General features: G+C 60.4%; 99 protein-coding genes, 1 tRNA gene and 1 riboswitch. Of the genes, 43 read left to right on the top strand and 57 right to left on the bottom strand.

The genetic code is table 11. The features are described from left to right. Positions 1–54 precede the first annotated feature (54 nt). The 3 genes from J1C56_RS29670 (at position 55) to J1C56_RS29660 (ending at position 2,829) form a co-directional block, all read left to right on the top strand. Positions 55–783, top strand: coding sequence for a L,D-transpeptidase (locus tag J1C56_RS29670; protein ID WP_338001529.1), 729 nt, complete (start codon positions 55–57; stop codon positions 781–783). Positions 784–940: 157 nt separating this feature from the next. Beyond that, positions 941–2,107 carry a diphosphate--fructose-6-phosphate 1-phosphotransferase gene (locus tag J1C56_RS29665; protein ID WP_214393530.1) on the top strand — a complete coding sequence of 389 codons (1,167 nt, stop codon included), beginning with the start codon at positions 941–943 and terminating at the stop codon, positions 2,105–2,107. A 50-nt stretch (positions 2,108–2,157) separates the two neighbouring features. Beyond that, positions 2,158–2,829, top strand: coding sequence for an MBL fold metallo-hydrolase (locus J1C56_RS29660; protein ID WP_214393606.1), 672 nt, complete (start codon positions 2,158–2,160; stop codon positions 2,827–2,829). Between the two features lie 156 nt (positions 2,830–2,985). Here the strand turns inward: J1C56_RS29660 and J1C56_RS29655 are convergent, their stop codons facing one another. Then, positions 2,986–4,434, bottom strand: a complete 1,449-nt coding sequence (locus tag J1C56_RS29655; protein ID WP_214393529.1) for an aldehyde dehydrogenase family protein — start codon at positions 4,432–4,434, stop codon at positions 2,986–2,988. Positions 4,435–4,747: 313 nt separating this feature from the next. On the opposite strand from J1C56_RS29655, the gene J1C56_RS29650 reads away from it, so the two are divergent. Beyond that, positions 4,748–5,992 carry a TCR/Tet family MFS transporter gene (locus J1C56_RS29650; protein ID WP_214393528.1) on the top strand — a complete coding sequence of 415 codons (1,245 nt, stop codon included), beginning with the start codon at positions 4,748–4,750 and terminating at the stop codon, positions 5,990–5,992. A gap of 7 nt (positions 5,993–5,999) precedes the next feature. Here J1C56_RS29650 and J1C56_RS29645 read toward each other — a convergent pair whose 3' ends face one another. The 9 genes from J1C56_RS29645 to J1C56_RS29605 form a co-directional block, all read right to left on the bottom strand. Continuing rightward, the gene (locus J1C56_RS29645; RefSeq protein ID WP_214393527.1) at positions 6,000–7,001 is read right to left on the bottom strand and encodes an LLM class flavin-dependent oxidoreductase; all 1,002 of its coding nucleotides are present in this window, start codon (positions 6,999–7,001) and stop codon (positions 6,000–6,002) included. Next, a complete protein-coding gene (locus tag J1C56_RS29640; RefSeq protein ID WP_214393526.1) occupies positions 7,001–7,774 on the bottom strand; it encodes an ABC transporter ATP-binding protein in 774 nt (257 codons plus the stop codon). The genes J1C56_RS29645 and J1C56_RS29640 overlap by 1 nt, the downstream gene beginning before the upstream one ends. Beyond that, positions 7,771–8,877, bottom strand: a complete 1,107-nt coding sequence (locus tag J1C56_RS29635; RefSeq protein WP_214393525.1) for a FecCD family ABC transporter permease — start codon at positions 8,875–8,877, stop codon at positions 7,771–7,773. The genes J1C56_RS29640 and J1C56_RS29635 overlap by 4 nt, the downstream gene beginning before the upstream one ends. Before the next feature lie 66 nt (positions 8,878–8,943). Next, positions 8,944–9,993, bottom strand: coding sequence for an ABC transporter substrate-binding protein (locus J1C56_RS29630; protein WP_214393524.1), 1,050 nt, complete (start codon positions 9,991–9,993; stop codon positions 8,944–8,946). A 282-nt stretch (positions 9,994–10,275) separates the two neighbouring features. Next, positions 10,276–10,468: riboswitch (cobalamin riboswitch) on the bottom strand. 177 nt (positions 10,469–10,645) lie between these two features. Then, positions 10,646–12,127: a nucleotidyltransferase family protein gene (locus J1C56_RS29625; RefSeq protein ID WP_214393523.1), complete on the bottom strand. Its 1,482-nt coding sequence runs from the start codon at positions 12,125–12,127 to the stop codon at positions 10,646–10,648. After that, on the bottom strand, positions 12,127–12,804 hold the full coding sequence (locus J1C56_RS29620) for a glycosyltransferase family 2 protein (RefSeq protein ID WP_214393522.1): 678 nt from the start codon (positions 12,802–12,804) through the stop codon (positions 12,127–12,129). The genes J1C56_RS29625 and J1C56_RS29620 overlap by 1 nt, the downstream gene beginning before the upstream one ends. After that, positions 12,801–13,562 (bottom strand): glycosyltransferase family 2 protein, encoded by a 762-nt coding sequence (locus J1C56_RS29615; protein ID WP_214393521.1) that lies wholly within the window; start codon positions 13,560–13,562, stop codon positions 12,801–12,803. Before J1C56_RS29615 ends, J1C56_RS29620 begins: the two co-directional genes overlap by 4 nt. After that, positions 13,559–14,608 carry a serine kinase gene (locus J1C56_RS29610; protein WP_214393520.1) on the bottom strand — a complete coding sequence of 350 codons (1,050 nt, stop codon included), beginning with the start codon at positions 14,606–14,608 and terminating at the stop codon, positions 13,559–13,561. The genes J1C56_RS29615 and J1C56_RS29610 overlap by 4 nt, the downstream gene beginning before the upstream one ends. Positions 14,609–14,659: 51 nt before the next feature. After that, the gene (locus J1C56_RS29605) at positions 14,660–15,085 is read right to left on the bottom strand and encodes a PqqD family protein (protein ID WP_214393519.1); all 426 of its coding nucleotides are present in this window, start codon (positions 15,083–15,085) and stop codon (positions 14,660–14,662) included. A 238-nt stretch (positions 15,086–15,323) separates the two neighbouring features. Between J1C56_RS29605 and J1C56_RS29600 the strand changes: the two genes are divergently transcribed. Further along, positions 15,324–16,412 (top strand): glycosyltransferase family protein, encoded by a 1,089-nt coding sequence (locus J1C56_RS29600; RefSeq protein WP_214393518.1) that lies wholly within the window; start codon positions 15,324–15,326, stop codon positions 16,410–16,412. Positions 16,413–16,472: 60 nt separating this feature from the next. On the opposite strand, the gene J1C56_RS29595 is transcribed toward J1C56_RS29600, so the two are convergent. The 12 genes from J1C56_RS29595 to J1C56_RS29540 form a co-directional block, all read right to left on the bottom strand. Further along, the gene (locus J1C56_RS29595) at positions 16,473–17,201 is read right to left on the bottom strand and encodes an esterase/lipase family protein (protein WP_214393517.1); all 729 of its coding nucleotides are present in this window, start codon (positions 17,199–17,201) and stop codon (positions 16,473–16,475) included. Positions 17,202–17,233: 32 nt separating this feature from the next. Next, positions 17,234–17,536, bottom strand: a complete 303-nt coding sequence (locus J1C56_RS29590; protein WP_214393516.1) for a helix-turn-helix domain-containing protein — start codon at positions 17,534–17,536, stop codon at positions 17,234–17,236. 150 nt (positions 17,537–17,686) lie between these two features. After that, positions 17,687–18,577 (bottom strand): DUF1684 domain-containing protein, encoded by an 891-nt coding sequence (locus J1C56_RS29585; RefSeq protein ID WP_214393515.1) that lies wholly within the window; start codon positions 18,575–18,577, stop codon positions 17,687–17,689. Between the two features lie 58 nt (positions 18,578–18,635). After that, entirely contained in the window at positions 18,636–19,958 is a 1,323-nt protein-coding gene (locus tag J1C56_RS29580) for an acyl-CoA thioesterase/BAAT N-terminal domain-containing protein (RefSeq protein WP_214393514.1), read from the bottom strand. Between the two features lie 31 nt (positions 19,959–19,989). Further along, positions 19,990–20,904: an Ldh family oxidoreductase gene (locus J1C56_RS29575; protein ID WP_214393513.1), complete on the bottom strand. Its 915-nt coding sequence runs from the start codon at positions 20,902–20,904 to the stop codon at positions 19,990–19,992. Next, positions 20,901–21,614 (bottom strand): GntR family transcriptional regulator, encoded by a 714-nt coding sequence (locus tag J1C56_RS29570; RefSeq protein ID WP_214393512.1) that lies wholly within the window; start codon positions 21,612–21,614, stop codon positions 20,901–20,903. Before J1C56_RS29570 ends, J1C56_RS29575 begins: the two co-directional genes overlap by 4 nt. A gap of 19 nt (positions 21,615–21,633) precedes the next feature. Continuing rightward, positions 21,634–22,449 carry an ABC transporter permease gene (locus J1C56_RS29565; RefSeq protein WP_214393511.1) on the bottom strand — a complete coding sequence of 272 codons (816 nt, stop codon included), beginning with the start codon at positions 22,447–22,449 and terminating at the stop codon, positions 21,634–21,636. Next, a complete protein-coding gene (locus tag J1C56_RS29560; RefSeq protein WP_246592137.1) occupies positions 22,446–23,216 on the bottom strand; it encodes an ABC transporter ATP-binding protein in 771 nt (256 codons plus the stop codon). The genes J1C56_RS29565 and J1C56_RS29560 overlap by 4 nt, the downstream gene beginning before the upstream one ends. A gap of 32 nt (positions 23,217–23,248) precedes the next feature. Continuing rightward, entirely contained in the window at positions 23,249–24,265 is a 1,017-nt protein-coding gene (locus tag J1C56_RS29555) for an ABC transporter substrate-binding protein (protein ID WP_214393510.1), read from the bottom strand. Positions 24,266–24,586: 321 nt separating this feature from the next. After that, positions 24,587–26,377 (bottom strand): adenine deaminase, encoded by a 1,791-nt coding sequence (gene ade, locus J1C56_RS29550; protein ID WP_214393509.1) that lies wholly within the window; start codon positions 26,375–26,377, stop codon positions 24,587–24,589. 60 nt (positions 26,378–26,437) lie between these two features. Beyond that, positions 26,438–27,835 carry an NCS2 family permease gene (locus tag J1C56_RS29545; protein WP_214393508.1) on the bottom strand — a complete coding sequence of 466 codons (1,398 nt, stop codon included), beginning with the start codon at positions 27,833–27,835 and terminating at the stop codon, positions 26,438–26,440. Between the two features lie 62 nt (positions 27,836–27,897). Next, positions 27,898–29,712, bottom strand: coding sequence for an adenine deaminase (locus J1C56_RS29540; RefSeq protein WP_214393507.1), 1,815 nt, complete (start codon positions 29,710–29,712; stop codon positions 27,898–27,900). Between the two features lie 104 nt (positions 29,713–29,816). Here J1C56_RS29540 and J1C56_RS29535 point away from each other — a divergent pair, with 104 nt between their 5' ends. From J1C56_RS29535 to J1C56_RS29490, 10 genes are all read left to right on the top strand, one after another. Continuing rightward, positions 29,817–30,755, top strand: coding sequence for a LysR family transcriptional regulator (locus J1C56_RS29535; RefSeq protein WP_214393506.1), 939 nt, complete (start codon positions 29,817–29,819; stop codon positions 30,753–30,755). A gap of 233 nt (positions 30,756–30,988) precedes the next feature. Further along, on the top strand, positions 30,989–32,020 hold the full coding sequence (locus tag J1C56_RS29530) for a substrate-binding domain-containing protein (protein WP_184770750.1): 1,032 nt from the start codon (positions 30,989–30,991) through the stop codon (positions 32,018–32,020). A gap of 86 nt (positions 32,021–32,106) precedes the next feature. After that, on the top strand, positions 32,107–33,645 hold the full coding sequence (locus tag J1C56_RS29525; protein ID WP_214393505.1) for a sugar ABC transporter ATP-binding protein: 1,539 nt from the start codon (positions 32,107–32,109) through the stop codon (positions 33,643–33,645). Positions 33,646–33,664: 19 nt separating this feature from the next. Continuing rightward, complete coding sequence (locus J1C56_RS29520) at positions 33,665–34,651, top strand: ABC transporter permease (RefSeq protein ID WP_214393504.1); 987 nt, start codon at positions 33,665–33,667, stop codon at positions 34,649–34,651. A gap of 17 nt (positions 34,652–34,668) precedes the next feature. Continuing rightward, complete coding sequence (locus tag J1C56_RS29515; RefSeq protein ID WP_214393503.1) at positions 34,669–35,649, top strand: sugar-binding transcriptional regulator; 981 nt, start codon at positions 34,669–34,671, stop codon at positions 35,647–35,649. After that, positions 35,646–36,641: an aldo/keto reductase gene (locus J1C56_RS29510; protein ID WP_214393502.1), complete on the top strand. Its 996-nt coding sequence runs from the start codon at positions 35,646–35,648 to the stop codon at positions 36,639–36,641. The genes J1C56_RS29515 and J1C56_RS29510 overlap by 4 nt, the downstream gene beginning before the upstream one ends. 19 nt (positions 36,642–36,660) lie before the next feature. Then, positions 36,661–38,373 carry a glycerol-3-phosphate dehydrogenase/oxidase gene (locus tag J1C56_RS29505; RefSeq protein ID WP_214393501.1) on the top strand — a complete coding sequence of 571 codons (1,713 nt, stop codon included), beginning with the start codon at positions 36,661–36,663 and terminating at the stop codon, positions 38,371–38,373. Then, positions 38,364–39,206, top strand: coding sequence for a class I fructose-bisphosphate aldolase (locus tag J1C56_RS29500; protein WP_420797444.1), 843 nt, complete (start codon positions 38,364–38,366; stop codon positions 39,204–39,206). The genes J1C56_RS29505 and J1C56_RS29500 overlap by 10 nt, the downstream gene beginning before the upstream one ends. A 24-nt stretch (positions 39,207–39,230) precedes the next feature. Then, on the top strand, positions 39,231–40,757 hold the full coding sequence (locus J1C56_RS29495; RefSeq protein WP_214393500.1) for an FGGY-family carbohydrate kinase: 1,527 nt from the start codon (positions 39,231–39,233) through the stop codon (positions 40,755–40,757). After that, complete coding sequence (locus tag J1C56_RS29490) at positions 40,754–42,370, top strand: GMC family oxidoreductase (protein WP_214393499.1); 1,617 nt, start codon at positions 40,754–40,756, stop codon at positions 42,368–42,370. Before J1C56_RS29495 ends, J1C56_RS29490 begins: the two co-directional genes overlap by 4 nt. Positions 42,371–42,963: 593 nt before the next feature. Here the strand turns inward: J1C56_RS29490 and J1C56_RS29485 are convergent. Both J1C56_RS29485 and torT read right to left on the bottom strand, forming a co-directional pair. Next, positions 42,964–45,330 carry a trimethylamine N-oxide demethylase gene (locus tag J1C56_RS29485; protein ID WP_214393498.1) on the bottom strand — a complete coding sequence of 789 codons (2,367 nt, stop codon included), beginning with the start codon at positions 45,328–45,330 and terminating at the stop codon, positions 42,964–42,966. 123 nt (positions 45,331–45,453) lie between these two features. After that, on the bottom strand, positions 45,454–46,542 hold the full coding sequence (gene torT, locus J1C56_RS29480) for a TMAO reductase system periplasmic protein TorT (protein ID WP_246592136.1): 1,089 nt from the start codon (positions 46,540–46,542) through the stop codon (positions 45,454–45,456). Between the two features lie 47 nt (positions 46,543–46,589). Between torT and torS the strand changes: the two genes are divergently transcribed. Then, positions 46,590–49,508 carry a TMAO reductase system sensor histidine kinase/response regulator TorS gene (gene torS / locus J1C56_RS29475; protein WP_214393497.1) on the top strand — a complete coding sequence of 973 codons (2,919 nt, stop codon included), beginning with the start codon at positions 46,590–46,592 and terminating at the stop codon, positions 49,506–49,508. A gap of 9 nt (positions 49,509–49,517) precedes the next feature. Here torS and torR read toward each other — a convergent pair whose 3' ends face one another. Beyond that, positions 49,518–50,252: a two-component system response regulator TorR gene (torR, locus tag J1C56_RS29470; RefSeq protein ID WP_214393496.1), complete on the bottom strand. Its 735-nt coding sequence runs from the start codon at positions 50,250–50,252 to the stop codon at positions 49,518–49,520. A gap of 188 nt (positions 50,253–50,440) precedes the next feature. Here torR and J1C56_RS29465 point away from each other — a divergent pair, with 188 nt between their 5' ends. The 3 genes from J1C56_RS29465 (at position 50,441) to J1C56_RS29455 (ending at position 54,510) form a co-directional block, all read left to right on the top strand. Further along, on the top strand, positions 50,441–51,394 hold the full coding sequence (locus J1C56_RS29465; protein ID WP_246592135.1) for an ABC transporter substrate-binding protein: 954 nt from the start codon (positions 50,441–50,443) through the stop codon (positions 51,392–51,394). A gap of 99 nt (positions 51,395–51,493) precedes the next feature. After that, positions 51,494–52,522, top strand: a complete 1,029-nt coding sequence (locus J1C56_RS29460) for a quaternary amine ABC transporter ATP-binding protein (RefSeq protein WP_214393495.1) — start codon at positions 51,494–51,496, stop codon at positions 52,520–52,522. After that, the gene (locus tag J1C56_RS29455) at positions 52,519–54,510 is read left to right on the top strand and encodes an ABC transporter permease (RefSeq protein ID WP_214393494.1); all 1,992 of its coding nucleotides are present in this window, start codon (positions 52,519–52,521) and stop codon (positions 54,508–54,510) included. Before J1C56_RS29460 ends, J1C56_RS29455 begins: the two co-directional genes overlap by 4 nt. Before the next feature lie 100 nt (positions 54,511–54,610). On the opposite strand, the gene J1C56_RS29450 is transcribed toward J1C56_RS29455, so the two are convergent. The 6 genes from J1C56_RS29450 to argE all read right to left on the bottom strand — a co-directional run bounded on the left by J1C56_RS29450 (position 54,611) and on the right by argE (position 61,263). Then, on the bottom strand, positions 54,611–55,264 hold the full coding sequence (locus J1C56_RS29450; protein WP_214393493.1) for an outer membrane protein: 654 nt from the start codon (positions 55,262–55,264) through the stop codon (positions 54,611–54,613). Continuing rightward, complete coding sequence (locus J1C56_RS29445; RefSeq protein WP_214393492.1) at positions 55,261–55,440, bottom strand: hypothetical protein; 180 nt, start codon at positions 55,438–55,440, stop codon at positions 55,261–55,263. The genes J1C56_RS29450 and J1C56_RS29445 overlap by 4 nt, the downstream gene beginning before the upstream one ends. 779 nt (positions 55,441–56,219) lie before the next feature. Beyond that, on the bottom strand, positions 56,220–57,206 hold the full coding sequence (locus J1C56_RS29440; RefSeq protein WP_214393491.1) for an ABC transporter substrate-binding protein: 987 nt from the start codon (positions 57,204–57,206) through the stop codon (positions 56,220–56,222). Between the two features lie 337 nt (positions 57,207–57,543). Beyond that, positions 57,544–58,272, bottom strand: coding sequence for a TorF family putative porin (locus J1C56_RS29435; RefSeq protein ID WP_214393490.1), 729 nt, complete (start codon positions 58,270–58,272; stop codon positions 57,544–57,546). Positions 58,273–58,601: 329 nt separating this feature from the next. Then, the gene (locus J1C56_RS29430) at positions 58,602–59,498 is read right to left on the bottom strand and encodes a methylenetetrahydrofolate reductase (RefSeq protein WP_214393489.1); all 897 of its coding nucleotides are present in this window, start codon (positions 59,496–59,498) and stop codon (positions 58,602–58,604) included. A 598-nt stretch (positions 59,499–60,096) separates the two neighbouring features. After that, positions 60,097–61,263: an acetylornithine deacetylase gene (gene argE, locus J1C56_RS29425; RefSeq protein ID WP_214393488.1), complete on the bottom strand. Its 1,167-nt coding sequence runs from the start codon at positions 61,261–61,263 to the stop codon at positions 60,097–60,099. 400 nt (positions 61,264–61,663) lie between these two features. On the opposite strand from argE, the gene J1C56_RS29420 reads away from it, so the two are divergent. After that, entirely contained in the window at positions 61,664–62,329 is a 666-nt protein-coding gene (locus tag J1C56_RS29420; RefSeq protein ID WP_214393487.1) for a DUF1028 domain-containing protein, read from the top strand. A gap of 69 nt (positions 62,330–62,398) precedes the next feature. Beyond that, entirely contained in the window at positions 62,399–63,649 is a 1,251-nt protein-coding gene (locus J1C56_RS29415) for a M20 family metallopeptidase (RefSeq protein WP_214393486.1), read from the top strand. Between the two features lie 81 nt (positions 63,650–63,730). Here J1C56_RS29415 and J1C56_RS29410 read toward each other — a convergent pair whose 3' ends face one another. From J1C56_RS29410 to J1C56_RS29375, 8 genes are all read right to left on the bottom strand, one after another. Further along, complete coding sequence (locus J1C56_RS29410) at positions 63,731–64,663, bottom strand: LysR family transcriptional regulator (protein ID WP_214393485.1); 933 nt, start codon at positions 64,661–64,663, stop codon at positions 63,731–63,733. 167 nt (positions 64,664–64,830) lie between these two features. Further along, positions 64,831–67,164 (bottom strand): molybdopterin-dependent oxidoreductase, encoded by a 2,334-nt coding sequence (locus tag J1C56_RS29405; RefSeq protein ID WP_338001528.1) that lies wholly within the window; start codon positions 67,162–67,164, stop codon positions 64,831–64,833. A 96-nt stretch (positions 67,165–67,260) separates the two neighbouring features. Continuing rightward, a complete protein-coding gene (locus tag J1C56_RS29400; RefSeq protein WP_214393484.1) occupies positions 67,261–68,751 on the bottom strand; it encodes an aldehyde dehydrogenase in 1,491 nt (496 codons plus the stop codon). 172 nt (positions 68,752–68,923) lie between these two features. Continuing rightward, a complete protein-coding gene (locus J1C56_RS29395) occupies positions 68,924–70,411 on the bottom strand; it encodes a nuclear transport factor 2 family protein (RefSeq protein ID WP_214393483.1) in 1,488 nt (495 codons plus the stop codon). 43 nt (positions 70,412–70,454) lie between these two features. Next, entirely contained in the window at positions 70,455–70,850 is a 396-nt protein-coding gene (locus J1C56_RS29390) for a nuclear transport factor 2 family protein (RefSeq protein ID WP_214393482.1), read from the bottom strand. A 719-nt stretch (positions 70,851–71,569) separates the two neighbouring features. Continuing rightward, positions 71,570–73,666, bottom strand: a complete 2,097-nt coding sequence (locus tag J1C56_RS29385; RefSeq protein WP_214393481.1) for an ABC transporter permease — start codon at positions 73,664–73,666, stop codon at positions 71,570–71,572. Between the two features lie 16 nt (positions 73,667–73,682). Then, entirely contained in the window at positions 73,683–74,630 is a 948-nt protein-coding gene (locus J1C56_RS29380) for a betaine/proline/choline family ABC transporter ATP-binding protein (protein WP_338001527.1), read from the bottom strand. 180 nt (positions 74,631–74,810) lie between these two features. Further along, complete coding sequence (locus tag J1C56_RS29375; protein ID WP_214393479.1) at positions 74,811–75,779, bottom strand: ABC transporter substrate-binding protein; 969 nt, start codon at positions 75,777–75,779, stop codon at positions 74,811–74,813. A gap of 701 nt (positions 75,780–76,480) precedes the next feature. Here J1C56_RS29375 and J1C56_RS33175 point away from each other — a divergent pair. From J1C56_RS33175 to J1C56_RS29360, 3 genes are all read left to right on the top strand, one after another. Further along, positions 76,481–77,479, top strand: a complete 999-nt coding sequence (locus tag J1C56_RS33175) for a helix-turn-helix transcriptional regulator (RefSeq protein WP_246592133.1) — start codon at positions 76,481–76,483, stop codon at positions 77,477–77,479. 530 nt (positions 77,480–78,009) lie between these two features. Continuing rightward, on the top strand, positions 78,010–78,357 hold the full coding sequence (locus J1C56_RS29365; protein WP_214393478.1) for a DMT family transporter: 348 nt from the start codon (positions 78,010–78,012) through the stop codon (positions 78,355–78,357). Next, positions 78,350–78,910 (top strand): TetR/AcrR family transcriptional regulator, encoded by a 561-nt coding sequence (locus J1C56_RS29360; RefSeq protein WP_214393477.1) that lies wholly within the window; start codon positions 78,350–78,352, stop codon positions 78,908–78,910. Before J1C56_RS29365 ends, J1C56_RS29360 begins: the two co-directional genes overlap by 8 nt. 219 nt (positions 78,911–79,129) lie before the next feature. Here the strand turns inward: J1C56_RS29360 and J1C56_RS29355 are convergent, their stop codons facing one another. The 6 genes from J1C56_RS29355 to J1C56_RS29330 all read right to left on the bottom strand — a co-directional run bounded on the left by J1C56_RS29355 (position 79,130) and on the right by J1C56_RS29330 (position 86,685). After that, the gene (locus tag J1C56_RS29355) at positions 79,130–80,194 is read right to left on the bottom strand and encodes a GlxA family transcriptional regulator (protein ID WP_214393476.1); all 1,065 of its coding nucleotides are present in this window, start codon (positions 80,192–80,194) and stop codon (positions 79,130–79,132) included. Between the two features lie 224 nt (positions 80,195–80,418). Next, positions 80,419–81,687 (bottom strand): flavin-containing monooxygenase, encoded by a 1,269-nt coding sequence (locus J1C56_RS29350; RefSeq protein WP_214393475.1) that lies wholly within the window; start codon positions 81,685–81,687, stop codon positions 80,419–80,421. Positions 81,688–82,150: 463 nt separating this feature from the next. Further along, positions 82,151–83,233, bottom strand: coding sequence for a 3,4-dihydroxy-2-butanone-4-phosphate synthase (ribB, locus tag J1C56_RS29345; protein ID WP_214393474.1), 1,083 nt, complete (start codon positions 83,231–83,233; stop codon positions 82,151–82,153). Positions 83,234–83,444: 211 nt separating this feature from the next. Then, the gene (gfa, locus tag J1C56_RS29340) at positions 83,445–84,008 is read right to left on the bottom strand and encodes an S-(hydroxymethyl)glutathione synthase (protein ID WP_214393473.1); all 564 of its coding nucleotides are present in this window, start codon (positions 84,006–84,008) and stop codon (positions 83,445–83,447) included. Positions 84,009–84,532: 524 nt separating this feature from the next. Further along, positions 84,533–85,150, bottom strand: a complete 618-nt coding sequence (locus J1C56_RS29335; protein WP_214393472.1) for an NAD(P)H-dependent oxidoreductase — start codon at positions 85,148–85,150, stop codon at positions 84,533–84,535. A gap of 362 nt (positions 85,151–85,512) precedes the next feature. Then, on the bottom strand, positions 85,513–86,685 hold the full coding sequence (locus tag J1C56_RS29330; protein ID WP_214393471.1) for a LysR substrate-binding domain-containing protein: 1,173 nt from the start codon (positions 86,683–86,685) through the stop codon (positions 85,513–85,515). Here J1C56_RS29330 and J1C56_RS29325 point away from each other — a divergent pair. Continuing rightward, entirely contained in the window at positions 86,684–86,857 is a 174-nt protein-coding gene (locus J1C56_RS29325) for a hypothetical protein (protein WP_214393470.1), read from the top strand. The genes J1C56_RS29330 and J1C56_RS29325 overlap by 2 nt on opposite strands. 16 nt (positions 86,858–86,873) lie before the next feature. Here J1C56_RS29325 and J1C56_RS29320 read toward each other — a convergent pair whose 3' ends face one another. From J1C56_RS29320 to J1C56_RS29305, 4 genes are all read right to left on the bottom strand, one after another. Further along, positions 86,874–88,232, bottom strand: a complete 1,359-nt coding sequence (locus tag J1C56_RS29320) for an LLM class flavin-dependent oxidoreductase (RefSeq protein WP_214393469.1) — start codon at positions 88,230–88,232, stop codon at positions 86,874–86,876. A gap of 596 nt (positions 88,233–88,828) precedes the next feature. Further along, on the bottom strand, positions 88,829–89,614 hold the full coding sequence (locus J1C56_RS29315) for a phosphate/phosphite/phosphonate ABC transporter substrate-binding protein (RefSeq protein ID WP_214393468.1): 786 nt from the start codon (positions 89,612–89,614) through the stop codon (positions 88,829–88,831). Positions 89,615–89,650: 36 nt separating this feature from the next. After that, entirely contained in the window at positions 89,651–91,162 is a 1,512-nt protein-coding gene (locus J1C56_RS29310) for an aspartate ammonia-lyase (protein WP_214393467.1), read from the bottom strand. Positions 91,163–91,257: 95 nt separating this feature from the next. Next, positions 91,258–91,680, bottom strand: coding sequence for a RidA family protein (locus J1C56_RS29305; protein ID WP_214393599.1), 423 nt, complete (start codon positions 91,678–91,680; stop codon positions 91,258–91,260). 798 nt (positions 91,681–92,478) lie between these two features. Between J1C56_RS29305 and J1C56_RS29300 the strand changes: the two genes are divergently transcribed. From J1C56_RS29300 to tnpB (J1C56_RS29265), 9 genes are all read left to right on the top strand, one after another. Continuing rightward, positions 92,479–93,504: a YeiH family protein gene (locus J1C56_RS29300; RefSeq protein WP_420797443.1), complete on the top strand. Its 1,026-nt coding sequence runs from the start codon at positions 92,479–92,481 to the stop codon at positions 93,502–93,504. Positions 93,505–93,665: 161 nt separating this feature from the next. Continuing rightward, entirely contained in the window at positions 93,666–94,043 is a 378-nt protein-coding gene (locus J1C56_RS29295) for a protein NO VEIN domain-containing protein (RefSeq protein WP_214393466.1), read from the top strand. A 561-nt stretch (positions 94,044–94,604) separates the two neighbouring features. Next, complete coding sequence (locus J1C56_RS29290; RefSeq protein ID WP_214393465.1) at positions 94,605–95,105, top strand: hypothetical protein; 501 nt, start codon at positions 94,605–94,607, stop codon at positions 95,103–95,105. 808 nt (positions 95,106–95,913) lie between these two features. Continuing rightward, entirely contained in the window at positions 95,914–96,063 is a 150-nt protein-coding gene (gene tnpA, locus J1C56_RS33820) for an IS66 family insertion sequence element accessory protein TnpA (protein ID WP_420797442.1), read from the top strand. Beyond that, positions 96,063–96,809, top strand: a complete 747-nt coding sequence (gene tnpA, locus J1C56_RS29285; protein WP_214393464.1) for an IS66-like element accessory protein TnpA — start codon at positions 96,063–96,065, stop codon at positions 96,807–96,809. Before tnpA (J1C56_RS33820) ends, tnpA (J1C56_RS29285) begins: the two co-directional genes overlap by 1 nt. Beyond that, positions 96,806–97,159 carry an IS66 family insertion sequence element accessory protein TnpB gene (tnpB, locus tag J1C56_RS29280; protein ID WP_214393463.1) on the top strand — a complete coding sequence of 118 codons (354 nt, stop codon included), beginning with the start codon at positions 96,806–96,808 and terminating at the stop codon, positions 97,157–97,159. The genes tnpA (J1C56_RS29285) and tnpB (J1C56_RS29280) overlap by 4 nt, the downstream gene beginning before the upstream one ends. A gap of 72 nt (positions 97,160–97,231) precedes the next feature. Further along, entirely contained in the window at positions 97,232–98,761 is a 1,530-nt protein-coding gene (gene tnpC, locus J1C56_RS29275; protein ID WP_214393462.1) for an IS66 family transposase, read from the top strand. A 117-nt stretch (positions 98,762–98,878) separates the two neighbouring features. Beyond that, on the top strand, positions 98,879–99,763 hold the full coding sequence (gene tnpA / locus J1C56_RS33815) for an IS66-like element accessory protein TnpA (RefSeq protein WP_214393461.1): 885 nt from the start codon (positions 98,879–98,881) through the stop codon (positions 99,761–99,763). Further along, positions 99,760–100,011: an IS66 family insertion sequence element accessory protein TnpB gene (tnpB, locus tag J1C56_RS29265; RefSeq protein ID WP_420797441.1), complete on the top strand. Its 252-nt coding sequence runs from the start codon at positions 99,760–99,762 to the stop codon at positions 100,009–100,011. The genes tnpA (J1C56_RS33815) and tnpB (J1C56_RS29265) overlap by 4 nt, the downstream gene beginning before the upstream one ends. A gap of 166 nt (positions 100,012–100,177) precedes the next feature. Here tnpB (J1C56_RS29265) and J1C56_RS29260 read toward each other — a convergent pair whose 3' ends face one another. Further along, entirely contained in the window at positions 100,178–100,384 is a 207-nt protein-coding gene (locus J1C56_RS29260; protein ID WP_214393609.1) for a hypothetical protein, read from the bottom strand. A gap of 134 nt (positions 100,385–100,518) precedes the next feature. Between J1C56_RS29260 and J1C56_RS29255 the strand changes: the two genes are divergently transcribed. The 6 genes from J1C56_RS29255 (at position 100,519) to J1C56_RS33810 (ending at position 106,982) form a co-directional block, all read left to right on the top strand. Further along, entirely contained in the window at positions 100,519–100,716 is a 198-nt protein-coding gene (locus J1C56_RS29255) for a hypothetical protein (protein WP_214393460.1), read from the top strand. 642 nt (positions 100,717–101,358) lie between these two features. After that, on the top strand, positions 101,359–103,098 hold the full coding sequence (locus J1C56_RS29250; protein ID WP_214393459.1) for a site-specific DNA-methyltransferase: 1,740 nt from the start codon (positions 101,359–101,361) through the stop codon (positions 103,096–103,098). Positions 103,099–103,132: 34 nt separating this feature from the next. Continuing rightward, positions 103,133–103,615, top strand: coding sequence for a hypothetical protein (locus J1C56_RS29245; protein ID WP_214393458.1), 483 nt, complete (start codon positions 103,133–103,135; stop codon positions 103,613–103,615). Positions 103,616–103,993: 378 nt separating this feature from the next. Further along, entirely contained in the window at positions 103,994–105,598 is a 1,605-nt protein-coding gene (locus tag J1C56_RS29240) for a patatin-like phospholipase family protein (protein ID WP_214393457.1), read from the top strand. A gap of 221 nt (positions 105,599–105,819) precedes the next feature. Further along, complete coding sequence (locus J1C56_RS29235; RefSeq protein WP_214393456.1) at positions 105,820–106,587, top strand: dCTP deaminase domain-containing protein; 768 nt, start codon at positions 105,820–105,822, stop codon at positions 106,585–106,587. A 20-nt stretch (positions 106,588–106,607) separates the two neighbouring features. Further along, complete coding sequence (locus tag J1C56_RS33810; RefSeq protein ID WP_420797446.1) at positions 106,608–106,982, top strand: 4'-phosphopantetheinyl transferase superfamily protein; 375 nt, start codon at positions 106,608–106,610, stop codon at positions 106,980–106,982. On the opposite strand, the gene J1C56_RS29225 is transcribed toward J1C56_RS33810, so the two are convergent. The 6 genes from J1C56_RS29225 to J1C56_RS29200 are packed head-to-tail and all read right to left on the bottom strand — an operon-like array spanning position 106,925 to position 111,209. After that, complete coding sequence (locus J1C56_RS29225; RefSeq protein ID WP_214393454.1) at positions 106,925–107,845, bottom strand: nucleoside triphosphate pyrophosphohydrolase family protein; 921 nt, start codon at positions 107,843–107,845, stop codon at positions 106,925–106,927. The two genes, J1C56_RS33810 and J1C56_RS29225, sit on opposite strands and share 58 nt — an antisense overlap. Continuing rightward, positions 107,832–108,893: a nucleotide kinase domain-containing protein gene (locus tag J1C56_RS29220; RefSeq protein ID WP_338001526.1), complete on the bottom strand. Its 1,062-nt coding sequence runs from the start codon at positions 108,891–108,893 to the stop codon at positions 107,832–107,834. Before J1C56_RS29220 ends, J1C56_RS29225 begins: the two co-directional genes overlap by 14 nt. Next, positions 108,890–109,699, bottom strand: a complete 810-nt coding sequence (locus J1C56_RS29215; RefSeq protein WP_214393453.1) for a thymidylate synthase family protein — start codon at positions 109,697–109,699, stop codon at positions 108,890–108,892. Before J1C56_RS29215 ends, J1C56_RS29220 begins: the two co-directional genes overlap by 4 nt. Beyond that, entirely contained in the window at positions 109,686–110,552 is an 867-nt protein-coding gene (locus J1C56_RS29210; RefSeq protein WP_214393452.1) for an ImmA/IrrE family metallo-endopeptidase, read from the bottom strand. The genes J1C56_RS29215 and J1C56_RS29210 overlap by 14 nt, the downstream gene beginning before the upstream one ends. Continuing rightward, complete coding sequence (locus J1C56_RS29205) at positions 110,552–110,905, bottom strand: helix-turn-helix domain-containing protein (protein ID WP_214393451.1); 354 nt, start codon at positions 110,903–110,905, stop codon at positions 110,552–110,554. Before J1C56_RS29205 ends, J1C56_RS29210 begins: the two co-directional genes overlap by 1 nt. Before the next feature lies 1 nt (position 110,906). Then, on the bottom strand, positions 110,907–111,209 hold the full coding sequence (locus tag J1C56_RS29200; RefSeq protein ID WP_214393450.1) for a hypothetical protein: 303 nt from the start codon (positions 111,207–111,209) through the stop codon (positions 110,907–110,909). Positions 111,210–112,372: 1,163 nt separating this feature from the next. Between J1C56_RS29200 and J1C56_RS29195 the strand changes: the two genes are divergently transcribed. The 3 genes from J1C56_RS29195 to J1C56_RS29185 all read left to right on the top strand — a co-directional run bounded on the left by J1C56_RS29195 (position 112,373) and on the right by J1C56_RS29185 (position 115,260). Continuing rightward, positions 112,373–113,041, top strand: a complete 669-nt coding sequence (locus tag J1C56_RS29195) for a hypothetical protein (protein WP_214393449.1) — start codon at positions 112,373–112,375, stop codon at positions 113,039–113,041. 280 nt (positions 113,042–113,321) lie between these two features. Next, the gene (locus J1C56_RS29190; RefSeq protein WP_214393448.1) at positions 113,322–113,546 is read left to right on the top strand and encodes a hypothetical protein; all 225 of its coding nucleotides are present in this window, start codon (positions 113,322–113,324) and stop codon (positions 113,544–113,546) included. A 16-nt stretch (positions 113,547–113,562) separates the two neighbouring features. Continuing rightward, positions 113,563–115,260, top strand: a complete 1,698-nt coding sequence (locus J1C56_RS29185) for a recombinase family protein (RefSeq protein ID WP_338001531.1) — start codon at positions 113,563–113,565, stop codon at positions 115,258–115,260. On the opposite strand, the gene J1C56_RS29180 is transcribed toward J1C56_RS29185, so the two are convergent. Continuing rightward, positions 115,217–115,293: transfer RNA gene (locus J1C56_RS29180), tRNA-Met, on the bottom strand. The two genes, J1C56_RS29185 and J1C56_RS29180, sit on opposite strands and share 44 nt — an antisense overlap. Positions 115,294–115,343: the final 50 nt, after the last annotated feature.

The raw sequence follows: 115,343 nt of genomic DNA, 5'->3' as shown, positions 1-115,343 counted from the left end.
CCGGGGCCTGCCCCCGGTGCCTGGCCGCCCCCGCGTATAGAGTGGAACTGTGCCGTGTCGAAATCGCCGAAATCCGACCTCACCCCGCAACTCGCATCGCGCCGCAAGGTGCTGTTCGGCCTCGGTGCCGCCGGCCTTGTCGCCGGCTGCAGCCGCAGCTTGGATTTCGAAATGCCGGCGATGGGTCTCGACAACATGGCCACCGGGTCGGTTCGTCCCCAGATCAGCGTCGACAAGCAGGTCACCAGCCCCAATGTGATGTACGCGTCCTTCACCGACGAAGGATATCAGCTGCCGGAAATCCCGTTCGCCAAGGTCGACCCGAAGTTCCGCCGCCAGATCGTCGTCGATCCGACCGGCGAAGCGCCAGGCACCATCGTGGTCAAGCTGCAGGAACGCTTCCTCTATCTGGTCCAGCCCGGCGGCGAAGCCATACGCTACGGCGTCGGCATCGGCCGCGACGGCTTCTTGTGGAACGGCCGCGCCAACATCCAGTACGGCAAGAAGTGGCCGACCTGGACGCCGCCGCGCGAGATGATCGCGCGCAAGCCGGAGCTGGTGAAGTGGGCCGGCGGCCAGCCTGGGGGCCTCGACAATCCGCTCGGGGCGCGTGCGCTCTACATCTACAAGGACGGCCAGGACACCGGCTACCGTGTCCACGGCTCGCCGGAATGGTGGACGATCGGCCAGGCGATGTCGTCGGGTTGCGTGCGCATGATCAACCAGGACGTCATCGACCTCTACAGCCGCGTCAACGGCAAGACGCCGATCGTCGTCGGCTAACCGGCAACTGGGCCGGAGCGACAGCTGCGGTCGTGCCATTCTCGAAACCTTCAAAACCGGTTGAATCTCCCATTGCGTCCCTTCGCCAGAAGGGCGAATGTGCCGGAAAACAGTGCCGTTCCGGCGGCCATTTTCGGCACCCCTGGGGAGGACGACCATGCCCTCGACATTCGTGATTGCACAAGGCGGCGGACCGACCGCGGTGATCAACCAGACGATGGCGGGCGCGGTGCTCGAAATCCGCCGGCGCCATCCCAAGGCGCGCGTGCTCGGTTCGCGCCACGGCGTACGCGGCATCCGCGACGGCGACTATGTCGACCTGACCGACATAGTCGAGGAGCAGTTGCTGCGCATTGCCGCGACCCCGGGCGCAGCACTTGGCAGCACCCGTGACAAGCCCGATGCCGCCTATTGCGACCTGGTGCTTGAGGGCCTCAAGAAGGCCGACGCGCAGGCCTTCATCTACATTGGCGGCAACGACACCGCCGGCACCCAGCAGATCCTGACCGAAGCGGCGCGGGGCAGCATGGCCTTCGTGCATGCGCCCAAGACCATCGACAACGATCTCGAGGAAAACGACCACACGCCGGGCTTCATCTCAGCGGCGGAGTTCGTCGCCGGCGCCTTCCTCAGCGTCGATCTCGATTTCCGCGCCCTACCAGGCATCTATGTCGGCATCGTCATGGGCCGCCACGCCGGCTTCCTGACCGCCGCGGCCGCCGCCTGGCGCGACGAAGACACCGACGGGCCGCATCTGATCTACGTTCCGGAGCGCGCCTTTTCGGTGCCGCGCTTCATCGACGAGGTGAAGGAGACGCTGGCCCGCCATCGTCGCTGCGTCGTTGCGGTCTCCGAAGGCGTGAGCACCGCCGACGGCAAGGCGCTTGTCGAGAGCATCGTGCCGGCTGACAAGCTGGAGCGCGACGCCCATGGCAACATCAAGCTGTCCGGCAGCGACCTGAGCCGGGCTTTTGAGAACGCGCTCGCCGAGGGTCTGCCCGGCAAGCGCGCCCGTGTCGACGCACTCGGCTACATGCCGCGTGGCTATATCGGCGCGGTCAACGCCGTCGACGCGCAGGAAGCTTTCGATGCCGGCGTCTTCGCCATCGATGCGGCCGACAAGGGCGGCGGTTCGGTAGCGCTGAAATACGAGGGCGGCAAGACCGTGCTCAAGCTGGTGCCGCTGGCCAACGTCGCCGGCAAGACCCGGCACATGCCCGACGACTACATGCTGCCGGACATCAATCACGTGTCTGAAAAGGGCATGGACTATTTCAGGCGGCTGGTGCCCGGCCGCTTCAAGATCGGCAGGCCGTTCGTGTGACAACCCGCCCCGGCTGGTTTTCGAAAAGCATCGTCGACAAGGCAACGACGATGCTGACCGAGCCGTTCGTCACCGACTATTGCCGCGCCAACATCTGGCTGGTGGGCGGCAGCGAGTGCGACATGCTGGTCGATACCGGCATGGGCATCTGTGCGCTTGCGCCCGAAATCGACACGACCCCGGGCAAGCCGCTTCTCGTCGTTGCCACCCATGTCCATCTCGATCATGTCGGTTCGCTGCACGAATTCGCCTGGCGCGCCGGTCCGCGCATCGAAGCACCATTCTTCGAGACGATGCCTGACGAGGCTACCTACGCCCACATGTTCCGCAACTTTCCCGGCGCGGTGTCGCAACTGCCCCATCCCGCCTGGAGTTCCGCCGACTACACGATCAAGCCCGCGCCGCTGCATCGCCTGCTCGACGAAGGCGACGTGATCGAGCTTGGCGACCGCACCTTCACCGTGCTGCATCTGCCCGGCCATTCGCCGGGATCGATCGGCCTGTTCGACGAACGTTACGGCACGCTGTTCTCAGGCGACGCCATCCATGGCGGGCTGTTGGTCGACGACATGCCGGATTCGAACCGCGCCGCCTATTGCGCGACCATGCGCAGGCTCACCGCCCTGCCGGTACGCGTCGCCCATGGCGGCCATGCCGACAGCATCGACGGCGCCAGGATGCGCGAGATCGCCGAGGATTATTTGAGAAGGAACGAGGGCTGACGGGCGCTCTTGCCCCCTCACCCGGCCTCCGCTCCGCTCGGACGACCTCCCCCCGGTGGGGAGAGGAGATCGGCGCCGTCCCCGCTTGCTCTTCTCCCCACCGGGGAGAAGGTGGCCCGAAGGGCCGGATGAGGGGGCATTTTCAGCCGTAGCCTCCTAGCCCAACCCTTCCTCAAACCCGCTGATCGCCTTGACCTCGAGGAAGTCTTCCAGCCCCCACTTGCCGCCCTCGCGGCCGAGGCCAGATTGCTTGTAGCCGCCGAAGGGGCTCCCATAGGGGCGGTCGGTGCCGTTGATCTGCACCATGCCGGCGCGCAGCTTGCGCGCCACGCGCTGGGCGCGGGCCTTGTCGCTGGTCTGGACATAGGCCGACAGGCCGTAGGGCGTGTCGTTGGCAATGGCGATAGCTTCTTCTTCCGTTTCAAACGGGATCATCGCCACCACCGGCCCGAAGATCTCCTCGCGGGCGATGCGCATGTCGTTGTTGGCGTCGGCAAATACCGTCGGGCGCACATAATAGCCGCGGTTGAAGCCTTCGGGCCGGCCGAGCCCGCCGGCAACGACGCGCGCGCCTTCCTTGATGCCAGCGTCGATTATGGCCTGCACCTTGTCGAACTGCACGTCCGACGACAGCGGGCCGATATGATCGCCATCCTCCGCCGGGTTGCCGACCTTGACGGTGGCCGCATATTTCGCCGCGATATCGACGGCCTTGGCATAGACCGGGCGCTGCACCAGCATGCGCGTCGGCGCGTTGCAGGACTGGCCGGTATTCTCGAAGCAATGCGCCAGCCCGCGTGTCACAGCGTCGGTCAGGTCGGCGTCGTCGAAGACGATGTTGGGCGACTTGCCGCCCAGCTCCAGCGCCACGCGCTTGACCGTCTCGGCGGCAGCCTTGGTGACGGCCACGCCGGCGCGGGTCGAGCCGGTGAACGACATCATGTCGATGCCGGGGTGGCGCGACATCGCCTCGCCGACTGTCGGCCCGTCGCCATTGACCATGTTGAACACGCCGGCCGGGAAGCCCGCTTCCTCCATCATCTCGGCAAACACGATCGACGACATCGGCGCGATTTCCGACGGCTTCAAAACCACCGTGCAGCCTGCTGCGAGCGCCGGCACGACCTTCAGCGCCACCTGGTTCATCGGCCAGTTCCACGGGGTGATCAGCCCGCACACGCCGATCGGCTCGCGCACGATGCGCTCCTGCGGGTTCTTCTCGTTGAGCGGCTCCTCGAATTCGAAGCCCTTCAGCACGTCGATGAAGCTCTCGATGTGGCCCGAGCCGCTGGCTGCCTGCGATTCCAGCGCCAGCCTGATCGGCGCGCCCATCTCCCAGGAAATCGCCTGGGCCATGTCGCGCACCCGCCTGTTATAGGCGGCGAGCAGCTTTTCGAGCAGCGCCACACGTTGTTCGCGGCTGGTTGTGCTCCATGCCGGGAAAGCGCGCTGCGCTGCCGCAACCGCTTTGTCGACATCGGCAGCGGAGCCCAGCGAGATCACCGCGAAGGCCTGCTCGTCGGCAGGGTTGATGACTTCGAGCTCTTTCGCGACCGTGGGCGCGACCCATTTTCCGTCGATGAAGAAATCCGTCTTGCGCAGCATGGCAGGCTCTCCCTGGTGCATGAACCCGAAATCGGTTTTCGGTTCATGCACGATTTCAAATTGCTACAGCGTCCTTTGCGCGTCCAATGGGACGCGCGGCGCTGTGGTGTTGGCAGACTTGTAGAACGGCGCGGGGCACGTCCGTGTCTCGAATCCGACCGCATTTGTAGGCCGGCAGTCCCGCTACGGGAAGTGTTGGTTCACTGCTTCGCGCGTTCTTGCCCCAATGTCAGTAGGTTTCGATAATATTCCCTGCCACGGCTGGATCGCACGCCAGCTTGTTTTATAAGGCTCGTCCATCGAGGCCACCATCATGTCCATCACTGGTTCGCGGCGCCAGGCGGCGATCGCCTTCATCTTCGTCACCGCCGTCCTCGACATCGTCGCCATGGGCATCATCATTCCGGTGCTGCCCTCGCTTATCGAGGAGTTCGCGGGTTCCAACGCCGATGCCGGCTGGATCAATGGCGTCTTCATCGCGCTGTGGGCCTTCATGCAGTTCATCTGCTCGCCGATCATCGGTTCGCTGTCGGACCGCTACGGCCGCCGCCCCGTCATCCTTTTGTCGACGGCAGGCCTCGCCGCCGACTACGTGCTGATGGCGCTGGCGCCGAACCTGTGGTGGCTGGCGCTCGGCCGCATCGTTGCCGGCATCACCTCGTCGAGCTTCACCACCGTGTTCGCCTACATGGCCGACATCACCCCGCCCGAGGGCCGCGCCCGCGCCTACGGCCTGATCGGCGCCGCCTTCAGCGCCGGTTTCGTCGCCGGTCCGCTGATGGGCGGCTTCCTCGGCGAGATCTCGCCACGCGCCCCGTTCTGGGTGGCGGCGGCGATGAGCGGGCTTGCCTTCCTCTACGGCGCCTTCGTCCTGCCGGAATCGCTGCCGCGCGAAAAGCGCATGGCGTTTTCCTGGCGCCGCGCCAATCCGTTCGGCGCCATGATGCTGCTGCGCTCGCATCCTGAGTTGACCGGGCTCGCCGCGGTGACATTCCTGCTGCATTTCGCCCATCACGTCTTTTCGGCGGTTTTCGTGCTTTATGCCGCCTACCGCTACAACTGGCATGCCTGGGAGGTCGGCACGCTGCTCGCGATGGTCGGCGTGCTCGACATGATCGTCCAGGGCCTGATCGTCGGCCCTGTCGTCAAACGCTTCGGCGACCGCGCCACCATGGTCTTCGGCCTGTTCGCCGGCGCCTTCGGCATCGCCTGCATGGGCCTGGCACCGAGCGGCTTCTGGTTCACCCTGGCGATCATCCCGAACGCACTTTGGGGCCTCGCCATGCCGACGACGCAGTCGCTGATGACCCAACGCGTCACCGATTCCGAGCAAGGTCAGTTGCAGGGCGCCAACATGAGCGTGGCGAGCATCGCCGGTGTCGCCTCGCCGCTGTTCTTCGGCGCCGTCTATGCGTGGACCGTGCGGGACGGCACGTCGATGCCCTATCCGGGGCTCGCCTTCTATCTCGCGGCCGCCGTGCTGCTTGGCGCGGCACTGCTCGGTTGGGTGGTGGCGCGCAAGGCAGACCGTGCCGATGCAGCCGAAAAGGCGGCCTGAGAAATCCTCAGTCCTGAACGGGCCGCAAGGCCGGCAGCACCTCGCGTCCGAAGAGCTCCATGTCGGCGACAGCTGCCGGCATGTCCAATATGCCATTGCCATTGAAGACCAGCCGGACGGCGTCGATGCCGCTGCTTGAGGCAAGTGCGTTCAATTGCGCGGCGCAGTCCTCCGGTGAACCCGCGATGACCTGCCGGGCCATGGCCGTCTGTCTGTCGGGCATCACGATCTGGTCGGTGGGCCGCCCGGCGGCCCGCGCCGAGGCCAGCCGGCGTTCGAATAGCCGCGGGACCAGCTCGTCGAGTTTCGCCATCGCCTGCGCGGTCGTCGGCGCGATGCAGACGTAGCGCGACAGCGAGGACGCCCGCAACCGGCAGTCATGTCCCTCCTCCGCGAGAATTGCCCGATAGGTGGCAAGTTGCGCGGCCTCCGGCGGGTCGAGGCTGAGCAGCAGCGGCAACCCCTCGCGTGCGGCAAAGCCGAGCGTGTCACGCGAGCTTCCCGCGACATAGAGCGGCACCGTCTCGCGGGCCAGAAGCGGCCCGACGGTGACTTTCGAGACTGGCCAGCACGCGCCTTCCTCTATCCTTGCGCCAATTGTCCAAACGTCGCGCATGATCCGGAAGGATTGCTCGAAACGATCCCGGGTGCTCTCCGCTGGAATTCCCAATGCTTCAAGCGTCGCCGGATGCGTGCCACGGCCTATGCCCAGATCGAAGCGGCCGCCGCTCTGCCAGTGCAGTTGCGCAACCTCCTCGGCCAGCATGTATGGGTGATAGAGCGGCGTGACGACGATGGAGGTTCCTACCCTCAGCCGCCGGGTCCGGGCAAGGATCGCCGAAGCCAGGATCAAGGTCGAGGGATAGGCCTGGGGCGGGTCCTGGAAGTGAAACTCGTTGAACCAGATGCCGTCGAAGCCCAGGCCGTCGATCTTTTCGCAAAGACCAAGCAGCCTTTCATGGCCCTCGGTGCGACCGCCCCGGGCAAACCCGGCAATGTCGAGGCGCATCAGGTCAGCTCATGCGGGGCAAAGACCGGCACGCCTCTTAGAATGCCAATCTCGACATCGACACCGTAGACGTCGCGAACCCTCGCTTCAGTGAGCGTTTCTTGCCAGTCGCCATGGCCCACGACCGCACCCTTGTCGAGCAAAAGCAGGCTGTCGGAAAACCGGGCGGCAAGCGACAGGTCGTGGATGGCGACAAGGGCGGTAACGCCTCTTTCCCGCGCGATCTCGGCCACCACGCGGAGCGTGAAAAGCTGGTTGCCTATGTCCAGCGCGCTTGTCGGCTCGTCGAGAACCAGCACATCGGTTTCCTGCGCCAGCGCACGCGCCAGCATCACGCGCTGGCGTTCGCCGCCGCTGAGTTCCGACATCGGACGAAAGGCGAAATCCTCGAGTCTCAGCCGCCCCAGGAGATCCTCGACGACGGCGAGATCCTTGCGGCTCGGGCTCGCGCCCATATGTGGCGTACGGCCGAGCAGGCAGGTCTCGAACACCGTCGCCGGAAAACTGAGCGGCGACGATTGCGGCACATAGGCGATGCGGCGCGCCCGTGCCTTGGGCGTCATCCCGCGCATGTCCTTGCCATCGAGCAAGACTCGTCCGGATGACGGCGAGGCCAGGCCGAGCACGATCCGGACCAGCGTCGACTTGCCAGCGCCGTTCGGCCCGATGAGACCGAGGATGTCTCCCTTTGCCAACTCCACGGAAACGTCGCGCAAGACCTGCCGCGCGCCATAGCCGAAGCCGACTTGCTCGATCGAAAGATGGGCGCTCATGAAAAATACTCCGAGCGGCGCGACAGGATCAGGTGCAGGAACAGCGGCACGCCGACGAAGGCGACGACGATGCCAACGGGAATGACCGTCGGGCTGAACGCCATGCGCCCCAGCGTGTCGGCGAGCAGCAGCAGGGCCGCACCGCAGATCGAGGCAAAAGGAATGAGATAACGATGGTCGCTGCCGATGATCAGGCGCCCGACATGCGGCCCGATCAGGCCGACGAAGCCGATCACGCCGGTGAAGCTGATGACAACCGCCGAGACCACCACCGACAAGACCACCGCAAGCCCGCGCAGCATCGCGACATTGATGCCGAGCGAACGTGATACGTCATCGCCGGCACTCGTCAGCGCGTTGAACTGCCAGGCCTTGGCCTGGGCCAGCGGCAGGGCGATCAGCAGCGCGAGGCCAGCAACCGCAACCGCGTCCCAGCCGATGCCGTTGAGGCTGCCGAAGGTCCAGTGAACGACACGTGCAAGCTGCTCCTGGGTGGCGACGAACTGCACGGCCGCCGTCATCGCGCTGAACAGGTACATCAGCGCGATGCCGGTCAGCACCATTGTCTGGGCACCCATGCCGCGCAGCCAAGCCATGGAGAACACCAGCACGGCACAGCCAAGGGCAAAGAGGAAAGCAGTCAGCGGCACGAAATAGAGGCCGGCTGCGCTGAAGCCGACGCCGAACATGATGGCGACAGAAGCGCCGAAGGCCGCCGCCGAAGACACGCCGATCGTGTAGGGACTGACCAGCGGATTGCGCGTGATCGCCTGCATCAGCACGCCGGCGAATGCCAGCGAACCGCCCGCCACCATGGCCATGACGACGCGTGGCAGGCGAAGATAGAGCAGCACCCGAGCCTGCTGCGGATCGGCGTTTGCCTTGACATAGCCGAAGGAGAGCTTTTCGACGACGATCGCAAGCAAGGTCGCAAGACCGGTTTCGGATATCCCGACGACGGCCACGGCACCGGCCAGCACGAAAAGCGCAAGCGCAGACAATACGATGACCGCGAGCCGCCAGCGTCCTGCTTGCCGGTAGCGCCGGGCGCTGCCTAGCGCGGCATGGCCATTCGGCAGGCCGGCGGTCGTTGCGATATCCATGGGGCTCACCTCAGCGCATTGGTGGAAACGCGCCGCAGCCAGGACTGGCGGCAGCGCGTCCGGTCGTCAGTTCACGGCGGCGCCCTGGTAGGTCATGCGTCCCTCGAACGGCAGACCCTGAAAGGTCTCGATCCATTCCTTCATCGCCGCTTCCGGATCGACGTCGGCGAACAGCTCGGGGTAAAGCCACTTGGCGACCTGCAGCGCACCCGTCACCTTGGACGAACCTCCGGCGAGGTAGTAGTTGATCAAGCGGACATTGCCCGCCTGCCCTGCCGGCGTACCCACGATCTCCTCGCGTGCGACGATCGCCTTCCAGCCGTCGACGAACTTGGCTTCCGGAATGGTCTTGTAGGATCCGGGCTGCAGCTTGATCACCAGATCCGGCTTGCGCGCGATGATCTCCTCGGGATCTACGGTGAAGCTGTTTTCATTGCCGCGCGACGACGGCTCCTTCTTGATGTCGATGTCGCCGAAGACGTTGATGCCGCCGCCGGCCTCGATCATGTCGTGCCAGCCCGAGCCGGGCGTGACGGTCACCAGGTCACGCACTTCCTCGAGATAGACGCGTCTGCGTTCGACGCCCTTCAGGCGCTCTGCCAGCAGGTCCATGTACCTGGTGTAATAGGCGTTCAGCGCGTCGGCCTTTTCCTTCTCGTCGAACAGCTTGCCGAACAATGTCACGTTCTGCACATGCTGGAGCGTGTCCCAGGCGGTGACCACCAAAACCGGGATGCCGAAGGCTTCGAGCTGTCGCGCCGCTTCCTCGTAGACGCCGTTGCGCGGGATGATCACCACGTCGGGCTTCAGCGCGACGATCGCCTCGTAGTTGGGCTGTGTCTGGCCCTGGCCGACGATGTCGGTTTCCTTGAACTGCGGCCAGTAGGCCGGGTCGCGCATCGTGCTCGCATCGACGCCGACGACCTTGTCGATGGCGCCGATGGCGCGGGCGAACTCGACGGCGTAGCGGTTGAAGATGACGGCGCGCTTGACCGGCAGTGCCAGCTCGACCGTGCGGCCGGCATCGTCGATGAAGGTTTCCGCCATTGCCGGCGCAATGCCGACGGCTGACGCAAGCGTCAGCGCCAGCCATATGACTAACTGTCTGATTTTCATGATCTCTCCATCCAAGAATGTAGGGCGCAACGTCCGAAAGCCCGCTTCCGCGCGGGCAGGCCGAATGAAAGGGACAGGGCGCGCGGGCGTGGCAAAGCAACGACAGCCGGCGACGCGAAAAGCGCCCGCTGAAGCTCTCGATATCCTGGGGAAACCGATCTTCCCGTCATCGCCGAGCCAACCTCTACCTGCCAGGACGAGGCTGCGGAAATGCGGGCCCGACGAAAGCCGAACATGGCTTCCGAGCTGGAACCGTCACTCCTGTGGCACACCCCGACCACGGAATCTCACTCTGTCAGGCAGGTCTCCTGGCTCGCGGGTCGTAGCCTTCATCACCCGTCTTCCCAGCACGCAAATGCCAGTGACACAGGGGCGATCGGCTCACCGCTTACAGTTGCGGGTCAGCTCCGGTTTCTCACCGGATTCCCTCTTAGCTTCCACCCGGGGATGGAAGACCATGACGGCGGCAAACTATCGCCGGGCAAGGTAAAGTCAAGTCGCAATCCAGGACTATGCAAGGCCAGCATTTGCTGCCCTGGCGGCGATCTGCGAAAGATCTGATCGTAAGGACATGACTGCATTTCAACAGGCACGAGTTCAATCGAACTTGCATAGACGCCCGAAACGCTTTGGGATTGATCCGCGGGCGGGCTCAAGGCGCCGGCGACACTTTCACCGAGACGACCTGGAACGGCACCGCGCCATAGGTTGCAACGGTCCGCTCGTGCTCCCAGTCCCGGAACTGCCGCGATGGACGAGCGGCAAGCGTCAGATCGCCATCGGCTTCGGCGGGACGAATGGTGCCGCGAAAACGCAACGTCATCGCCCCTCCCGATTTGCCGAGCTTGCGATATCTCAGCCGCGCAAAATGGTGCTCGCCGCCATTGAGCTCCATCTCGATGCGACGGCGCATCGGCGGCGCATCCAGCCGCACCACGATCTCGATCTCGGCCGCTTCGCCGGAGGCAAACTGGCGCGGAATCTGCAGCCGCTGCGACAGGGCAAAGCCGTCGGGCTTCACTTCCGCCGACAGCGCGGCGCGACGGCCATGCCACTCGACGCCAGGCAGTTCGCGTTCGCGGACGGCACGTTTCTTGCGCATGCGCAATTGCTTGGCAACGCCGCGCGAGAGCCAGGTCAGCCCCTTGAAATCGGTCCGCGGCTTGGCCTGCAGCAGCGAGCCTATCCGGGAAGCGCCGGCGCGGTCGGCCATCGCCACGATGCGTTCCAGAACGTCACAGGGAACCGGCACGGACATCTCGGCTTCGAGATAGGTCAGCGCGACCGCGGCCGGCACGGCAAGATGCCGGCGTGCGATGACCTCGCAAAACACCGCCCAGTCGATTTCGCAGGCGCGGATCGCCACGGCGCTGTCGACCAGCCAGTCGCTGTGGGTATGAGCGTCCAGCCCGCCATGACCGATCGCCAAAGCCACCCGGTCGGCGGCTGACGGCACCAGGACGTCGAGACCTGAAAATGTCGCCGGCAACGCACGCCTCCAGACCGCCTCGTCGTCCGCATCGTCGGCCTGCGACCAATCGTAGGCAGCCTGATGCAGGTCGATGTCGCCATAGCTGCCCATGAAGAAGTTCATCGAGCGCACGGCGCCAAGCCGAGGCCTGAGATATTGCGGGCTGACGCCCGTCGACACTTTCCAGTCGCGCTGGCGCAGCACGTCGAAGGCAACCGCCATGTGCTCCGGGCGCACGAGAATGTCGATGTCGTGAGCGACACGGCCACGCTGCGCCGCCGGTTCGACGGCGATGCGGCTTGCGCCCTTGAGCAGCATGATCGGTGCGCCTGCCCCGACCATCGCCTTCAGCGCCGGCTCGGCCTCACGCATGGCGAGCCGCGACTTGGTCCACAGCATCTTCTGCAGGCCGGCAAGGCGCGGATAGGCAAGATGCGCAGCGAGCGCCTTGCCGAACCGGTCGGCGATTGCCGCAAGCAACCTGTGCTCGCGAAATTCGACCGCATCGATGTCGTTGGCATCGAGCCATTTCGACGCCTGCGCCTGAGCCGCAATCTGGTCTGGCAACAGCACGGCCTTGAGCAGCCGGTCGAGACCATTTGTCGGCCAGGCCCAGCCATAATCGGGAAAGCGCCGGCCAATGCGGCGAGTGGTCGTCGCCATCAGCCTTGCCCGGCGTTCTTGAGCTTGCGCCGCAGCATCGCCATCCGCGCCACTTCGAGATAGCCGCGGTCGCGGTCGGGATCGCGGCCATAGGACATGCTGCCAGGCAGTATCCGCCGCAGCGAAAGCACCTCGTCGATCATGCCGAGCTGGTGGCCGTCCTCGCGGGCGCGGCCCAGCCAGTCGACCATGTCGCCCCGGTTGCCGGGCGGATCAATCACCGGCCCGACTGCAAGCGCCACGTCGCGGCGAACCAGCATCGTGGTTCGCGACCATCCCGGGCCGACAGTGCCCTTGCCGTCATCGGGTTCACCATGCCTGAACGTACGCCAGAGCGTGAAGACGGCCGCCAACTGCGGCATCTCCTCCAATCTGCGGAACTGCCGCTCGATCTTTTCGGGCAGCCACAGGTCGTCGGCATCCACCGTGGCAATGTGGGGATGCGCGCAATGCGCAAACCCTCGGGTCGTTGCGCTGCCCGGGCCGGCATTGTCCTGCCTGATGTAGATGAATTCGACGCCTGACTGGCGCGCCGCCAGCTCGGTTTCGTCCGTCGAGCCATCATCGACGACGATGATCTCGGCAGGGGCGAGGCTCTGCGCTACGACCGAGCGCAGCGTCTCGGCGATGGTGCGGGCCGCATTGTAGGCGGGGATGACGACACTGTAGTAGGTCATGGCCGCAGCGGAGCACCCTCGCCGGACGGGTGTGTCACCTGCACGAACCCCCTGAGGTCACCGAGCGTGGGATCGGCCTTGCGGCGCCGCATCGACTTCTGCATCGCCTTGAGGAATTCCCTCCGCGACTCCGCGACGTTGCGCGTCAGATTGTACTCGTGGCGGCGGTAGTAGAGGGCGATCGTTTCGGGAAAGACGTGCCGTGCCCGCTGCTCGAAAATGCGAAACAGGAAGTCGGTGTCTTCGGCCTGCGCCAGGTCCTCGTCGAATTCGCCGATCCGCTCGACAAGGCTGCGCCGATAGATACCGGCCGACAGGTGAACGCCACGGAAAATGCGGTCGTCGCATCCCGCGACTGGCTCCAGCGTTTCATCGTCGATCTGGTCGACCATCCGCATGTAGGAATAGGTCAGCTCGAGCGCCGGATCGGCCTTGAAGTAGGCAAGGTCGGCAGCAAAACGGCCGGGCGGCGAAATGTCGTCCGAATCGATGAAGGTCACGAACTCGGTATCGTTCGCCAGCTGGCGCAGCCCGGCATTGCGCGCCTTGGTCACACCCGCATTGGCCTGCGAAAACATGCGGATCGGCGCACCACCAGCGATGAACGAGCGCACGGCTTCAGCGGTGCCGTCGGTCGAGCCGTCATCGATGACGATGACATCGAGGTCCGCCGCCTCGCGCTGGCGCAGCACCGAGCGCAGCGCCGAGCCGACATAGGTCTCGCGATTGTAGACGGGCAAGACGACGCCCAGCTTCATGGAATGCCCCTGTCCAGAAACGCAGCGATCGTCTCCGCGATCTCGTCGCCGCGCGTACCCAATGCCAGATCGTAACATGGAAGCCGGCGTGTCAGCTCGCCAAAGAAGCGAAAACCGCTCTCGCGCTCACCCGGCGTCTGCGCGATGCCGGACGGCGCCAGCGCCATCAGCGCCTCCTTGCGCGCGACGGGCGTGATCGCGCTGCGCTCCGCGCCTGAAATCCTGGGCACCAGCAGCGCCACGATATCGAGTTCGTCGGCCAGGCCACGCGAACAAACGTCCCGCACCCTGAACTGGTGCTTGCCTTGCCAGTTGAGCGGCCCCGGATCGGGCAGCCATCTGGCAAGCCCAAGCCTGTCGAAACCCGCGGGATCCTGCTTCAGCGTCGTGAACAGTGGCCGCGCCATCGAACGGTCGCCGTCCAGTTTCATCAGCACATAGTCGTCGCCAACGCTGTCGAGCCCGGCCAAAAGACCCGAGACGACCGTCCCCGATTTGCCCGCCCCACCGGCGCCGGCCAAAAGCACACCCCTGCCACCAACGCCAAGCGTTCCGGCGTGCGTCAGGCGCATGCCGCGCGCGGCATATTCCCAGTGCAGGAAGCACCGCAACGGCGCGCCGAATTCCCATGGCGGACAGCCATCGGCGGACAGCATCAGCTGCACGCCCAGCCGCCTTTCGACGTCGTAGAACTGCCAGTAGTGGAGGTCATGGAAATAGTTGCCGCGCAAGCCGTGGGCCTCGAGTCGTTCGGCAAACATGTGCGGATTGAACAGCGCCTCGCCCCACAAGGCGGGTCTGGGTATCGAGCCTATGCCGGGATGCGCCAGGAATATCCTGACGCGCTGCCCTTGCTCGGCAAGACTGGCCGTCGCCATGCCATGCGCAAGGGCCGTTGCCAACTCGCCATGATCGGAAAAGACGTCGATGCCAAGGCCAGGCAGGTCGACGCGACTGAGCACCGGAAAGGCTGCGGCATTGGCATCGCACGCAGCGAGCAACCCGCGCGCATAGTCGGCAAGACCATCAAGGGTTACGCGTCGCATATGCACCTTAAGGCAGGAAATGAGAACCGAAAGCTGCGCATAAGGCCGGCGCTATTGCTTCACCACCGGCCAGCCGGCGGGCTCGTCGACATCATGGATCGGGTCGACCATCACCAGGTCGGCCAGTTCGTCGTGCATGTCGATCCTGAGCGCTTCGCGGGCTGTGGCAAGACGCCCGGCAAGGTCGGGCGAAAGGGCTGAGGCTGCCGCTTCCGGTGCCAACGAAAGCAATCCGAATTCGGTCAGCCTGGCGACAAAAGCGTCGAGATCATCGGCGGAAAGCTCGCCACCACCACAGGCGCGGCCGACAAGGCTCGCCGGCGGAACCTGCGCGATCAGGGCTTCCCACACGCAACTGCCGCTGTCGGAAAACCCGAAATACCTGCCGCTGGCGAGGTCGAGCACAACCGCGTCGCCATCAAAAGTTTCGTAGACGATGTCAGTGCTTGAGACCGCGTAGATCGCCGAAAACCCCATCAACCCAACCTACCCCTAGGCTACATACAAGACTGCGCGCTTATACAAGAACGGGCGCATATTAGCAGCCCCCGGCGGCGGTGTGTACGCGGTTGTACCATCAACCGCAACATTCATCCCCAGATTGTTGAATGGTGGTGTCCAAGAACTCGTCGCCGGTGTACCGGCCAAGGCCTTCTCGGCGGCGCCATCGACGTGCGATAGATGCGTCTTGAAACTCAGTCGCCCCCCGGAAATCATGCGGTTCAAGAACAGATTGAGGCTGGCATTTCGCACCCACATCCATGCGGATCGCAGCTTTGCGCCCGATGCCGCGGCCCGGGCAGGAGACGACCTTAGGATGGCGGCGGGCCGGCTCGACGACGGATCATACCCCGTATTCTGCTCTTCGATGCTCAATCACGCGCCACTTGGCGTGGCGAACTACCTTGGCCCACGCCTCGCCGGGCAGCCCACTCTTCTTCTCGTCTGGTTCACCTGGGCCATGCGCAAGGAGAGGCAGGTCCTGCGGACGCTGACCGCCCAGCGCCTCTATCGCCGCTGCCATCCCGAACATCGCTTCGTCTTCATGTGCAATGAACTCGAGGAAGTCGCGCTGTTTCGCGAAAACGGACTCAACGCTGTATTTTGCAGCCACAACGCCCTGGCTGACGAAGAGACGTTCAAGCCCGTTCCAGGCGTCGAACGGGTCTACGATGCGTTCTACAATGCGATGATCAGTCCGTGGAAACGGCGTCACCTCGCCCGTCTTGTGCCAAGCGCGGCGCATGTCTTCTACGAGTCCAGGCTGACCGGAAGACGACAGACCGCGGAACTGCTCAAGGAACTCAAGCGGATGATGCCCGCGCATCATTTCCTCAATCCGCACGATGATTCCCGCATCGAAAAGCTGCTGTGGGGGACGATCAACACGGCCATGGCCGCCAGCGCCACCGGTCTGTGCCTCTCGGCCGAGGAAGGGGCGATGTATGCCAGCATCGAATACCTGCTCGCCGGACTGCCTGTCGTCTCGACACCCTCCATCGGTGGTCGCCATATCTTCGGCACCCCCGAGACGTGGCTGACGGTCGAGCCGACGGAGGAAGCGGTTCGCGATGGCGTCGCCGAGATGAAGGCGCGGAATGTGCCACCCGAACGGGTCCGCGCCATCACCCTCGACAAGGTCCACGAGCATCGCAAACGGCTGCGCGCCTGCGTGCTTGTGGAAACCGACGGCCAGGTCGACCTGCCGGAAGACTATGGCCACGCTGTCTATCGCGGCCTCAACAACTGGCAGCGCGGCCTGGATTTCGAGCGGATGCTGATCAACGATTATCGCGGCCGATGAGATCGATCCTGCGGCGTCGGGCTGCACATTTCGGCAAGCGGCCCGGCAGGCCAATTTCGCTCAATTGCCGAGCCCACGCCGCAACAGCTCGCCAAGCGTCAGCCGATGGTCGAAACGCCCGTCGCGCAGGAAATTGATCGTCTGGGCGATGACCAGCGGATTGTTCATCATGAAGGTATGGGTGGTCGGCAGAACGATATGGTCGGCCATGCCGGCGAGCCTTGTGCTTTCCACCGACACCTTGCCGTCATTGGGCCCGTCGAACATTGTCGACAGGATCGGGTTCACGCTGCGGTCGCCGGCGATGATGCCGACCTCGAAATCCGCTGCACCCAGCTGGTTCGGGACGCTGTCCGGCCCCGTGCCGAGCTGCATGCCGGCGGGGCCGTTGAGCATCTCGAACAACTTGAGGCCGCCAAGCGTGTCGACGACTTCGGAGCCATGATTGGGCGGCGCGAGCATGACGACGCGACCGAGATTTGCCGGACGGTTGCCGATCAGCCAGGCCCTGAGCAGAATGCCGCCCATCGAATGCGTGACGAAGCTGATCCTGCCTGCGTTACCGCACTTGGCCACAGACGCATCAACATGGGCGTCCAACTGGCCGATCGGCGCCTCGACCGAGGGATAGGTTTCGTTGACGACGGCGAAATCGGCTTTGCTGAGCGTCTCCTCCATCAAAAGGAAGGACACGTCCGTACGCCCCAGCCCATGCAGCAGGACCACGCAGTCGCGGGCGAGGGCAACCGACGAAATCATCGAAAGCAGCAAGGCCAGCACGAACCGCATGGATGACGCTCCGGATTGTCGAACTTTGGCCTTCAGGGGACCTCGTCGCTGGCCGCTGGCCCGCCCTCACCTTCGAGTGTTGACAGCCGCCGGGTCACCGAGCGGCTGAATTTCAGGCGAACCCCGGCACCGTTGGCGCCTTCTTCGGGAATGAAGACCGCGCCGAACGTCTCCAGCGCCGTTTCCAGGGCGCTGATCGCGGCATCGCTGGGGACGCCGATCTTGCGTTCGAACGCCTCGATCACCGCCTCTTCGACATGGGACGCGGCGGCGAGCCGTGACCGGCTGATCTCCACCAGAGCCCGCGCCGCTCTGCACATCGATCCCGTTATCATCGCCCGAGCCTCCTTGCCGAAAGCCCAGTGATGACAAATGCAGGCGCGTCTGTCACCCCGCCACGCAACTGGCGAGGAATGCGCTCAAGCGCCTGGCAAAGTGCATCGCAGTCCCGCAGCCGTTCCGCGCTGCGCTGTAGCACCTCGATGTCAGCGAGCGCCGTTCGTTCCAACCTGATAGGTCATTGTCCTGGCCACATCCCGCGAGGGACGCTTCTCGCCCGCGAGCACTTCGAAATCGAGCTGGTTTTCGCGCGGAACCAGCGGACAGGTGACGAAGTTGGTGAATGCGCACGGCAGCGCGACCGCATAGTTGAAATCAATCCAGTCGATGCGGGTGTTCGTCTCGTCGGTGAACTGCAGCTCGATGACGCGGCCGGCACCATAGGTGACCGGGCCACTGGTCCGGTCGCGAACATGCGCCACTGGCTGCAAACCGGTCGCCGTGTCCTTGCCGATCAGCTCTATGCTGTAGCTCCTGCCTTGGTGCTCGAAAGTGAAGGTGCCGATGCGTGGCGTCGATTCACGCACGCCGGCTTCCACCGTTTCCGCCTCGTATTCGGTAAGCGCGGTCGGCGTGTAGGTGCCTGCAACACGCCAGGCGGGGTCGTAATCGAATGCGCTGACACCTGCCTCTTCCACTGTCGTCGCCACCCTGGGATCACGCACCCGCACACCATAGAGGGACTGGCCGTCATTCTTGCTGCGCAGGATGGCCTCGACCTCGTTGACGCCGAAGTAGACCGGCTCGCTCTTGCCGTGGCCATAGGTCTGGTTGCGGCCCGGGATGATTTCGACCGGCTCTGTCGGATACTTGCCATTGACCGAGAGGTTCGGCCCCGAGGCCGGCGGGGTGAACATGACCTTGCCGTCCTCGACCGACCAGGTGCCGGGAAGCAGGTCGAAGCTGACATCCTTGTCGCCAGCTTCCAGCCAGTACTGGGCCACCAGCGAGGTCCAGCCATAGGGCCGGAACATCTTGGCGACATGGGCATAGCGCCATTCGCGCCACTGGCCTTCCAAATGTTCTTTTGTGGGCATGTTCGTCTCCCTATTGAAGAATTCAGCAGTCTGCTTGCGCGTGAGGATTCAGGCGGGCTCAGCCTTGACCGGCAGCACCGGTGATCTCGCCGAGGAAGGCGAGCATGCCGTGCCATGAACCGTCGTCGGCCCTGGAATTGCCGGAGGGCGTGCCGCCATTGGTGTAGGGGACCTTCGAGACCGGGTGCAGGCGGCTCAGCTGCGTCGACGGCACGATCGGCAGGTTGATGGCGTGGCCGGCATCATCGAAGTCGAGATGGCGGACCAGATGCGGATGGTCGTGCTTCCTCAGCATCGAGACGACCATGCGGGAATAGAGGCTGGACGGCCAGGCGCGGTCGTCGCGGCCCGAGATCAGCAGCACCGGGCCCGCGATGTTTTCGACCGGAATGCGCGCCCGCGCCACAAGTGCGGTGTCCTTCAGCCCCTCGAAGAAGACCGAGTGGTGCCGGCTGGGCGGAGCCTCGCCGGCCCAGGGGTGCCAGTGCACGGCGGCATTGTCCTGCCACAGATGCGGCAGGGGAATGCCACCCCTGGTCCAGGTGGTGCCTTGCCAGCCGCCGCGCGCCGGATCGCCGGCACCTTGGGCGCCATGGACCACAGCACCTGGAACGAATGCGATCACGGCGGAGACCAGCTCCGGGAAGGTGGCGCCCAGCAGCAGCGCGAGCTCGCCGCCGCGCGACTGGCCGCTGACCGCAACGAAGCCGTCTTTCGGCTGCAGTTTCCGGCGCGCCCAGCGCAGGCCGGTCTCGAGATATTCAAGCGGTGTCTCGGTGATGAAAGGCGACAGCCCCGGTGCCTTGAAATAGCCGAGCGCAAAGGCCCGGTAACCACGGGAAGCAAGCAAGGCGGCGCGCGGTTCGTTGATGCCGCCGCCCGAGCCGTTGAGCACCACCACGACAGGATGAGGGCCCGGCCCGGCCGGGGTGAACAGCGTGCCGACCAGCCCGTCCTCGCGAATGTCGCGACGCTCGACCCCTGGCGCGGCGAAGCGCTGGTCAAGCCTGGCCTCGGCCTTGATGCCGGCTGCGGTTTCGGCCGTCAGCTTCGTCTTGAGCGGCTGCATGACATCGTCTGGGAAGAGCTCGGCGCTCGTGCTGTCGACCGGCTGCTGGCTCCAGATCAGCCCCATTGCCGCGACTTCCGCATAGTCGCCGCCGACCGGCGCATCGCGGCCCAGATCGACCACGCCTTGCGCGTCGGCCATGAAGGTCGCCTGGCTCATCCAGGTCACGCCGCGCGCCCGTGTCGTGCGGGCGGAGATGGCAACCAGTTCGTCCGGCGCGAGGCCGGAGACGACGATCCGGCGCGGCTCGTCGATCAGGCCGTCGACGGCATCGATGGAAAAAACAGGCGCGGAAACAGGCTTTGTCGTCATCTGGATCTCTGCAGGTAAGTGGCCGGCGTGATCATCGGCCTGCGGGGCCGGTCATGCGGGCGAGATGGGCGTCGAGGCGCTTGGCGAAATCGTCGTCCAGCTCGGCTTCGGATGGCAGGCTGCCGCCGCGCGGCCAGTGACCACCGCCTGTCGTCCAGTCGCGCTTCAAGCCGGCAAGCCGGGCTTGCCACTCGACATCTTCTCCGGCCCGGGCCGGATCGAAGGCGAGGATGAAAACACCGCGGCCTTTCGGGTCACCTCTGCCGCCGCCGGCGACGCCGGCCATCAGCTCGACCACCAGCCCGAGCAGCGAGCCGATCTGGCCGCCGCGCGGCAGCAACGCCGCAACCTCGCTGGCGATGCTGGTCGGCCGCCCTTCGCCGTCGAGCGCCATGCCGTCAGGCAAGGGCGCCCTGGAGACACGGGCATTGCGGATATCCGCCATGGTGGCCGTGCTGGTGGCGACGTCGATGACGACGCGGTTCGAGCCCTGCCCGATGGCAAGCGCCAACGGATTGGTGCCGATCACCGGACGGCTGCCGCCATGTGGCGCGACGAAAGGCGGGCCCTCGGCGCCAGCGATGGCAAGCAGTCCGGCATCGGCGAGATGACGGACGAACGGCGCAAGCCGGCCAAAGCCCCTGACGCCGCGCAGGAAGACAGCAGCGACGCCGAACTGCCGCGCCGTCCCGGCGAGGTCGAGTGTGGCGCTGGCAACCGCCAGCGGCGCAAAGCAGGAGGTGCAGTCGAGCCAGTTGATGGCCTGCGCGCCCTCGCCCACTGGCACGGGGGCGGCATCAACAGTCCATTCATCGAGCATGGCGATGCCGAAGCGCGGCAAGCCGAGCGCATCGGCCTCGACCAGGGCCGAAGCAGCAAGCTCTGCTGCCGCACGGCCGCCCAGCGCCGTCGCCAGCCGGGCTGCCGCATCAGGAATCGCGATCATTCGGCCGGGCTCCGCGCTGTGCCGCCAAGCTGGATCTCGCTTGCCGACAGGTAGCCCAGCGTCATCAGGCGCTCGATCAGGAATTCCCTGGAGTGCTTGATATGGGCGAATTCGATCGCGGCGGCCCGCTCGCCGTCGCCGGCTGCGATCGCATCGACGAGTGCGGTGTGCTCATCGGAATGCTCGCCGGCCTTGACGGTGAAATCGATGGCGAAGCGCAGCAGGCGTTCGAGCTCGTCAAACAGGGTCTCGGAGAGGGTGACGACACGCTTGTTGCGGCTGCAGCGGGCAATAGTGAGGTGAAAGCGCCGCGCCACCTGCTGCATGGTGCCGATATCCATCGGCTCGGCATATTCCCTGACGATCTGGCGCAGCAGGGCAATTTCGGCCGGCGTGGCGTAGCGGGCCGCCTGTCGGGCCGCATGCGGCCCGATCGCCGCACGCATGTCGAGAATGTCGTGCACGGCCTGGAAGGTGATCGGCGCGACGCGATAGCCGCTGCGCGGCAGGATCATGACAAGCCCGTCGGCTGCGAGCCTCTGCATGGCGTCGCGCACCGGCGTCTTCGAGACCTCGTATTTGCTTGCAATGGAGGCTGCGTCGAGCGTCGTCCCCGGCACGATCTCGCAGCGCATGATCTCTTGGCGCAGCGCCAGATAGATGCGCTCCGAAACAGGGGCATGGGCAGTGGGGTCGGCCTCGACGGTCATGCGCTTGCTCCTCAGTTCCTCAATGCTTCGCCCAGGGCACGAGCTTGCGCTCGATCAGCTCCAGCGCGAGGATGGTGAAGTAGCCGAGCGCCGAAATCACAACGATGCCGACGAACATGCGCGACACCGCGAAGGTCTGCCACGACGCCCAGATGAAGAAGCCGACGCCGCTGCGCGCGCCGAGGAATTCGGCCGCCGCGATGATGATGTAGGACGAACCTGCCGCAAGCCTGAGCCCGGTGAAGATGTTGGGAAGCGCCGATGGCAGCGCGATGCGGAAGAAGGTCTGCAAGCGCGTGGCACCGGCGTTCTTGGCGACGTCGAGATAGATTTGCGGCGTCTGCATCACCCCGCCCATGGTGTTGTAGAGCAGCAGGAAAAACACGCCGATGGCGATGACGACGAATTTCGAGGCGTCGCCGACGCCGAAGATCAACAGGATCAGCGGCAGGATGGCGATCTTCGGCACCGGATAGAGCGCAGCGAAGATCGGACCGAGCACGCGCCGCGCCGGCTGCGACAGGCCAAGGAACAGGCCAAGCAGGATGCCTGGAATGGCGCCCATGACGTAACCGACCGAAACACGGCGCAGCGTCGCGCCGACATGGTCGAAGATTTCGAAGCTGGCGATCATCTGCCAGGCGGTGCCGGCAATCGCGCTGGGCGGCGGAAAAAAGCGCCTGTCGATGACATTGAGCTGCGAGGCGACCTCCCACAGCAGCAGCAACAGGAGCGGGCTGAAATAGGAAATGGAGCGGAACAGCCGCTCGCGCTGGGCCGGTGCCTTGAGCTCGCGGATCTGCTCTTCGGTCAGTTTTGCAGTGACGAGGCTCATGCCTGGTGCTCCGTCGAGCTTGAGGCCAGCAGGCGCCAGACCTCGTAGGTGAGATCCCAGAACCGCTTGTCGCGGCGCATCTCGACGACATCACGCGGCCGGTCGAAGGGCACGGCAAGATCGGCGATGATGGTGCCGGGGCGCGGCGACATCACCAGCACGCGGTCGGCGAGCGTCAGCGCTTCGTCGACGCTGTGGGTGATGAACACGACGGTCTTTCCCGTCGTCTCCCAGATGCGCAGCAATTCCTGCTGCAGCACCAGCCGAGTCTGCTCGTCGAGCGCGCCGAACGGCTCGTCCATCAACAGGATCTCGCGGTCGTCGACCAGCGCGCGCGCCACCGACACGCGCTGCTTCATGCCGCCGGAAAGCCTGTGCGGCAGCGCATCGGCGAAATCGGTCAAACCAGTCAGCTCAAGCAGTTCGTCGACCCGCGCGCGGCGTTTTGCTGCGGCAACGCCCTTCAGGCTGAGCGGAAAGCCGACATTTTCACGCACGGTGAGCCAGGGCAGCACCGAGGCTTCCTGGAACACCATCGCCGGCGGGTTTTCGCTCTTCATGTCGATGCTGCCGCCGAGCTTGGTTTCAAGCCCGGCAAGGATGCGCAGCACGGTTGTCTTGCCACAGCCGCTGGGGCCGACGATGCAGACGAACTCGCCGCGCTTGACCTCGAACTCGACCTCATAGGCGGCGACCGTGGTGCGGTCGCTGTCGGCGTCGTAGAAGGCCTTGGTGAGGTTGCGCACCTCGATCGCCGTCTCGCTCATCATACCCGCCCCCAGCGGCAACGCGGCCTGGGTCACTTCTTGACCACCAGTTCGTTGGCGCGCTTCAGCAGGTCGCTGCGATAGACCGAGTTGATGTCGACATCGCCGTTGTATTCAAGGTCGCCGCGCTTGCGGAAAAACGCCTCCTGCTCGCGCACCGAGTTCAGGTCGATCGACCCGTCCTCGGAACGAATGGTGTAGGCAATGCCCTGCAGCAGCGACTTTTCGGTGCCGGTGTAGCGGGCAACGATGTCGAGCACTTTCTCGTCCTTCCAGCCGCCATTGTCGAGCTGGCGCGCTGCCTTGAGATAGGCGGCGAGGAAGTTGACGACGGCACCTTCATTCTGCTGCACGAACTCCTTGTTGAAGGCGATGAAGCCCAGTTCGGTGCCGAAGGTATGGTCTTCGACCAGGCGGCGACCCAGGCCCTCGCGTTCGAGTTGCAGGGCGAAGGGCTCGATGCTCCAGCCGGCCTCGAGGCCGCCATTGGCAAAGGCGGCGGCGGTGGCGGGCGGCGGCAGGTAGATCGCCTCGACGTCGTCGACGGTCAGCCCGCCCTTTTCCAGCGCCTTGGCGACCGAATACATGCCGAAGCCGCCAGGCCCGGGAATGCCGACGCGCTTGCCTTTCAGGTCCTGCACCGTGCGGATGCCGGCGTCCCAGGCGGCCTGCGAAACCATGAAGGGCGACGGCGACGGCACCGTGTTCGGCATCTTGGCCGAGGTCGCGACAATGGCGACCGTTGCGCCCGCATTGATCGAATTGAACAGCCCGGCACCCCAGGTCGCGGCACCGGCCTGGACATTGCCCGAGGCCAGCATCTGGATCGTCTCGGCAGTGCCGCTCTTCGGCGACAGCGTCACGTCGACGCCATATTCGTCGAAATAGCCGAGGTCCTCGGCCAGGAAGAACGGCGCGTAGTCGGCAAAGGGCGAATAGAGGAATTCGATCTTGGGCTTGTCCTGGCCAAGCGCACCGCCTGCCGCGCCGGCCAGAAGGCCAGCCGCAAGTGTTGAGACAAGAAATCCGCGACGATTGACGGCAACCATAAGAACCCTCTCCATTGAGCGATCAGCCAGACTTTGATGTCCTGGATTTTGCAACTGATGCATCACATGGAGAAGGTGATATTTTCTAATCTCCTTGGCAAGCGGAAAATTCGCGTTCGCCAACGCCCATGATCGCAGCAACTTTTCGGAGCGTTAGCCGGGCACTGTCAGCAGTCGCGGCATCGATCAATCGAATCCTGTCCGCCGCCGCGCGCCCAGAGACGCGAGCAAGCGCAGGCGAGCAAAATGACGAGCCCGCAAGGCATAACTCGGCCCGCCACTTCTGGCTGGCCGAGTTATCAGCCTACTCCAGGGCAGCGATCAGTTCGTGATGATGACGTCGGTTTTCTCGAACTTCGTCACGTCGACCAGCCCCTTGTCGGAGATGCGCAGTTCCGGGATCACGACGAGCGCCAGCAGCGAGTGCTGCATATAGGCGTTGTTGAGCTGGCAGCCGCATGCGCGCATCGCCTCGACCAGCCTGCCGGCCTTCACCGCGACCAATTCGGCGCGCTCGTCCGACATCAGGCCGGCAACCGGCAGCTCGACCAGCGCGAGTTCCTCGCCCTCGCTGATCATCACGATGCCGCCGCCGACCTGCTGCAGCCGGTTGGCGGCTTTCGCCATGTCGGCCTTGTTGGTGCCAACGACGATGATGTGGTGGCTGTCATGCGCAACGGTCGAGGCCATGGCGCAATCCTTGGTGTAGCCGAAGCCCGAGACGAAGGCATTGACCACCTCGCCGGTCGCCTTGTGGCGTTCGACGAGCGCGATCTGGCAGACGTCGTTGGAACGGTCCATGCCAACGATGCCGTGCGCGACCGGAAGCTGCCGGACCAGTGCCTTGGTCGGCGCCTGGTTCTCGACAACGCCGATGACACGCACCTTGACTTCGCGAGCAGCGGGCGCGGCAATGTCGAAGTCCTCGGCTACAAGCTTCTTGCCAAGCTTCACCGTGTTCTTGGCGCTATCCGGATAGGCGTAGGCTGGCATATCAGTGGCCAGCGCACCGTCCCTGGCCAACAGCTTGCCGCGCGCGAACACCATCTCGACCGGCAATGAGGCCAGGTCCGAAGTGATGATCAGATCGGCGCGCCGGCCCGGCGCGATCGACCCCAGCTCGCGTTCCATGCCGAAATGCTGGGCGGTGTTCAGCGTCGCCATCTGGATCGCGGTGACCGGTTTCAGCCCTTGCGCGATGGCATGGCGGACCACCCGGTTCATGTGTCCGTCATTGACCAACGTGCCCGAATGGCTGTCGTCGGTGCAGAGAATGAAATTTCGCGGGTCGATGCCGCGCTCGGTGATCGCCTTGATTTGCGCGGCGACATCGTACCAGGCCGAGCCCAGCCGCAGCATCGCCCGCATGCCTTGGCGGACACGGGCAATGGCGTCCTCGACCGTCGTGCCCTCATGGTCGTCGGCGGGACCGCCAGCGACATAGGCGTGGAAGGCGCGGCCGAGATCGGGCGAGGCATAGTGGCCGCCGACGGTCAGGCCCGCCGCTTGGGTGGCGGCGATCTCGGCCACCATCTTGGCGTCGTTGGCCGCAACGCCGGGAAAATTCATCATTTCGCCAAGCCCAATGATGTTCGGCCAGGCCAGCGCCTCCCTGACATCGTCGGCACTGAGCTGCGCTCCCGCCGTTTCCAGTCCCGGCGCGCTCGGCACGCAGCTCGGCACCTGCACCAGGACGTTGATCGGCAGGCTTTGCGCCTCCTCGTTCATCAGCCGCACGCCGAACAGGCCAAGCACATTGGCGATCTCGTGCGGGTCGATGAACATCGTCGTCGTGCCATGTGGAATGACGGCGCGGGCGAACTCGGTCACCGTCACCAGGCCGCTTTCGACGTGCATGTGGCCGTCGCACAGGCCCGGCACGAGATAGCGGCCTTCGGCGTTCACGACAGTGGTTTTGTCGCCGATCGTATGGCCAGCGTCAGGCCCGACATAAGCGAAGCGTCCGGCCGTGATCGCGATGTCAGTGTGCGGCACGATCTCGCCGGAATAGACGTTGACCCATTTGCCGTTGCGGATCACCAGATCGGCTGGTGTCCGCCCCATCGCCACGTCGACAAGTCGCGGGGCGGTTTCAGACCAAGGCAGAAGCATGTGAACGATATCCTTTGAAAGCCGAGCGTCTGGCGGGCGCCGAAACGCCCGCCATGGCTGCTACTGGATCTGTGCGACGAGTGCGGCCGCAAGCAGTGCGACGAACCACATGATCGGCTTGACCTCGCCGGCCTTGCCGACGACCAGCTTGAGCAGCACATAGGCGATGATCGCCAGCGACAGCCCAAGCGTGATCGAAAAGGTCAGCGGGATCAGCACGATGGCGAGGAAGGCGGGAATGGCCTCTTCGGCATCCGACCAGCGGATTCGGCCCATCGGCTCGGACATGAACAGTCCGGTCAGGATGAGAACCGGTGCCGTGGCGATGGCCGGCACCAGCGACAGCAGCGGCGACAGGAACAGGAATGGCAGAAACAGCAGCCCGGCGACAAGCGCCACAAGGCCCGAGCGTCCACCCTGCGCGATGCCTGCACCTGACTCCAGATAGACAGTTGCCGGGCTGGTGCCGAGAGGCGCGGAGATCAGCGCCGCGACCGCATCGACATGCATCGATTCCTTGATGTTGCGCGGCATGCCGTCCTCGTCCTTGAGGTTGGCCGCCTCGGCCAGCCCGAGAAAGGTCGACAGCGCCTCGACGAAATTGGTGAACAGGAACACGAAGATGAACGGGATGTAGGCGACCTGCAGCGCGCCGAGCAGGTCGACCTGCCAGACGAAGCTGAAGTCCGGCGCTGCCGACAGGCCGCTCCAGTTGACCAGCGTCGTCACGTCGGGCGCCTCGGGCGAAAACGCGCTGCCATTGCCCCACCAGCGGCCGATCGGGATCGAAATCAGCGTCGTCAGGATCATGCCGGCCATCATCGCGCCCGGCACGCGCCGGACGACCAGCCCCACCGTCACGATGAACCCGGCAATGAAGGTCAAGGTGACGGGATTGAAGGTGGTCAGGCCGACAATCGTGTCGGGGTTGGAGACGATGAACTTGGCATTGACCAGGCCGATCAGCGCGATGAACAGGCCGATGCCGCAGGCGATGCCGTAACGAAGGTCAGTCGGGATCGCCTCGATGACAGTGCTTCTGAGATTGAGCACCGCCATGATGGTGAACAGCACGCCGGCCCACAACACGCAGCCGAGCGCGATTTCCAGCGGCACCTTGGCGCCGATCACCATCGTGTAGGCAAACAGCGCGTTGATGCCCATGCCCGGCGCGACAAGGATCGGGCTGCGCGCATAAAGCCCCATCGCGCAGCTGCCGATGAAGCTGACCAGCACGGTCGCTGTCACGCCTGCCGAAAACGGGATGCCGGCATGAGCCAGGATCGAAGGATTGACGACGATGACATAGGACGCGGCCAGGAATGTCGTCAGGCCGGCCAGGATCTCGGTCCGCATCGTGGAGCCGAGCCTGGTGAATTGAAAATGGCGGTCGAGGACGGCGTGCAGCCAGGATGGCTGCGCGCCCGCTCTCGCTGAAATCTGCGGCTGGTAGTTCATGTATTCCTCCCCTTGTTGTCTGGTTCCGACGCGGCCAATTGGCCAAGGCCGGGCAGCGTTCCTCACTCCGCTGCCACGGCCCTTCCTTGTTCGAGGGTGGGCTCGAGATTGGGTTCGAGGATCGGCGACGTCACCGTCAGCTTGACGCAGTCGATCACCCCCAGATCGGTGATGGCGTAGTCGGGTATCGCGGTGATCTGCAGCACGAACATGTACATGAACGGCCACGGCAGATCGCAGCCGAGGCTGCGCGCCGCATCGTCGAGCCTGCCTTCGATGGCGGCCATTTCCTGAGGTTCGATGTCGGAGACGATGCCGCCGATCGGAAGATGGAGGAACTCGAGGATTTCTCCATCCTTGACCACCACCTGCCCGCCATTGTTGGCGATGAGATGATTGATGGCCACCGTCATGTCTTCGGGGCTGGTGCCGACGCAGATGATGTTGTTGTCGTCGGGTGCTGTCGAACTCGCCATGGCACCGGCCTTGAGGCCGAAGCCCGAGGTGAAGGCCACGGGCCGGTGCTGCGTCTTGCCATAGCGCTCGACAACGGTGACGTATTGGATGTTCTGGTCGAGATCGGCGAGCACCCGGCCGTTGCGCACCGGGAGCGTCACCTCGCGCTTTGTGCGGACAAAGACCTTTTCGGGTGTGACCGCAATCGCCATGGCCCGGGCGGAATTGCCTTCGCCCTCGTAGGGGACGGCAATGTCATCGACGGAGATCGGAGCAACCTTGATCGAGCGAAGCAGCCCTTCGCTGCGCGGCGGCGGCGACAGCTCGACCGCCATCTTGCCGTCCCGCGCCGCGACCGCACCGTTGGCGATCACCGCTTCGATGCGGAACTCGCGCAGGTCGTTGACAACAAGGATGTCGGCCGAGCGGCCGGGCGAAATCGATCCGACCTTCTCGTCGATCCTGAGCGCATCGGCACCGTTGATCGTTGCCATCTGGATCGCCGCCATCGGCGAGATGCCCATCGCGATCGCCATGCGCACCATGTTGTCGAGATGGCCGCGGACAAGGATGTCGCTTGCCACCACGTCGTCGGTGCAGAAGCTGATGCGGCGCAGGGCTTTCACGCCCATCTCGGTGACGATGCGCAGATTGTCGGATAGGAAATGCGAAATCGACGACTCGCGCACCACCACATGCATGCCGGCGCGCAGCTTCTCCAGCATCTCCTCCGGCGAATAGCTTTCATGGTCGGCGCGCACGCGTGCCTGCTGGTAGCCGTTGAGCCTTGCACCGCGCGTCATCGGGCAGCAGCCGAGCACCGGAAGCCGGCTCTTTTCGGCGATTTCGAGCGCCTTCATCACATCCGGATCTTCTTCCTGGATGAATTCGCGCACCGTCTCCCAGATGCCGACGCATTCGGGCCAGTGATGGGTCGCGGCATGGTCGGCCGGCCCGAAATAATGACCGACGGTCGAGCGCGGCATGGTGTAGGGCGTCTTGCAGGGCGCGCCCCAGAACACCTTCAGCGGCGTCTGCTTGGCCTCGTCGAGGAACTCACGTGCCGCCGCGGGACCACCGACCACGATGATCTGGTCGAGCCCGGTGACGATCGAGGTCGTGCCGAGCGGCACCACGGCCTTGGCGAAGCTGGTGATCGACAGTTTCGAGCATTCGACGTGAAGATGGCCATCGATCATGCCGGGGCAGAGGTACTTCCCCGATGCGTCGACGATCTCGGTGTCGGGGCCGATGTGATCGGAGATGTCGCCAACGGCGATGATGCGGTTGCCGTAGACGGCGATGTCGGCCTGGTAGATTTCCTCCGACACGACGTTGACCAGCCTGCCGCCACACACCGCCAATGTCGCCTTGGCTTCCCGCCCCGACGCCGCACGTATGAATTCCCTGATATCAGTCAATCGAACCTCCCTGGTTGATGGGAGTATTTCGAGCCGATGCCGTTTACACAATTGGCCGAAGTCGGCTATTTATTGGACAGATCATCCAATGGATTGGACGAAATATGGACCTCTCGGTCATCGACTGTTTCGTGAAGGTCGCCGACGCGCGCTCGATCTCAGCGGCATCACGGCTTCACCGGCTGCCCAAATCGACACTCAGCCATCGCATCCGGCAGCTGGAGGACGAGTTCGGCATGGAGCTGTTCGTCCGCGAGGGTCATCATCTCCACGTCACCGATGCCGGCTCGGAGCTTTTGCGCCACGCCAGGCGCATCCAGGCCAGTTGCGAGGACGCAGCGACCGCCCTTGCCGAAATGCGCCAGGAGGTGGCCGGCACGCTGCGCGTCGGCTCGACCGGCGAGTTCGGCACGACCATCACCTCGGAACTGCTTTATGCCTTCCGCCAGCAATATCCGCAGGTCAATCTCGATGTCGTTTTCCTGACCTCGCGCCAGCCCTTCTCCGATGTGACCGAACAGGCCTTGGACGGCATCTTCCATTGGGGCGAGCCGTCAGATGTCGACTACATCAGCCGCCGCCTGTCGACAGCGTCCTACGGGCTCTACGCCAGCCCCGACTATCTCGCCCGCCATGGCACGCCTGAGACGACCGACGAACTGGGCGCGCATCGCGGGCTGATCTTCCGTCAGCCGACACGGCCGCAATCCTGGTATCTGGCGCAGAACGGGCGAAGCGAGATCGACATCCTGCCGGCCGCCAATTGCATCGCCAACGACTACTGGACGCTCAAATATTTCGCCGTCGCCGGCGAGGGCCTGGCCTATCTGCCGGGGTTTTTCGTCGAGACCGAGTGCGAGAACGGCATTCTTGTTCCGGTGTTGCCGCAATGGCGGTCGCCGGAAACGGCGATCAATCTCATCTATTCGCGCCGCCGCCACGTCTCGCGCCGCTTCAAGGCCTTTGTCGAATTCTGCATCGAATTCTACCGTGGCCGCGAAGGTAAGCGCATCCCGCGCTATTATGTCGAGAAGGTCGGCTGAAACAGACCCATGCCAGGCTGAGGCCGAAGCCAAAACCGCCGGCAAATTCGGCTGTACAAGCCAAAAGAAGTGAAATATATTTCAACATATGAATTTTATTGACTCATCGTTGAGACCCTGTAATCTCCACATCGTCGGCTTTCGGGAGGAAGTCCGGCGGCAATCAATCCACATAGCGGCGCCTCGGGCGGCCGCGACGGTCATTGAGGATGGCTTCGGCCAAGGGAGGAAACTTGCGCAAATTTTTGAGCACGCTCGCAATCGCGGCGGCTGCGTCGACCTGTTTGGCTTCGACCCAGGCGCTTGCCGAAACCGCCAACCCGTTCAAGTGCGAGCCGGGTGAAAAATACGTCATGAACGTCATGGTCTCGGGCGTCGAATACTGGTTCCCGGTCTACGAGATGTTCAAGCAGGCCGGCCAGCAGTTCGGCTGCGAGACGGAATATACCGGCACGCCCGAATACGACGTCAACAAGCAGATCGCCACCTTCGACCAGGCGCTGGCCCAGAAGCCAGCCGGCATCCTTGTCCACCCGATGAACTCCGACCCGTTCATCGAGCCGATCAACCGCGCCATCGAGCAGGGCACCGCGGTGGTCACCTTCGCCGCCGACTCGCCCAATTCCAAGCGCGTCTCCTTCATCACCTCGGACAATCTGGCCGAAGGCACCTATGCCGCAGACGCCGTTGCCAAGGCGATGGACGGCAAGGGCGAGTATGCCGTGCTGGAAAACCCCGGCCAGGACAACCACGACAAGCGCGTCTCGGCCTTCATCGCCCGCATGGAAGCCAAGTGGCCCGACATGAAGCTGGTCGGCCGCGCGGCCTCGAACCAGGATCCGACCAAGGCCTATCAGGCCGTGCTCTCCCTGGCGCAGGCGCATCCCGACCTCGGCGCGGTCTTCATGCCGGAAGCCAACTCCGCCATCGGTGCTGCCCAGGCGGCCAAGGAAGGCGGCGGCAAGATCAAGGTCATGCTCGCCGACGTCAACGCCAAGATCCTCGACATGATCAAGGCCGGCGAGATCTACGGCTCGGTCAACCCCAACCAGGGCATGCAGGGCTACATGGGCTTCATGCTTCTGTGGCTGGCCAAGCACCCAGACCTGATCGACCCGATGAACGACACCAAGCGTTCGGGTGCCAACGGCATGAGCGTGCCCTTCGTCGACAACGGCTTCTCCATCGTCACAGCCGAAAACGCCGACGACTTCTATTGGGACAAGTATCTCAAGCGCCGCGGCACCAAGGGCATCGAGGAATAAGCTCGTCCCCGGCCTTTCACGGCAGAAAACCCGGAAGGGGGCCTTGGTCCCCTTCCCCTTTGCAGCGCCCATCGCAGGAGCATGGCGTGACTGAGACGCCCATTCTTGAAATACGCGGCCTGTCCAAGGCGTTCGGGCCGGTAAAGGCGCTCAGCGACGTGCAATTTTCGCTCAGGCGCGGCGAGATCCACGCGCTGTGCGGCGAAAACGGTGCCGGCAAATCAACGCTGATGAACATGATCGCCGGCGTGCTGCAGCCCGACCGCGGCGAGATCCTGATCGACGGCACGGCTGTTTCGATCCCTTCGCCTGCGGCAGCCCAGCGCCTCGGCATCGCACTCGTCCACCAGGAGATCGCGCTCTGCCAGGACGCGACGGTCGCCGAAAACATCTACATGGCCGCGATCAACGCGCGGCGCGCACCGCTGATGAATTTCAACAAGCTTCATGCCGACGCGCAGAAGGTGATGGACCTGCTTGCGCCCATTCCGGTGCGCACCAAGGTCGCCGACCTTTCCATTTCCAACCAGCAGCTCGTCGAGATCGCCAAGGCGCTGACGCTCGACTGCAAGGTGCTGATGCTCGACGAACCCACCGCGGCACTGACCGAAGGCGAAGCGCAACGGCTGTTTGGCATCGTGCGCGGCCTCAGGGATCGCGGCATCTCGGTGGTCTATATCAGCCATCGCATGGCCGAGATCTTCTCGCTGTGCAACCGCATCACCGTCTTCCGCGACGGCCACTATGTCGCCACCGACCCGATCGCCGAAAGCTCACCCGACGACGTCGTGCGCAAGATGGTCGGCCGCGAGATCACCCAGCTCTATCCCGACAAGCTGGCGCCGCTGGAACCCGGCCGCCTGCTGCTTTCGGTCGAAGGCCTTTCAGACGGCGACCGCTTCGCTGACGTGAACCTGCAACTGCGCGCCGGCGAAATCCTCGGCATCGGCGGCCTGATAGGTGCTGGCCGCAGCGAGATCGCCCAGACCATCTGCGGCCTGAGACCGGCGACTTCAGGAACCGTCGCGCTCGACGGCACGGTACTTCGCATCCGCAACTACAGCGACGCCGTCAAGGCCGGCCTCGTCTACCTCTCGGAAGACCGCAAGGGTTCCGGCGTGTTCCTCGACATGCCGATCGCGGCAAACGTCTCCGCGCTTGACCTTGGCAAGCTGACCGGTTCGCTCGGCCTGCTCGACCGCAAGGCGGAAGACCGCCAGGCCACCGACCTGACCAAGCGCCTCGGCGTGCGCATGGCCGGCATCGACGCCAGGGTGTCGACGCTCAGCGGCGGCAACCAGCAGAAGGTGGCGATCGCCAGGCAGCTGTCGATCGACCCCAAGGTCATCATCATGGACGAGCCGACGCGCGGCATCGATGTCGGCGCCAAGGTCGAGATCCATCGCCTGTTGCGCCAGCTTGCCGCCAAGGGCGTCGGCATCGTCGTCATTTCCTCGGAGCTGCCGGAGCTGATCGGCCTGTGCGACCGCGTCATGGTGGTGCGCGAAGGCCGGATCGCCGGCGAGCTTGGCGCCGACGAACTCGGCGAAGAAGCCATCATCATGCTCGCATCGGGCGTCCAGAATTCGTCCAATCAAGAAAAGCAGGCCCAAAATGTCGCCTAGAGAAACGGGAGAAACCCTGATGCACGCCGAGATCAAGGCACCCGATGGCAGCGGGCGCATCAACTTCGCCCGCCTCGCCTCGATGCGCGAAGCCGGCCTGATCGTCATCATCCTGGCGCTGTGCATCGCCATGAGCTTTGCCTCGCCGCACTTCCTGACATGGGGCAATTTCCGCGCCATGCTGATGAGCTTCTCGATCGAGGGCATCGTCGTCGTCGGCATGACCATCCTGCTGATCGTCGGCGGCATCGACCTGTCGGTCGGCTCGGTGGTGTGTTTCTCGATGGTCGTCTCGGGCGCATTGTTCCTCGCCGGGCTCGACCCGTGGACAGCAAGCCTGATCGGCATCGGCGTCAGCGCCCTGATCGGTGCCGCCATGGGCTTCTTCGTCACCATTGTCGGCTTGAACCACTTCATCACCTCGCTTGCGGCGATGGTCATCGTGCGCGGCCTGTGCCTGGTCATCACCAAGGGCACGCCGCTGTCGCTGTTCACCTTGCCGCCCGCCTTCAAGGCCATCGGCCAGGGCAGCTTCCACGGCCTGCCCTATGTCATCATCATCTTCGTCGTCGTCGTTGCGATCTTCGACTTCCTGCTGCGTCGCGCCACCGCCTTCCGCAAGGTGTTCTACACCGGCTCCAACGAGAAGGCGGCGCAGTTCTCCGGCATCAAGACCAAGCAGGTGAAATTCTGGGTGACGGTGCTGTGCTCGACCCTCGCAGGCCTTGCCGGCGTCATCTACATGGCCCGCTTTGGCGCAGCAACGCCGACCTTTGGCGCCGGCATGGAGCTCAACATCATCGCAGCAGCCGTGATCGGCGGCGCCTCGCTCAACGGTGGCTCCGGCACCATCTTCGGCGCCATCCTCGGCATGGCGCTGCTGTCGGTGGTCACCAGCTCGCTGATCCTGCTCGACGTGTCCGTCTACTGGCAGGACATGATCAAGGGCTGCATCCTGCTCGCCGCCGTCTCCATCGACCACTTCCTGCACCGCAAGAAGTCCTGAGCAGGCGAGACGACATCATGGCACCCCCGAACACCCGCGACGACATATCGACCGTCCGCCAGATGCACCAGGCGCTCGTGCTGCATTATGTCGAAGGCAAAACCCAGGCCGACATCGCCCGGGAACTCGGCATCTCGCACGCCACCGTCAACCGGCTGATCAAGCGCGGCCACCAGCTCGGCCTCGTCGAGATCAAGATCAAGTCGCCGATCGACCATCTCGTCGACATCGAAGCACGTCTTGTTGCACTCGGCGGCATCGAACGCGCCGTGGTCGTGCCATCGGTATCGGACAATCCGCAGACCGCCTTGCAGCGTGTCGGCGAAGCGGCGGCCAGCCTGCTGCTCGACACCATCAAGGACGGCGACACCATCTCGATCACTGGCGGCAAGGGCGTCAGCGCGCTTGTTGCCGGGCTGAAGCCCGGCCGCCGCTACGACGTCGAGGTCATCCCGGCAACCGGCCTCGTCCAGGGCAAGCACTACACCGACGTCAATCACGTCGCGTCGCTGATGGCCGACAAGCTCGGCGGCCGCGCCTACCAGGTCCATGCGCCGCTGTTTGCCGACACGCCGGAGCAGCGCGAGATGCTGATGGGCGTGCGCTCGGTCGCCGACGTCTTCCGCAAGGCGCGCGAGGCCGATGTCGCGGTCGTCGGCATCGGCTCGATCCTGACCGACGACTCCAGCTATTACGACCTGCATCCGTCCTCGAGCGCCGACCGCCGCGCCATCGAGCAGTCGGGCGCATCAGGCGAATTGCTCGCCCACCTCATCGACCACAATGGCAAGCTCTGCAGCTACGCGCTCAACCGTTCACTGGTGTCGCTGACACTGGACGAATTCGCCACCATCCCGCGTTCGATCGGCATCGCCAGCGGCCCGAGCAAGGCAGCGCCGATCCTCAGCGCCATGCGCGGCAGCCATCTCGACACCATCGTCACCGACGAGGCGACAAGCCTCCAGATTCTCGACCTTGCCGAACAGGAGGCAGCATGAGCTCCCGACAAATCCAACGCCGCATCGGCCGCTCCGACGTCTCCGCATCGGCCGTAGGCCTCGGCACCTGGGCGATTGGCGGCTGGATGTGGGGCGGTACCGACGAGCAGGCCTCGATCCGTGCCATCGAAGCCTCCATTGAAGCAGGCATCAGCCTGATCGACACCGCGCCCGCCTATGGCCTCGGCCGCAGCGAAGAGATTGTCGGCAAGGCGATCAGGGGCAAGCGCGACAAGGTCGTCATCGCCACCAAATGCGGGCTCAATTGGCACTCCGGCAAGGGCAACCACTTCTTCGACCAGGATGGCAAGCCGGTGCACCGCTATCTCGGCGCCGACGGCATCGCCCATGAGCTCGAGCAGAGCATGCGCCGCCTCGGCACCGACTACATCGACCTCTACATCACCCATTGGCAGGACCCGACGACGCCGATCACTGACACCATGGCGACGCTCGAAAAGCTCAAGGCGGAAGGAAAAATCCGCGCCATCGGCGCTTCCAATGTCAGCGCCGAGGACCTCGAGAACTATGTCGCCGCCGGCCAGATCGACGCGATTCAGGAACGCTATTCGATGATCGACCGCGAGATCGAACAGACCCTGCTGCCGATCACGCAGCGCAACGACGTCGCCACGCTCAGCTACTCCTCGCTGGCGCTCGGCCTGCTGACAGGCATGATCGACCCGTCGCGCGAATTCAGCGGCGACGACCAGCGCAAGGGCAATCCGCGCTTCTCCGCCGCCAACCGGCAGAAGGTGGCAAACCTCAAGCTCGCCATCGCCCCGATCGCCGAACAGCACAAGGCGTCAATGGCCCAGATCGTCATCGCCTGGACACTCGCCCAGCCCGGCATCACTTTCGGCCTGTGCGGTGCGCGCAATGCCGAACAGGCGATCGACAATGCCCGGGCCGGCGAGATCACGCTTGGCGCGGACGAACTGGCAATCATCGACACGGCAATCGCCACGCATCTCACCTCCATGGATGCCTGAGCGAAAAGGCACAGCCCACATGAACCGCAACGACACACTCGCCGCTCTGCGGGAGCGGCCCGATATTGCCGTGCTTGTGATAGGCGGCGGCATCAACGGCATCTCGGTGTTCCGGGAGCTGGCCCTGCAAGGCATCGACGTCGTGCTCGCCGAGAAGGGCGACTATTGCTCGGGCGCCAGCGCGGCGCTGTCGCGCATGGTGCATGGTGGCTTGCGCTATCTCGAAAACGGCGAGTTCAAGCTGGTGCGGGAATCGCTGGTCGAGCGCGACCGGCTGCTGAAGAACGCACCGCATTATGTCGCGCCGCTGCCAACGACGGTGCCGATCTTCGACACCTTTTCCGGCATCGCCAATGGTGCCGTCCGCTTTCTTGGCCTGACGCGTAATCCCAGCCGTCGCGGCGCGCTGGTGATCAAGGCCGGCCTGACCATGTACGACCTGTTCACGGCAGCGAGGCGGTTGATGCCGAAGCACCGCTTCCGGGGGCGCGCCGAAACCCTCAAGGCATGGCCTGCGATCAATCCCGACATCCGCAGCTCAGCCACCTATTACGACGCCTGGGTCAGCCGTCCCGAGCGCCTCGGCCTGGAAATGCTGTTCGACGCCATGGCATCGGGCCCAACCGCGCGCGCCCTGAACTACGCCACCGTCGCCGCATCTGACGACGGCCTTGTCCTCACTGACAGCTTGACCGGTGAGGTGCTGCCGGTCCGCCCGAAACTGATCATCAACGCCACCGGCGGCTGGATCGACCTGACCAACAAGGCCATCGGCGCTTCAGCACCGCGCATGATGGGCGGCACCAAGGGTTCGCACCTGATCGTCGACAACGCCGAACTGCATGACGCGCTTGGCGGCCACATGGTCTATTACGAAAACGAGGATGGGCGCATCTGCATCCTGTTTCCTTATCTCGGCAAGGTGCTGATCGGCTCGACCGACATCCGCGTCGACGATCCCGACCAGGTCCGCTGCGACGACGACGAGCGCAGCTACATCCTGCAGTCGCTCGCCTTCGTGTTCCCCTCGATCGCCATTGCCGACAGCGAGATCGTCTTCCGCTTCTCCGGCGTGCGTCCCTTGCCCGCCAGCGACGACAGCTTCACCGGACGCATCCCGCGTGATCATTTCTGCGAGTTCGTGGAGCCAAGCGGCGACCTGCCGGCAACTCTGTGCATGATCGGCGGCAAGTGGACGACCTTCCGCTCCTTCGGCGAGATGGCGGCCGACATGGCGCTGGAGCGGCTTGGCCTCAAGCGCAGCACCGGCACCGAAGATCTCGCCATCGGCGGCGGACGCGACTTTCCCGCCGACCCGGAAAAATGGTGTGTCGCCTTTGGCGCCAAGCATGGCGTGCCAGCCGAACGCGCAAAAGTGCTGCTTGAGCGCTACGGCACTTCGGCGGTGGATTTCATAGCCGACCTCGCCTCTGACCCGATGCTGGCCGGATCGACCTACTCCACAGGCGAGATCCGCCTGATCGTCGCGCGCGAGCAGGTCGAATGCCTGGCCGACATCTTCCTGCGCCGCACCACCATCGCCATTTCGGGCGGCCTCAGCCTTGCCCTCATCGAGGCCGTGCTCGACATCCTGGCCGATTGCAAAGGCTGGAGCACGGCCCAGGCAACCGACGAACGCACAGCCTTCCTAGCCTTGCTCGCCCGCCAGCACGGCATTTCCATTTCCGATCTCTCCCAGACGAACGACACAAGGAGCGCCCTATGCGCCTGAACCACAAAGTCCGCATGAACCGGCTCTTCACGGGCGGCCGCTGCCTCGACGTCGCCATCGATCACGGCGTCTGCAACGAGCCGAGCTTTCTCAACGGGCTCGAAGACATGGCTGGCGTGGTCGCCCAGTTGGTCAAGGCCGGCCCCGACGCCATCCAGATGAACTATGGCCAGGCCGACCTGCTGCAGGCGGTGCCGGGTAAGGACAAGCCGGCGCTGGTCATGCGCATCGACATGGGCAACCCCTACAACAAGATCCGCCACCGGGCGATGTGGGCGGTGCTGCAGAACGAGGCCGAGCCGCTGCTCGGCGCCATCGAGATGGATGCGGCCTGCGTCGTCGTCAACCTGTTCATGCTGCCCGACGAGCCGGACCTGTTTCGCCAGTGCGTCCAGAACATCGCCCGTGTCCGCGCCGACTGCGAGAAATACGGCCTGCCGCTGATGATCGAGCCGCTGGCCATGCTGCCGGTCGACCAGAGCGGCGGCTACATGGTCGACGGCGACGCCGAAAAGATCGTCACCCTGACGCGGCTCGCCCGCGAGATGGGCGCCGACATCATCAAGGCCGACCCGACCACCGATCCCAACGACTTCCACCGTGTCGTCGAGGCAGCGCGCTGCCCGGTGCTTGTCCGTGGCGGCGGCAAGGAAGACCTGCGCGCCGTGTTCGACAAGTCGGCAGCACTGATGGCGCAGGGCGCGATGGGGATGGTCTATGGCCGCAATATCTACCAGCATGCCAATCCGAGCGCTGTCGTGCGCGGACTGATGGCGATCATCCACGACGGTGCGGATGGTGCCACGGCCTTCGACCTGTACAAGCAGGCCTAGGTCAGCGGCATCGGGAGGAGCCAAATGGGCACGTATATTCTCGGCCTCGATGCGGGCAACACCGTCATCAAGGCGATCATCTTCGACCTGTCGGGGCGCGAACTCGCGCTCGCCGCCCGTGACGGCCACTCCTGCATGCCGAAGCCAGGCCATGTCGAGCGCGACCTCGACGAGCTCTGGCGCAACGCGGTCGCCGTCATCGGCGAGTGCATCGACCAGGCCGGCATCGACCCAAGCGAGATCGTCGCCATCGGCTGCGCCGGGCATGGCAACGGCCTCTACGCGCTCGACCGTGACGGTGCACCGCTGGTCGGCATCCAGTCGCTCGACACGCGCGCTGTCGGCATCGTCGACGAATGGGCTCGACACGATGTCGGCGAGCGCACCTATGTCCATTGCCTGCAAAAGCCGTGGGCAGCACAGACGCCGACCCTGCTCGCCTGGATCAAGCGCCATGCGCCGGAGCTTTTCAGCCGCATCGGCACGGTGTTCCTGTGCAAGGATTTTGTCGTCAACCGGCTCACCGGCGCGCGCTCGACCGACACGTCAGACATGTCGGGCTGCGGCCTGCTGCAGATGCCCGGCCGCCGCTACGACCACGACCTGCTCGCCGCCTATGGCCTCGGCGACTGCATGGAGCTTTTGCCGCCGGTGCTGGAGTCGGCCGAGATCGCCGGCCACGTCACACCGGAGGTCGCGGCACTCACCGGCCTGCGCGCCGGCACGCCCGTCGTCGCCGGGCTGTTCGACGTCGTCGCCAGTGCCGTCGGCTCCGGCGTCACCCGCACCGGCGCGGCTTCGATCATCGCCGGCACCTGGAGCGTCAACCAGGTCATCACGGACGAACCGATCCGCGACCCCTCGATCTTCATGCTCTCGACCTTCGACCCCAGCCGCTATCTGGCGATCGAATCGAGCGCGACGTCGGCCGCGAATCTCGAATGGATCGTTCGCGAGTTCCTCGAACACGGACATGACGCCAGCGCCTCGCCGTTCGAACTGTGCAGCGAACTCGTCGCCTCGGTCGATCCCAACAGTGACATCCCGATCTACCACCCGTTCCTCTACGGCTCGCAGCAGAACGGCCACGCCCGCGCCGGCTTCTACGGCATCGCCGGCTGGCACACGCGCGCCCACATGCTGCGCGCTTTGTTCGAAGGCGTCGCCTTCGAGCACAGGCGCCACGTCGAAACCTTGCGCAAGGCGGGCGCGGTCTTCGACGAGGTCATATTGTCGGGCGGCGGCTCGCGCAGTGCCATCTGGCCGCAGATCTTCGCCGACGTGCTTGGCGTTCCCGTCACCGTGGCGCGCAGCCGCGAGACCGGTGCGCTCGGTGCGGCGATTGCGGCGGCTAGCGGCGTCGGCATCTTTGCAGACTACAGCGCCGGCGCGACCGCAATGACGGCGGCAGCCCGGCACTATACGCCTAATGGCGCGATTGCCCCTGTGTATTCCAGGCGCTATCGCCTGTATGGCGAGATCAACCAGGCGATGACGCCGATCTGGCAGCGCATCGCCCCCGAACAGGCATCCGGGCAGGCGCAATCGTGACCGAAGTTTCGTCCTCATTTGGTGACTACGACTACGTCATCGTCGGTGCCGGCTCCGCCGGCTGCGTGCTCGCCAACCGGCTGTCAGCCGATCCCAAAAACCGCGTGCTTTTGCTCGAAGCCGGCGGCTCCGACCGCTACCACTGGGTCAACATCCCGATCGGCTACCTCTACTGCATGGGCAACCCACGCACCGACTGGCTGATGAAGACCGAGCCGGAAGCCGGCCTCAACGGCCGCAGCCTCAACTATCCCCGCGGCAAGGTGCTGGGCGGCTGCTCGTCGATCAACGGCATGATCTACATGCGCGGCCAGGCCGCCGACTATGATGGCTGGCGCCAGGCCGGCAATGTCGGCTGGGGCTGGGACGACGTGCTGCCCTACTTCCTGAAGTCGGAGGATTATCATGGCGGCAACAGCGCCATGCATGGTGCGGGCGGCGAGTGGCGCATCGAAAAGCAGCGCCTGTCCTGGCCGATCCTCGACGCCTTCCGCGACGCCGCCGAAGAACTCGGCATACCGCGCACCGATGACTTCAACACCGGCACCAATGAAGGCTCCGGCTATTTCGAGGTCAACCAGAAGAGGGGCGCGCGCTGGAACACTTCCAAGGCATTCCTGCGCGGCATAACCGATCGCCAGAACCTGCGTGTAGTCACCGGTGCCGAGACCGAGCGGCTGACCTTCGACGGCCGTCGCATCACCGGCCTTGTCTTCCGCAAGGACGGGCAACTGCACCAGGTCAAGTCAGGCCAGACCATCCTCGCCGCCGGCGCCATCAATTCACCGAAGCTCCTCGAACTCTCCGGCGTCGGCCGCCCCGAGCTGCTCTCACGCCTCGGCATCGAAATCCGCCACGCCTTGCCGGGCGTCGGCGAAAACCTGCAGGACCATCTGCAGATCCGCACCGTGTTCAAGGTGACGGGTGCGGCCACGCTCAACCAGCGCTACCACAATCTGTTCAGCCGTGCGGCCATGGGTCTCGAATATGCGGTCAAGCGCAGCGGCCCGCTGTCGATGGCGCCGAGCCAGCTCGGCATCTTCGCCAAAAGCGATCCGCGCCTCGAAACGCCCGACCTCGAATATCATGTCCAGCCGCTCAGCACCGACCGGCTCGGCGAGCCGCTGCACCGCTATCCCGCGGTCACCGTGTCCGTCTGCAACCTGCGCCCGGAAAGCCGGGGAACCGTGCACATGGCATCAGCCGATCCCAGCGCGGCGACAAAGATCCAGCCGAACTACCTCTCCACCGACGGCGACCGCAACACCGCCGTCGCCTCGCTGCGCCATGTCCGCCGCCTGATGAAGGCCAAGGCCGTCGCGCGCTTTGCACCTGAGGAAATGCTGCCCGGCACGCAATACGACAGCGACGAAGACCTGCTCCGCAAGGCCGGCGACATCGGCACGACCATCTTCCACCCCGTCGGCACCTGCAAGATGGGCGCAGACAACATGGCCGTTGTCGACGACCGGCTGCGCGTGCACGGGCTCGAGGGGCTTCGGGTGGTCGACGCCTCGATCATGCCGACAATCGTCTCCGGCAACACCAATTCGCCTGTCATCATGATCGCCGAGCGGGCAGCCGAAATGATCCTCAGGGATCGCCGCACCTAGCCGGATCCAAAAAAATTCTGCGGAGGTAACGCTGCGGCCCTCGACCTTGATGGCAAAAAAGATGCCAAGGGGATTTGGGTAAAGGCCGTAACTGTCTTTACAGTCGATAGGCCGCACCGGGCCCGATCTACTCAACTGCACTCGGCCGTGCCTGGCATGTCGGATGGCACACTGATCTTAGACTTGCGCGATGGGTTGCAGCGCGGCGACCTTGGACGCATGTGCTACCGCGCGCCAGGTCGCCAAGGTGCCGCGCGCTTCTAGCGGCGTCGACATGCGCGTTCATGTTGACTACGCTACTCATGTATTGCTGCAGCCTGCCTGGCCCCGGCACGCAGCTTCAGCTTCCAAGGAGTGCCCCCCGTGAAGTCCCCTCATTTCGCATCTGCCAGCGCCGCCATGGTCGGTGAGCACGGTTTCGCTGCGCGTGCTCAACAGCCTCGACCCGCCCGACGCCGCCGTCCTCGGCAAGGCCCGTGTCTTCGAGGGCGCCGCCTAGCCGAATGGTCGCAATTCACACACCGCTGCCAACAAAAAGCCCCGCTGTTGCGGGGCTTTTGCGTTGTCGGGTGTTGTTGCGGCGATGGCGGTGCCTACGACCGTGGCTTTTCCTTCTTGGGATCGTAGTGGGCGAAAGGCACGATCCTGGCCGGCAGGCGCTTTTGCTGGCCGTCGAGCTTGCCGATCTCGACTTCGGTGCCAACATTGGCGTGGGTTGCGTCGACGCGGGCGAGCGCGATGTTTTTGCCCAGCACCGGCGAACGCATCGACGAGGTGACGATGCCGATCTGGGCGCGGCCGATATGGACGCAGTCGCCATGGCCGACAGCGACGTTGCTATCGATGTCGAGGCCGACAAGCTTGTGGATCGGGTTGTCCTTGCGCCTGATCAGCGCCTCGCGGCCGATGAAGTCGTCGGTCTTGGTCTTGAGCGGCACGGTGAAGCCGATGCCGGCTTCAAACGGGTCGGTCTGGTCGGAGAACTCGTAATTGGCAAAGATCAGCCCGGCCTCGATGCGCACCATGTCGAGCGCGGCAAAGCCCATCGGCTTGAGCCCATGCGGCTGGCCCGCTTCCCACACCGCGTCGAAGACCTTTTCGGCATCGCGCGGATGGCACCAGACCTCGTAGCCGAGTTCGCCGGTGTAGCCGGTGCGTGACACGACGACCGGCACGCCGGTGGCATCGCCGATGCGGCCGATGGTGAAGCGGAACCATTCGAGCTCCGACAGCGCCGGCTGGTGCGGCGGCGTCCAGACGATCTCTTTCAGGATGTCGCGGCTGTTGGGGCCCTGGACGGCGATGTTGTGCATCTGGTCGGTCGAGGAGCGCACCAGCACCTTGAGCCCGAGTTTCTCCGCCTGCTCGCGCAGCCAGACGCCGGAATAGTCGTCGCCGCAGATCCAGCGGAAATTGTCCTTGCCCAGCCTGAGCAAGGTGCCGTCGTCGATCATGCCGCCATGCTCGTAGCACATGGCGGTGTAGACGACCTGGCCGATACCGAGCTTCTTGACGTCGCGGGTCAGCGTGTACTGCAGCAGGGCTTCGGCATCCGGGCCGGTGACCTCGAACTTGCGCAGTGCGGAAAGATCCATCACCACCGCCTTTTGGCGGCAGGCCCAGTATTCCTCGATGGCGCCCTCCTTGGCGAATTCCTGCGGCAGCCAGAAGCCCTTGTATTCGATGAAGTTGCGGGTGTGCTTGGCAAAGCTTGAATGGAAGGCGGTCTCGCGGGTCATCTTGGCTTCAGCCTCCGGGGTCGTGCGTCGGGCGATCGCGCGCTGGAATGTGGTGTTGCCGGAATAGGTCCGGACGTGGATGTCGGTGAGGTTCCAGCCATTGGCCGGCGTGGTGTCGTCAGGGCAGGCCGAGGACACGCAGACGATGTCGGTCAACGCCCTGAGCAGCACATGGTCGCCCGGCCGCGACCAGGGTTCGTCGGAGAACATCACGCCATGCGCATCGATGCCGGTGTTGAAGAAGAAGTTGACCGCCATCCAGCCGGCGCGGGCATTGACGCCATGCGGGGTCAGCGCGCCGTTGAAATTCTCGGAACAGTTGATGTGGCCGGGATAACCGATGTCGTCGTAATATTTGGCGTAGCAGGCAAGCGCGAAAGCATCGTGGCGGCCGCAGGTGTCCTGCACGACCTCGACAAGCGGCTCGAAATCCTGATCGTAATATTTGGCATGCAGGCCGGGCATCGGATAGGCGTGGCCCATCAGCGAACGCGTCGCGGTAACGTCGAGGGCGAGGTCGCGGCCCTTGTCGAGCTTGCGCGCCGAAAAGCACTGGAAGTCGGTGCACTGGCGGCCGTCGACATCGATGATCTGGATGTAGTCGCCGGCCTTGACGAAATAGCTCTCCGCCGTCTTCGACCTGACCCTGAGATCGAGCACCGGATCGGCGAGCGGATCTGGCAGGTCGAAACCGACAGGGGCAGTACGCACCGTCGCGCGCCTGACCATCACCACAAGGGGTGTCGCCGTGTCATGGCTGTCGATCGCCATCGGCGCACCGGGCGCGGCAATGACCAAAGAACCGGCGCGGGCAACGGTGAAGCTTTCCTCAACACCGGCAGGCGTGCCGCCATCGAAGAAGCGCACGGCTTCCGCCCGTCCGAGATCGAGCTTGCGGCGGGCGAGGCCTGAGCGGAACTTCTGCAAGCTGTCGTCGCCGTCGACCAGCAGCGCCTTCAGTCCTGACGCATCGCTGTTCGAACGCGTGCCCAGAATACCCGGATCGGCCCGTCCCTGCGCATCGAACGCCACCAGCTCGCAAGCCTGGCCGCCTTCGAGATTGCGCACGCTCACCGTGTCGCCGGCCTCGACGTCAACAAGCACCGCACTGCGGCCCGGCACGTGGTAACGCTCCATCCCAGGCACAAGCAGCCCAGGCTGAAGGATCAGGCTCGGACGCGGGGGGCCGGCCGTCACGGCAGGGTATGCCTCAGCACTCATCACCATCACCGCCTCCTCGCAGCAATCCTGAGATCGTAAAGCTCAAGCTATCCCGTGGCTGTGAACCAGTCCGCCGAGATAAGTGAAAATCGCCATGCCAAATGTGAAAAGTTGTGACTGAAGCTACTGGACCTCGAAGGTCGGCTTGAACCAGGCTGGCGCAAGGCTGCGCTCGAGGTCGAGCGACTGCACGTTGGTCCGGTCGATCACCTCGACGGGTGGCCCGACATGGCGGTAGCGCAGCGTGCCTTCGATCGCCCGGATCGCCTGGTCGATGGCGATGCGGCCCTGCAGCGGCGGTGAGTCAGTAGGTGCTGCGACCACCTTGCCCCGGTTGATCTCGCGGAACGTGCCGTGGGTGAAATAGTCGGCCAGGATCTGGACATGGTTGGCGCGGCCTTGCGCCCTCAGGATGCTGACAGCCGCATCGGCGGTCGGCGCGCTGCCGACGATGTAGTCGATGTCGGGATTGGCTTCGAGCAGTTCCTCGATCAGCAAGAGCTGGATCTCGACACCGGTGTCGCCCCATTTGACGGCGGCGATGTTGGCCGAACTGTGCTCCAGCGCGCCCCGGAAGCCGGCCTCGACGAACTTGACCCAGCCCGCGCCCTTGGGCCCCGGAAACCAGGCGACGCTGACCGGCATCGAACCTGTCGGGTGCAGCCGCGCGAGATAGGCGCCGATCGACTGGCCCATCTCCTCCCACGAAACACCCGACTTGGCGGCAATGCCGGCGTCGTCGATGTCGTTGACCGCGGCAATCACCGGCATGCGCTTGGCAATTTCCCTGATCGTCGGCGTCAGGCCCTCATAGGACACGGTGCCGACGATCAGCGCATCGGCATTGGCGCTGCAGGTGCGGATCTGCTCGATCTGGCGCTCGAGATTGGGATAACCACCGGCCTCGACCACGGTCAGCTTGACGCCGGCCGAGCGCGCCTGCTCGACCATGCCGTAGTTGACGCTGACCCAGTACGAATCCTTGAGATGCGGGTAGGACGCGCAGATGCGCCACGGCTTTGCCGCCTTGGCGACCGGCTGGTAGTCGATGACGGTCGGCCGCCTGGAATAGTCGAAGGGCGGCTCCCAGGCATTGAGTTTCCAGCTGGTCACTGCCTCGGCCGCAACAGCGGAATGGCCGCTGCCGAGCGCCAGGCACGCAGCGGTCAGCAGGTTCAGGCACTGATGGCGGGTGCGGGAAATCATCGCCATACGCTAGACAGCTTCCGCTTGCTGCGCAAACCATGGTTATATGAGCCATGCTTCATAGGTTCGGCATCGGCGGGAGGCTGTTCCTCGCCTTCTTGTGCATCACTGCGCTCTCCCTGACATCCGGCATCGTCAGCTGGCTGATCCTGCGCAACATTGCCGATGCGCAGGCCGTGGTGAACGCCCAGGCGTTGCCGGCGGTCGCCGCCACCCAGCGCACGGCCGAGCTCAGCGCCAAGCTGATTGCCACCGCGCCCGCCCTTGCCGCCGTGCGCTCGCGCGACGAGCTTCAGGCCGAGCAGACGAAGCTCGCGGCACTGTCGCAGGAGATCGTCAAGTCGCTCGCCGAGGTTCAGAGGCTGTCGATCGACCCGGAACTCGTCCGGGCCTTTGCCGGCTCGGTCGAAAAGATGCTGGCCAACCTCAAGCAGAACAACGAGTTGGTGCGGCAGCGCCTCGACGAGGACAAGGCCTATCGCGACGGCGCCGAAGCGGCGGCAGCGGCCGCCCAGTCGATCCTGCTGTTGTCGGAAACCCTGATTTCCAATGCCTCCGCTGGCGCATCGGCGGTGACGGCAAGTCTCTACGGCCTGATCGGCGACCCGGGGAGCCGCGAGGATGCCTATGTGGCGCTCGACCGGCTGGTCGAGCACGACATCTACCTGATGGAGCGCATGTACGAGCTGCGCCACCGCAGCGCCCAGATCAGCCTGTTGATCAACCGGCTGAGCCGCGCCGAATCCAAAGCCGAGATCAACGAGATCAGCGGCATCTTCCAGGACCATGTGAAGGTCATCCGGCGGCGTATCCTCAGCATCGACGATCCGGTGCGGCGCAAACAGGGTATGGAGTTCTTCGGCGCCATCGAGGCGGCAGCCGGCGACGCGCCGGTGGCGGGCACCATCTTCGGGCGCCGCCAGCATGTCGTCGATCTCGCCGGCAGCCTCGACGCCATGGCGCAGGCCAACCGCGACCTGGCGGTGACGCAGAACCAGGTCGCCCGGAACATCCTCGACCGCTCCGACGAGTTCGCCAGGACGACGGCAGAACGTGCCGACAACGCCGTCCGCATCGGCGTCATCGTGCTTGTCGTCACGCTGCTCGGCGCCATCCTCGCCTCGGGCGCCATCGTCTGGTTTTATGTCGAGCGCAATCTCGTGCGACGTCTCAGCGGCCTGTCGCGCGCCATGCAGCGCCTGACGACGGGCGATCTCGACGTCACCGTCACCGACACCGGCGACGATGAGTTGCGCACCATGGCGGTCGCCGTCAACCAGTTCCGCGACGAGTCGCGCCGCCGGCTCGAACTGGAGCAGGAGCGCGAACGCATTACCGACGAGCTGCGTCGCCACCGCGAAGAACTGCAGCAACTCGTCGAGGAACAGACAGAGCAGATCAGGCTGGTCAACACGCGCCTGCGCCAGGAAGCGGTCGAGCACGACGAAGCCCGCGCCCGCGCCGAACAGGCAAACAGCGCCAAGTCGGCCTTCCTTGCCACGATGAGCCACGAAATCCGCACGCCGATGACCGGCATGCTGGGGATGATGCGGCTGCTCTCCGAGACAAGGCTCGGCCCAAAACAACGCGAGCACCTGTCGGTCGCGGCGAGTTCGGGCGAGGCGCTGCTCGGCATCCTCAACGCGATCCTCGACTATTCCAAGGTCGAGTCGGGCAATGTCGCAATCGACAAGGTCGATTTCGATCTCGGCAAGCTGGTCGGCGGCGTGGTTGCCTTCATGCGCCCGATGGCGACCGAAAAGGTGCTCGACCTCAGGCTCGAGCTCGACCGCAAGCTGGCGCCCGCCTTCAGCGCCGATGCCGGCAAGATCCGGCAGATCCTGTTCAACCTCGTCAGCAACGCGATCAAGTTCACCGAGCGCGGTCATGTTCTGGTCGACGTCAAGGTAACGGCCAACCGCAAGTATTTGCAGGCGCTGCGCCTCACCGTTTCGGACACGGGCATCGGCATTTCGCCCGAGCGGCAGCAGGACGTCTTCCAGCCCTTCACCCAGATGGACGCCTCGATCACCCGCCGTTTCGGCGGCACCGGCCTGGGTCTCGCCATCAGCCGCGAGTTTGCCCGCCTGATCGGCGCCGAGCTGGGCGTCGCCTCGCAACCGGGTAGCGGCAGCGTGTTCACGCTCGAGATGACGCTCCCCAAGGCGAAGGCCGCAGGCCTGTCGGCCGACAAGCACCACCGCGTCCGCGCCACCACCTTGGCCCCTTGCAGGATACTGGTGGTCGAGGACGACGATGCCACGCGGCTTGTGTCGACCACGGTTTTGTCCAATGCCGGTCATGACGTGAAGGCGGTGAGTTCAGGCTATCTCGCGCTCGAAGCGATCGGCACGTTCAGGCCCGACGTCGTCGTCATGGATGTCAGCCTGCCCGGCATCGACGGCATCGAGACGATGAACCGTATCCGCAAGCAGCTTTCGGCGCCCGACCTGCCTGTAGTTGCGATGTCGGCGCATGTGTTCAAGACCGATGTCGAACGCTACCTCGATGCCGGCGTCGATGCATTTGTCGCCAAGCCGATCGTCCACGAGCAACTGCTCGATGCCGTCGCTGCACTCTCGGGCCGCGCCATCCACGGCCAGACAGTTGCGGCACTCGACGTCAGCGCCTGCCAGGACGATGTCGAGGCACTGGGCTCGGACACGGTTCGGCGGCTGCACCGGATCGCGCATGACAGCATGCCCAGGCGCTTCCAGTCGATGCACGACGCCCTGAAAGCGGACGCTCGCGAAGCCTTGCGCGATCTCGCCCACGCCACCCGCAGCACCGCCGGTTCGCTGGGCTTTCCACGCCTGTTGAAAGCTGCGGAAGCGCTCGAAGTTGCGGCGGCGCAAGCGCCGGCGAGCGAATTGCAAAAGATCGTCAACGCCTGCGAGGCAGCCTTCGCCGAGGGCTCGCGGCAATGGGAGGAAATGCTGGAAAAGGCTGCCGATCCAGCCCATTCGGCTTAGCGACCGCCGTCAGAAGCCTGAAGCCCCACGCGCCGGCTGGTTGGCATCCGGCGCGAAGAAATAGCCCTCGCCATGGGCAGTGACGATGATGCGCGGGGTGCGTGGATTGTCGTTCAGCTTCTGCCGCAAGCGCCTGACCAGCACATCCACCGTGCGGTCGCTGGCATCCCATTCGCGCCTTGAAATCTCATGCAACAGCCGCTCGCGCGACAGCACCTGGCCGGGGTTGGCGGTCAGCACCGACAACAGCTTGAACTCGGCGCCGGTCAGCTCGACGAACGTGCCGTCGGCTGCCTGCAGCGTGCGGCGCGCCACTTCGAGCGTCCAGCCGTAGAACTGGCGCGCGCCCGAGGCCACGATCGGCTGCCGGCCCTTGCCGACGCGGCGCAGCAGGCCTTTTACGCGGGCAAGCAACTCGCGATGCTCCACCGGCTTGGTGACATAGTCGTCGGCGCCGATTTCGAGCCCGACGATCCGGTCCACGGTATCGGTCCTTCCAGTGACCAGGATGATACCGACGTCGGAGCGCTCGCGCTGTTCGCGGGTCAGCTTGAGCCCGTCCTCCCCGGGCAGGTTGATGTCGATCATCAAGAGGTCGGCCGGGTGCCTGCCCATGATGGCACGCATCTGCTCGCCGTCCCCGGCCTCGCTGACCTTGTATCCCTCGGCCAGGAAATACCCCGCGAGTTTGGCTCGCGTAACCGGGTCGTCCTCGACGATCACGATGTGATGTTGAACCCGCATGCCATCTTATCCTCCCGCCTATATTAACATCTTTTCACAATTCGGACCACGACTTTTACACCCCGCCCGACACCGGTTCACTTCTCCCGGCTATCTTTGCAGGGCTGGAGCGGAAAAAGCACAGGCCCATAGAGGCCACATCCGAAACTCCACGGGAACGATCGCAACACAAAACAATGGGAGCTTCAATGAGCAAGTTCACGAAGTCCGCATCCATGGCCACGATCATGGCTTTCGCGGCCGGTACGGCTTTCGCCGAGGATTCCACCGACGTCATCAAGATCCCGACGCACAACTGGTCGAGCCAGATCGTCGGCGCGCATATCGTCGGCAAGCTGCTCGAGAAGGGCGGCGCCAAGGTCGAATACGTCTCCGCTGACAGCCAGGTCGTCTACACGGCACTGTGCGAAGGCGACGTCAGCCTCGTGCATGAAGTCTGGGAAGGCGCCTTCGGCGTCGCGTTCCAGAAGGTGGTCAAGGAGGGCTGCGTCGTCGATGCCGCCACCCATGACGCCAAGACCCGCGAGGAATGGTGGTATCCGACCTATGTCGAGGAAGCCTGCCCCGGCCTGCCTGCTTGGGAAGCGCTGAACGCCTGCGCCGACAAGTTCGCAACGGCGGAAACCGCGCCCAAGGGCCGTTTCCTCGGCGGCCCGGTCGACTGGCTCAAGCATGACTCCGAGCGTGTCGAAGCGCTCGGCATGAACTTCGAGGTCGTCAATGCCGGTTCATCCGCGGCGTTGTGGGCCGAACTCGAATCCGCATTCAAGCGCAAGGAGCCCATCGTCCTGTTCAACTGGACGCCGAATTTCGTCGAGGCGCTGTACGACGGCAAGTTCGTCGAGTTCCCGGCCTTCGACCCCCAGTGCAAGGACGATCCAGCCTGGGGCTCGAACAAAGAGCTGACCTATGACTGCGGCAACCCGAAGGACGGCTATCTCAAGATCGCCGCCTGGAAGGAATTCCCCACCAAGTGGCCCAAGGCCTACGCCATCCTGCAGAAGATCAACTTCTCCAACATGGACATCGCGGTCCAGGCCAAGCTCGCCGACATCGACAACATGGAGCCCGACCAGGCCGCCGACAAATGGCTGGCCGACAATGAAGGGCGCTGGAAGACCTGGCTCGGTTCCGCCAGCTAACCGCTCCATCCATACGTCCTGTCATGGCACCGTGACGCCCGCTCATGCGGGCGCCACCTTGCCGCGCTTACCCATCGGCCCCCTTGGCGAGAGGCAGACATGTCCGAACCCAAAATCGCATGCCGCAACCTTTGGAAGCTCTACGGTTCCGATCCGGCCGGTTTCCTCAAACGCCAGGGCGGTTCGCCCTCCATCGAAACCATCCGCGCCGAAGGCTATATTCCGGCTGTCCGAGACGTCTCGTTTGAGGTCATGCCGGGCGAGATCCTCGTCGTCATGGGGCTCTCCGGCTCCGGCAAGTCGACGCTGTTGCGTTGCCTGGCAAGGTTGATCGAACCGACATCGGGCGAGGTCATGTTCGAAGGCCGCGACATCCTCGCGGCTACCGAGCGCGAGCTGATCGACCTCAGGCGCCACAAGATGGGCATGGTGTTCCAGCACTTCGCCTTGCTGCCGCACCGCACGGTGCTCGACAATGTCGCCTTCCCGCTCCAGGTTCGCGGCACCGACCGCCAGAAGCGCGAGGCGCGCGCCCGCGAAGTGATCGAGCTCGTCGGTCTCAAGGGCCGCGAGGGCTACTATCCGCGCGAGCTCTCCGGCGGCCAGCAGCAGCGCGTCGGCATCGCCCGCTCGCTCGCCGTCGGCCCCGACGTCTGGTTCCTCGACGAGCCGTTCTCGGCGCTCGACCCGCTGATCCGCCGCGAGATGCAGGACGAGTTCCTGCGCCTGCAGCAGGTGCTCAACAAGACGATCGTCTTCATCACCCACGACTTCGACGAGGCGATCCGCGTCGCCGACCGCATCGCCATCATGAAGGACGGCGTCGTCGAACAGCTCGGCACCGCCGAAGAACTGGTCACCTGCCCGGCCACCCCTTATGTCGCCGAATTCACCCGCAACGTTTCCCACGACCGGCTGCTGTCGGTGCGATCAGTCATGGCGCCCGCATCCTCGCGCGCCCCCGACGCCGCAGCGGTACATGCACAGGCGCTGCTGGCCACCGTCGCCCGACAGGTACTGTCATCGGAGCGCCCGGTCGACGTGATCGACGACGGCGGCGCGCTCGTCGGCACGCTCAGCCGCGCCAGCCTGATCGACGCGCTCTATGGCAAGGAACAGTGCGCATGAGTGCCGCGACGCTGATCCGACCGGAAGAGATGGAGACGCAGAAGCCGCTGGCTTCGATGACCAAGCCGCTGCTCGTCATAATGCCATTCGCCATCCTGCTGCTCGCCGCCTCGCTGCTTCCAGACTGGGCGGTGCAGGTGCCCAAAGGCTGGACGATCCCCTTCGTCGACTGGGCGAACACTGTCGTCGACCACCTGCGCGACGACGCGATCTTCGGCCTGTTTTCGTTCCGCGACCTGACGCGCGGAATTGCCGAGCTGATCACCTGGCCGCTGGCCTTCGTCGAGGGCCTGCTCGTCGCCGGCTTTCCCAAGCTCGGCGTCGCTGCGATGCCATGGGTGATGACGACCGGTCTGTCGGGCGTGCTCGGCTGGTATCTCAAGGACTGGCGGCTCGGCCTTCTCGCTGCCGGATGCGTCGCCTATATGGCGATCTTCGGCAAATGGGAACTGTCGATGATCACCTTGTCGGTGGTGCTGGTCGCCGCCCCCATCGCCGGTCTCATCGGTTTCGGCATCGGCATTCTCGCAGTCAAGAAGCAGTGGTTCGAAGCGCTCGTCGTGCCGCTGCTCAACGTGCTGCAGTCGCTGCCGCATTTTTCCTACCTGATCCCGATCGCCGTGTTCATCGGCGTCGGCCACAAGGCGGGCACCATCGCCACCGTCATCTTCGCCATACCGCCGATGGCGCGGCTGACAATCCTCGGCCTCAAGGGCGTTGCCGAAGAGGTGCGCGAGGCCGGCAAGATGGCTGGCTGCACCCGCTTCCAGACCTTGTGGATGGTCGAGATCCCCTCGGCGCGCCAGCCGCTGCTCGTCGGCGTCAACCAGGTCATCATGCAGTGCCTGGCGATGGTGGTCATCGCCTCCTTCGTCGGCGCCCGCGGCCTCGGCCATGACCTGTTGTTCCGGCTGCAGGCGCTGAAGATCGGCCAGGCGCTGGAGAGCGGCGTGGCGATCGTTCTGATGGCAATCACACTCGACCAGTTGAGCCGCGCCGCCGCGCACAAGGAGCCCTCGCATGTCGCGCCCGACGCTACCTTGATCGAGCGCTTCCCGTTCCTCGCCGCATCGCTGGCCGTCGTTGCCGCTTCGCTGCTGCTGGCCGCGATCACGCCTTACGCCCAGGCCTGGCCTTCGGAGTTCGCCATCAGCACGGCCCCCTTCTGGGACGCACTCGTCGACTGGGTCACGCTCACGCTCTACGACCCGCTGCAATATCTGCGCAACGCCATGCTGCTCTATGTGCTGATCCCCATCCGCGACCTGTTCCAGTCGATCCCGTGGACGGCGATGGTCGCACTTGTCGCTGCCGCCGGCTGGTCGCTCGGCGGCTTGCGGCTCGCGCTCACCGTCTCCGGCTTTGTCCTGTTCATCGCCTTCGCCGGCTACTGGGAGCGCTCGCTCATCACCGCCTATATGGTGACAGTCGCCGTGCTGCTATGCATCATGATCGGCCTGCCGATCGGCATCTGGGCCTCGCGCAACGAGCGCCGCACCGGCATCGTCAAGCTGCTGTGCGACACCTTCCAGACCTTCCCGTCCTTCATCTACCTGATCCCTGTCATCATGCTGTTCAAGGTCGGCGACGTCGCGGCCATTTCGGCGATCATCATCTATGCAATGATCCCGATCGTGCGCTACACCATCTTCGGCCTGCGCAACGTGCCCCAGGAGATCGTCGAAGCCGGCATTACCTCGGGCTGCACCAGACGGCAGCTTTTGTGGAACATCCGCATGTCGCTTGCCTTCCCCGAGATCATGCTCGGCATCAACCAGACGATCATGTTCGCGCTGTTCATGGTCATCATCGCGGCCTTCATCGGCACCAAGGACATCGGCCAGGAGATCTTCAGGGCACTGACCTTCAACGACGCCGGCAAGGGACTGGTGCTCGGCCTCTGCGTCGCCTTCATGGGCCTGACCGCCGACCAGCTGATCACCGCATGGGCGACGAAGCGCAAGCAGCGGCTCGGGATCGCCGCCTGACCGACCGACAGCCCGACCGGCCATGGCGAGGCAGGAGGAACTTGCGTCCGGCGCCGGCGGAAGCGTGCTTCTCGCCGGCAGCCAACCCCGTCAGGTCGGATCAGAACTTATAGTTCAAGCCGACCTTGAAGTTCGAAAGGGTGAGGTCGTAGGTATCGCCGTCGAACTCCTGCTCGCCAAGTCCGTAATAGGCGTACTCACCGAAAACCGACCATTTGGTATCGAGTTTCACAGCGACGCCGGCGCCAACCGTGTATCCGGTGTAGGTGGGATCGGCGGATCCTCCCGGCCACTTTACTGTCGTGTCCGCCATGGCGAGACCGGCCAGGCCGTAGAGCAACACGCTGTCCAAGGCGATACCGCCACGAGCGGTCAGGCTGGCCAGCCAGTTGACCTCCATGGAGATGTTGGGAAATGGCCCGAAGCCGAAGTCGTAGTTGCCGCTCAGGCCAGCCCGGGAGACATCGCCCTGCACACCGAGCACAAAGTTACCGAACTGCGCCAGAGCGCCGATCTGGCCACCGGCGAGCAAGCCGTCAAGCTCGAAGCCTGCCTCAAAACCAGGAACGAATTGGTCCCCTGCCACCGCAGCACCGTCAGCGAAACCGGCATGCAGGCCAGCGTAGATCCCACTCCAGTCCGTCGCGCCATCATACGCTGGGGCAGCCTCGGTAGTCCCGTTTTCCGCCCGCGCCGTCCCCACACTCATCGCAATGAACACAGTGCTCATCAAAAGGGCAAAATGTATCTTCAAGGGTCAATATCCTCCAATATATATCGCTTCAATTTCAATACATGTCGCTTCAGTAGCGTCGCCTGACAAGCGCCGCCGCCATCGCAAAAGTGCAGACAGTGTGCTGGATAGTCAGCACCTTTTTGTTCCGGCATGTCAACCAAGCAAAGCGATGTTTCCCAGTTGATCGAAATCATGGCCGCGCCACAATCCCGTTGACGGTTCTCCGCGCGATCTGGAGCAGTACGTCTCGTACCATCCGGCACTACACGATCAAGGAAGCCTACGAAGTTCGATCCGACGGCCGCCCGCTTCATTCTGACACCTGGCGCAAAGCGCGGCGAGATCGCGGCTATGCTGTATGGGGAACTGCGCGCGATCCTGGACTGGACTGAGCGGCAGGCCGTTGGACCCGCAAACAAAAAGCACTCCCGGAGCAAGGCTCACGGGAGTGTCGTTAGCTCTGGTTCTGGAGACAGGCTTTGGCTTTTTTGTCGCGCCTTGTCTGCTTGTGCCTTTGTTGCGGGGTGTTGCTGCGGTTTCGGCTCGGCCGTTTCCAGGCTGCAAATAGCAAAAAGGCCCGCTTGGGGCGGGCCTTTTAAGTTGGTTGCGGGGACACGCAACTACCGATTCCGACATTTGCTTCAGATCGCAGTTTGAAAGAGATAGCCCTAGGAAACATCCATGTGGGGACGGTCGAGCAGCATCCAAAAGGGGTGCACGGGAGCGGCCGCTGGAATGACCGACTTGGGGCCGGATTCGGACGGGCAGCTTTTGGAGCGATTCGTCAGACAGCCGCCATCTGGCCTGGAGCGTGCCCGCCAGGCTGTCTCCATCTTAGCGATATTGCTGACGAAGCAGATGGCTCATCGTCATATCTATCCGGAGCTGTATTTATTCCCCCGCTTGCGCGGAAGCCACCCCCCGCGGCTTCCGCAAAGCCGCGGGGGCTTTTCGAAGACGGGTTCGAGCGCTCCTATTTCTCGGCGTCCGAAATCCAACCTTTCCAACGGCCTTCGTTGCTTGAAATCCATGTGTCGGCCACCGCATTAAGCTTCTGACCAGCATCGACCGCGTGCGCGAGCGCCATATCCTCGTCATTGTCGATCCTGAAGTTCTTAAGGATCTTATAGGCCTTCGGCCATTTATCCTTCATGCCGGGCCAAGCTGCGACTGCGACCTTGACGTCCTCCCAGCCGCAGTCGAACGCCGCATCGGGGTTCAAACCCCATTTAGGGTCCGTCTCGCATTCGGCTGACCATGCCGGAGCTTCGACCCGCTTCAGTTTGAGTTCGGCAAAGATCGGATGAGGCCACCACAGGTAGACGAGAACGGGCACTTTCGATGCCACCGAGGACCGCAGTGCTGCGAGCATCGCACCCTCGCTTCCGCCGGACACCGGCTTGAAGTCGAGACCCAATGCCGTTACCCGTTCTAGCGTGTACTTGTTTCCCCACTCGGGCGGATAGTCGATCAGCTGGCCCTGGGGGAGGGTTTCGGGTGTGGCAAAGATGCTAGCGCAACCCTTTAGAGCCTCCCAGTTTGGCAGGCCCGGGCACAGCTTCTCCACGTATTCGGGGTAGATCCATCCACCACCTCCGAGGAGCCCATTCTCTCCAACCACTTCAATTTCGCCGGACTTTGTCATTTTGGCGAAACCTTCGCCGGCGTTGTTTCCCCAAATCTCCATCGAGGCAGTCAGCTCGCCAGAAGCGAGGGCGGTCAACTGGGTTGTATAGCCGGCGGTTACATACTCGACATTGTAGCCAGCCTTCGTGAGAATGCGGCCTGCAATCTGGGTGAGGACGTTCTGGCTCGTCCACTCATTCATTGCGAACCTGATAGGATCTGTGTTCTCAATGGGTTCAGCAGCGGCGACGTGCGCCGACAGGAGTAGTGGGGCAGTCATTGCGGCGGCGCAGTAGGCTGCTACGCGGCGACTTTTGTGGATTGCTGAAAACAAAGTCGTGGCTCCCGTTCTTTTGAAGTGAGTGCTTCGTTCTTTGAAGTGAGTGCTTTTTTTCACGCTGAAAGAACCTCACCCATCGGACACAGTTGCATGGTGGCATCGATAGTAAAATTGACCCTTTAGGGTCAGGCGGCATGGTGCTGTTGGAGGGGGCGAAGCGCCATTCGCCAGACCGCGCGAGTTGGCAATTGAACGTCTGGGAGCGTTAGACGAACCACGACTGCAGTTGCCCGAAGCGATTGATCGTCTCTTGTTCCAGGACCACCAGCGGTGGTGTAGCGTGTCCACTATTACGCTCAGGAACCGTCCCAGGCCAGCAGTTGCGCCGCAATCAATTTCCCTGCGCCAGGAGAGCAGAGAGCATCGTATCAAAGGAGAGTGCAGCCACAACTCGGCCAGGATCCAAATTGCTGTCGTAGTATCTGACATCGAGCTTGACGGTTTCGGTAAGCTGTTTTGACACGCCGATATCCCAACCGATCTTGGTCTTGGGATATATAAAGTCCTTAGAACCGAGGTCTGAGCCAAATTTCCCTGACAGGCTGAGGTCCCACGGAAGTCCACTATATCGCGCTTTCAAATCAACCCAGTTTGAGTCGTTGAAGACCTCGCGGAAGAAGTTGCCGCCGACGCTGAGCTTGTCGGTGACGTCATAGTTCAGTTTCGCATACACTTCGCCATAATTTGCGTCATCTTTCCCGTAGAGATACTGGGCATATCCCAGGTCGACGCTAAGTTTGCCGAACGAGTGGCGAAGTCCGCCGTAAACGTCGACTTCAACGTCCTTGCCGTAGAAATCGGGAAAATTGACGTTGGACGCCCACACGCCAGCGTAGACCGTTCCGTAAGAAACCTCCAGATAACCTTGGATTGCAGGTCGGTCGTTCGTCTGAGAAACGCCGCCGGAAGCTATGTAGTTCGTAACGAACGCGGCCCCGACCGCAACGTCGAACGCCGCATCGGATGACGGTACTGACTCAGCCGCAGCATCGGCCGCGACGGCCACCTCGCAGTTCAAACAAGCTATGCAAAATATGAGCGAGAAGTGTTTGAATTTCATCTGTTGTTCCCCAACCTATGACGCGTCTTGTTATGAGCGCAGTCGCGCAATGGACGGATCATTCGGGGAGAGTCGCATTTTAGCATTCATCGTAAATTGGCCCTTTAGGGCCCACGCTCTCGGGAGCTGCCTAGAATTAGGTGCTGCCACGCCTTTGTCGCTCGCCCCTTCCGCAATCCTCGGCGCCAGGTGGGACGCTTGGCGGCAAAAAGTGCAGAGGAAATCAACAAGCATTACACAGCACGGGTAACAGCATCTCTGGCCAAGCCATGGCGCGCCGCCCCGAAACAGGCGGTTGCTGGGCACCACAGCACTTGGCCCTTTCTGGGTCAGCCCCACGCCCTGGGATCCCCGCCCTGCCCCATCCAACGACCTGTTTTTTCAACGCCACCGAACGGGAAGACGTGGAATCCGGCAAAGTTCTGCAATGTCGGCAATGCCGCGACCACATCGCGTACAAATTCGTTTGGAACGTAAGGCCTTGTCAGTGTCCAGACGTTTCGCAGTTGGTTGCGAAGCACTTTGATCGAGTTGCCAACGCCGCAGCTTATTGCAAACTTCAACAGTGTATGCGGGTTGCTTGGGCCGCAAATTCCGACGTGCACCGGAAGATCAATTCCTTGGCACTCAAGCCCGTGCAGCCACTCAACGAGAGACTTTGCGTCAAACAAGAACTGGGTCACCAGTGCGACATCAGCGTCGGTGCTACGTGCAAAATTGGCCTTGCAAAGCAGCGTCGCGTTCAGGGCCGCAGGTGCAATCGATGGATTTCCTTCAGGATGCCCTGCAAAATGCAGTCGTTGGAAGCCATGTTTGTCAAAGAGGCCAGTCCTAACGAGTTCCATAGATTCCGAGAAATTGCCCGAGGGACTATCGTTGTTTCCCCCCAGGACGAGCGCCTGGCTAACTCCCGCCTCCCCCGCCAAGCGGCCAAGCAGACGATCCAGCGCCTGAGCATCCGCCGTCGTTCGAGCCACGATGTGAGGCATCGGCGCCAGCCCCTCTAGCGTAAGACGCTTTGCGGTCTCGACGATCCCATCATCGTCGCCGCCGAGATTGGCGATGTAAACGCGCTGCCCCGCAGGCAGAATGCCGCCAAAACTAGCGACCTTTGCAGCTGTTCTCGGCGTCAGTTCTATGGATGCCTGCCGGATAAGGTCCGGACCACTGTCCAAGACGGCGCCTTCACGCACATTCACAAACGCGATGCTTGCTGCGTCATGCATTCGGTATCCTCCAGATTGGAAATCAGCTTGGCATGCAGCGCCAGAACGGCTGTCGCGCGCGCAATAATCGAGGTGGCCCCCCGCTACTGAGGGATTCGGCTTCGTCTCTTGGCGGCGCGTCGCTCGCACCGGCGCATCACATCTGCCCAAGACGGGGAACGGACAAATCCAAGCGCCAATTCAACGCCCCCTCGAGCCAGCCAGATCAACCTGCCGCAGGCATCGGCCCCACTGGACAGCCCGCGGCCTGACCGGCCTGCCTGCAGCAAATCATCTATTCCTCGGGGCATCTTCATTTCCATAGATCAACGCAACCCCAGCAACAGCCAAGCCAACGTCACGAAAGCGCTGAAGCTTGACCTAGTGGCACGGTTACTTCTCGCCTTTTCAAAAGTGACGGCGTTTGGTTCTAGCTGCGCTGGGGAATATCGCGAGGGACGCTTTGGACTCCAAGTGACCCTTCTGGGCCAACGCGAGGCGGATCAGGCCTGGGATGGAACCACCCGGCTCATTGGATGGCCCGCGCAAACGAGAGGGCGGTCACGCGAATGAGCAGCAACTCCTATGTGCAATGCCGCGAAAGCCACCTTGAATTGCATCAGCATAGATTGGCCAGCAAACGTTCCAGGAAAGCGTCGCAGGCTTCCATCTGCGAGAGCGATATGAATTCGTCCGCCTTGTGAGCCATGGTCATGTCGCCAGGCCCGCATATGTATGTCGGCGCGCCGAGTTCCTGAGCAAACAATCCGGCCTCCGTGCCAAAAGATACTTTATGCGGGCCGTCGGTGTGTGTGAGCTTGCGAAGTAGATTTGCACTTTCGCTATCCGGATCTGCTGATAAAGACGGATACGAATTCGTGATTTCCACGTCGATACGAACCGAACCATCTGGGACACCGTAGGAATGCGCAACGGTGAAAGCTGCCGACCTGATCATGTCGATGAGCAGCTGCTGGTTATCGCCTGGAACATTCCGCACCTCGAATTCCAGCTCACAATGGGATGGAATGACATTAAGGCTCGTTCCGCCCGATATCTTGCCTACGTGGATGGTTGTGTAGGGGACCAGATACTCGCGGTCAGCGTTCACCGACGCGCGCAGAGAGTTCTGCAGCGCCGCCAATGCCGCAATGACTTCGCTCGCCATGGCGATCGCGTTCACGCCGGAGTTAGGGTCGCTTGAGTGCCCTGGAACGCCATGGCAAATGACCTTGCCCATGCACTTACCTTTATGTGCAACGACGACAGCCATATTGGTTGGCTCGCCAATGACGCAAAGCGCGGGAAGCGGGATCGCATCTTTGAGTTTCGGCAGCATGTGCCGAACACCTACGCAACCAACTTCCTCGTCATGGCTAAGTGCGATGTGAAGCGGCCTCTTCAGCTCGAGGCTGCTGGCTAGGGCGACCAGACGAAGGGCGCAGGCGACAAAACCCTTCATGTCCACGGTTCCGCGGCCGATGGCTAGGGTGCCGTCGAGCTTCAGAACAAAAGGATCGCTAGTCCAGCTTTGGTCTGCGACGGGCACGACGTCCGTATGTCCTGAAAGCAGTATTCCCGCGCAATCCAATGGACCAACTGTCGCAAACAGGTTGGCCTTTTGCCCGGTGCATGTCAGGATTCGGGTACTGGAGACACCCCAAGAAGCCAGGTAGTTTTCAACATAGTCAATCAGTGGGATGTTGGTTTCACTACTGATTGTCGGAAAGGAAACAAGCCTGCTTAGAATTGACAGGCTGCTGGGCGCGTCTGCAATCAACTTCATTCTCCTCATACCCGACCGATCGGGCACCAAGCTGTGGCTTTCGCCACAGCTGATAAGGTGCTGCAGTTTTCACTGCTTTGTTTGTGCGACCCATCGCGCTTCGCGCCCAGGTAGGTGCGACCGGGCAGGTCTTGCGATCGAGGGGCGCGCCATGTGGCCGCGCGTACGATGTCGAAAACCCGTCACAAAGATAATAGTCGTTTTGGATCCGGGCTTCGGAAAATCCAAAAGTCGGCTCTTCCGTGCCAGCTGGCGACCACAGGCGCCTATTGAGAGGCGTTGCGTAATAAAAAGCTATGCAAACATCGGAAATTCATCGGTTTTAACTTTTTAGTTTCGGGCGCAAGGTTCGTCAACAAGCAGATCGAGCGCTCCATTATTCGACGCAGCCGAGGTAATCATGACATTCAGTATTGTAGCTCGTTGCGCATCGAGTGGCATGTTTGGCGCTGCAGTTTCATCTTCGTCGCCGGCTGTGGCGGCACGCTGCGCCTTTGCTCGATCGGGCATAGGCGCATTCGTGACGCAGAACTTTACCGACCCTTCTCTAGGCCAGCGTGGCCTTGAATTGATGCAGAGAGGCGCAACTGCAGCTCAGGCCATCGATATCGTGTCAGCAACGGCAGAATATTCCAGCTACCGTCAGCTTGCAGCCATCGGCCCTGAGGGGGCCGGAGGGACTTTCACGGGCACTCAATGCATGCCGACGACGGCTTTTGCGACTGGCATACATTCTGCCGCCGTGGGAAACCTGCTGGCTTCAGACAGGGTGCCAGCGGCGATGGTCGCCGCGTTCGAGGCTGCCTCAGGGCATATTGGCGGCCGCTTGGTCGCAGCTATGCATGCGGGCCTAGATGCCGGTGGTGAGACGGACAACGTCCGCTCTGCAGGGCTTGTCGTTGTTCACAATTTGCCCTGGGCGATCGCCGATCTGCGTGTCGATTGGTCAGAAACGTGTCCTATCCAAGCTCTGGATGACCTTTGGAAAGTCTGGGAGCCGCGGATGCCGATATACCTAGAACGCGCGCTGCGCCCTGCAGAGGCACCCGTCAAAGATGTGGTGTGAGCCTAGCTGACAATTCAGTTTCAAGCCTGTTCACGATGCGCAGCGGTACTCAATACTTTCGGAGCGGAAATGACCATTGCAGAACATTGCCTCTCCGAAATTTCGTCCAATGAACTGATCAGCATCGCAAGCGATCTCGTCGCCATCCCAAGCTTCAAGGGCGAAGAAACGCCAATGGCGAAACACCTTTGTGCGTGGTGCTCGGAGCGAGGCTACAGCGTCGAAATGGACGAGGTCGATCCCGGCCGTTTCCAGGTGGTCGCCACCCTGAAAGGCACGGGGGGAGGCCGCAGCCTCATGTTCAATGGCCACACCGACATCAACTCCTTGACGCGCGGATGGACACGCGATCCATGGACGGCCTGGGTCGAAGGCGACAAGCTTTTTGGTCATGGCGTTCAGAACATGAAGGGCGGCCTTGCCTGCATCATGATGGCCGCAGAAGCGGTACGCAGGGCCAAGGTCCCATTGAGCGGAGATTTGATGCTGGCATTTGTGGTCGGCGAGACCCAAGGCGGCGAAGGTATGCACCACTTGATGAAACGCGGCGTGCGTACGGACATGGCGGTCATTACCGAGCCGTTTGGGTCTTCAAACATCGCCACTATTCACAGTGGTATCGTCCATTTTGCAATTCACGTCCTCGGCCGATCGGGGCATCTCAGCCGCCGCGAGAACACGATCCATGCGGTGAACAAGATGACCTCGGTGCTGAACAAGCTGGATCAGATTCAGTTCAGCTGCGCGCCCTACCCCCAACTACCGGCGCTCCCACGGCTCAATGTCGGCAGCATTATTGGTGGGCGTGGACCGGAATATCTGTCTGAGCCTCCGTACATTCCAGACTACTGCACGATCGTGGTGGACGTGCACTTTGTTCCCGGACAGACCGTCAACGATGTCATCGGCGATGTCAGGGCGGTGCTTGAAGGCATCAAGGCCAACGATCCGGACTTTGTTTATGAAATCGAAATGCCACCCCCCGCGACCATCAAGGGTCGCCGGCGCCTGGTAATGAACCCTGTCGACTTGCCCGTTGATGAAGAAATCGTCCAAGTCCTTTCCAAGAGCTACACCGACGTTACAGGCGAAAGGATCTCCCACGTTGGGGCTGTTTTGCCGACATCCTATTCGGCCTGCGACACGTCGTGGCTGTGCGAAGCAGGGATCCCGGCGGTAAACTACGGGCCACTCACGGGCTTCCAGTCAGCGGGACAGGAAGGTGCGTATGCAATCATCAGCGAAATGGAAACCGTGACAAAGGTCCTCGCTCTTGCGGCTTGCAACATTTGTCAGCCCAGCACGCCCATCGCTTGTTAGGATAAACTTGGCCAACGATCGACAATGCCTCGCAACTGAACCTGACTGTAGGCAGCGTTTCCCGTATCGACGGACGTCACGTCAACCTAACGTTCCGCCAATCATGCCCGGGATGGAGGCTTCTGAGATGCATGCTCGGCAATGGTCCTGGAATACACTGATCAGACGGGATGCTGGCAATTCGCCCAGAATCGCTGTGCCTAGGACCATTGGTTGATGGTCTCCAGAAAGTCGAACGTGAACGACCCGGCGGCCGTCCAAGGCCAAATCTGAACGAGGTCGCACATTGGCAAGCGTGTAGCCGTAGCCGTTGGCGACCATCGTCCGGATAACATCTTGATGTTCGGACCGCGTTCCAATTCGCGGCCTCAGACCTTCTTTCATGAACATGGCGAGGAAGTACTCGCGGCTCATTGGTAGATCGAGAAGGAGCAGCGGTTCGTCGACAAGCTCTCGCAAGCTGACTTCTCTCCTTGCAGCCAGAGGATGCTTTTCACCTACAACTACGTGGATAGGCAACTTCGTCAGCGGTGCGAATGATATTTCTTCCGCCATGTAAAGGTCATAGGTGACCGCGATATCAATCTGTGCATCTCGCAGCCCCCCCAGCAATCGCTCCTGGTCTGTTCCAATGTGCTTTATTACAACATCAGGATATGTGGCCGTAAACGAGTGCATAAGCTCAGGCAAGATCATTGGTGCCAAGGTCGTGAGGCACCCGACTACCAGGCTGCCGCGTATTTGTTCATTGACCTCCGACGCGGTCGCATAGAGGCTCTGCGCCTGATCAATCACCCTCTTTGCTTCAACCAACAGAACACGGCCAGCTTTGGTCAAGGAAAGGCCTAGTGCATGGTGGCGTACGAAGAGCTTTCCCCCGATTTCTTGCTCGAGATGGGCAATGGCAGTAGAAATCGAGGGCTGCGAAATATTTATCCGCTCAGACGCCAAGGTGATGCTACCGGCCTCGCCAGCCGCAATGAAATATTCGAGTTGGCGGAATGTGAAACGCATCAAAAGTCATCCTCCCAGCTTGTATGTGGTACCCGCCTTACGATTTAATGTTGCCGGTCGGCTACCATCGGTTTGTCGCCACTGCTCCGAGGTAGCGCGAAGCTCCTTGGGTATGAGCTCGAGCCATTGGCGGCCGACGATTTCGTGCGGCGCGAGGAGATGTCTCATTATGAGAGGTCCTGCAGCGCATCCGCGCCGACAATTTCCGGCGGATCGAACGCCGTCATATCCGGTACGTTGCCTCGGTAGACCTCAACGTCAACCAGACAAGTCAGGGCCGTTGGCCCTTGGGTCAGACTGGACGTGCCAACGTCTTTAGTGAGAATGTTCGGGTTGCCGTGCTTGCACAGGCTTCCCGGCCGACCTGGTTCTTCCGGATCAAACCACGAGCCAGTGCTCATTTGGACCACGCCTGGGCGGATGGCTGTCGACAGCACCGCACCTGCAAGACAGGCACCACGCGAATTGAAAACCCGGACAACGTCACCTTCGCCGATGTTGCGCTCAGCTGCGTCTGCCGGATGAATAGTTATCGGCTCTCGTTCGTGGACCTTCTTTGCACGACTCACCTGGCCGTGGTCCAGCTGCGAATGCAGCTTTGTGGAAGGTTGGTTAGAAATGAGATGAAGGGGAAAAGTCTCGACTTTTCCGAGCCATTCGGACGGCTCAAGCCAAGCGGCGTGTCCAAGGCAGTTCTGGTAATCATACGAGGCGATGACATCCGAGAAGATCTCGATGCGACCAGTCGGGGTCGTGAGAGGGTTCCTGACTGGGTCGCTACGGAAGTCCGCCAACATCGACTTGAGTTCCTCGACGCCAGGAATTTCGCACCATCCATGCTGGTCGATCCATTCGAACGTAGGCAATTCTATTCCGACTTCACGAGATATTTCGCGTGTCGTTTCGTAGATCCAATGTTGCCATTCACCGGCGGTACGTCCGTCGGTGAATTCATTTTCAGCATTCATGTGCCTTGCTATCCCGCGAAAAATCTCAAAGTCATCGCGTGCAGCGCCGGCGGGCTTTGCTATCTGTTTCGTCCTGAAGACAAACGGATCTCGCCGCGAAAACACAAGATCATCGCGCTCCAACGCGGTCGTACAAGGCAAGACAATGTCCGAGTGCTTGGCAGTAGCGTTCCAACACCACTCGTTGACAATAATCGTCTCTGGCTTACGCCAGGCGAGCAGCAAGTTGTTCAGATCCTGATGATGATGGAATGGATTGCCGCCAGCCCAGTATACGACCCGCACATCCGGGTACTGATAGCTACCGCCATTGTAGTCGAACCAATCACCGGGATTGAGCAGCATGTCAGCAATGCGAGCGACCGGGATGAAATCGCTTACCGGATTGCGGCCCTGTGGCAATGCAGCGGTTGACACGCCGCTGCGCTCATCACCCATGGCATTCTCAGCGCCATAGCCAAACCCAACTCCGCCGCCCGGCAAGCCAATCTGCCCGAGCATGGCGGCCACTGTCACAGCTGCCCAGTACGGTTGCTCTCCACATTCCTGCCGGGTTAATGACCAGCTCAACGAGATCATTGTTCTGCTAGACGCCATACGTCGCGCTAGCTGCAGGATGTCTTGAGCGGGGAAATCGCAAATCGCAGCTGCCCAAGCCGCCGACTTCGGTATGCCGTCTGAAGCGCCAAGGAGATAAGGAACGAACTTTTCGAACCCGCTCGTATATCGCTCGATAAACTTCCAGTCGTAGAGTTTTTCCGTATAGAGCGTATGCGCAATCGCCAGGAGCAACGCTGTGTCAGTGTTCGGACGAATCGGCATCCATTCGCCAAAAAGCTGTTCCTCTAGATCTGATCGCATTGGTCCGATGTTGACGAACTCAACGCCGGCATCGCGCGCGCTGGCCATGTGATGCTTCTGGGTGTGGCGTCCTGCTCCACCCGCGCTGATCTGCGAGAGTCTGAGAGGCATTCCTCCAAAGGCCACGAAAAGCTTCGTGTGGTCGCGTATGATGGGCCAGCTTGTCATGCTGGTCATCAGGTCAAAGAAGTTGCCTAGGATGTAGGGCAATACCACTTCGGCGGCGGCAAAACTGTAGGTATTGACTGATCTCGTATACCCGCCGATGCAGTTGAAGAACCTGTGAATCTGGCTTTGTGCATGGTGGAACCGTCCTGCACTCGACCACCCGTAAGACCCAGCAAAAATCGCAGAATTGCCGTGGGCTTCAATCACCCGGGTCAACTCTGCCGCTACAAGCGTCTCTACAGTATCCCAGGTCACCGCTACGAACGGCTCTGCCCCACGCAATTCCGTTCTCGACCCGGGACCGTCTTCCAGCCAGCTTCGCCGCACCATGGGCAATCGAATTCGGGATTTGTCGTCGAGGGTACCAATCATCCCGTCGCCGATTGGAGACGGATCCATGTCCGCCTCAAAGCCAACCAGCTTGCCGACAGAGCCGTGATCTCGCTTTAGACGATAGGTCCCCCAATGTGCCGCGACAATGGGATCCTCCTTTTCGGCGGACACCTTTCATTCCTTTCCTGGTTGACTAGGTGTATCCAACTGCAAGATTTTTTGGAGCAGTAGATTGTTGATGTCGATATTGGGTATCGTAAGTTCTGCTCAATACTTGATCCACACGGTCTTCAGAGAAGTGTATTTGTCCAGTGCGTGGAGTGAAAGGTCCCGACCGAAGCCGGATTGCTTGACGCCGCCGAAAGGTGTCAGAGGGCTCACCGCATCGACAGTGTTCACCGACACCGTGCCGACCTGGAGTTCACGGGAAAGCCGGTGGGCACGGGACAAGCTGTCCGTCCATAACGAAGCTGCCAGACCGTAGGGACTGTCGTTTGCGATCCTAACCGCTTCGTTCTCGTTATCGAACGGAATGATAGACAGTACGGGCCCGAAAATTTCCTCGACAGCCAATGGATTATCGAGCGCCACGTTGTCGAAGATTGTAGGTTGGACGAAACTGCCACGCCCATTGATTTTGACCTGTTCGCCACCCGCGATGCACCTCGTCGTGCGCTTCCCTTCGTTGACGAAGCGCATTACGTTGGAGGTATGACCGGCGCTGATCATCGCGCCCATCTTTGAAGCAGGATCCAGTGGATCACCGGGCTGCATCGCAGCGGCGCGCTGGACCAGCTTTTCGAGCAATTGGTCCTTTATCTCTCTTTGAACAAGCAGCCGCGAATTTGAGGAGCAGACTTGCCCCTGATTGAAGAAAACGCCCATAGCCGCCATATCCGCTGCGGCGTCCAGATTGCTGCAGTCCGCGAAAATGATGTTTGGACTTTTGCCGCCCGTCTCCAGCCAGACGGGCTTCATGTTGGATTGGCCGGAGTAGCCCATGAAGAGTTTTCCGACATTCGTCGAGCCGGTGAAGGCGAGGCAGTCGACGTCATTATGTCGACCCAGAGCTTGCCCTGCTGTTTCGCCAAGCCCTGGCACGACGTTCAGCACACCATCCGGTAGTCCAGCTTCGGAGGCGAGTTCCGCCAAGCGGAGCGCCGTCAGCGGCGACTGCTCCGCTGGTTTCAGCACGACCGAATTGCCTGCTGCGAGAGCAGGCGCGCATTTCCAGGTGGCCAAATCCAGCGGAAAATTCCACGCGACAACAGCGCCGATCACTCCGAGTGGCTCGCGCCTGACCAGTGCCAGATTTCTTTCTCCCGCCGGGGCGACTTCGTCATAGACCTTGTCGATTGCTTCGGCATACCATTGGAAGATTGCTGCAGAGCTCGGAACATCAATGTTTACGGCATCATTGACGAGCTTGCCGGTATCCAGGGATTCAAGCACCGCGAGCTCGTGCAGATTGTCTCGCAGCAATCCGGCAAGCCGCAGGAGCACTTCTTTTCGGAAGCCAGGTTCTGCACGCGACCAGACGCCACTTTTGAAACTGCGCCTTGCAGAAGCGACGGCCAAGTCGACTTCCTCTGCTCCACACGATGCGATCTCGCTGAGAATCTCATCCGTAGCAGGATTGATATCGACAAACTTCGCTCCCGAACGAGCCGAGACGAACTTTCCATCGATGTAGGCTTTGTCACGGAATTGAACGGACGCGGCTTTGTTCTTCCAGTCGATGAACTTGAGTTCAGTCATCATCATGCCTCGCCTATGAACACCGTTATCTGATCGCGTGCGCCCCCCTCGCTCCGGGAGCGCAAAGAGGACGACACGCGATCGTTTTGTGGAGACTGAATAGGCCAATACTCGTCGTTGAACTGACCAGACGATTTTTGGCCTAATCGTGATGCTCCCTATGCGTTGCGGCTCAGTCGGTAACGAATGGGATCGTTGTGACGGTCGCCAGCACCTTTCCGAGCGGATGATCGACCGTGACCTGCGCACGCTGCTGGATGGACGCGTCCACAAGCGCGATACCCAGCGAGCGGTTCAATGCAAATGAATGGGCTGCCCAACGGACCTCACCGACCTTCGACTTCCCGGACTCAACAGGCCAGAACCACTCGAGCAACGGAATATTGCCCTCGATGAATAGGCCAACGGTCTGACGAGCTGGACCTTCTTCATGGACCTTCCGCAGTGCGTCTCGACCGATGAACTCCTTTTCCAGATGGACCAGCCGGCCGTGCCCGGCTTCATAAGGGTTCATGTTGGAGTTGACGTGATAGCCGGTGTCCGTCACGCCCTTTTCGATGGCGCGGTTGATGTTCGGTCCGATGACCATGATGTCGAACTCGCTACCGGCCTCCAGAATTGCGTTCCACAGGTGCATCGCCTTGTCGCTTGAGAGCGGGAATACTTCGTACCCCAGCCCACCGCTCCAACCCGTGCGAGAGACGATCGCCTCAATGCCGGCGATCGTGTTTTCCATGCACTTGTAGAAGCCAAGACCATCGACGGGCTTGCTGGCGAGCTTGTTCAGGACAGCAAGAGAATTCGGTCCCTGGATCTGGACCGGCGCCACGTCAGGTTCGCACACGGTCACATCGAACTTGCCTTCCATAGCGATGGCTCGCGCCCACAGGGTCAGGTCTACATCGCCGTGCGAAAGCCAGATGACATCGTCGTATGGCTTGAGAAGCACCGGGTCGCAAAGGATGTGACCTTCCGGATCGCAGCATAGCGTGTAGCGACAGTCACCCGTCTTGAGTTTGGAAAGGTCACGGGTCGTGATGTACTGAACCAGCTTCAGCGCATCAGGTCCACGAACTTCAGTCTGGCGCTCGCAACCAACATCCCAAAGCGTGACGCGCTTGGTCAGCGCTTCATACTCCTCTGCCGGCGAATGCTTGTATACGACCGGGAAGAACATGTGGTTGTAGACCATGTAGTGAGCGACACCCGCCTCGACGGTGCCTTCCCAATACGGCGACCGACGTGATGCGGTCGACAAACGTGTCCGCTCCTCCATGCGCAGATTGCGCGTATCAAAATACTCGGAATACCTTTTGATCTTGCCGTCCTCGATCTCCAGGATGAGGGTGAAGCGGAAATCAAGTCGCGAGGGCCGGCCGTCGACGCGTGAAGGAACGCCGATGTTTCTGGCGTAGAACGTGCCTTCGGCGCTGACACCACCCGAGTCTGCGACTACGTTGTCCAGCACGATCCGGATTTCTTCCAGTCCGCGCAATCCGATCCGCATGTTATGCAGGATTTCTTCACGCCCATGGAGGGCAGTGTCGTGCAGTGGAATTTCGTAGAGTGCGTCCTCAGCCCAAATATCTGACATGCCGTCAGCATCGCGCTGCTCAAACAGCGCACAGAATTTCTCAAGCAGTTCCTGGTTCTTCGACATCTTTTTACCCGATTATGAATTTCGAACGAATGACCAAATGCAATCAGCCGGTTGCAAAGATCTTCCCATCCACCCAAGGGCGAATTGCGTAGGTGTCGTAATATGTTGAAATTCTTGCTGCGCCGCTTTTGCCGCGCTCAACCACAATGGAGATTGCGCACGACACTTCTTCTTTTGACGCAGTCCGCCTGAAGCTCATCCGGCCTTCCGAAATGACGAACTGCTCGGTTGCCCTCTTCGAGCGCACCGAAATCGACACGCTGTCCAGGTTTTCGCACATGCGGGCGACACCATTTGCGATTTCCCTGCGTCCAACCAGGCGTTGGCCGGCAAACGGAAATTCAAGCAGTCCCTGCTCGTCAAATAGAGCAGCAACCGCTTCAGCGTTCTTTGCTGAGAACGCGGCGCAGAATTGATTAAGCATTTGATCAACAGACATAGAGCTTCCCGCTGCATTTGTTTGAAGGGATGGATTGAGTATCGCGAGGTTTGCGCCGCGGACCAATGGACCCTTCGGAGCCCATCCATGATGATGTCCTTGTGGAGCTGAGCTGACTTATCGGGACGAGCAACGACCGCGGACTGCAGCGAACGCCCCCGACAGCGTAGGTGCCAATGACGCCGAGGTGCGATCACCTCGAGTGCTCAGCTTTGCGCAAATCCGAATGAGATGAGGCGTGGCGGCCAGGCATTGGTCCCGTGACGCCCTCCTATAGGAATGAGCGAAGGGCTTCGCGTCTGGTTGCTGTTTCTGCCTGAATCGCATGCCGGATGGAGAGGCAAGAACATTCGTAGCGCCAGACTTTGCCAAAGCTGTTGAAGGGGGATGGTCGAAGATCAGCCGCGAGCTTTGCGAGGTTGTTTTAGCTGCGCCTCAACGACGGTGCGTTATCGCTCGATGCGGATGAAAATAGTCTGTCAGGTCCGGTCAGCAGCCATGAAAACAAGCTGCCGATCGCGGAACGCATGTCGTCAGCCATAAGGAAAGAAGGCGAACGTTCCTCTTCAAAGCCCGGGTATAAGACGGCAGCGATCGCCAACGATCGGCCCCAGAATTATCGGATGCGATAGCTGTCTCGCTGTTCTGTCACCACGGACAGATGAACATCAAAATGGGGCGGCCTGATCATGGACCGCCCGCTCAGACGTCTGGCGTTGCTAGTTTGCCTCCGACAGAGTGCCCAGCCTAGTGGATGCGCGTAGAATGCGATCCGCCAGAATGCCTATCAGAGCCATGCAAATACCCGCCAGAAGGCCGATGCCCGGCTGGTTCTTCGACAATGCAACGTAGATTGTCTGGCCAAGGCCAGCGGTTCCCACCAGGGATGCAATTGCGAGCATCGCGAGCGAAAACAGCACGGCCTGGTTAATTCCCAGGAGCAGAACAGGCATGGCGGCAGGTAGCTCAACGTTCAAGAAGACTTGTCGAGGCGTGCATCCGCAGGCAATGGCGGCTTCGCGCTGAACCTCAGGCACCTGCCTAAGCCCCTCTTCAGTGTAACGAACAATCGGTATAATGGAATACGCCACAATGGCCAACAATCCTGTAAAATCTCCAACGCCAAACAGCATAAGGACCGGAATTAGGAAAACAAATAGAGGGATGCTCTGGAAGAAATCACATACAGGTCGAACAATAGGCGCCACGAAGTGGCTTTTAGCGGCCAAAATTCCAATGGGGGTACCGATAAGAATACTTATTATTACTCCAGCTCCGCAAATATAAATTGATATGGAGGCAGATTCCCATTGCCCTGTCAGGAGGATGAAACCCAACACCAGCGCCGCAAAAGCCGCTAGCCTCCTCCCTCCCAGGTGAAATGCCAATGCAGAGACAGCGAATGTCATCACGAACCACGGCAAACCTGTTAGGCCGAAATACAGGGTGGCGCTCGCAAACATAAACCAGAAACTAGCTCGAGTTGAAACCGCGATAGCAAGCAACACCGAAATGCCAAGGAGTGCGACAATCAGATACGCGGCGTTCATCTGGTAATACTGCTGCGTAGCCATTTGGCTACCTGCCAACAGTTTTCCGACCCCGATCTTAAGCGGAAGAAGGAAGTAAAAGAAGAATGTCGCCTTTATTTCGGCGAGCGTGCTCGCGTATTTGGTAATGAAGCCTGACAACCACTCGTCGACGCCTTGCGCGCTGATAGCCCAGCTGTCCGGCCAGCTCACTTCCGGTCGGTAGACCAGGCACCACATTCCAATCAGGACAGTCAGTATCGCAAGCGCCCACCTCAAGAACCGCTCGCGTTGGGGGATCTTGGCGGTAGGTGAAGAATGCGAAATGGCCGCAATAGTGACGCGGTCCAAGGCAACTGCCAGAAGCACGATCACCATACCCGTGACAATGCTGTCGCCAACTCGAGCTTGGCGAATGCTCGAAAGCACCTCCCACCCGATGTCGTTGAAGCCCCCGATAAGGGCCGCGACAATTACCATCGAGAAGGCGGCCATCGTTGTCTGGTTCAACCCGATCATGATTTGCGATCGAGCCGTTGGGACCTCTGCCAGCCAAAGCCTTTGCCAGGGCGTTGCGCCTGCCATGAGCGCAACCTCACTGATGGCAGAAGGAACCATCCGCAAACCCAGCATTGTGTTTCGTATCATCGGCGGTGCAGCGAAGATGACGCTTGCGATCAAACCGACTGAAGGTCCGAAGCCAAAAAATAACAGCAATGGAATGAGGTACGCGAAGGTAGGCATCGTCTGCATGACGTCGAGCGCGGGTTCAATCCACGATCGAAGGAAGGGGCGGCGGTGGCCTAGAACACCAACCCAGAAGCCGATGATAGAGGAGTAAACTATCGCGACCACCGCCAACGCAAGCGTGGTCATGCTTTGTGACCAATACCCGGACGCGATGCAGTACATCAGCACGCCCAGCACAACTACGGCCGGCCCAGTGCCGGCCAGAAAGAAGGCCGCGCTGACCAAGGCAATCAGCGTAAACGGAATGGGCAGTGCCTGAAGCAGCAAGGCGAGCTGCTCGTAGGCAAACGACACGATCTGCCCGACAATCTGTAGAACAGGCTTAAGGACGAGCAGCACAGAAAAGACTGCATCAATCCACCGGCCGACCGGGAGAAGGGTCAAATTTTCAATCTGCGATATTCCGGGAAACTGTTGATGAACGCAGATTAATAATACCAAGATACCCGAGGCAATTGCCCAGTAGTATTCCCTAATTGCTGATCCCATCTTGTTGTTATTTACCAATGAGGGAAAATTGATTGCGCGGTCTGACATCCAATGATCCCAGCTTTTAGTTCTTAGCGAGATGATTGACGATTCGGGAAGCAGTAAGCTGCCCGACCAGCCTTCCATCGGCGTCCACAACAGGGACGCGGTCACGGTCTCGGAAGTGCTCGAAGGCATCCTCTACGGCCATGTCGCAGCTCAACGCTGTCGACAGGTCTGCGGAGACATTCAGATCGCCCGAGAGGCCCTCCATGATGCAGCCCACTTTCTGAACGCGATATCGAGGCACCTCGGCGGTGAAGCGGGCGACGTATTCATTGACTGGATTGAGGACAATATCCTGAGGGGTTCCAATCTGGACAATCAGTCCATCTTTCATGATTGCAATTCGGTCGCCTACGCGCAGGGCTTCCATAATGTCGTGGGTGACAAAAACGATGGTTTTCTTGAGGTCGCGCTGCAGCCGCAGGAATTCTTCCTGCAATTGCCGCCGTATCAATGGATCGAGCGCGCTGAACGGCTCGTCGAGGAGCCAGAGGTCGGGTTCGCTGGCCAGGGAGCGAGCGATGCCCACCCTCTGCTGCTGGCCACCAGAAAGCTCATAAGGGTAGGCATTCTCCTTCCCTGCAAGTCCGACCAAAGCAACCATCTCGAGCGCGCGCTCACGGCGTACGGCGAGTGCCGTTCGCTGTACCTTGAGGGGGAACTCCACATTCTCCACCACAGTCAGATGCGGCAGCAATCCGAAATTCTGAAAGACCATCCCCATCTTGTGGCGCCGAACCTCAACCAGATCGCTTGGCGACATGGAGGAAAGGCATTCGCCATCGAGACGAATTGTGCCAGCCGACGGTTGGACCAGCTGTGAAATACAACGGAGGACAGTCGACTTTCCGGAACCCGAAAGCCCCATCAGAACCAGGATCTCACCGACGTTCACGTCGAATGAGACATCGGCGGCAGCGATTATCGCACCGCTCTCCCGGAGCTTGCGGATGTCGTCAGGCTGCACCCGGCCTTGTCTTACAAGGCCGGAATATGCCTCTGGACGAGACCCGTATACTTTCCAGACGTTTTTGCATTCTAGTTTTGGCATGCCAATTACCCGTTTGACGCGGTACGACCGAAGTTACAATTGCCTGACAGCATGTTCGTCAGAGCCTCGAACGAGGCCCTTGCAGACGGCGATGGGCTATTTGCTCGCATGATCAAGCCATGCTCGCCATTGTGTTGCGTGCTTGGTCATCCATTCATCAGCAACAGCACCGAGCTTCGCGCCGTTTTCAACTTCGTGTGCGAGGCGCATGTCTTCGTCATTGTCGATCCGAAACTGCTCCAGGATCTCGTATGCCCTTGGCCACTTGTCTTTCATGCCAGGCCAGGCAGCAATCACGATAGCATTAGGACGCTCGTCGCAATCGTACGTCGCTGAAGGATTTATTCCCCACGACGGATCTGTCTCGCATTCCGCAGCCCACGCGGGCATCTCGACGTGGGCGAGCTCCAACTCGGCGAATATCGGATGTGGCCACCAAAAATACGCCAGGACTGGTTTCTTTGCCGCAATCGACGAACGTAGTGCGGCGGTGATTGCCCCCTCACTACCACCTGATACGGACTTGAAGTCGAGGCCGAATGCGGTGAAACGTTCCGCGCTATAGGTATTTCCCCAGTCTGGCGGGAAATCGATCAGTTGGCCTTGAGGGTACGTTTCAATAGTCGAGAATACGCCACTGCAATCCTTGAGCGCTTCCCATTTTGGAAGACCGGGGCACAGCCCTTCAGCAAATTTTGGATATACCCAGCCTCCCTTTCCTTCGAGTCCGGTAGGACCGACAATCGTAATTTTGCCCTCGTCCACCAGTTGCTCGAACGCAGGCCCCGAATTGACCGTCCAGATTTCCATTGCGACCGTCAGCTCGCCGGCCGACAAAGGCGTCAGTTGCGTGTTGGAGCCTGCGGTTACGTACTCAACCACATATCCAGCTTTGCTGAGCAAGCGGCCGGCGACCTGAGCCAGAATGTTCTGACTAGTCCATTCGTTCATTGCCATTTTGATCGGGTCCGTGCTCCCCATTTCCGCCGCCACGGCGTATTCAGGGAGGGCAATGGCGCACAGAAGCGCGGCAGCATGAAAGTTTCTTCGCGAACCAAGAGTCATAGCGTGTTCCCATCGCGGTTATTGTTATTGACGGCAGCCATGGCCGCAGTACCCGAATTGTTGCCGTTCACCAACCTAACGCAATTGGCCCTGCAGGGCTAAGAGCCTGTTGAGAGCGTCGCTCGGAATTGCGTGGGAGCGAAGGCGTCGCAAAGTGACATCAATCCCGACTTCTGCCCGTCGATCTTGGCCCCACCATCACCAACGAGACACTGCCACCTTATTACCTAGCCGTGGGCTTTCTCGAGGTAATCCAACGCCCCGCCGCGCAGAATATTGCGCCTTGGCTGAGCTTCAAAGTCAGACGAATTTGATGACGGCAAGCGGCCACTGGCAACGAATCTACCCTGATCGGAGAGGTCGTCGGCGACATGTCGGTCAATACACGGCTTCGAGTATCATCTGACGCCGCCGCTATGTCGACAGCGACCGCGATATGGCGCTTACGAACGACAATCGTCTGGCGCCATTGAAAATCCGCTTGACACCAGGGAGCCGTGCTTGGCCGTCCGCGAGAAGTACCTGTATGCGGGCTCGCTCGGTCCCTGGTTGCGGTTTGCCGCCGTTTTCGAAGGGCTCCAATGCCCGCGGCTCTAGTCCGGCGGAGTTGATATTGCACCTAGGAAGTCGGACTATGATAAAACAAGCACGATTGAGCACGCACTTGCGGATCGGGCATCACCTTTTCGTAGGACGAGCCGATGAACTTTGACGAGTTGGGGAAGATCGCACGATCGATTGGCGAGAGTAGTTTTTATCGAAATCTCATGGACCACCTCGGCCGGATAGTAGAGGCGGAGGTTCAAATGGTTATGCGGTATTCTAACGCAACAGTCCCTATCTATGTCGTGCACGATACCTTCGATGAAGGCCTTCAGCAGCTTTACCTAGATGGCCTTTATCGGCTCGATCCGGTCTATAAATTCTGCAAAGTCGGCGCGCGACCTGGCGTCTTTACCCTTGACTCGCTTGGTATGTCGGCCGAAGAAAAAGCTAGGTATTCGAGGCACTTCTTGAGTCTGATCGGTATGGCTGACGACTTCGTCTTGCTGTTCCCCGCACCAGCCTCTTGCATGATAGCCGTGATTTTCGAGCGCTCGACGCCCTTCGTGCCAGCGAAGGTCAAATGCGCTCAGGAAATATTCCCACTCCTTTTGGGAATGCAGGAAGCTCACGAGCGGATGCAAATTAAACTTATGATAGGGAGCGAAAACAGCGATCAGATCGCCTATCGAATAGTGGACAGTAGAAATCGGGTGATGTTCGAGAGTGCTATGTGGGCCCAAATCCTGGCAAAGGAGCCAGCGCTTCAGAGCCAGGTGGATCGCTTTCGACCGCAAGCGCAGCAAGTCCTGCCCATCGTGCCCGGTTTTGTAATCCGAACTCAGCGATTGGAACATGAGTATCCAGCTGCGCCAGGGGGCTATCTGCTCATCCTCGAGCAGGGAAGCGCTGGTATGGCCCCGCTAAGCCCATTGGACGCAGTGGAATCCTTTGGATCGACTGTGCTCACGCGACGCGAGCATGACATTGTACGGCTGATATTTCTCGGTTATCCAAATATAAAAATTGCCGAACGGCTACATTTGAGTGTCAATACGGTAAAGAACCACAGAAAGAGAATGTATTTGAAGCTTGATATAACCACAGAGCGTGAACTTATTTTGAAGTTTATGCTACCTTATGTGAGCCAACCCTAAAGGCCGTTTCTCATTGTTGGGTCGTGCGCCTTTGTAAGGCGGTCGTTTCCATTTTCAGCAGGGCAAGGCGTTCGAGGCGAAATCTCGTGACTATCCCCCTTGCTCGAAGGGATGGCGCTCGGTCCCGTTGGAGGAAAGGACTTGTACTGGTGCATGCGCGATGTCGCCCGGCATAGGTTGAGTATTGGTTTTTCTGAACTGATGCTGCGGAAATTCATGCTTTGAGCCGTGGCGAATGTCCCCTACGTGTTAGACGCGCTGTTTGGGAAGACCTCCCCCGAGTAGCTTGAAGCGGCCCATATCCTGATCGTGCGTGCAGCCTGGATGGGCTATTCTCCGGTGCGCGCCGGTTCCGCAACCTCCCAAGTCATTACGGCTGCCGTAGAGGCGTTCTCGACGGCAGCCGATTTTTGCGCGACCCAATCTGAGGCGACTCTCCTGAGCAGCTAACCATCCATAAAGCCATTGTGAAAAAACCAACCATACGGTATGTTTGCGTTGGTCCATTCGGTTTTAGCAAAGGAATGCCCATGCCTCCATTGATGCTCGCTTATGGCGCTCTGACAATTGCAATAGTCTGCGAGGTGGCAGGAACTGCATTTCTGTTAAAATCAGAGCAGTTTTCAAGGGTTGTGCCAACGCTTGCCATGGCCGTCTTTTATGCTGGTTCATTCTTCTTCCTTTCCCAAGCCCTAAGGGCTTTACCGCTCAGTGTGGCTTATGCGATCTGGGGAGGGGTGGGAATCATTCTGACCGCCGGCGTCGGTGTGTTGGTGTTTCGCCAGCCGCTTGATCTGCCAGCCTGTATTGGCATCGCCATGATCGTCGGTGGTGTCGTTGTCGTCAACGGATTCTCGCACGCAGTAAGCCATGGATAGTCCGCACAAGAGAAAGAAGCAGCCAGAACTTGTGCGCCGAGCGCTGCTCGACCAAGCTGCTCGCCTCGCAATTGGAGGTGGCATTTCCTCGGTTACCGTCCAGGCGGTAGCTGATGCTGCCGGTGTGACCAAGGGCGGGTTCTTGCATCATTTCCCACACAAACAGGCACTTATCGATGCCTTGTTTCAGGAGGTGCTGGATTCATTTGGTGATGAACTAGACCGACTTATCGCAGCCGATGCTGACCGTTTCGGTTGCTTCACACGAGCCTACATCACGTCTGTCTTCGCTGTTGAAGGTCCCGGTCGCTGGAGCTCTCAAGCAGCCTTGTGGATGCTGATGTTGACAGATGCAACTCTGCGCGCGCTGTGGTCAGATTGGTTCAATTCCCGCCTCGGGCAGCATCACGAGACGGATGGAGCGGGCCATCTGGCTATTGTTCGGTTGGCCACAGATGGCCTTTGGCTTGCCGATTTGACCAATATCGAGGTTCCCGAGCGAGACTGGCTCCTAGAGCAGCTTGTCGCCGGTACCAGGCAACCTCTTGGATAAAGCAGACCGCATTGCCTTGAACCGGTAACTCCGTGCCGCTGGCTACATGTTTCTGTGACCTCTCCGCACGACGAACAACGACGCTTGGTGTCCCTAGGGATGTCCGCGTCAATCCCACCTTCTAGGGTTCCGATCCGTCGGCCCAATCTAGCGCGACGGCAGCGATCCGGGAAGAATGGCTTTCAAACGCTAACAAGCAGTCACCCTTGGAGCATCTCCTCATCTTTGCAGGCCTGTTTGTCTTTCTAAAGGTTTTGCCAGGCGCAATTCGGTTGGCTGTTGGCCGAAATGGTCGCGAAACGTTTTGGAGAAATGCGACGACGATACGAAGCCGCACGCCATGGCAACCTTGATGATCGGCATGTCAGTCATTTTCACCAGTTGGCGCGCCTTTGCCATTCGCAGAGCCAGGTAATGCTGAAAGGGGGTGCGCGAAAGGTGACGTTCGAAGAGCCGCTCGATCTGACGCCGCGAAAGCGCGACCTGCCGCGAAACCTGCTCGAGGGTGAGGGGTTCCTCCAGATTTGCCTCCATCAGCTTGATGATGGGCAGAAGCCGCTTTCCCGGACCGCTGTACCGCAAGCCAGGCGGCACCGATTGATAGCTGCAGCCGTCGCGCCATCGATCGGCAGCGACGTGCTGACAAATGTTGCTCGCGAGTTGGTCACCGCTACGCTGCTGAATGAGATCGATTGCTAGGTCGAATGCCGCAAATTCCCCTGCGCAGGTAACAATTTGCCCGTTGCGGACAAACAATGCGTCGTCCACGTACAGATCCTCGAAAGTCTCGGAAAGCGAGGCGATACGGCTCCAGTGAATCGTACAGCGGGCTTTGCCCAACACGGCCGCATCCGCAAGAAGCCATGTCGCCGTTCCCAGCGCATAGATCGGCACCTTGGCCCGAACGATGCGGCGCAAGGTGCTCCGCAGTTGGTGCGCGCGGAGGCTTTCCACCCCCTCGCCTGCACAAAGCACGAGGCTCACATCAGGGGCGAGAGATTGTTCGACATCCGCCAGACTATTGGTAACGCCAACCGAAATGCCGCTCGCGCATTCCACGGCTTTTCCGTCAAGGCTGATAATTCGCCACCGGAATAGGTCAGATCCGCCCAGCGAATTTGCAAGCCGCAGTGGTTCGACAAAGGATGCAAGGCAAAGCTGAGAGAAGCCCGGCAGCACGAGCACAACAAGATTGGTTACGCACCGTTCTCCCGGTATAGGAGCATCCTTCGCAGGCAACTGTGTAACTGCAAGAAATGTCGAAGGCTTGTGCGGCGCGTTCACACACTGCTCCTGATGTCTGGAACCGGGGCGCTCGATCCTTGTTCAACTTGAGCCCCTGGGGGGCCTAGGTACACTGCCGATATCGACTGTCTCTTGCTTGCGTTGACGAAAGCAGCGAGTCCGCTTTCGTCAACGTGGAGACAGGCGGAGGTGATCGACAGGTGTCCCTCCCCTCCATCGATCCTCATTTGGCTGCTGTTGAGACGAAGCGCCGATGGCAAAGGCTAGCGCCGCTCGTCTGCCGAAGGCACTCGGTACGCGAAATAATTGCGCTTTGTAACAATATGGTCCGCAATCTGCTTTGCGTCCTGCCACACTCCCCAGATGAAGCTGGACCCCCGGCGCATTTGCCAAGGCAGCCCCAGGAAGTAGATTCCTTGCTCGGTAGAAACACCACGCTGGTGAATCGGATTGCCTCTGTTGTCGCAGGCGTCAACCTTGAGCCAGCTGTAATCTGCAGCGAAGCCAGTTGCCCACACGATTGAATTGACACCATTATCAGACAAATTCAGTTCGAGTATTGGATCGGTCAGGCATTTCGGATCCGGCTCGATCCTGCGTGCGTCTGGATCCTCTGGAAGGTCGATGCCGTTCCGGGCAACATAGGCATCAGCCTCGTCCAAAAACGACCTGTAGTAGGAATCACCGCGGGCGATGTTTTCCGGAAGATCAGCATTGAAGGCGATCACGCCGCCTTGGTAGGATTGCGTCCTCCCAACGAGCGTTATGCCCTGCGCAGCGAGCTGCCGGAAGTCAATCGTATTGCCGCCGCGCGCGCCGCTCACCGCTATGGTGACATGTTCCGCGCCTGGTTCTTTTGCAGGGCTGTCCCATTTGCCAAGAACGCCTAGCCACCAACAGCAATCCCTCTGCCGATAGGCCCGGGGAGGACGGTCATGCGGGCCGACCGACAGATAGACCTGTCGACCTGCGCGTGCGAGTTCATCGGCGATCTGCGTTCCAGATGACCCGGCGCCAACTACCAAGACAGCACCACTGGGCAATTGGTCGGGATTACGATATCCGCTGGAATGGATCTGCATGTGTCCCGAATTGTCCGGCACCAAAGCCGGGATGACAGGGCGCTGGAAAGCGCCAGTAGCAGCAATAACATTGCTGGCTTGGAAAAGGCCCGCTGAAGTTCTCACCAGGAAGCCAAGTCGCCCGCCGATCTTTTGCACTTCCAGCACCTCAACACCGAGGCGAAGGGGCGCTGCGATCATTTCGGCATAAGCAGCAAAGTAGTCCGCGACTTTCTCTTTGGAGACAAAGGCGTCTGAACTCTCACTTTCAAATTCCATTCCTGGAAAACGGTCATGCCACGCTGGACCATTGGTGACCAAAGAGTCCCATCTTTCCGAACGCCAACGCTCGGCAACTCGACCGCGTTCAAGCACAAGATGAGGCACGCCCCCCTTGCTGAGGTGCTCGCTCATAGCAATACCGGCTTGGCCGCCACCCACAACAAGCGTATCTATTTCTTCTACTGACATTGAACGTCCTCTTATAACCGCAAGCACTTTGAAGATGCCAAGGTGAGTTCAATGTCACTTTATTAGATGGCCTGATGTTGAGACATTACTATTTCACATAGCATTGGTTAGGCTGGCTATAAGCAGTGAAATCGTGGTGCCATGTGTATTCGGAAATCACCAAACGGTGCCATCACCACCCTACTAGCGGCCCGCGCGATGCATCTTCCTGAAACACGGACCGCAAAACGATGCTCCCGCCAAACGATGACCAGTTTAACGGCATTCGAATGCTGCAAAGAGCAATTTGGCCACGGCAGTGGCACCCGCCAAAGAAGCTGTGCGGCTTCTTGGTGGCCAGCAGGTGACGCAAGTCGGAAATGCCAAGCCCGCTGAAGAAGCTGATTACAATGCGCGAAAAACAGCGAGCCGGACCATGAGAGTCCGCCGAGTTGGCGGTCGCCAATTCAACCGCGGATGTTACTCATCTTGCATCTGTGAGATTTTCGATAGATGCGATTTCAATGCCGAATCCGGAAAGTCCCATGTAGTCATGATGGGTTGACGTCAAGTGGCGGATCGAGGTTACACCGAGATCGCGCAAGATTTGTGCCCCGACGCCAACCTCTCGCCATTGCCTGTTTCGATCGGCTTCCACGGTGTGTGGTTCTGTAATTGGTGATACGGGGACGCCCGCAGCGCCGTCGCGAAGACAAACAAGAACACCATTTCCGGCTCTCCTGAAATGCGCCAGAACTGACTCCATAGTACGAGGTCCCGCGAAGATGTCTTCTATGATGTTTGGTTTGTGGAAGCGAGTAAGTACGTTCGTTCCATCCCCAACCCCGTTGTGTACAAAGGCTATGTGCGCGATAGAGTCAAATGGTGAGCGGTATGCGTAGCCTTCGAGTACACCGATTGGGCTCTCGGTCGCGAATGTCGCGAAACGCTCGATCAGCGTTTCACGGGCCTGGCGATACGCGATCAATTCGTCAATACTAACCTCTTTAAGCCCGTGCTTCGCTGCAAAACGCTCAACCTGCCCGCCCTTCATAACTGTGCCGTCGTCGTTGACCAACTCGCTGATAATTCCGACCGGGATGGTATTACTCAACCTGCAAAGATCGATCGCCGCCTCGGTGTGACCAGACCGAAACAAGACGCCTCCATCGCGCGCAATTAACGGGAAAACATGACCTGGCCTCGCAAAGTCGTTCGGACTGGCGTTTGGGTTGGCTAATGCACGACAGCAAGAGGCGCGCTCATCAGCCGAAATTCCCGTGCCGTTGTCAGGCTTGTAGTCGATCGATACGGTAAATGCGGTAGCGTAATTTGAATCGTTGCAACTCACCATTGGGTCGAGACGCAACCTGCGGGCGGTTTCAATAGTAATTGGTGCACAAACGATGCCGGATGTGTGGCGGATGATGAACGCCATCTTCTCCGCATTGCAGAGAACGGCCGCAATGACGAGATCACCCTCGCCCTCTCGATCCTTATCGTCGGTGACAACGACAATTTCGCCGCGACCAAAAGCTTCAAGAATCTGAGACATCGGATAATTCATTGCGGAACTCTCAAAGACGGACGCAACAGCGACTACTGGCCAAGCGAAAACTAGATTATCGGTATAGAGAAGCGGGGTGACGAGATGGAACTCGACCGCTTTAGCCTTATGGGTGCTTCCAGCATTGGTATCGCCGATACCGACTAGCAACTGTCAAGATATGGGGCGATCGTGAAAGCTATTGGCAATAGCCTTCACGATGGCTGTCGGATCAACCCGCTTTCGATCTCGCTACATGAGTGGCTATCGCATCCATGAGCGCTGGTGACAAACAATCGTACGGCTCAAGTCCAAGTTCCTTAAGCCGCGTTCTGATCGCGGCCATGTCACCTGGCTCTACGCCAGACTCAATCACCGAAGATACAAAGGCGGCAAATGTCGGACCTTGTGCACCGGATTCCAGAAACAGTTCGGGATGAATGAAATCAAGGCCGTAGAAGGGATGATTGGTACGCTCGATGCGACCAAACATATGGGTTTGACAAGATTTGCAGGCGTAGCGTTCGATCGTCGCGGACGCATCAACTACACAGAGCTTGTCGCCATGCTCGAGCACCGCAACGTTTTCGCGAGGTACAACGGCGACTACCGAAAACATTGCCCCTTCCGGCTTCCAGCACTTGGTACAGCCGCAGGCATGGTTATGGGCTACGTCACCTTTGATTCCCACCTTGATCGCCTCGTCTGTGCATTTGCACATGAGCGTTCCTCCGGTGAAACTGCCTGAACCTTGCCTCACCCCGTCGTCAACGGATGGGTGAATGTGTACTGCCATGAGTTGTCCTTCCCTGCGGTTACATGCTTCGTTCAAGTGACGGCGACCGTTGGATCGACATGCCCTAACGGCGCCAGATCCAAGGCTTGTGGATTTCTGGAAAGTCAAAATATCGCGGACAGTGGGCGGATCATTTACCGCGGAACAGGTTGGACTTTGATCATTCGGCCGCCGCTGCAACGAGTGAGGGCCGCATGGCGGGGGCGTCGGTCTTCTCGAGCCATACCGCGCGCGCCCTGGTCTTTGAGAATCGCGCCTGCCATTCAGTCACGCCGCTGAATTGCCACTCCCGCGTGAGATGCGGTCGCGATAGATCGTCCCAAACAGGCTAACGCATCAGAAACGTTTGACCTGTGGGCGGCTCACCCGAACTGGTCATAGTTTGTTGCGACCTGATCCCTTCATGACGGACATCTGGTCCGCCGATCCCTCTGATAGTGCCAAAAAGATCCATAGCCTTCGGATTGGTCAACCACAGACTGAAATCGCCCCGCACATTCAGCCTGCTGTCCGCCCCTCATGTCCTAGAGAAGTTTGGCGATCCCGGGCTTTGCCTTGCTGTCGCGTCCGATCGCCACGCCCGCTTCATAGGCGGTGTCCAGGTGCTGTTGGCGCTCCCGCGTATTAAAAACGGCGTCGCTAAGAAGTTCGATGCGGATCGGGTCCACCCCGCAATAGCCTAGCACGCCAAAGCGCCACAAATGTTCGATTTCCGGGCCGTAGCCCCACCGCTCGAGCTGCTTTGTGGAAGCGCCACATGGGAGCAGGAGCGTGGTCGGTCGCGCAGCAAGCAGGCTGCCCTCTGTTTCTTCCTCGAAGCTATAGGCCCATCCGGCCGACCAGACGCGGTCTAGCCAGCCTTTGATCATTGCTGGCGCGCCATACCACCAAATCGGGAAAACCAAACACAGCGCATCGCTCCACTCGACACGCTTCTGGTGGGCAATGACGTCATCCGGCATGGCGACTTGCTTGAACTGCTGGAGGTCGCGGATCGACATCACCGGATCGAACCCCTCTGCGTAGAGGTCACAGAAATCGACTACATGCCCCGCCGAAGTCGCGCCTGCATTGAACTGCCTGGCCAGGGCATGCGTGTGGGAGCCAGAATCGGGATGGCAAACAACAGTCAAGACATTCATCAAGGCAACCCTCTGCCCGCAGGCAAAAATTCCGTAGCAAACTGATCAAACTGCTACCACGGGATCCAACGGCATAACGAAACCGCAACAAACTAGCCCGCCCAGGGCCAGTTTTTCAGGCAGCCGCATAATGCTAGTCTTGTGAAACACCAAGTGACATGCGCTTACCTCTCTCTCATTAGATTATTGGCTCGTTGTCGCCACTTACAGGAGCGATACTACGACGCGGACTAGCCCCGCCAAGGGACCCTAATGGGCCATCCTCGAACGCTTCGTTCAAAAGGATAACCAAAATCTCTTCTTAATCCGTCCCTTGTCGAAATTTGTAGCCATTTTCTGGAGGCCGTGAACCCAGGCAGCCGTTATGCCTCCTGAAATAGGCGGCGGCAGGCATCGACAAACGCTGCGGGCGTTTCCTCAAGCATTTCATTGCGTCTGGTCACCAGCGCCAAATGGCTTCCAGCGATCGCATCCTGCAACGGTCGCGTCGTTAGTGATCGACCATCGTAGGACATGTTGGACGCAGGTTTCGTTACGAGAAATCCATAGCCAAGCCCTTGCGCGACCAAGCCCCGCACCATTTCAAACGAAGTGCTTTTGAACCGAATTTTTGGATCTAATCCCCTCGTGCGAAAAAGGTCGGTAAAGTACTCACCACTGGGCGGCGCATCTAGCAGTATCAGTGGCCACTTTGCGAGTTGATCTAGCGACAATGACTGGTGCGCTGTCAGTGGATGCCCCTCAGCCAAAAGGACGTAGGGCTGATGCGCTGTAAGACGCTCCACCGAAACGTCTGCACCCAAGTTGACGTCATTTATCAGTGCAACGTCCACCGTACCAGCTTTCAAACCTTCTAACACGCGGCGTTGGTCACCTTCGAGAAGTTTGAGGTCTATCGAGGCGCCGCCTGAGCTCATATTCGCCAATACTTGGGGAACAAAGTATGGACCGAATGTGTGGAAGGCTCCCAATTTCAGAGCATTGGCTGAGGAAACTTGGGACTGCTCAGTATCGATTCGAGCGGGTGTCCCATAAGCCCTGTTTGCGTAGATTAACGGCGACCCGGACTTGGACGAAAAAATATCCTCCACGCTGCCCATGAGAACGTAGTGTGTTCCAATGATCTGCCAGGAGGCGACACGGCAGCTAAAGGCGACAAGTGGATCTACCACGCGCGGCGATCCCGTCACATCCGCCACCCAATTGGTGCAGGAAAACTTGCTGCCATCGGGCGTTTTAAACCGGCCCGAAAAGCAATCCGAAATGAACGATTGATCGTCCCTCAGAACATTTACACAAAACACGCCGTTATCAACGATTGCTTGCGCAGAAGCACTACTTTGATTGACACACACCAAAAGTGTGGGCTGGGGCGTATCAGCTGTCACCGACGACATAGCAGAGACGGTCAAACCGAATCGCCCTGCGGGTCCGTCGGTCGTTACGACGTTTACCGTGCATGCAGCACTGCTCATGCCGACAAGAAATCGCTCTCTCAACTGTGAACTAACCGTCTGGGCTAAACCGTTGTTCATGGCTTGGTTCTTCCTTGGGACGCTGCGTGATTTCCACGCAAGTGGTGAAATTGCCGGCGGCGCGATGGACAAGGCGTGCTACGATTTGAGAAAAGCCGATCCAATCGGTCTTCCGCATGACTTCAAATCGGAAGTGTCGCGAGCACCGCCCCTACCCGGCATCAAGGTTTGACAACTATCTCACCTTATTAGTTGTGGAACCGGCTACCCACATGGTCGCTCGGAAGATAGGCACCGTCGTCAAACAATTTCTCTCGCAATGTTCCGTGCGCATATTCTGTCTTATACACACCGCGGTTTTGTAGCTCTGGAACCACAAGTTCGACAAAATCTGCAAAACTCTCAGGCGTGACGGTGCGAATAAGATTGAATCCGTCCACGTCGGCCTCTCGGACCCATGTCTCCAACGCGTCGGCAACCTCCATCGGATCGCCTACGATCGGTGCCATCCTGCAACCAATTTCCATCTGCTTTAGCAATTTTCTTACCGTCCACTGCTGGCCGGCATTTCTTGTAGTCAACGCCTCGACTACGGATACCATCGATTCCGTCTTGGAAAATGTGATCGGTTCATCCAAGTCGTACTTGGAGTAGTCGATGCCCGTAGAGCTGCACAGATGAACCAAGCCGCCCTCTGGGCTCGCATACCTTTTGTACTCCTCCAGCTTTTCGTGAGCTTCCGCGTTCGTCTTACCCACAATCACGACTACGCCCAGGAACACGCGTATTCCACGCGGATTGCGGTCCGCAGCGGCAGCCGCGTTGCGAATGTCTGCGACCAATTTGGCAGTGTCTGACGGCGTCCGACCAGTGATGAACACGCATTCGGCGTGCTTACCTGCAAAGGCCTGGCCTCGAGGCGACGAGCCAGCCTGATACAAAACAGGCGTCCGTTGTGGTGACGGTTCGCAGAGATGCGCTGCGCTCATTTTGACGAATGGGCCAGAATGCTCGATCGTATGTACCTTGGTGGTGTCAGCAAAAACTCCGGTTTCGCGATTACGCAGAACCGAGCCATCTTCCCAGCTGCGTTCCCAGAGCTTGTACACACAGTCCATATAGTCATCTGCCATATCGTATCTGCGGGAGTGCTCGATTTGTTGGGTCAAACCCAATCCGCGAGCCGCGCTGTCAAGATATCCAGTCACGACATTCCATCCGACTCGTCCTTTTGTAAGGTGATCCAAGGTCGAAAATCGACGCGCTAACAGATAGGGCGATTCATAAGTAAGGTTCGATGTGACGCCAAAGCCAAGGTTGTTCGTCACCGCAGCCATGGCTGAAACAATCAGCATCGGGTCGTTGATGGGTACCTGGACGGCCTTCTCGCAGGCGGCTTCGGGTGAGGAGCCATACACGTCATTAATGCCGATCACATCAGCCATAAACACGCCGTCAAACATGCCTTTCTCCAGCAGCTTGGCGAGATCAGTCCAATATTCGATGTTCGTGTAGTCAACCGAGTTGTCCCGGGGGTGACGCCACAGCCCATGCGCTATGTGCCCAACCGAATTCATATTAAACGCATTGAGCAATATCTTACGCATGACTTATCCTCCCGCTGGTCGCCTTGAGGGCCCAGGTCAACTGCAATTCTCGAAGATGGCGTTAGCGCGGGAATCTACAGCGTATCTACCTGTCCGCGACTGGAGTCGATGTTGAAATATGGCATCTCAAAATGAAACCCCGAAAAACGTGAGGCGAAGCGTAACAATTTCCTAAGTCAAAACATCAGCGGAAGGTGGCCGGAGGCGCGTTCGCGGTGATCGCAGATCTTGCTCCAATCGGCCGATGGCACCTTCGCAGCAGGCATGGCTGGAAACCGTCCTATTCCGGAAGCAGATGCCAGCGACAATGTTTGGGATATCATGACGCCAAGCTAGTCGCCGACGAAGAGCGTTTCCGAGCTTATTGCTTGCTTGGTTCCCCTAGCCCGCCAGCGCTAGCTTGAGGAGTGTTTTCAAGGCCGCCGCGGCCTGGAGTGCCGCAGCCTTCCCACCCCGCCCGTCATTTGTGGGCTGGGCGAGATCGCAGACAAGGCCACCGACCCGGCAAAATCGGCCGGTCGTCAATATCTTCAATGAGCTGGACGATGCTCAGGCGACGTCATTAGGAGAGCTGTGAGGCGACGTGTGGAGCCTGCTCAGACGATATTTGCGTAGCCTAGCCTTGTCGCTTCCACTTCAAGTTCGGAGATCATTTTGTAGGCGACCATGTCGGGTGGTTCCAGCCCGAGGAGACCGAGTATGTTTCTTGTCTCTTGCAAGGCAGGGTCATTCATCACGTCATGCAGCACTTCCACTAGAGAAGCCGCTTCTGCGTCCGATGTCTCTGCCGAGGTTACGAACGGAATGGTCGGACTTAATGAAGTCTCCTCCAATATCCGAAATCTCCGCGCCGCATCGGGCCGAAAGCTCTGAAACAATCCCCAGGTGACGCAATCGATTGAACAAAGATCGATGTTCCCGGCAGCCAGCTCGTCCAGACTCGCACTGTGGTTGCCGGTAATCTTGATTGCCGAAAATTGCGGGCGCCTATCTTTCAGTTGCGCCAGCGACAAGCGAGGTAGGTTCATGCCCGAATTTGAGAGCAGACTGTTGCAGCCAAATGTGGCCCCGCTCATGTCTGCCAATGTGACGGCCGAACTCTCGCTACGAACTAGAAAGAACGCACGATGCGTTGCGCCGATACATCCCTCAAAGGAGTAGATTGGGGCAGCCAACAAACGGTATTGATCGCGAAAACACTTCATCAGCGGGAATCCGCATACCTGGGTGAAATAGACCGATTGTCCGGTTGTTTCTGGTATGGGCGGACTGTCCGGCCTATAGATGATGTCGCTAACGTCGAATTCTCTTGCCCGCATCCTTTCTTGCAAACTCGACAATAGCCTAACGTTTGCTTCTTTCATCTCAGCAAAGTTGTACATCGGAAGGCTCGCGGTCCTCATCGTCTACGTTCCTTTTCACGTAATGGGCAAAGCGCCCGCTTGAGCAAATGACATTCCTTGATCCAGGGAACGGGAGGGAGCGGTCATCATTTCGGGGCGAAGTAGGCGATACAGATGCTCTGGCGTTAGCAATTCTTCTTCCAGAACAATTTGGGAAACGCTCTTGTTCTGCTGCAAGGCCTGTTTCGCAATGCGTGAACAGGCCTCATATCCCAATGTGGGAACTAGCGCGGTAACCAGGCCTATGCTGTCGTCGACAAGAGCACGGCATCGGTTGCGGTCGGCAGCGATCCCCGCGACACATTTGGCAGCGAGGGTTTCCACGGCTGAGGTCAGTATGCGGAGCGAAGACAGAACGCAGTATCCGATCGTCGGCTCAAAGGCATTGAGTTGCAGTTGGCCGCTTTCCGCGCATAGCGTCACAGTCAGGTCATGGCCAATCACCATGTACGCTACCTGATTGACGACTTCTGGAATGACTGGATTGACCTTTCCCGGCATGATTGAAGAGCCGGCCTGGACAACCGGCAGGGTGATCTCACCGAATCCCGCGCGCGGCCCGCTCGACAACAAACGCAGATCGTTACAGATCTTCGATAACTTGACCGCCACCCGCTTCAATATTCCGGAAAAAAGAACAAAGGCTCCCATATCCGAAGTCGCCTCAATGAGGTTGAGAGCAGGAACCATTGGTATGCCAGAATTTCGTGCAAGCTCCTCAATTGCCAGTGGGCCATACCGAGCGTCAGTGTTAATTCCGGTACCGATCGCCGTTGCACCGAGATTTACCTCGCGAAACAGCGCCATCGCCTCCTTGAGCCGCGCTATATCCTCTTTGATGGTTGCGAAGAAGGCATCAAATTCCTGACCGAGCGTCATGGGAACCGCATCTTGGAGCTGGGTTCGACCAACCTTCAAGACATCTGCGAATTCGACAGCTTTGGACTTGAAAGCAAATGCAAGTTCCTCAAGTGCGGCCACCAGTGGGCCGCCGGCAAAAATGATCGCGAGGCGTAGCGCCGTGGGATAGGCATCATTTGTAGACTGAGCCATGTTCACATCATCATTTGGGTGCAGCGCGGCGTAGTCCCCCTTTTTTCGCCCCATCAACTCGAGCCCAATATTGGCGATCACCTCGTTGGCGTTCATATTTGTGGAGGTTCCGGCGCCACCCTGTATGGCGTCAACGACGAACTGGTCGCGACAATACCCGCCATTCGCGACCATCTCACAGGCTTGATCGATAGCTTCGGCTTTAGCTGTAGCCAGGTATCCCAGGCGGTGGTTAGCACGCGAAGCTGCCTGCTTTACCAATGCCAACGCGCGAACAAACTCCGGAAAATGGGCGATTGGTACACCCGTGATTGGAAAGTTGCTTAGGGCACGCAAGGTGTGCACCCCCCAATAAACGCCTGCAGGAACTTCCGCATCGCCAAGCAGATCATGCTCGGTTCGAGTTTCGGACGCAGAAAGCTCGAACGTCTTTGGTGAGGGGATGTCAGAGTTTGTTGTAGCAAGATCGACCATAAGATTATCACCAATGCCACCAAAGGTGGTCGATCGTCCCTGTAAATACCTGCTTCAAGCAGCGAGTGAATCTGGGGTTGACCGGCTCGATCCCCTCAGCTGACGGCCTCTGGGATGACCGCAATAACGTCAATTTCGACGAGCCATTCGGGCCGAGCTAGGGCAGAGATAACCAAGCCAGTCGACACCGGAAAAACACCGTTGAGCCACTTGCCGACGGTCCTATACACTGGCTCCCGATACCGCGGATCAACAAGATAGATCGTTATCTTGCATATGTGATCGAGATGGGACCCGGCTTCTTCCAATAGCATCTTTACATTAGCCATCGCTCGTTCCGTTTGCCCTGCGGGATCTCCAATGGCAACGCTTTCACGCGTTTCTAGATCCTGTCCTATTTGCCCTCGCACAAATACCATTGAGCCCTTAGCGACTACGGCCTGACACAGGTCGTTGTCTATCTTCTGCTCTGGATAGGTATCCTTGGTGTTGAATTTGCGGATCCGTTGATGGGCCACGATGATTACTCCATTGCCTGCGATCAGGCTGTTGTATTGCACTGTGCACGTGTGGAGAGCATTGCAACGCCCTTTTCCGCGCAACAGTGACTGCTCGAAATAACTCAGGACTTGCTCTTGTTGATGCGGAACAAACTTCTCGCCACCGAGCTCTTACGAGCTAAGGAGACCGTGGTGGTCCGCTCGCATCGAGTCCGAATATTGCAGGATCGTCCTGATCATAACCGCTCCTATTACGTCGCACTGACGCGCAATAGGAGCGCAACCGCGTACGCAATGAAAATACGGGTTTCTGGTCCATTGCTTTCGATTTCCCAAGGTCGCTGCGCAGGCCGAGCGATCCCCATTGCCAATGGATCTATTCGAAGAAGTCACTCCAGGGGTTGGTCTGCGCTTTGAGATCGGAGAAGATTGACGCTAGCCGCTTATCAGTCTTAGCCTCCGGCCATGCAGGCCAATGAAACCGTTTGGCTAGGGTTTATCCCTTCCCATCCCACTATTTGCGAAGGGGAACTGATCTCAGTCGGTCCACTGGCAAAGACCCATCCGGTCGGCTACACCGAAATCTCTAGGTGCTGCCCCATGACGTGACCATGGTGCTGTCGTCTCAGGTTGTCCCCGCGCCAAAGAGCGGTTCCGATAGGAAATTGTCGACATAGACAAGGCCCAGAACGAGAGGTTTGTCGGGGCTCGCTCATCGTTCGGCGACGGCGATTAGAACGATCGTTCTTTCCAGTTGGAGTTTGAAGTACAAAATTTCTATGGGTCCAGCATTCAACTCTCACTCGGAATGCAAACTTGGATCACCCATCGGTAGTTCTTGCTCCACGGAAATCAAGCGCAGTCGCCAGTTACGTTCCGGGTCTGGTACTCGTCGGGGTGATTACCGCCTCAGCATATGGGCTGCGGCACCTGCCATTCTTCTCGGCCCTGAGCCCAATGATCTCGGCGATTTTTGTAGGAATGCTGTTTGCAAACACCGTGGGTTTTTCACCGGAGGCGAATGCCGGCTTAGGGATTGCAGGCAAGAAGCTGCTTCGTCTTGCAGTAGCTCTTCTCGGCCTGCAACTGACCTTTGGACAATTGGCGAGTATCGGCGTCACGGGTTTGGCTGTTGCGGCGGCGGCGCTGGTATTGACCTTCTCGTTCACCGTCTGGATGGGCAGGGTTCTCGGGATTGACCGCAAACTCGCACTATTGCTCGCCGCAGGGACTTCAGTGTGTGGGGCATCAGCCATCGCGGGTGCCAATGCGGTAGCCAAAGCCGATGACGAAGACGTCTCCTATGCCGTGGCGTGCATCACGCTGTTCGGAACGATCGCGATGTTCCTATATCCATTGTTGCAAGCCATTCTAGGGTTGGACCCATATGAATATGGATTATGGATAGGGCTTTCTGTGCATGAGGTCGCCCAGGTGGTTGGCGCGGGTTTCCAAGGAGGCGAAGTCGCGGGCCAAACAGCGGTCGTAGCCAAACTAGCGCGAGTTATGATGCTGGCCCCGCTGGTGGTCGGTATTGCAGCCTTGGCTGCAATCCCCGCCGATGCGTCTCTCCCACGCAAAGGCATGCAGGTGATTCCGACATTCATTGTTGGGTTCCTCTTGCTAACTATGCTCAACAGTTCCGGACTGGTACCAGAACAGCTCCGCGCGCCTATTGTGGTCGTTACGCCTGTCCTTTTGACCGCGGCGATGGGAGCGTTGGGGCTGGGTACGAACTTGTCGAAGCTCAGACGGAGGGGCTTTCGACCGTTAGTTGTTTCTGGTCTTGCGACATTGTTTATTGCGACAGTCGGGCTGGGCCTCGTTACGCTGATGAAATGAGGGCCGGGAGCATATGGCATGCACTGGAGTTTGCCGACCCCGGAGCGGTGTTCAGCGACATCCCTGCTCTCCCCCATAGTCGCCAGCGTGATAGGCTCGCGCGGCTTGTGCGCAAGTTCGACCCCGTCGAAAGGGACTTCAGAAATAGGGAGCTCGGACGGGTGGGTGAGGAGTTCGTGGTCGAGCTCGAGCGGAAACGGCTGACGGCAATGGCGCGAGAGGACCTAGCTCGCAAGGTGCAATGGGTTTCCGCCGAACTCGGTGATGGTGCCGGCTTCGACGTTCTGTCCTTCGACCATGATGGTGCCGAGCGCCTCATAGAGGTCAAGACCACGGATGGTGCGGCGCAGACGCCATTCTTCCTGACACGAAATGAAATGGATGTGGCCAAGGAACGCGCCAGGGACTGGCACCTCTATCGTGTGCATCTCTTTGCCCAACGCCCTCGCCCGACCACCCCTCGAGACGACCCTGCGCTTGGATCCCGAGACGTGGCGTGCTCAACCTCTTCGGCCCGTGGTTATGTAGGCAAGATGTAACGGAATGTCCGCAACGAACGTTCAGAGGCGTTGAACGCCAAACGATGGGCGGGACTGGAGCGGGTGCTGGGTCATAGAGTTGGTCCGTTCGCTCGACCAGATCGCATTCGCTTTCCACGTCGCTCCCAATCGAGCCGAGCTTCTGGAAATGGACGCCGCACGGTCGCCGATCGCCGGGCGAACGATCGGCGACTGGAACTAGATTTCGATCCAAGCCTATGGAAAGGTGCTTCATCACATCGCCTGCGCGACCAAGCTCCGTTCGCGGGTCCCCAGCCTCGACCATCTTCTCACCATCTTCGCGCGCAAGGACGACATCGAGTCGGTCTGGGGTGGCGGGGCAGCGGGGCGCCAGGTTCTGGATCTCCTAAAGCTGGATGCCGAAGGCGCGGCGCGCTTGGACGCTCACTACGAGGTCCCTATCCCTTACTACGTAGACTTCGGTCGCGACTTCGTTCTACTGCCCATATTCGGTGCGCTGATGAACCCCATCGCCGGTCTCACCAACCAGTTGCGACAGGTCCATGCGACTGGGACCGAGCGTTGGACGCCCGGGAGGAAATGTTCAGAACGGATCTGCGGGCTTTGCTGGAGGAGACGGGGCGTTACGTCGTGCCTGATGGTGTGTTCAACCTTTACAAGCGCGATCGGTCGGACCTGACCGACGTGGATGCCGCGATCGTGGACCGTGAGTCCGGCCAACTGTGCCTGGTTCAACTGAAGTGGCCCGATATCTATGGTCGATCGCTGGCCGAGCGCGAGAGCCGCAGAACCAACCTGGCCAAGGCCAATGAGTGGGTTGAGCGGGTCTACGGTTGGGTGGACGGCAGGACGTCGGCGCAGGTCTGCAAGGCGCTCCAACTGCCGTACGGTGGCGAGCAACCAGTATCGCTGATGGTCTTGAGTCGTCACATCGCCGATTTCGTCAGGCCCACGGAATTCGAGCGGCGCGCGATTTGGACGAGCTGGCCGCGGCTTGCAAAGACAGTGTCGGAGACCTGCGGCGCCGATCTGCTTGAGGGCATTGGACCGAAGAGGAAAACGACCAAAAATTCGGTATAGGAAGCGTATTGTGAGCAACAACTACAGCTTTCGTGGTCTGGACGTCGACGTGCGGGTCAACCACTACAGGCCGGTCACATAGCGCAGTTGGCCCGCCGGCAGAGAAGTGAAATATACCCGCCTGATCACGTTTCAGGCCGCGCGTGCCTTGCCCACTGGCCGACCTTGTCGTCAATGACCTTGTCGATACGTCGCGCCGAGCGCCCGACGATGCTGTCGCCTGAAAACTGTCGCGGGTGCCACCATGATGAACCCTTCCCACCCCAGTTTGGCCGCAGGCACGCGTCTGTCGGCGATGTCTACTCTTGGGAATCCGTAGAACCTGGTCGAACGGCCGAAATGAGGGCGCAGAGCCTTCGTTGAATAGGCCTGGCGAAAACGACTGCTTCGAGTCAGACCGGCCATGCCGCACCGCTGAACCACTGCGCGTGACCGAAGGTAGCACAGTTCGGGCCTGAACGGCCCAACACGCGACCCTTTCAGCAATTGATATATCTGCGTGCCGATCTGCAGCTCAGGCGCTGTGCATGTCCCGGATCTTCCAACCTTATGCGAGGCTGCCGGCTGCCGGAGCAACTACCATGTGCATGCGAAGGTACTGAAATCTCCCATAAAAACCGGGCAGTATGCCCGCGACCAGCCGGCATGCACAGAAAAATGCAAGCCATGCCAATGGCTTAACGCGTTTCGGGCATGCGCTTTTATCTCGCCGTCCTCTGTCGTTTCGTAAGCGTCCGGTCCTGACACCTGGTTGGCGTAGTGCAAATTCGCAGCAAGTGGGGTTCCTTCGTAGCATGGAGGATCTCCGGTGAATTTGAGACATTTCGAGAACACGGCACGTAAGTCCTTCTGGGTGATTCATGTCGAAGCGTGGCGTCAGAGCGGGTTGACGCGCACAACCTATTGCCGCCATCACCATCTCAACCGGCGTACGTTCGAGCGCTGGTTGACCACCTGATGGGCAAGGAAGCAGCGCGCAAACATGCGGAATCGCAGGCACAATTGCTCCGAGAAGCGTGTCCGCAACAACGCCAGAAAGGGCCGCGTCGGCGTCAACGCCAACGTTTCGGCGTGAGCACGGATGTGCGCAATCGTGCGCTCCGGGCATTCTGGGCCATGCATGTCGAGGCGATGAACTGGAGCGGCATGGGCGTTCGCGAATACGCCGCGGCACTGCATCTTTCGCCCTACGCGCTGCGCCGTTGGCGTGACCGCTTGGAGGATGGCGAGGTTGAGATTGACTGGCGCGCACATCTTCATCCCTCCGCCCGCCCGACCGTTAGCACTAGTGCTAACGGCACGACGTCCGAACGCGGCTTGACAGGTGCCGCGAAGGATGGACCGACGCCGCCCCCACAAGCTGCCAGGCGCTTCTTCAGCGACGAGGAAAAGCGTGCCATCGCGCTGGAGAGCGACCAGCCAGGCGTGAGCGTCTCGGCCGTCGCGCGCAAGCACGGGATCGTCACGGGGATGCTGTTCCGCTGGCGCGTACAGTTCGACGTGGCGCAGAGGAAGCGCGCAAAACTCGTATCCGTGACGCTACCTGACGACATGCCGGCGACGCTGGCCCTGCAGAGGTTCGTGCAACCGCCTGACGGAATGATGGCCGTCGATCTGCCTGACGGGCGGCGCATGTTCGTGCCGGGAGGGTGTGATCCCGATGTGGTGCGCGCACGGATCGACAGCGGAGGGGTGAGCCCATGATGATCGTTCCGGCGGGCGTGAAGGTGCATCTGGCACTGGGGCACACCGACATGCGGAAGGGACTGGACGGGCTCGCCATGCTGGTCCAGGCAACGCTGAAGCAGGACCCGTTCTCGGGTCATCTGTTTGCCTTCCGGGGCAAGAAGGCGTCGCTGCTCAAGATCCTGTTCTGGGACGGCAACGGTCTGTGTCTGTTCACCAAGCGGCTCGACCAGGGCAGCTTCGTGTGGCCGCGTATGGCAGGTTATGACGGCTCGATCACATTGACGCCGGCACAACTCGCAATGCTGATCGAGGGCATCGACTGGCGCGCGCCGGAGCGTGTCTGGAGACCGGCGCTGGCCGGCTGAAAGCGCTCCGCCGATCGACACGGAAACCGCTGGAATCCTTGGGTTCTTGAGCGGTTTGTGGTAGATTCGATCATGTTGATCGACCTCGACAATCTGCCGTCCGATCCAGCACTTTTGCAGCGTCTGCTGCGCGATATGGCAGCTGCTGTCGAGAGCCGCGATGGTGAGATCGAACGCCTCCAATCGATCATCAAGAAGCTCCAGCGGGCGCAGTTCGGACGGCGTTCCGAGCGCCTCGATCCCGATCAACTGGCGCTCGCCCTGGAAGACCTCGATGCCGACATCGCCCGCATCCGAGAGAGCAGACCGAGTATCCTCACGCCGCCAGTGGAGCGGCCATCCCACCGCAAGCCGCTGCCCGATCACCTGCCACGCGAAGACGTACGGCTCGACATCGAAGAAGCGTATTGCGTGTGCTGTGGCGGCGCACTTCATGCGATCGGCGAGAGCGTCAGCGAGATGCTCGACTGGGTCCCGGCGCAGCTTCGCGTGGTCCGCATCACGCGCCCGAAATACGCCTGCCGTGCCTGCGAGACCGTAGCGCAAGTGGCTGCACCGGAGCGGTTGATCGCCGGCGGATTGGCAACGCCGGCGCTTCTGGCGCAGGTGCTGGTCTCCAAATATTGCGATCACACGCCGCTCTACCGGCAATCGCAGATATTCGCCCGGCATGGTGTCGATCTGGCGCGCTCGACGCTGGCTGGATGGGTCGGCGGCGCCTGCTGGTGGCTGGAAGCCCTGCACGAGCGGCTGGTGAAGAACGTGTTCGCCTCCAACCATCTGTTCGCCGACGATACACCGGTGCCGGTGCTCGATCCGGGCCGTGGGCGCACCAAGACGGGGCGGTTGTGGGTCTATGCCCGTGAGCAACGACCCTGGGCCGGACCCGAGCCGCCGGCGGCAGTCTACCTGTTTGCGCCGGACCGAAAGGCCGAGCGCCCGGTATCGCATCTTCAGCACTTCAAGGGCGTGCTGCATGTCGATGGTTATGCCGGCTTTGAACAGCTCACGGCCAGTGGCGACATCGTTCTTGCCGCCTGCTGGGCGCATACCAGGCGCAAGTTCTATGACGTGGTCGAAGCGACGGGGTCGCCCGTGGCAACTGAGGCGCTGCGCCGGATCGGTGAAATCTATGCCGTCGAGGCGGATGTGCGCGGACAGTCGCCGGCTCTGAGGCTTGCGGTGCGGCTGCAGCGATCGAAACCCGTTGTCGCCGCTTTCCACGCCTGGCTGGAAGTACAGCTTCAGCACATCTCCGGACGCAGCACGCTTGCAGAAGCGGTCCGCTATGCGCTGTCGCGTTGGACCGGACTGACCCGATTCCTCACCGATGGCCGCGTCGAGCTCGACACCAACCCCGTCGAGCGGGCCATCCGTCCCGTTGCGCTCGGCCGCAAGAACCACCTGTTCGCCGGCAGCGATGGTGGCGGCGGCCGCTGGGCGATCGTTTGCTCTCTCACCGAAACTGCCAAGCTCAACGATGTCGAGCCCTACGCCTATCTCGCCGACGTACTGCAGCGCATGCTCGACGGGCATCCCGTCAGCGGCCTCGACGAACTCCTGCCATGGGCGTGGAAAGCGGCAAATCCCGTCAAGAGCTGACATCACGTGCAGCCCCCGGACGCATACGTCGTTTCGTAAGCGTCCGGTCCTGACACCTCGTTGGCGTAGTGCAAAATCGCAACATGTGGAGTTCCTTCGTAGCGTGGAGGGTCTCCGGTGAATTTGAGACATTTCGAGAACACGGCGCGTAAGTCCTTCTGGGTGGTTCACGTCGAAGCGTGGCGTCAGAGCGGGTTGGCGCGCACAACCTATTGCCGCCATCATCGTCTCAACCGGCGTACATTCGAGCGCTGGCTTGACCATCTGATGGGCAAGGAAGCAGCGCGCAAACATGCGGAATCGCAGGCACAATTGCTCCGAGAAGCGTGTCCGCAACAACGCCAGAAAGGGCCGCGCCGGCGTCAACGCCAACGTTTTGGCGTGAGCACGGATGTGCGCAATCGTGCGCTCCGGGCGTTCTGGGCAATGCATATCGATGCGATGAACTGGAGCGGCATGGGCGTTCGCGAATACGCCGCGGCACTGCATCTTTCGCCCTACGCGTTGCGCCGTTGGCGTGACCGCTTGGAGGATGGCGAGGTTGAGATCGACTGGCGCGCACATCTTCATCCCTCCGCCCGCCCGACCGTTAGTGATATCACTAACGGCGCAACGTCCGAAAACAGCTTGACAGGGCGTCCCGATGACACTCCCGCGCGCAGCCGCCGGTTTTTTACGGACGCGCAGAAGCTCACCATCGTGCAAGAGAGTGAAGCTGCAGGTGCAACGGTCTCGGCTGTCGCGCGCCGGCACGGGATCGCGACCGGCATCCTGTTTCGTTGGCGCGCGGAATTCGGCGTGACGCTGAAGAAGCAAGCGAAACTGGCATCTGTGACGCTGGCAACGGATACGGCAGCGGCACTCGCGCTGCAGAACCTTGTGCGGCCCCCTGGCGGGATGATGGCAATCGAACTGCCGGATGGGCGGCGTGTCTTTGCACCTGCGGGCAGTGATCCTGTTGCCGTACGAGCGTTCGTCGACAGCAGAGGGACTGCATCATGATGATCGTTCCGGCGGGCGTGAAGGTGCATCTGGCGCTCGGTCACACCGACATCCGCAAGGGGCTGGACGGGCTCGCCATGCTGGTCCAGGCAACGCTGAAGCAGGACCCGTTCTCGGGTCATCTGTTTGCCTTCCGGGGAAAGAAAGCGTCGTTGCTCAAGATCCTGTTCTGGGACGGAAACGGGTTGTGTCTGGTTCACGAAACGGCTCCAAGGCAGCTTCGTGTGGCCACGTATGGCAGGCTATGACGGCTCGATCACACTGACGCCTGCGCATCTCGCAATGCTGATCGACGGCATCGACTGGCGCGCACCCGATCGCGCGCGATCATCCCTACCTGGCGGCGCTGGCGATCGAGCTAGGGCTATCCGGCGAGACCGTCGACTGGCTCTTCATCGCGGCGGGCAAGATCACTTAATAGCCCGCCAGCCAGAAGATGCCGCTAGCCGTACCAAACGCCACGGCAATGTAGAACAGGTCCGTCCAAAGCGGTCCTGCAACGTCGCTCAAATGGTCGATAGGTGCCATGTGATCGACACGAGAGCCCCCAGAACCACGGAGATATACAGCGCGTCTTCGAAGGTCATTGTCGCTGCGAGACGACTTCAGATCGGTCGCCATTTTCGCCTCCCTAAACAGCCCGATTAACTCTCAATATCGAGCAAACGTTCCATGCTCTCCCTGCCTTTTCAGCCGTGGCACCTGACAGAGACTCGCCGGGCGCGGCACCGCCGACCGCTTCGCCGAGTTGCCGAGTGACGCGGGAATTTCTGTCCAAGCTGGACGAGGAAGGCATCGAAACGCTGGACCAAGGCATCCGCCTCGTCCGGGCAACCATGACCGTCGGGCGCTTCGCCCGCTTGATGATCGTCGGCATCCTTGGGCCGTTCGTCGGCGCGTCGATGTTTCTCGACAGCCTGCGCAAGATCATCGCCTGGCTGAACAAGCCGTGATCGCGTCTTGAGGCGTTGCCGCCTCGTAAGTCCGGCGCACCGTATGGGGCCGGCACATAACGGGAGCCTCGTCATCGCAAGATGGCGAGGCTTTTTTCGTTTAGGCGCCAGTTCGACGCTGGTGCCGGCTGATCGACTTGGCGATGGCTCTTTGCTGTTTCGCTGAAACTTTCCGCATGGGCGCGGGCCTTCGAGGCTTACTCGATGTCGGCGGCTTTTGGCCAACGAACGAATAAATCAGCCAGGATATGAACGAGCCGAATACGACGAGTGCAACTAGGCCAGATCCGTCTCGGCCGCGCCGACTTCCTCCAATTCCTCGGCCTCTGCCTCCTCCCCGAGCCAGCGCTGGTGCGGCGACTAGCGCGGCTGGCATTGCAAGCAACGCCCGCCGACTGATCATCCGCACCATGGCCGTTTGACCTTGGGGAGCCAGATGATCGCATGGCCGAGCCTGACGGGTACTAACCTGGCCGGTTTCCTCGACCCGAGCGCCAGCCTTCCGTAGCAGTTCAGGCAATCGCTTTTTGGCCTCCTTGCCAAAGGCGCGGTTGGCGGCAACCACGTAAACTTCCGTTAATAAATCCGATATTCTTAAATATTTAACCACAGCCTGCAACTCTGTTGTTGGGGAGTTACGCTATGAATGAACTTCATTTTGGCGATAATCTTGACGTACTGCGAGCCATGCCTGCAGAATCGGTCGATTTGATCTATCTAGACCCGCCATTTAATTCGAACGCAAATTACAATGTCCTCTATGGTACCAAGCACGGTGGCGCGTCGAAAGCTCAATCCCATGCGTTCGAAGATACCTGGACTTGGGGTATAGACGCGCAACGAGCGTTGGACGAGACGGCAGCGCGCCATTTTGAAGCCGGTGCTTTGCTTGACGCTTTTCAAAAGGTATTCGCCGGCAGCGATATGATGGCGTACCTTGCGATGATGGCTGTTCGCCTGATTGAGATGCGGCGCGTCTTAAAGCCCACCGGATCGCTCTACCTCCACTGTGATCCCACAGCCAGCCACTATCTAAAGTTGATCTTGGACGCGATCTTCACCGTTAGGAACTACCGAAACGAAATCATCTGGAGGCGCACCAGCGCCCATGCAAACGCGAGCCAGCGGGCCGCAGCCGTGCATGACGTTATCTTCCTGTATGGGAAGTCGGATCGAGTTGTGTGGAACCAAATCTATACACCCTATCGCCCCGAATACGTCGCGGAACATTTTGTCCACAAGGACCCCGATGGACGCCTCTTTAGACGGTCGGACTTGGTGAATCCTGCGGTTAGGCCGAATCTTCGTTACGACTATCACGCTAGCAATGGCCGCGTGTACAAGCCTCACTCCAATGGCTGGAAAGTGTCACTCGAAGTCATGCGGCAGCTAGACCGGGAGAACAGGCTCTTTTTCCCCGCGAAGGACGACGCACGGTTGCGAAAGAAGATTTATCTAGACGAGAGCCCGGGTGTAGCAGCTTCCGATGTCTGGGACGACTTGCCGCCTATACATGCCAGCTCACAGGAACGACTGGGGTACCCGACACAGAAGCCTGAGTCACTTTTGGAGCGCATTGTTTCCGCCTCATCAAACAAGGGTGACGTTGTGTTGGATCCATTTTGCGGGTGCGGCACGGCTATTCACGCCGCCGAACAGCTAGGTCGCAAGTGGATTGGTATTGATGTCACCTACCTCGCCATCCACGTCATTGAGGAACGCCTTGTGAAGGCATTCGGCTATAGAATTAAGGGTAGCTATACTCTTTACGGGCGCCCCGAGGATGCCGAAGACGCGAAGGCTCTCGCCGCACGGGATTGGCTCGAATTCCAAAAATGGGCCGTGTTCACGCTTGACGGCTTGCCCAAGGACAGACCTGGCGCTGATGGCGGCATCGACGGCATTATTCGCTATCACCAACTTGGCAAGGACCGTGCTAGCCGCGCGATAGTATCAGTGAAGGGCGGTTTGAACGTAGGCGTGGATGCAATTCACAAACTTAAGTCCGTTGTGAAGCGCGAAGAAGCGGAGATAGGCGTTCTCGTTTGCGTTAATCCTCCGACAGGACCAATGCTTCGCGAGGCCGCATCCGAAGGCGAAACTGGCCCCTCAACGAGGCGCGTCCCAAGGATTCAAATCGTCACTATCGAGCAGCTCTTTCACCCAGCCCCTGTTCTTCTGCCGGGAATGGTAGACCCGCCCGAGGTGCTATCAGCACCGGTGTCGCCGGCCAAACGCGGGCGAAAGCGGGTAGAGGGCCAGACGGAGATGCTTTTCCCAATAGAGGGTACAGCGGAAGCGCAAAAGCGCAAAAGCAATCGACCAATTCGCTCCGTCGATATCGAAGTGACCAGATCGGCCTACACGCGTAAAACCAAATAGGCTATTTCGCCTTTTCGCCTTCGGCATGTGGGGCATGAAACAGTACGATGTCATCGACACCATCACGATCATCCCGGCCCTCAAGCCGATCATGACGTTCAGCTCAGTGCAGAAAGATGGAGAATTCCTCTATCTCTTCAGCCACGACCGTGAGAACACCGAGGACCTTATCGACCCTAGCGAAGCTAAGAACATTTGTGCGTTTCTCACTGAGGCGTCGAAAAAAGTCGAAGCAGAAAAGCCCCCGTTCCGTGAGATCGATCTTCTGGGGAAGATCGGTCGAGATTTTGGGCGAACCTTCAGCCCATACTACGGCTATCACGTTCGCGCTTCCTTCATGCTTCGCAACACGTCGGGCTCCAAGGTTGCAGACTTCTGCGTCGCTCACGAGGACGGAGGCGCTCGGTTGCAAATGATCATGTTCTATCTGCGCGCAGAGACAGTGCTCACGTACCACCTAGCCAAGGATCAGATAGCGAGCTGGTGTGGTTTCGTAGAGAAGCCCATCATCCTGTGAGCTTAGCGACATAGTCGATGTTGTGCTCGGCGAAGCATTTGCAGCCGATCGTATGGCGCGATGCCGTGCCCGGAGCATGCGGATATCTGCCGGGGCGTCAGGGCTCGCTGGCTCCAACTTGCTGACCAGCGTTCCATGCCGGCCGACCACTGGCTGCCGGGTCATATTGAGAAATACCTATCGTCACCCTGCGAACAAGCTAGCTCGGGCGTCGACCGTAGATCCAGCCAAACAAAACTCGCGTTAGGTGGATCGCGGGGCAATCGCGTCGCCATTGGTTAATAGTGATCGATTTTCTTCATGTGAGCTTCAACTCTAGTCAACTGCCGTTAATTTGATTAACGCGGTCATGATAATATTAGAGCAGGGGTAGGAACAGTGACTTACAGGGCTTTCGTGGCATTTTCTGGTGGTGGCGCGAAAGGCATTGTGCACGTCGGCGCTCTAAAGGCTCTTGAGGAGCGTGCTGTTCAATTTGAAGGTTTGTCAGGGACCTCAGCAGGGTCAATTGTTGCTGCATTGGTAGCTGCTGGCTTCAAGGCTGACGAATTAATCGATGGATCAGGCGCGACAATCTTGAACCAGCTCAGTCGTATTGATCCTGATTTGCGCAGTTCCACAGACCTATTCGGCAAAGACGGTTGGAAGCGCGTCAAAATATTCCGGGCCCTTCTACGGATGCCCTTTTCATTTGGTACTCTCCTGATGGCATTTTGGGGGCTGTACTCATTGTTGAGTGCAATAATCTGGTTTTGCTTCCCCAGGTTTGGATTACCTCTTTCTCTACTCGTCTCTGCAGGGTTGGGTTTTTCTTTTTGGTATGCATATCGCACAGTTATCGGCGGCCTAGCCGACTTGACCCGATTTCGCGATGCTCTTGATCGGCTCTTGCAAGAGAAGATATTCCCTCTTGAGCCCCAACGTGTGGTCACGATGGCGGATTTTGGGGTGGCGGGCCGGCCTTCCCTCAAAATAGTTAGCGCTAACCTAACGCGGCGGAGCCTCCACCTATTCTCCGCCGGCCGTACTCCGAAAACGCCGGTTGCGGATGCAGTTGCGGCATCCATATGCTTGCCTGTAATATTCATGCCGTGGAAAATCGATGGAGAACTGCATGTTGACGGAGGAATAGTTTCAAACTTGCCAGCCTGGCCGTTCGATGAAGAGCGGGAGCTTGACCCTGAAGCGTTGACGATCGCCGTTGAGATTGAGGAGCCGCCAAGTCGACAGACCCCTGGGCGATATGGATGGCTGCCTGCCGCCGTGAGGACTGCTTTGTCAGGGTCCGGCGAGTTAAACATCCGGGTGTCGGGACCAGCAGAGCAGTTGGCGCTACCAACCCGACTGGATCTGCTTGATTTTGACGTCACCGCTGAAATGGCCGCCAAGGAGGTTCGAGACGTCGCCGCTGCCGCGGGACTGCGCTTGGACAAGCGGCTCTTTCGTCTACCGGAAATCTACCGAAATGCGTGTCAAGTCGCCCAGGCACTGGTCCTTGACGGACTTGGTATAGCCCCTGGTGGACGAGGGTCGTCTCCTCGCGTTCGAGTCGGCGTTGGCCGTTTGGAGCGAGGTTACGGACGCTCGTTGCGTTTGTCCCATAGCGTCGGTTTTGAAGAGGACGCTGACGAATCGATGCTGGTTCCGTTGGATGGTTCGGTCGCGGGAGCCGCCTGGACGGACAAGCAGAGTATCTTGGAGGTCTATCCGCTTGATGCTACGCGGGACCTCCCTGGTCCGGCAAACCGGCTACGACGAAAGAGCCGCCTTCGCGACTTGGCATGGGTGATGTGTATCCCCATTTTGGACGATGAGACTGGCGAGCCGCGTCTTCTGGTACAGTTGGATGGCAACTCAAAGCTATCGGAAGACGCGAAGACACTGGCAGCCCTAACGAGCGTGGAAGAGGCTGTTAAAGACTTCTTCGGTATGGTATTACATGAATTGAAAGACTTGGAAGACGATCATGGCCTTCAAAAGTAATACGTTCAAGGTTCAGCCGAAACGTAGATCCGTAGCGGGTCAGAGCGCGAAGACGCTGCAGATTCGGCATAAGAAGGCAATAGACAAGGTCGTTGCCGACGCCAAGAGTTTGGCTGAAGATCGTCGTCGAACTCTAGCAGAGATCAGCGATTCCAAGCTTCGAACTAGCGCCGCGCGCTAAGGTGCCATGTCCCGCATGACCTCGTCGATCAGGGCCTGACATGGCGTTTTGGAGCGGCGAGACGCTAAAAGAACGCTTGTCAGAACTCGTAAATCCTGCAGACCCTGAGTGCATTGATTGCGCCGCTTATACTTTAAAAGTGGGGCCTGAGTACTACGTCACGCCGACCGACCGAACTCCCGACCCAAAGTCGGTGTCTTTAAAGACCCTCCAGCTTGGCGAAGCGTTTGCAATTCCACCGGGCCAGTTCGCTTGGGTGCTCACGCATGAGGTAGTCACTGTCCCCAAGAATGCTCTGGCCTTCATCTCCATCCGGGCTCGCATCAAGTGGAAAGGGCTGATCAACGTCTCTGGCTTTCATGTGGATCCGGGATTCTCAGGCCGTCTGACATTCTCGGTCTTCAACGCTGGACCTGTCCCAATTCATCTCCGTCACAATGACCCGACTTTCCTGATCTGGTTTGCGGATATCGACCGTGCAGAGACTGATTATGCTAAGGCTGCAAAAGCTCCGGTAACACAGCTCGACCTTACTGCTTTGAACCAAGTCGCCGGAGAAGTCTATTCGCTCCAAGGTTTGGCGGATCGTATCCGCTCGACTGAGAAGGATTTGAGTAGTCGTATTACTGCTCTTGAGCGAGCAAACGGCGTGTTCGCGGTCGCCGCTGGAGTTGTTCTGGCCCTTGCGGCGGGACTAGCCGTACAGTGGATCGTACGAGAGTTTTCACCGCCGATCATCCCTGTCCCCACATCCGCGCGAGCCGCGTTGCTTGCGCCGCTTTTTTCAGTACAGGGGGGCGAACAGTAGTGAAGCGTACTCAGGAGCTTATGGGTATTGGTCTCGATCTCGTTGACTTAGATCGTTTTAGACTTCTCTATGGCGACGACCTTGAACTCATGGGTCGATGCTTTGCCCAGAGTGAACTAGATGCGGCTGGGACCGGACCGGACCGGCTAACTCGTCTTGCCGCTCGATTCGCGGCTAAAGAGGCCGCATACAAGGCACTTGGAGGGGCGAGCGGTATTGCTCACACGGATATCATAGTGAGTAACAGCAGCTCGGGCGCTCCAACGCTGCTGCTGAAGGGGACCGCTCGGGAGGCGGCGGACTCGAAAGGCGTAGGTATGCTATTGCTCAGCCTCACTCACTCAGATGCAAGCGCCGCCGCGGTCGTTGTCGCGTTGTCCGCTGGGCCTAAGTAAAGGATCTCACGCTTATCTAAGTCTGCGGAAACGCGTCCACCGCCGTGCTTTACTAGCTCACGCCACACAGTAAAACCGTCAAGAACAGCCTTGCGCCAGTAAGACATTGGTTGCGCTGATACCTCAAGATGCTCGCTCATACCCCGAAGCGTGCTAAGTAACGAGTCATCGACGTCAGTGACAGCCTCAAGGTACTTGTGCCGACGAGCGTAGTCGAACGCCACGGCTGCAATCCCTTCCTCTATGACTGCGGCCCGACCGCCATCTTCGACCTCGTCAATTAATGGTACGCTGCGTCGCTTTAGACGGAGGAGGCCGCGCAATACTGGCGACCACCCAAGTATGGCCGCATAAGCAACATGAAAAATGTCGTGAAAGCGGTAGCCGTCGTCATTGTAAGCATTGTCGGTCAGCGCTGCACCGATGAGGCGGCCGTTAATTTCGGTGCGCACTTGGACCTGTGATCCCTCTCGGATTTCCCAGAAGGTGATAACAAACTGACGCGGAAGCCGCTCCGTCTCTTTATACGCTGCGTCAAGGGGGTCGGCACTATTTGCTCGACCATGGAGATCAGAGACTTTGCGGAGATTTTGTTGCGCGACTTCATCAAGGTTCAAGTCGTATTTGCTGGCCAAGTTCGCCACGTACCATAGAATATCGCCAAGCTCTTCGGCGACCCGGTCCACAAAAAGAACGTGACCTGGACCATCGCGTAGCCATTTTTTGTACTCAGCCAACAGTTGACCAGCTTCGCCAGCTAGGCCGAGCATCGGGACTAAATGAGCAGCGTCATCTGCCGTCCCCTGGGAGACGGGCATTTTGTCGGTAAGCAAGGCTTGAGCCTGATAGTCAGAAAGCTTCATCGGTCACCGGAAACAAGTTATCCTGAGGCACTGCGGGAGTGGCGGATAGTATCTTTGCGTTTAGCCCCCATTTTGGTGGGAACCAAGGATGAACGACTTGGGGTTGGGGGCGAAACATCTGCTTGATGCGCGTTCGGCCTGAGAGCCCGACAATGTCCGGATGTGAGACGCGTGTGTATTTGCTGATCTCACAGAATAGGTTTTGACAATCGATTAGCTTGAGCCGACGCCCCCATAGAGAGCGGAACGGAAGCTGGAGACGCTCACACTCGGCTTCCTGCCGGTCCATCATAAAGTTTATGAGGTCAACAGGGTCTGCATCACAAGCGTCAACAAATGTCTTGGCAATGCCATCACGTGCACCAGGCCCGGCAACAACAAATTCAGCTTCGTCATGATCAATGATCGTAGAGTAGTTGAGGTCGATCGCAAGTTGGAACGCAAGAAAATCGCCAAGGGACGGATAGCCCTTCAGAAGCTCAAAAACGCCCTGGAGATTGTTGGTTTGTAGAAGCCGAGGAACAAAGTCGCCTTTCATCATCAAGTCGATCAAACGCAAATGGCCACGGTGCTTGACACTGGTGGAATCGAGCGCGACAGGTGGCATTATATAGGCACCAGAATAGAGCTTGCGACCGGCGGAGGCAGCACTGCTCAAGACTTGATCATAACGTCCCATATCAAAGCTCTGCCAATGAAGCGGACCTATTTTTCGTTCAAGCAGTTGCCATGTCGAAATTTTGTTAAACAATTTGAACAACAGGATGCGAAAGACAACCTCGTTAGGTACATCGGGGTAAGAGCGGCTATATATGACGTGACGAATTAGAAACTGGCTGACCCGATCAGACGCGCGATAGGCGTTTGTGAATTTATATTGCTGAAGAATTGGATCATCTGTCCAAGGTGACGACGCCCCTTCAATTCGTCGAAAGTAGACTGCTTGGCGCTCGGTAGCGAACCGCCAGTAGAGATCGAATATGGGCGTCTTCTGGAGCGCCGACGCACGCAGTATTGGCCGACGCCTCGATGGTTTGCCGATGGTCACGCCGCTACCTTTGCACCTTGTGGCGCGTCCAAGTGTGGGCGAACCACTTTTAGTAGTGCCTGGAGGTCTGCGTCGGACTTGGCAATGTCCATCTGAGCGACCCCCACAAAAATATTCAGTTGCTCAAACCGCAGTTTCATCTCGTGGGCCATGAATGCGCCGAGGCGCGAGAGGCCGAGATAGTTTCCGTAAGCCTTCCGTGCGATCTGCTGTGTGGCGTAAAAGCCATTCATGGCCAAAGCGCCATTGTTGCAGACAAAACTCACTTGCTGCAGGCATGGAAACTCTAAAAGGCTTGCGGCCGAATAGTCTCGAGTGGGGTCAAACGTAGTAGCTTGAAACTTGGACGTCCGGCGGGCCTTCGGGTGAGCATCGTAGTCGTCCAGCATCCATTTCAGTTGGTTCGGGCCTTTGCCCCCCCCATTCAGGTCTACAAGGCGCTGAAAATATGATCCCCGCTTGTTGTTGCGAGGATTAAATTCTTGAACTCGCTGGAAACTCTCGATGAAAAGCTCGAAGAAAGCATCGCGATTCCCATCGGCAAGTTCAAGATAGCGCTGCGGGAAAATGGTCCAAGCGACGTTCTCTGTGTCTTTCCGTCCTTGGGCATCTAAGAAGGCGTCAACCGCATCGCGAATTGCCGGAACTTCTGCTGCCTTTCCCCGATTATCGAAACCGGTGATGGTCAACGTCAAGGGAGCTAGGCGGTTTACTCCCGGTTTGCACAATTCGCTTAGTACCCTAGCCCAGCCCAGCGAAAGGTTGTCGGCCGTGATAACCACGGGGCGTACATCAGTTGTTTTCATCTGGATCCTCCAAGAAGCGATTGCCGGCAGGCCCTTCATACAGTTTGGGCATGACCCGCACCTCAAAAGCTTGGTTTTCACGGGTGATTGATGCACATCCCCGTTTCGCTGCACGGTAGACTTCATACTCCGCCGAGGTCCGGATGTGTTCCAGAGCAACACCGTCAGCGCGAGCATCAAGTGGCAGCAAGATGGCGGCACCTTTCTCAACGTCGAAAGTTGCGGCTCTCGCATGACAGTCAACAACAATTAGCGAGTCGTATTCTTCGCTAAGGAGCAGACGACGAACACGTTGCGGCGACCACTTTCCTAACTCGGTTCGGGTAGTTCCATTGATTTCCCGCAATGTGTAGCTGAGGTGATTGAGAAGCGTGAGATAGCCGACGCCGAACTCACATGCGACGACAAACAGTTCGACCGGGGTCGGGGCTGCGATATTCCAACCACGTCTCGCGAAGGCTCCGCGTATTCCAGCTGTAGGCATAAGAAAGAATGCGGCTACACCGTTGGCGAGCACCTCTTCAGGTTTGTTCGACTCCGAACGCTCGTCCTCCTTTAGTTCGTCCATGGTCGATCCATGGCCAAACCAGTGATGGCCGAGTTCGTGTGCGCAAGTAAATGCACGTCGCGGCACAGGTCGAAGGCCGGACAAGAGGATGCGCCCGGGCGGCCCCTTGAAATAAAAGCCTTCCATACTTGCCCCTAGAAACACCACCTTGACGCTGAGTTTAGCCGCAGCGACGTATGGATCTGCCGGATCAAACTGATCGAAGCCCGTGGCGTCCCGCAAATCGGCAGCTGCCTGCATTGCGTTGCGTAGCAGTGCTTTCCGATCAATCAGCATTCGATCCATCAGTTAGCGCCCTCATCATCACCCGCCCTAAGAGCAGCCAACGCTTTGAGAAGCTTGTTGAGAGAATCGGGTGACAGTTTTTGCAACTCACGCGCGGCAAGTTGTAGACGTGGGTCGTTGACAGCCAATGTGTCGGGCGCGTCGCCTACCAAGTAGGCAACACTGACGTCATAGATCTTCGCGAAGTGGCTCAATTCCTCCGCGCTGACCCGTCGGTTTCCAGCTTCAATTTCTGACACCGACGGACGATGGAGGTTCATCTGCTGCGCGACCTGTCCCTGGCTCAAGCCAGAGAGGCGTCGCGCCTCTTTCAGACGGGCCGCTATCGCCTTACGATGATCTTGATCTTCCATGCTACGCTGCCACCTTTGCCGGGGCTTTCGACTGCGCTTTTTTACAAATCAGTGCTGCGGTCTGTTCAATGGTCAAAAGAGGTGATCCATTCTCTCCACCAAAAATGTGAACGTCATTAGGAATGGTAACGCCGAGCTTCCGGGCTACCATCGTCGTTGCGACGGGCCATACAGTGCTGTCGAACTTCGGCAACACCTTCGGAGGGATAACTCCGCCATCCAGAGGCGGGCAGGCTAGGCCGCTGAGGGTCTGTATCTCCCCCAGGACTGAAATTAAAGCGTTCTTCGCATCGTCGAGCGTCATAATGACCTCCGCTTGTGGATGTAAGATAATCTTACATATCGGTAAGGACAAGAGGGGGTGCTAAAATTTGTGTCGGCCCGTGAGGGAATGCACTCGCGGCGGCTACCGAGCGCTCTCGCCGCCATTGGTGCGCGTCCACAGCAGGTCATCGTTGCCGCCGGCAAGTTTGCTTGCGCTAGGCCAAGTCTCAAAAGGGGCTGCTCTTCGAATGGCCATTTCAGCCAGATGTTTCCGGTAACGGACCGTAGACAGCACACCGTTGCTCACACGACCGCGACCTCCACAAGGGTCGCCAACAATGTCTGCTGTCAGGCAAAGGCACAACGGTCATCTCAATGGCCGACATGGTGCGCATTCCCGCCATACCAGGCCGCACGTATTTTTGTGGCAATCATTCGACCGAAAGCGATTCAAACTTTTCCGCCCCCGAACGCCGCCGTTTCTACGCTCTTCTGCGCGCGGGCCGGCCTCTACCAGATGCAAGGGCGTACGTTCGGCGGCTATAGCGTATTGCGGAGGGTAATCGGCGGGTGAGAAAATGGTCGCAATGTTGGCGCGGAGCAATGCCTAAATAGGAACCCTCTCCGGGCTTTACGTGCTCTTCGGTTCTGAGTTTCGAGCCAGCCGTACGCCTGGCCCGCCACCATTTGCAGGAATGAACTTAATGCCAGCGGCCTCGAAAGCCAGCCGAATTGCATCGACCGTCGAACTCTTTAGCTGTTCGCCACGTTCAAGACGGGCGATCGTATCAGGCGATACCTCCGCGTTTCGAGCAAGGTCTCGCGTTCCCCATCCCAGCGCGACGCGCCATATCACATTGAAGTGCAGCCAGTCTTTCGAACACCTGAACGTCTCTGACGCCGGCCGTCAACGTGGCACTATTTAGGAATTAGTCCGCTTTCTACCAAACGACGAATAGCCTCAGATCGCGTGGGTAAATCAGGTTGGTTACGACGCCATTCGTCGATCCGCGCCAGGAGTTCGCTGGAGAGCCGCAACTCAAAGCGTTCAGTTTTCATTTCCGAGGAGCTAGGCGTGTTTGACAATATGTGCGTCCGTAATGTACGGTATGTACGTAAAAAGTTACTATCTTGCAGCCGAGCGAAGTGCTCCAACACGCCGCTCGGCCTGACCATAACCTAAGCTGTTGAGGAGCTCGGATCATGGCTGATTCCGACCATAGCATGAGTTTGGCCTGCGTCACGCGGCGGATGGCGCTTGCGGGATGGGTTGTTGGTGCGACCGGATGGACGTTTGGCCGCAAGGCGTCGGCTCACACCGCTGAGAGTACAGGTGCGACCTCCGACCCTGCGATGGAACTGTGGCGCGATTGGAATGCTGCATATGATCAAGCAATGTGGCGCTGTGACCGGCTGCAGGAACTCGAGGCAGCACTTGCCGAACGGGTCGATGCGCTTTGGACGGTTGTGAGCATCCCTGGCGGCGAGGAGACCATCGTTTGCTCGAAGATGGCGCTGGACCGGATTATCGGCGAGCGGACCGACATGGCGGCTATCCGCGCCAAGGCCGAAGCTGAACTCGACGCGCGACAAGCACATTTCGAGGTGGTTGCGACGGAGATCGGCTATTTCGAGGGACTAAGGGCTGAGCAGGCAGGCTTTGCAAGGGTCGCGGCGCTGCTGGAGGCGCTTTCCGGGACGCCCGCCGTCTCGCTTTCAGGCGTTGTGGGCAAGCTCGATGCGGTGTTGCGCAACGGCGCGGACTGGGAAGATCGTTCGGCATTTCCCTGGCCACAAATCCGCTCGGCGCGCGAGGATCTGATGCGGATCGGGCGCCAGCTGACACCGCATGCGTTTTTCCCGGGCGGGTAGACGGTGAGGCTCGCCTCTCCCCTGCACTACCGGACAATTCGCCGGGTGGCTTCATTGCATGTGGCTTCACGGCGGAGCCGGTCAAGGTCAAGGCGGGTTGGCGCCAAGGCCCTGACCGGCGTTTCCAGCGTCGTGACAGTCGGCATCCTGCGTCTGCTTAGGAGAGGGCGCCGAATGCAGGTCATTGCGCTCCACGTTGCTACGACCGCATTTTCCCCCTTCCCGGCCGGTCAATCTGGCAGCTTCATCTTCGCTTCGACACAACGAAGCGAGGAAGCCTATGACAGACGACAACGTGACGGCGGCCGACGCGCGGCACTCTCCGAGCACCGACAGGCCCAAAACCCATCCGGCGATCCTGGCTCTCGCTTGGCTGATCGGGCGGGGCATGGCACGCGAGCGCTTCGCAAACGCAACGGACGCCAAAGACGCTCCCAACTCTCACGCGGCCAAGGCAGAACCACCGGGCGAAAGAGCCGGCGACGGCAATTCCGACACCAGCTAGACCGAGAGCATTGTTCATGACCATGCGCGTAGCACTTTATGCCCGCTACTCTTCCGACCAGCAGCGGGCAGCCTCGATCGAGGACCAGTTCCGGCTCTGCCGCGAACATGCGGCGCGCGAAGACTGGGAGATCGCCGGCACCTACCAGGATGCCGGCATTTCCGGAGCAAGCCAGATCCTGAGGCCCGGCATCCAGAAATTGGTCCGCGACGCCCAATGCGGGTTGTTCCAGTTGGTGTTGGCCGAGGCCCTCGACCGCATTTCGCGCGACCAGGCCGACATCGCAACACTCTACAAACATTTGAAGTTCGCCGGCGTGCCGATCGTCACTCTCGCAGAGGGCGCGATCTCCGAACTGCATGTCGGCCTCAAGGGCACGATGAACGCCTTGTTTCTCGGCGATCTCGCCATGAGGACCCGGCGCGGATTGCGCGGCCGCGTAGAACTCGGCAAGTCCGGCGGCGGGCTGTGTTACGGCTATCGTGTCGTCAGGCGCCTCGGCGAGCGCGGCGAACAGGTTAAGGGTGACCGCGAGATCGACACTGCTCAGGCAGAGGTTGTGCGCCGCATCTACCGGGAGTTTGCCGCAGGCATCAGTCCGCGCGCGATCGCCAAGAAGCTCAACGACCAGGGTATATCAGGACCCGCGGGCAAGCTGTGGAACGACACCACGATCCGCGGTCATGTCAGGCGCGGCACCGGCATCATCAACAATGAACTCTACGTCGGTCGGCTGATGTGGAACCGCCAGCGCTATGTGAAGGATCCCGCCACCGGCAAGCGCGTCTCCCGCCTTAATCCGGAGAGCGAATGGATCGTCACCGACGTGCCGGAGTTGCGCATCGTGGGCGACGAACTCTGGCAAGCGGTCAAGGCGCGCCAGAGCGAGATCGCCGATAGGCTCGTCAACCTGACCGAGGCGGCCCAAGCTCACCACCAGCGCAACCGGCTGAACAGCGCCCGCCGGCCGAAGTCATTGCTCTCGGGGCTTGTCTTTTGCGGGTGCTGCGAGGGGCCCTATTCCTTGCGCAGCGTCGACCGCTTCGCCTGCTCCAGCCACACCAGCAATGGCTCATGTCCGAACAAGCGCACCATAGCGCGGAGCGAACTGGAACAGCGAGTGCTCGCCGGCCTGAAGAACAGGATGATGGCGCCGGAGGCAGCCGCGGTTGCGATGAGGGCCTATGCCGAGGAGACCAACCGTCTCAACCGAGAACGCCGCGCGAATGCCGACGGCTGGAACGCAGAGCTTGTTAAGGTCGAGAAGCAGATCCGCAGCATCATCGAAGCGATCAAGGCCGGGATGTTTCATGTGAGCATGAAGGCCGAGATGGACGCGCTCGAGGCGCGCAAGGCCGATCTCACGAACCAGCTTGCCGCAGCTCCTCAAGACAAGCCGGACCTGCTGCCGAGCATATCGTCACTTTATGCGCGGAAGGTCGCGCAGCTGACCGAGGCGCTCAACCATCCAGACGACCGGCCGCAAGCCGCAGCAGCGCTGCGGTCGTTGATCGAGAAGATCGTTCTGACACCTGGCGCAAAGCGCGGCGAGATCGACGCTACGCTGTATGGGGAACTGGGCACGATCCTGAACTGGACCAAGCGACAGGTTGTTGGGCCTGCAAACAAAAACACTCCCGGAGCAGGGCTCACGGGAGTGTCGTTATCAATGGTTGCGGGGACAGGATTTGAACCTGTGACCTTCAGGTTATGAGCCTGACGAGCTACCGGGCTGCTCCACCCCGCGCCACCATTTTCGCAAGCTGGGCCTGCGGAAGTTTTCGGCTTTCGCCAGAA

This window comes from Aminobacter anthyllidis (assembly GCF_018555685.1).
Taxonomy (GTDB): domain Bacteria; phylum Pseudomonadota; class Alphaproteobacteria; order Rhizobiales; family Rhizobiaceae; genus Aminobacter; species Aminobacter anthyllidis.
Note: the sequence above shows the minus strand (reverse complement) of the source record. Positions and strands in the feature narration are given on the sequence as shown.

Coding starts and splice junctions, on each gene's coding strand:
- J1C56_RS29665 (WP_214393530.1), top strand. CDS start 941: ATGCCCTCGACATTCGTGATTGCACAAGGCGGCGGACCGACCGCGGTG.
- J1C56_RS29660 (WP_214393606.1), top strand. CDS start 2,158: ATGCTGACCGAGCCGTTCGTCACCGACTATTGCCGCGCCAACATCTGG.
- J1C56_RS29655 (WP_214393529.1), bottom strand. CDS start 4,434: ATGCTGCGCAAGACGGATTTCTTCATCGACGGAAAATGGGTCGCGCCC.
- J1C56_RS29650 (WP_214393528.1), top strand. CDS start 4,748: ATGTCCATCACTGGTTCGCGGCGCCAGGCGGCGATCGCCTTCATCTTC.
- J1C56_RS29645 (WP_214393527.1), bottom strand. CDS start 7,001: ATGCGCCTCGACATTGCCGGGTTTGCCCGGGGCGGTCGCACCGAGGGC.
- J1C56_RS29640 (WP_214393526.1), bottom strand. CDS start 7,774: ATGAGCGCCCATCTTTCGATCGAGCAAGTCGGCTTCGGCTATGGCGCG.
- J1C56_RS29635 (WP_214393525.1), bottom strand. CDS start 8,877: ATGGATATCGCAACGACCGCCGGCCTGCCGAATGGCCATGCCGCGCTA.
- J1C56_RS29630 (WP_214393524.1), bottom strand. CDS start 9,993: ATGAAAATCAGACAGTTAGTCATATGGCTGGCGCTGACGCTTGCGTCA.
- J1C56_RS29625 (WP_214393523.1), bottom strand. CDS start 12,127: ATGGCGACGACCACTCGCCGCATTGGCCGGCGCTTTCCCGATTATGGC.
- J1C56_RS29620 (WP_214393522.1), bottom strand. CDS start 12,804: ATGACCTACTACAGTGTCGTCATCCCCGCCTACAATGCGGCCCGCACC.
- J1C56_RS29615 (WP_214393521.1), bottom strand. CDS start 13,562: ATGAAGCTGGGCGTCGTCTTGCCCGTCTACAATCGCGAGACCTATGTC.
- J1C56_RS29610 (WP_214393520.1), bottom strand. CDS start 14,608: ATGCGACGCGTAACCCTTGATGGTCTTGCCGACTATGCGCGCGGGTTG.
- J1C56_RS29605 (WP_214393519.1), bottom strand. CDS start 15,085: ATGGGGTTTTCGGCGATCTACGCGGTCTCAAGCACTGACATCGTCTAC.
- J1C56_RS29600 (WP_214393518.1), top strand. CDS start 15,324: ATGCGGTTCAAGAACAGATTGAGGCTGGCATTTCGCACCCACATCCAT.
- J1C56_RS29595 (WP_214393517.1), bottom strand. CDS start 17,201: ATGCGGTTCGTGCTGGCCTTGCTGCTTTCGATGATTTCGTCGGTTGCC.
- J1C56_RS29590 (WP_214393516.1), bottom strand. CDS start 17,536: ATGATAACGGGATCGATGTGCAGAGCGGCGCGGGCTCTGGTGGAGATC.
- J1C56_RS29585 (WP_214393515.1), bottom strand. CDS start 18,577: ATGCCCACAAAAGAACATTTGGAAGGCCAGTGGCGCGAATGGCGCTAT.
- J1C56_RS29580 (WP_214393514.1), bottom strand. CDS start 19,958: ATGACGACAAAGCCTGTTTCCGCGCCTGTTTTTTCCATCGATGCCGTC.
- J1C56_RS29575 (WP_214393513.1), bottom strand. CDS start 20,904: ATGATCGCGATTCCTGATGCGGCAGCCCGGCTGGCGACGGCGCTGGGC.
- J1C56_RS29570 (WP_214393512.1), bottom strand. CDS start 21,614: ATGACCGTCGAGGCCGACCCCACTGCCCATGCCCCTGTTTCGGAGCGC.
- J1C56_RS29565 (WP_214393511.1), bottom strand. CDS start 22,449: ATGAGCCTCGTCACTGCAAAACTGACCGAAGAGCAGATCCGCGAGCTC.
- J1C56_RS29560 (WP_246592137.1), bottom strand. CDS start 23,216: ATGAGCGAGACGGCGATCGAGGTGCGCAACCTCACCAAGGCCTTCTAC.
- J1C56_RS29555 (WP_214393510.1), bottom strand. CDS start 24,265: ATGGTTGCCGTCAATCGTCGCGGATTTCTTGTCTCAACACTTGCGGCT.
- ade (WP_214393509.1), bottom strand. CDS start 26,377: ATGCTTCTGCCTTGGTCTGAAACCGCCCCGCGACTTGTCGACGTGGCG.
- J1C56_RS29545 (WP_214393508.1), bottom strand. CDS start 27,835: ATGAACTACCAGCCGCAGATTTCAGCGAGAGCGGGCGCGCAGCCATCC.
- J1C56_RS29535 (WP_214393506.1), top strand. CDS start 29,817: ATGGACCTCTCGGTCATCGACTGTTTCGTGAAGGTCGCCGACGCGCGC.
- J1C56_RS29520 (WP_214393504.1), top strand. CDS start 33,665: ATGCACGCCGAGATCAAGGCACCCGATGGCAGCGGGCGCATCAACTTC.
- J1C56_RS29515 (WP_214393503.1), top strand. CDS start 34,669: ATGGCACCCCCGAACACCCGCGACGACATATCGACCGTCCGCCAGATG.
- J1C56_RS29510 (WP_214393502.1), top strand. CDS start 35,646: ATGAGCTCCCGACAAATCCAACGCCGCATCGGCCGCTCCGACGTCTCC.
- J1C56_RS29505 (WP_214393501.1), top strand. CDS start 36,661: ATGAACCGCAACGACACACTCGCCGCTCTGCGGGAGCGGCCCGATATT.
- J1C56_RS29500 (WP_420797444.1), top strand. CDS start 38,364: ATGCGCCTGAACCACAAAGTCCGCATGAACCGGCTCTTCACGGGCGGC.
- J1C56_RS29495 (WP_214393500.1), top strand. CDS start 39,231: ATGGGCACGTATATTCTCGGCCTCGATGCGGGCAACACCGTCATCAAG.
- J1C56_RS29485 (WP_214393498.1), bottom strand. CDS start 45,330: ATGAGTGCTGAGGCATACCCTGCCGTGACGGCCGGCCCCCCGCGTCCG.
- torT (WP_246592136.1), bottom strand. CDS start 46,542: ATGGCGATGATTTCCCGCACCCGCCATCAGTGCCTGAACCTGCTGACC.
- torS (WP_214393497.1), top strand. CDS start 46,590: ATGCTTCATAGGTTCGGCATCGGCGGGAGGCTGTTCCTCGCCTTCTTG.
- torR (WP_214393496.1), bottom strand. CDS start 50,252: ATGCGGGTTCAACATCACATCGTGATCGTCGAGGACGACCCGGTTACG.
- J1C56_RS29465 (WP_246592135.1), top strand. CDS start 50,441: ATGAGCAAGTTCACGAAGTCCGCATCCATGGCCACGATCATGGCTTTC.
- J1C56_RS29460 (WP_214393495.1), top strand. CDS start 51,494: ATGTCCGAACCCAAAATCGCATGCCGCAACCTTTGGAAGCTCTACGGT.
- J1C56_RS29455 (WP_214393494.1), top strand. CDS start 52,519: ATGAGTGCCGCGACGCTGATCCGACCGGAAGAGATGGAGACGCAGAAG.
- J1C56_RS29445 (WP_214393492.1), bottom strand. CDS start 55,440: ATGATTTCGATCAACTGGGAAACATCGCTTTGCTTGGTTGACATGCCG.
- J1C56_RS29435 (WP_214393490.1), bottom strand. CDS start 58,272: ATGAAATTCAAACACTTCTCGCTCATATTTTGCATAGCTTGTTTGAAC.
- J1C56_RS29430 (WP_214393489.1), bottom strand. CDS start 59,498: ATGCATGACGCAGCAAGCATCGCGTTTGTGAATGTGCGTGAAGGCGCC.
- argE (WP_214393488.1), bottom strand. CDS start 61,263: ATGAAGTTGATTGCAGACGCGCCCAGCAGCCTGTCAATTCTAAGCAGG.
- J1C56_RS29420 (WP_214393487.1), top strand. CDS start 61,664: ATGACATTCAGTATTGTAGCTCGTTGCGCATCGAGTGGCATGTTTGGC.
- J1C56_RS29415 (WP_214393486.1), top strand. CDS start 62,399: ATGACCATTGCAGAACATTGCCTCTCCGAAATTTCGTCCAATGAACTG.
- J1C56_RS29410 (WP_214393485.1), bottom strand. CDS start 64,663: ATGCGTTTCACATTCCGCCAACTCGAATATTTCATTGCGGCTGGCGAG.
- J1C56_RS29400 (WP_214393484.1), bottom strand. CDS start 68,751: ATGACTGAACTCAAGTTCATCGACTGGAAGAACAAAGCCGCGTCCGTT.
- J1C56_RS29395 (WP_214393483.1), bottom strand. CDS start 70,411: ATGTCGAAGAACCAGGAACTGCTTGAGAAATTCTGTGCGCTGTTTGAG.
- J1C56_RS29390 (WP_214393482.1), bottom strand. CDS start 70,850: ATGTCTGTTGATCAAATGCTTAATCAATTCTGCGCCGCGTTCTCAGCA.
- J1C56_RS29385 (WP_214393481.1), bottom strand. CDS start 73,666: ATGTCAGACCGCGCAATCAATTTTCCCTCATTGGTAAATAACAACAAG.
- J1C56_RS29375 (WP_214393479.1), bottom strand. CDS start 75,779: ATGACTCTTGGTTCGCGAAGAAACTTTCATGCTGCCGCGCTTCTGTGC.
- J1C56_RS33175 (WP_246592133.1), top strand. CDS start 76,481: ATGAACTTTGACGAGTTGGGGAAGATCGCACGATCGATTGGCGAGAGT.
- J1C56_RS29365 (WP_214393478.1), top strand. CDS start 78,010: ATGCCTCCATTGATGCTCGCTTATGGCGCTCTGACAATTGCAATAGTC.
- J1C56_RS29360 (WP_214393477.1), top strand. CDS start 78,350: ATGGATAGTCCGCACAAGAGAAAGAAGCAGCCAGAACTTGTGCGCCGA.
- J1C56_RS29350 (WP_214393475.1), bottom strand. CDS start 81,687: ATGTCAGTAGAAGAAATAGATACGCTTGTTGTGGGTGGCGGCCAAGCC.
- ribB (WP_214393474.1), bottom strand. CDS start 83,233: ATGAATTATCCGATGTCTCAGATTCTTGAAGCTTTTGGTCGCGGCGAA.
- gfa (WP_214393473.1), bottom strand. CDS start 84,008: ATGGCAGTACACATTCACCCATCCGTTGACGACGGGGTGAGGCAAGGT.
- J1C56_RS29335 (WP_214393472.1), bottom strand. CDS start 85,150: ATGAATGTCTTGACTGTTGTTTGCCATCCCGATTCTGGCTCCCACACG.
- J1C56_RS29325 (WP_214393470.1), top strand. CDS start 86,684: ATGGCTTGGTTCTTCCTTGGGACGCTGCGTGATTTCCACGCAAGTGGT.
- J1C56_RS29330 (WP_214393471.1), bottom strand. CDS start 86,685: ATGAACAACGGTTTAGCCCAGACGGTTAGTTCACAGTTGAGAGAGCGA.
- J1C56_RS29320 (WP_214393469.1), bottom strand. CDS start 88,232: ATGCGTAAGATATTGCTCAATGCGTTTAATATGAATTCGGTTGGGCAC.
- J1C56_RS29315 (WP_214393468.1), bottom strand. CDS start 89,614: ATGTACAACTTTGCTGAGATGAAAGAAGCAAACGTTAGGCTATTGTCG.
- J1C56_RS29310 (WP_214393467.1), bottom strand. CDS start 91,162: ATGGTCGATCTTGCTACAACAAACTCTGACATCCCCTCACCAAAGACG.
- J1C56_RS29290 (WP_214393465.1), top strand. CDS start 94,605: ATGTTCAGAACGGATCTGCGGGCTTTGCTGGAGGAGACGGGGCGTTAC.
- tnpA (WP_214393464.1), top strand. CDS start 96,063: ATGGGCAAGGAAGCAGCGCGCAAACATGCGGAATCGCAGGCACAATTG.
- tnpB (WP_214393463.1), top strand. CDS start 96,806: ATGATGATCGTTCCGGCGGGCGTGAAGGTGCATCTGGCACTGGGGCAC.
- tnpC (WP_214393462.1), top strand. CDS start 97,232: ATGTTGATCGACCTCGACAATCTGCCGTCCGATCCAGCACTTTTGCAG.
- tnpB (WP_420797441.1), top strand. CDS start 99,760: ATGATGATCGTTCCGGCGGGCGTGAAGGTGCATCTGGCGCTCGGTCAC.
- J1C56_RS29260 (WP_214393609.1), bottom strand. CDS start 100,384: ATGGCGACCGATCTGAAGTCGTCTCGCAGCGACAATGACCTTCGAAGA.
- J1C56_RS29250 (WP_214393459.1), top strand. CDS start 101,359: ATGAATGAACTTCATTTTGGCGATAATCTTGACGTACTGCGAGCCATG.
- J1C56_RS29245 (WP_214393458.1), top strand. CDS start 103,133: ATGAAACAGTACGATGTCATCGACACCATCACGATCATCCCGGCCCTC.
- J1C56_RS29235 (WP_214393456.1), top strand. CDS start 105,820: ATGGCGTTTTGGAGCGGCGAGACGCTAAAAGAACGCTTGTCAGAACTC.
- J1C56_RS33810 (WP_420797446.1), top strand. CDS start 106,608: ATGGGTATTGGTCTCGATCTCGTTGACTTAGATCGTTTTAGACTTCTC.
- J1C56_RS29225 (WP_214393454.1), bottom strand. CDS start 107,845: ATGAAGCTTTCTGACTATCAGGCTCAAGCCTTGCTTACCGACAAAATG.
- J1C56_RS29215 (WP_214393453.1), bottom strand. CDS start 109,699: ATGAAAACAACTGATGTACGCCCCGTGGTTATCACGGCCGACAACCTT.
- J1C56_RS29210 (WP_214393452.1), bottom strand. CDS start 110,552: ATGGATCGAATGCTGATTGATCGGAAAGCACTGCTACGCAACGCAATG.
- J1C56_RS29205 (WP_214393451.1), bottom strand. CDS start 110,905: ATGGAAGATCAAGATCATCGTAAGGCGATAGCGGCCCGTCTGAAAGAG.
- J1C56_RS29200 (WP_214393450.1), bottom strand. CDS start 111,209: ATGACGCTCGACGATGCGAAGAACGCTTTAATTTCAGTCCTGGGGGAG.
- J1C56_RS29195 (WP_214393449.1), top strand. CDS start 112,373: ATGGCTGATTCCGACCATAGCATGAGTTTGGCCTGCGTCACGCGGCGG.
- J1C56_RS29190 (WP_214393448.1), top strand. CDS start 113,322: ATGACAGACGACAACGTGACGGCGGCCGACGCGCGGCACTCTCCGAGC.
- J1C56_RS29185 (WP_338001531.1), top strand. CDS start 113,563: ATGACCATGCGCGTAGCACTTTATGCCCGCTACTCTTCCGACCAGCAG.